Source organism: Herbaspirillum sp. CF444 (assembly GCF_000282135.1).
Lineage (GTDB): Bacteria > Pseudomonadota > Gammaproteobacteria > Burkholderiales > Burkholderiaceae_D > Herbaspirillum.
The window spans coordinates 1-115343 of record NZ_AKJW01000057.1; the positions used below are offsets into that span (position 1 = coordinate 1).

Genomic DNA, 115343 nt, shown 5'->3' on the forward strand with positions numbered 1-115343 from the left:
GGCGGCAAAAGCCGTGAACGCCGACGGCCAAAGCGCCTTCCTTGTTTTCCTCGCGGGATGGATGAAGATGGGTATCGTACTGAGGCATCACGCGCTCCTTCTTGCATAGTTGGGATGCCAAGCCAGAAGGCGCCGCTCCAGCGCGCGGGCAATCGCGTCCGATACGACGCCGATGCCGGCATAGATCACGATGGTCAGTACGATGACGTCGGTGCGCAGGAACTCGCGGGCGTCCATGGCCAGCGAACCGATGCCGGAATTGGTGGCGATCGTCTCGGCGATCACCAGCGCCAGCCACGCCACGGCCAGCGCATAACGCACGCCGGCCAGGATGGACGGCAAGGCCCCCGGCAAAATGATGCGGCGGATCAAGATCCAGTTCGACAGTCCCGTGACGCGTCCGAGCTCGATCAGCTTGGGATCGATCTGGCGTATCCCCAGCACGGTGTTGATATAAATCGGAAACATCACGCCCAGCGACACCAGAAAGACCTTGCCGCCTTCGTCGACGCCGAACCACACGATCACCAGCGGCAATGCCGCGAGGAACGGCACCGCGCGCACCATCTGTACGCTGCGGTCGAGCAAGGCTTCCGCCAGCCGGGAAAAGCCGACCAGCGTGCCCAGGATAAAACCGACGACGCCGCCGATGGCGAAGCCGGCGACGGCGCGCAGCAAGCTCGAACCGAGATCGCTCAGCAAACGTCCTTCCTGTATCAGGCTCCAGGCCGTGGCCAGCACTTTGCTCGGTGCCGGCAATACTTGCGGCGACAGCGTTCCCAGCCGCGCAAAGCCTTCCCATGCCAGCAGCAACACCAGCGGGGCGAGCCAGGAGAGAATCAGAAATCCTCGCTCGCCAAGGGCCCGCGGCGTACGCGCGACGACCGCCGACGGGTTGGCTGCGGTGGCAGCCAGGCGCGCAATGGCAAGACGATTGACGACTTCGGACATCCGGTATTCCTTCACGTTTCATGCGCGGCCAACTGCCGCGACGTAAGGAATCGTAATCAAACATCATGCAAAAACTAAATAATCATTTTGATCTAATATATCTATTAAACATATTTGAAAAAACTCCGGCAAAGAGGCAAGCTCTCCTTCCTCACCACCGACAAAACAAGTTTGGCAATGAAAACAGATGATCTGGAAGCTTTCGCGGCTGTCGTCAGGCACCAGTCGATCAGCCGCGCAGCACAGGAACTGGGGATCGCGCAACCGCTGCTGAGCAGGCGCGTGCAAGGACTGGAAACCACGCTCGGCGTTGCCCTGTTCGATCGCCAGAGCAAACCCCTGCGGCCTACCGCGACCGGTTTGCGACTGGCGCAGCAATGCCGCAGCGTGCTGCGCGAAGTCGACATCCTGTGCGAAATGGCCGCCGCAAATTTACCGCTGAACGGCAATCTGCGCCTGGGCGTCACGCAAAGCATCGGCGAGCTGGTGCTCGATTCTCTGATGGGACAATTGCAGCAGGAATGGCCGGATCTCCGGCCTCAGGTCAGTACCGGCTGGGGTGCGGCGTTGATTGAACGCGTCGAACGCGGCGAACTGGATGCCGCCGTCGTGTTGCAAGGAAGAGGCCGGAGCATGCCCGGCAATGTCGAGGCCAAGCTGCTCCATCGCAGCCGCGTGGCGATCCTCGGCCGCCAAGGTGCGTGGCCGCGCAAGCGCTATGCGCTGGCCGATTGCGCAGAGACAGGCTGGGTGCTCAACCCCGACGGCTGCGGCTTTCGCGCCGGCCTGCAGCGCGCGCTCGCGGGTCAGGGGCTGCCGCTGCACGTGCGGCTCGACACCTTCGGCAAGGACCTGCAATTGCAGAGCGCGGCGAAAGGTGTCGGACTCGGCTTGTTGCCGCGCCCTCTTTACATGAACAGCACTTTTGAGGGACAGCTCGATGAGCTGTCGCTGACGGACTTCAAACCGGAAGCGGAAGCATGGCTGGTGCATGGCCGCAACCTGAACCGCCTGCACGAGCCGATTGAGCGCATCGGACAGTATGTGGAGAGCGCCCTGCGATAGATTGTCGCCTCCTGCGGCTTTCGGTCAGAACGGCAATGGCGCGTCGCAACCGTCAGCGATTCTGGTAACGCAGCTTGAAATCGACGATATCGGGCCGTCCCGGCAAACTCAGGCGGGCCTGTGACGCCGGCGCCTGGCTGACGACCTTGCCGCGACGAATCACGAACCTGCGCGCCGCGCGCAGGCGAATCGCCTCGACCGGATCGGCAGCGTCGAGCAGCACCAGATCGGCGTGACAACCGACCTGCAATCCATATCCTTCCAGACCGAGGATGCGCGCCGGCGTTTCGGTCACGGCCCGGAAGCAGTCGCGCATCGCCTGCTGCCCCGTCATCTGCGCCACGTGCAAACCCATGTGCGCCACTTCGAGCATGTCTCCCGATCCGAGGCTGTACCACGGATCCATGACGCAATCATGGCCGAAGGCGACATCGATGCCGGCGGCCAGCATCTCCGGCACGCGCGTCATGCCGCGACGTTTCGGATAGGTGTCGTGACGCCCCTGCAAGGTGATGTTGATGAGCGGATTGGAGATGGCCGCAACGCCCGCTTCCCGAATCAACGGTAATAATTTGCTGACGTAGTAGTTGTCCATGGAATGCATCGAGGTCAGGTGCGAACCGGCCACCCTGCCCTGCATGCCAAGCCGTTGCGCGTGGTAAGCCAGGGTCTCGATATGGCGCGACAGCGGGTCGTCCGATTCATCGCAGTGCATATCGACATACAAACCTTTTTCCGCCGCGAATTCGCACAGCAACCGGACCGACTCCGCGCCATCGGCCATGGTGCGCTCGAAATGCGGAATGCCGCCGACCACGTCGACGCCCATGCCGATGGCGCGCTTCAGATTGGCGAACGCCGTCGGACTGCGCAGCAAGCCATCTTGCGGGAACGCCACCAATTGCAGATCGAGATAGGGAGCGACCTTTTCGCGGACATGCAGCAAGGCTTCCACCGCCAGCAAACGGTCATCGCAAATATCGACGTGCGAACGGATCGCCAGCAATCCGCGCCCCACGGCCCAATCGCAATACTGCAAGGCGCGCTCGACCAGCGCCTCCTGCGTCAAGACCGGCTTCAGCTCGCCCCACAGGGCGATGCCTTCGAGCAGCGTGCCGGAGGCGTTCACGCGCGGCAGGCCGTAGCTCAGCGTGGCGTCCATGTGGAAGTGGGCGTCGACGAATGGCGGCGTCACGAGATCGCCGCCGGCGTCGATTTCCTGCTCCGCTGTTAGGTCGAGAGCGACGCCGATGGCGGCGATGCGTCCGGACTCGATGCCGATGTTCACGTGTTGGCGGCCGTCAGGCAGCGTTGCATTGCGTATGACCAGATCCATCCGAAATCTCCTGCTGAGGTAAGCGACAGCAACTTATGCATCCCAAGTTGCCTGGATTCCCATGACAAGTTCTGTCACGTTGTTGAGCGCATGCAGCCTAGGGCCTGTTCACATTAAATCTGCGAGATGCGTTGCTGCGCCTAGGCAGTCAACGCCTGCCGCGCGTTCGCACTCGCAGATTTAATGTGAACAGGCCCTAAGCTTAATCCAGCGCCGTTATTTTGGGGAACATTGGCGTTGCCATCCGATCATGCGGCAATAAAAAAGCCCGCATTGCGGGCTTCCTCTTTTTTTGACTGACGGTTATTTCGCCTGACCGACCGGAACGCTTGCTTCGCCCTCTTCCGGCCGGTTGCGATAGCGCTGCGCCATGAAAGCGCACACCATCAGCTGAATCTGGTGAAACAGCATCAGCGGCAGCAACACCATGCCGACGGTCTGGCTGGCGAACAACACCTTGGCCATCGGCACGCCGCTGGCGAGGCTTTTTTTCGAACCGCAGAAGACGATGGTGATTTCGTCTTCCTTGTTGAAGCCCATGCGACGACTGCCGAACGTCGTCAGCGCCATGATGACCGCCAGCAGCAAGGCGCTGATCGCGATCAGACTGATCAGCATCGTCGCCGGCACCTGGCGCCACAAGCCTTGATTGACGGCTTCGCTGAAGGCCACATACACCACCAGCAGCACCGAGCTCTGATCCACCCAGCGCAGCCAGGACTTGTTCTTGTCCATCCAGGCGCCGATCCATGGACGCGCGATCTGTCCCGCCAGGAAAGGCAGCAGCAGCTGATAGACGATCTTCAGGATGGAATCGAGCGAGGAATGCTGGGCGTTGTGCGCCACCACGATCACGCTGACCATCAGCGGCGTCAGGAAGATGCCGAGCAAATTGGAAGCCGAAGCGCTGCAGATCGCGGCCGGCACGTTGCCGCGCGCGACCGAGGTGAAAGCGATCGACGACTGCACCGTGGACGGCAGCACGCACAGGAACAGGATGCCCAGATACAGGTCGGGCGTGATCACCAGCAACAGCGCCGGCTTCAGGATCAGGCCCAGCAGAGGAAACACCGCGAACGTGCACAGCAGCACCGTCACATGCAAACGCCAGTGCACCATGCCGGCCACCACTGCCTGGCGTGACAATTTGGCGCCATGCATGAAGAACAGCAGGCCGATCATGAAGGTCGTCAGCCAGTCGAAACCGACTGCGACCGAACCCGTACAAGGAAAAAAGCTGGCGGTGATCACGACGGCCAGGAGCATGAGCGTCAGGTTGTCGGGCAAAAAGCGAGGGCGGGCCATAGGAATATCTGCGGAGTTGTTCTGGTTGCCGTCCCTGGTGGACTAGCGGACGAAACCCGCTATTTTACGCCACTCGGTGGTGTTGTCTGTCGACGCAAGTCTGGCAAGCAGACAAACGAAGCGGAGGCAGAGGAAATATTGGCGCTGTCGGAACGAGGATTTTTCTACTTGTACTGCGATGGCGCCGTTACCGTCAAATCTGTTTACCAGATCCAGAACATCAGCAACCAGGCATAGTTGACCAGCGCCAGTGCACCGACGACCGGCAACAAGGCCAGTACGCGCTGCGCAAGGGATTTGGAATGTTCGCCGATGACCTTCCAGGCGAGCCAGACGCTCCACAGCGTCATGACGGCCAACAAGGAGGCGCGCACGTCGTTGGCCCAGTCCACCGGCCAATGTTCGGCGCGCAGCAGGCTGATGGTGGTTGCCGACAAACCGATGAACACGCCGCAGCCGGCCAGCGGAATTGCCGACTGCACCAGATGGTTGAAGCGGGAGCGATCCCATTTGCCCAGGATCAGGTTGCTGATCGCGAACAAGGCCGTCAATGCCGTACCGAGCACCAGGGCCGTCGCCATGATGTAGGACACCACCATGGCGCCGTCCAGCCAGGTGAACACGTCGCTTTGTTGCGGATAGTTGGTCAGCAGCCACCACGGCGCGCTGGTGTCGAACGGCCACATGATGTCGCGATCGATCAGCCAGGTAGCGATGAATTGCTTGGCTTCGATGAACCAGGGGCTGGCGCTCCAGTGGAAGGCGCCGATCGCGATGCCGAACAAGCCGTACAGCACCAGCGTGCTTTCCCAGAGATTGTTGTTCTTGCGGCCGACCTTGACGATTTCCACGGTCGGTGCGCGCCATGTCAGGGCGATGGCGTCGCGGTGACCGCTGCAGCGTCCGCACATGTGGCAGTCGGCGGCGCCCTTCATGTTGCGCAGCGGCACCAGCGGCGCGCAATTGATGGCAATGGTCTTCTTGCCGTGCGTGTCGTAGGAGGCGCGCCAGGCGTCTTCGTTGACCTTGTAGTGAAACGGCGCCAGCTTGGCCAGCAGGCCGAACACGCCGTTGACCGGGCACAGATACTTGCACCAGACGCGCTTTTCGCGGCCATACAGATAGCCGACGATCATCGCCCCCAGCGTGGAGCCGCCGAGTACCAGCAGCACTGCCTTGGGATATTGGTAGACGCTGACCATCTGGCCATACACCGTGGTCAGCGCAAAAGCGACGAAGGGCCAGCCGCCCCAGCGCATCCAGTGCGGGATCGTCTTGCCGCGACCGAACTTGCTGGCGAACTCGGTCAATGCGCCTTCCGGACAGAGCACGCCGCACCAGACGCGGCCCATCAGGACCATGCTGACCAGCACGAACGGCCACCAGATGCCCCAGAAACAGAACTGCGAAATCAGGGTCAGGTTGGACCAGATATGCGCCGTTTCGTCCGGCAGCGGGAGAAAAATGGGAACGAGGATGAGGATGGCATACACCAGTACGACAACCCACTGGATGCCGCGGATCAATGCGCCGTTGCGGCGCATCCAGTCACCCGTACGCGCCAGGCGGGTATTGGGAAGCGTACAGGTGCTCATATCGTCTTATGCAGCTTGCTTGTTAACTTGCGGTTTCTTCAATTTTCCAAGCGCGGAGGATACCACAAGCCAATAGATGACATAGATGGCAACGCTCATGAGCGCAGGACGCGCGCGATAGCCCGTCAGCGTCGATACCAGGCTGCCGAAGGTGCTCGAATCGTCCAGCAGCCAGCTGGTGTTCCATACCGGCGCCGTCAGCGTGGAAACGAAGTTCAGCGACGAGAACCAGTCTGAGCTTTCCAGCAGCAAATCGAGCAGTTTTTCCACGCCGGTCAGCAGCAGGCCGGCCGCCAGCAGCAGCAGAATGACTTCCGTGACCTGGAAGAAACGACGCCACGAGAAAATCTTGCCGCCCAGTTGCAACAGATAAAAGGTCAGAAACGCCAGGGCGAAGCCGACTGCGCCCGCAAAAATCAGCGCGCCACGGCTGGCGTCCTGCTCGCCCATGCCGATGCCGTACAGGAAGACGGCAGTCTCGCTGCCCTCGCGTGCGATCGCCAGCGCCACCAGCAGGAATACGCCCCACCAGTTGCCCGCTTCCGTGCTTTCCTTGAGGGACGATTCCATGTCCTTCTTGAGCGTGCGGCCGTGCTTGCGCATCCAGAACACCATCTGCACGATCAGCACCGCGGCGATCAGCACCATGCCGATCTGGAAGTAGGTTTGCGCATCGCCCGCCAGCAATTCGCTGAATCCCAGCAAGGCAGCGCCCAGCGCCACGGCCGTCACGATGCCTGCCGCCACGCCGCCCCACAGATAAGGCAAGCCGCGGCGCGCGGCCGCATCGCCATTGTTCAGCCAGGCATACAGGATGCCGACCACCAGCAAGGCCTCGACGCTTTCGCGCCAGACAATAAACAGGACCTGGCCCATTACTTTCCTTTCAATTACGCTTTATTTGGCGACGATCACGCCTTGCGGCATGTTCAGATGGAAGTCGTCAAAGAACTTGTACTCGCCGGGACGCAGCGGTGCGATCACGACAAAAGACTGTGCGCCCGGCGCCAGGACTTTTTCCTTGCGCAGCTCGACGCTTTCGAATTCGGCGGCGCTCTTGCCGATGTTGTGAATTTCGATCTTGATGCGCTGTCCTGCCGGGACTTCGATGCGCGCAGGATTGAACTTGCCATCCTGCATTTCAAGTTTGAAAGTCAGAATATCCGCAGCGAAAACACGCGCGGCAAACAAACTGCATACCAGACCGATCAAACCGGCCATGAATTGCGTTTTACGCAAAGACATCCTTTGCTCCTACGTTGCGAGGTCCGGCACTTACGCGAAGCAAGTGCCGGAACCGGGTCAGCATGGCATGAGCAGGACTGTGCCCCGCCCATGCCTCTTTCAGATCGGGACTGCGGATCAGTAACCGCCCTTTTTGCCGACGCCGGCGAAAGTGAAGTCATACGACAGTTCAAAGGTTTTGAACCATGGGCCGACACCGGTTTCCTTGTCGACGTGGCGACCGAAGTGTCCCGATGGCGGAGAGATGGTCAGTTTCAGCTTGTACTTGCCCGGACCGTCAAGCTTGACGTTGTCGCCGTAGTGAGGACCGTCGCTGGCCACCATCGGCATCATGTCGCCCTTGATGACCTTGGTCGAACCGGCCTTGGTCAGTTCGAACTTGATGTTCAGGTAAGGCATCCAGTCGCCTTCGGCAAAGCCGTTCGGATTCTTGGCGACGGCGCGGATATCGGCTTCCAGGTGGACGTCGGATTCTTCGGCTTTGCGCATCATGCCGTCCGGTTCCATCTTGATCGGCTGCAGGTACACCGCGCTGACTTCCATGCCGCCCTGAATCTGCGGTTTACCGATAGGATATTCGGCTGCGCTGGCAGCGGACATCGCTGCAAACATGGCGGCGGCGACTGCGATTTTCTTGATACCGATCATATGATTTCTCTCCGACTCGTTAGATGATAATGATTACCATTAAAGTATAGCATTATCTGAGACGAAGCACCTCATGCCATCGCAGGGGAAAGACAAGAAGACAAGAAAACAAGACAGGGGCTTGATCGGATGCATCGCCGCAATCCGCAGGCAATAAAAAACCCGCACCTTGCGGCGCGGGTTAAATCTAATTCAGGGGATGAATTAGAGGGGGGAGTTCGTAAGATATACCTGCCCTTGCCCCACTTCTACGCCTCTTACAAAGTGTTACGGATATTAACAAGTCTTGATCTTTGCCCGCCTCTTGCATGCGGAGACATTCAGGCCACAATGACGCCGCGCATGCCCTCCTCGCCAAAGTGCCTTACGCATCCGACGCGGAAGGTTTACACGGTAGTCAACCAGCCCGGATACAGGATGCTCCCCCGGCGCTTGACCGCGTTGTCGCGACTGCGACAAAGGCAAAAACGCTGCATGATTGCGCACGAGCCTCGCGCTTTCCGGCACCCGTACTGATACGATAGCGTCGGCTCCGCTCGTCCGCATTGCTCACATGAGATTATTTTTATGGCACTCAATCTGCAAGACATCGACCGCCTGTTCCGTCAACACGGCGACACGCAATACACCGGCGAACCGGTCACGCAACTGGAACACGCGCTGCAGACCGCCGCGCTGGCCGAAGACGAAGACGCGCCGCCCAGCCTGATCGTCGCCAGTTTCCTGCACGACCTCGGCCACATGCTGGAAGACAACGGCGACACGCCGACCATGGCCGGCATCGACGACTTGCACCAATACCGTATTCTGCCCTTCTTGCGCAACCTGTTCGATGAAGACGTGCTGGCGCCGATCCGCTTGCACGTCGACGCCAAGCGCTATCTGTGCGCCGTCGACCCGGCGTATTTCTCCGCGCTGTCGGCCGATTCGGTGCGCAGCCTGCAGCTGCAAGGCGGCATCTTCGACGAGCAACAGGCGGCGGATTTCATTGCCCTGCCTTACGCAGCCGATGCAGTGCGACTGCGGTGCTGGGACGACCTCGCCAAAAAGGCCGACTACGTCACGCCGGATTACGCGCACTTTTCCCGCTACGTTGCACAGTGCGTGCGCCCCTGACGCGACGTCGGCAACTTCCGGAGAATCCGCCATGTCCGTCCTGCCGCCCGCACCGCTGTTCACCCAATCCGCCGACGCCGCACAACTGCAAGAATTCAGCAGCTTCATCAGCGAGCTGAGCAAGATCAGCGGCGCCATCATTCGCGGCCACTATCTGAGCGGCGCCGCCGTCGAATCGAAATCCGACCAGTCGCCGGTCACCGCCGCCGACCGCGAAACGGAACAGGCGCTGCGCGCCGCGATCATGACGCGCTATCCGCACCACGGCATCATCGGCGAAGAGTTCGGCCCTCACCGGCAGGATGCCGAATACTGCTGGATCCTCGATCCCATCGACGGCACCAAGGCCTTCGTCACCAACTGCTATATTTTCGGCACGCTGATTTCATTGACCTATCGGGGACGCCCCATCATCGGTGCGCTGCACAGTCCTTTGATGGAGCATCTGCTGGTCGGCACCGCCGCCGGCACCACGCTCAACGGCAAGCCGGTCGGCATGCGCAGTTGCAACGCCATCGGCGACGCCATGCTGCTGGCCACCGATCACTGGGACATCTTCAAATATCACAATGGCCCGGCCTTCGAACTGCTGTCGCGCGAGGCCCGCCTGTATCGCGGCTGGGGCGACTGCCACGGGTATTTTCAGCTGGCCACCGGCGGCGCCGACATCATGCTCGATCCGGTGCTGAAGATCTGGGACATCATGTCTTTCATTCCCATCATCGAAGGCGCCGGCGGACGCATCACCGACTGGCAAGGCAATACGCCGATCGGCGCGACCTCGATCGTAGCGACGGGCGGCGCCATCCATGACGCGGTGCTGCGCGTGCTCAATCCCTGATTTTGCAAAGCGGTACTCATTGCTTCAAAGCGCTCTTTCGAGGGCTTTTTTTATGATCCGGCATGTCCCGTGCACGCATGAAAATATTGCCTGGATGGAAATTTCAACAACGATTTTGATATTGGCTTTCAGTTTTTTTTCATTATTCGGGATCGATTGCCGGTGCTAGCATCCCCTCCAGTCCAATAGCCGCAACCTCGGCGCGCAAGCAATTTGCCGCAGCATGTACGCAGGCAGGCACAAGAACGAAAAACACGAACGAGAGACGCATGAAAAACTGGAAAGTCGGAACGCGCTTCGCCGCAGGCTTTGGCGTGGTGCTGGTATTGATGATGGTCGTGGCTGCAATGGGAATCTGGCGCCTGCAATCGGTGGCCGACGCCACCAATGCGATGATGCAAATGCCATTGGCCAAGGAGCGCCTGATCAGCGACTGGTATTCGAACATCGCCACCTCCATCACGCGCACGACGGCGATTGCACGCAGCACCGACCTCGGTCTGGCGACCTACTTCGAAGCCGCAGTCAACGATTCGGCAAAAAAGGCCGGCGACCTGCAAAGCAAGGTGCAAGGCTTGCTGCGTACGCCCGAAGAGCAAAAACTGTTCGCCGACATCGATGCCGGCCGCAAAGCCTACCAGGCCGCCGGCAGTAACATCCTGGCGCTGCGCGCCGAAGGAAAACTGTTCCAGGCCAAGAACGCCTTCGAGAAAGATTACCTGCCCGCCGCCACGCGCTACCAGGCTTCCATCGACAAATTGCTGCATCTGCAAAGGCAAGGCATCAACGACGTTGCAGTCGGCATCGATGCGACTTATCGCTCCAGCCGGCTGATTTTGCTGACGCTGACCGGCGTTGCCCTGCTGTGCGGATTGGCGGCTGCCATGCTGCTCACGCGCAGCCTGCTGCGGCAACTGGGCGGCGAACCTGTGCATGCCGTGCACGTCGCCGACCGCATCGCCGCCGGCGACCTGACCGAACATATTCCGCTTGGCGCCGATGACGACTTCAGCCTGATGCACGCGATGAAGACCATGCAAGCCAACCTGGCGCGCTCGGTGGATCACATCAAGCAGTCGGCCGAAACCATCGGCACCGCGTCGAAGGAAATCTCGGTCGGCAACCTCAACCTGTCTTCACGCACGGAACGCCAGGCGGGTTCTTTGCAAGAGACCGCATCGGTCATGCAACAGCTTACTTCGGTGGTCAGGAAAAATGCCGAGACCGCCCGGCACGCCAACCAACTGGCGGCGTCGGCATCGCAAGTCGCCATCGCCGGCGGCAATGCGGTCAATCAGATGGTGGGAACGATGGCGACCATCAACGAGTCGTCGCGCAAGATCGTGGACATCATTTCGGTGATCAACGGCATCGCCTTCCAGACCAACATCCTGGCGCTCAATGCAGCGGTGGAAGCGGCACGCGCCGGCGAGCAAGGCCGCGGTTTCGCCGTGGTGGCCACCGAAGTGCGCGCGCTGGCCCAGCGCTCGGCCAGCGCGGCAAAAGAAATCAAGGGATTGATCGACGACTCGGTCGGCAAGATCGTGTCAGGCAGGACACTGGTGGAAGAAGCCGGCACAACCATCGGCCAGGTGGTGGAAAGCATCCAGACCCTGAGCCGGTTCGTCGCCGACATCAGCAACGCCAGCGCCGAGCAAAGCACCGGCATCGAACAGGTCAACCAGGCCATCATGCAGATGGACGACGTCACGCAGCACAATGCCGCGCTGGTGGAAGAAGCAACCGCCGCCGCGCAGTCGCTGCTGGATCAGGCCGGTTCGCTGGTGAAAGTGGTCAATACCTTCAAGCTGTCTTCGTCGCGGGACGTGATCCTGCTTGCCTGAAGCGACAGGTCACGTTTTCGCGATGCGGCAATCAGATCATGTTCTGATCGATCCAGTCGGCGGAAAAATCGAGGATGTAGGCAAGCGCATCATCCTCCTCGGCGAACTCGGTGGTCGGCAATTCGCGTACATAACGGACTTCGCCGCTGCCGTCATAGCCGGCCTTGATCGTGAAACAGGCGGCGTATTGGCCATTCTCCCGGAGCACGACCTGCGGAAAGATGGCGTGTCCCTTGTAGGGCAGTTTGTGTTCTGAAGTCATGTGATTCTCCACTGTTGGCGCTGCATGCGCACTACCGCACTACCGCACTACCGCACTACATATAGCACTACACATCATACGGTGCTGAAAAAGAAAAAAGGGCCCATCTTGCGATGGACCCTTTATATCTGGTGCGGCTGGCAGGAATCGAACCCACGACCCCTTGGTTCGTAGCCAAGTACTCTATCCAGCTGAGCTACAGCCGCGTAAGAGGCGAGATTATATAGGGATTTTCGATTGCTGCAAGTGTTTTTTCGCGCGTCGTCCATGATGCCGTCAAAACGGCTTGAGCACGACCATGACGGCAATCACGACAACGGCAACAAGCGTCAGCAATCCGGAGTTCTTCAACAGCGCCGAGGTCGCCAGTTCCGGCGCATCCGCCAGGCGCCGCAAATGGGCGGACTGCATGCCGTGCAGCGCGGACAGCATCAGCACGAAAACCAGTTTGACGATCAGCCAGCCTGCCGCATGCCATTGTCCGAAATACACCAGCGCGATGCCAAGTATCCACGCCAGCCCCAGCGCCGGCGAAGTAACGCGCTGGTCCCAGCGGCGCACGGCCTGCAACAGGCGCGCTTCGGAAGATCGCTCAAGCACGGAGCGCTGCGCCACTTGAAGCGCCAGCGCCATGATCAGCATCCCGCCGATCCAGGTCATGACCGATGCGATGTGAAATGCCTTGATCCATGAATACATCATGCGGGTTGTCTCCTTGCGTTTTGTGATCGCCGTCCGTGGTGCCATGGCGATGAGCGCCCTCTTTGGCCGCTACTGCTGACGGCATTTTATGTCACATCGGGACCCACTCGGCTCCGCGCCTCAAAGGTACGAGCGGAATGCATCGCGAACCGTTGCGATAACGAAAACAAAAGAAGAATAAGGGTAGGAAAATCGCCGTGGCGCAAAACCGCCGCGGCGCGCCAGTCAAGACAAGGAAACAGCGGAAAACTGCGCTGAAAAGAAAAAAGGGCCCATCTTGCGATGGACCCTTTATATCTGGTGCGGCTGGCAGGAATCGAACCCACGACCCCTTGGTTCGTAGCCAAGTACTCTATCCAGCTGAGCTACAGCCGCGAAAAATGAAATTATAGCACCACTTTAGCCCAAAAAGGAAGAGCTACGCCCAAAAACTTCCAAAAACCGTCCCTGCAATTAACTTTTCAGCATTTAAACCGCCCTTGAAGCCCTGTCCCGACATATCTATCTTATGATTTCGGCTTGATTCATCGCCACCGTGGAACTTGCCGATATGAGCGACAGTACCGTACCCGGGCGTCAGAGCGATTCCGCCGGGGAACGCATCAAAGAAGCCGAGCGCGAACGTATCGCCAGGGATTTGCACGACGAACTGGGCAGCCGCCTCACCGCCATCAAGATGGCCGTGGCGCAGCTCGGGCAAGGCGCGGCGTCGCGTGACGCTTCCGCACGTGAGCGGCTGCAATTTGCCGATCAACTCGTCGACGACGCCATCGGCGCCATGCACGACATCATCGACGACCTGCGCCCCGCCGTGCTGGACCTGGGCCTGACCGCCGCGCTGGAATGGCTTGCCAGAACCAGCTCAAAGCAGACCGGTATTCCCTACCGCATGCTCACCTATGAGGATCTGCCCGACGCGCTGCTCGATTCGTTTCAACTGATCAGCCTGTATCGCATCGCCCGCGAAGCCCTGCACAATGCCGGCCGGCACGCACAGGCGCACAAGGTAGACATCAGCCTGATGCATACACCCGGCCAGGTCGTCATGGAAATCACCGACGACGGCATCGGTCTCGCAAGTGTCACGGATGCGGCCACCCAGGCCGGGTCGTCCGGCATCCGCGGCATGCAGCATCGCGCTGCCGCCATTGGCGCATCGCTGGCGCTGCTGCCGGCAGAACAAAGCGGCCTGAAACTACGCATAACGCTTCCTGTCCTATCGCCCGCTAACCTTATAAAATAGCGCTTACATTGAGTCCGACGAGAGACGCTTCTTAAGCCCATGACGAAAAAAAACAGTGCTGCCATTAAAGTTGCCATCGCAGACGATCACGCGATCGTACGAGAAGGGCTGAAACAAATCTGCAGCAGCACCAAGGATATCGTCGTGGTCGGCAGCGCCGAAAACGGTTTGGAAACCATCAAGCTTTGCCGCCTCGGCAATTGCGACGTGCTGCTGCTCGACATCGTGTTGCCGGACCGGACCGGCATCGACGTGCTCAAACAGATCAAGAAGGAAATGCCGAAGCTGCCCGTGCTGATGCTCTCGATCCACCGCGAAGACCAGTACGCGATTCGCGCGCTCAAAGCGGGCGCCGCCGGCTTTCTGAGCAAGCAGGCGGCGCCCGCTGAGTTGATCAACGCCATCCGCCAGGCCGCCGCCGGCCGCAAATACATCAGTCCGTCGCTGGCGCAAGAACTTGCCAACCAGATCGGCTTCGACCACGAAACGCCGTTGCACGAAACCTTGTCGGACCGCGAATACCAGACCATGGTCATGATCGCTTCAGGCAAGACCGTCAGCGATATTGCTTCGGAATTATTGCTGTCCGTCAAAACCATCAGCATGTACCGCTCGCGCGTGCTGGCAAAGATGAAGCTGCGCCACAATGCAGAGTTGACGCACTATGCATTGAAAAACAACTTAGTTGAATAAAAGCGGATAAAGCGCCGCCCCGAGTGCACCGCCTGACGGTAAAATGCGTTACAGGAAGACGTCTTGCTCCGGTTTCAAATCCTGCGCTGTCCTGCTTCACCTCCCATTCCTTGCGGGTGTAAAGAATGACAAGAAACCGGAGACGGCAACAGAGTGCCGGCAGACCCATTCTCAATCCGTTTGAATAAAAAGCCGTACATCAGGCATGTCCAAAAAGCCAGCTCAAAGTCCAGTCGATATCGCGCGCGAAGCGTTCCAGCAGCTTGCTACGCGGCGCGTTGCTCCCACTCCTGAAGCCTACCGCGAAGCCTACGAAGAAATCGCCGGCACCAATAGCGGCATCAAGCCCGAAACCGTACTCGCCGCCTTTGCCGTCCATCTGACGCAGCAACCCGGCGACATCGGCAAACTGGGCCTGCGACTGTCCGCTTCGATGGAGAGCAACGACTGGAAAGAGTACAGCGAAGAGCTGGACAATTTTGTCGAACAGTACTTTCCGTCGCGCAATCTGGTGCCGCACGGCGAACTGGTGCCGATCGACATGGAGCGCCAGTTTATCCGCGACAGCAAGAAGGAAAAAATGCTGCGTGAGGCCTTGGCGCGTGTACTGATCTTCAATCTGGCGTCCTTGCTGCAGGATGCGCCTGATCTGGTGCTCGAATCCAAAACCATCGGCAACGATCTGAAAACGGCCTTCTCCGAACAGGCCATGAACGACGTCATCGGCCGCCTCAAGCAGATGAGCTTCCAGATCGAACTCAAGACCGAAGACATCGCCCAACAGCAGGAACTGTTGATGCGCCTGTTCCAGCTGCTGCTGGAAAACATCCACGGCCTGCTGGAAAAGGGCTCGTGGCTGAGCAGCCAGATCACCGCCGTCCAGGAACTGATCACCGGCCCGATCAGCAAGACCTCGCTGGCCGACGCCACCAAGACGCTCAAGGAAGTCATCTACAAGCAAGGCTTGCTGAAGAACACGCTGTCCGAAGAAAAAGTCACGGCCAAGAACCTGATGCTGACCTTCGTTGACCGCCTGAGCGCGATGGTGTCGACGACCGACAACTATCACAAGACGATTACCGGTTTTTCGCAGCAGATCAGCCAGGCATCCGACATCAGCGACCTGAACTCGGTGCTGACCGGCATCATGAACGCCACCAAGGAAGCCCAGGACGAAGCCTTGCGCTCGCGCGACGAGATGATCAATGCGCGCCAGGAAATGCAAAAGGCCGAAGCGCGCATCCAGGCGCTGGAGTCGCAACTGGTGCATATGGGCGAGTTGGTGCGCGAAGACCAGTTGACCGGCAGCCTCAATCGCCGCGGCATGGATGAGTCCCTGGAACGCGAAGTACTGAACGCCGAGCGCCGCAATACGCCGCTGTGCATCGCCCTGCTCGACCTCGACGATTTCAAGCGCATCAACGACACGCACGGCCACGCCACCGGCGACGAAGTGCTGGTCCATCTGGTCAATGTGGTGAAAGAAACGCTGCGCAAGCTGGACGTCATTGCGCGTTTCGGCGGCGAAGAATTCCTGGTGCTGCTGCCGGAGACGGAACCGGCCGAAGCCATGCAAATCATCACCCGCGTGCAGCGCGAACTGACCAAGCGCATCTTCATGCACAACACGCAACGCTTGCTGATCACCTTCAGCGCCGGCGTCGCCTATCGCGCGGCCGGTGAAAACCAGGCAGATCTGATCAAGCGCGCCGACGTGGCGCTCTACAAGGCGAAGAACGCCGGCAAGAACCGCGTGATTCTGGCCGACTGATTACACCGACCGGGGATGGCGCCAGGCGCGCCAGCCGATGATCGCCAGCAGCACGAACAAACCGTACAACACCGCCGTCAGCGTCAGATGTTTGTAGAGATACAGGCCGACATACAGCACGTCGACGGCGATCCAGACCAGCCAGTTTTCGATCTTCTTGCGCGACAGCAAAAACTGTCCGACCAGACTGCCTGCGGTCAGGAAGCCGTCCATATGCGGCACGTCCGTATCGGTGAAACGATGCAGGAAGACCGACAAGACGGCAAACCCCGCCAGCCATGCCGCCGCGGACCACAGCAATCCGCGCTTGTCCAGGCGCGACGCTTGCAACGGCTGATGCGCGGTGCCGCCGCGCAACCATTGATACCAGCCCCACACCGACACCGCGACGAACACGCATTGCAAGCCGGCGTCGCCGTACAGGCGCGAGTCGACGAAAACCACACCGTACAGCGCCGACGACAAAATCGAGAACAGCCAGGCCCAATGATTCTGGCGAATGTTGAGCGCGACGGTAATGATCGCCAGCAAAAAGGAGATGAGTTCCAGCGGCGTCGTAACCAAGCCGGCGAAGCCGAGCAACGGCAGACTGTCGCTGAAAGACATGAGCGATGTCCTTCCTAGCGGGAGGACGAGGAAGAAGACACGGGGGAGGAGGCTGAAGAAACCGGCTTCACGATGCCGATCGATCCGGCAGCCGCGGAAGAAGGACGCGCCGGGGGAACCGAAGATGCCGGCGGCGTCCTGGCGCCGGCAGGATTGCCATCCAATACCTGGATGAACACTTCATTCTGCTTGATCATGCCCAGCTCATAACGCGCCCGCTCTTCCACCGAACCGGTGCCCTGCTTCAGGTCTTCCACTTCGGATTCGAGCTTGGCGTTGCGCGCCTTGAGTTCGTCATTCTTCTTTTGCGCCTGCTGGACTTGTTTGTCCAGGTCCCATACCCGCAACCATCCGCCCTTGCCCAGCCAAAGCGGATATTGGATCAGCACCAGCAGTGCTGTGAGGCAGAGGATGATCAGGCGCATCGAAAGAATGCCGGGTGATTGTCCGGCAGACGAATGCCGCCGGACATCTTGCTTACTTCAGATTGTAGAAAGCCGAACGACCAGGGTAGCTGGCGATGTCGCCGAGGTCTTCCTCGATGCGCAGCAGCTGGTTGTACTTGGCCATGCGGTCCGAACGCGACATCGAACCGGTCTTGATCTGCAGCGCGTTGGTGCCGACGGCGATGTCGGCGATGGTCGAGTCTTCGGTTTCGCCGGAGCGGTGCGAGATCACGGCGGTGTAACCGGCGCGCTTGGCCATTTCGATGGCGGCGAAGGTTTCGGTCAGCGTACCGATCTGGTTGATCTTGATCAGGATCGAGTTGGCGATGTTCTTGTCGATGCCTTCTTTCAGGATTTTCGTGTTGGTGACGAACAGATCGTCGCCGACAAGTTGCACCTTCTTGCCCAGGGTTTCGGTCAGCAGCTTCCAGCCGGCCCAGTCGTTCTCGGCCATGCCGTCTTCGATGCTGATGATCGGGTACTTGTCGCACCACGATGCCAGCAGGCCGGTCTTTTGAGCCGGCGTCAGCACCATGTTCTCGCCTGCCAGATGGTAGTTGCCGTCCTTGTAGTATTCGCTGGCGGCGCAATCCAGGCCCAGGGCGATCTGCGTGCCCGGCTCGTAGCCGGCTTCTTCGATCGCTTGCAGGATCAACTGGATGGCTGCTTCGTGGCTGGCCACGTTGGGCGCAAAGCCGCCCTCGTCGCCGACCGAAGTCGCCAGGCCCTTGGCGTGCAGGATCTTCTTCAGGGTGTGGAACACTTCGGCGCCGTAGCGAATCGCTTCGCGGAAGCTCGGTGCGCCGACCGGGATGATCATGAATTCCTGCAGATCGAGATTGTTGTCTGCGTGCGCGCCGCCGTTGATGACGTTCATCATCGGCACCGGCATCTGCATCGAACCGCTGCCGCCGAAATAGCGGTACAGCGGCAGGCCGGCTTCTTCAGCCGCTGCCTTGGCGACCGCCATCGACACGGCCAGCGTGGCGTTGGCGCCCAGGCGCGCTTTGTTTTCGGTGCCGTCGAGATCGATCAGGGTGCGGTCCAGGAAAGCCTGTTCGTTGGCGTCCAGGCCCATGATCGCTTCGGAGATCTCGGTGTTGATATTTTCACAGGCTTGCAGCACGCCCTTGCCGAAGTAACGGCTCTTGTCGCCGTCGCGCAGTTCGATCGCTTCGCGCGAACCGGTCGAGGCGCCGGACGGCACAGCAGCGCGGCCCAACACGCCGGATTCCAGCAGGACGTCGCATTCGACAGTAGGATTGCCGCGCGAGTCGATTATTTCACGGCCGATAATATCAACGATTGCACTCATTCAAACATCTCCATCAAGCAAGGTTTTAGCAAATTTTTATAGAGAGAAGTCCGGGTTTTGCGCCTCGCCGGTTACCCCGAGGAGACACGCAGCCCGTTCGGCTTCAGGAAAAATCGTTTTCCAGGAAGACCGACTTCTTCACGATGCGATCCAGTTCGATCATCGTGCCCAGCAGCTCCTTGATACGAGCCAGTGGAACAGCGTTGGGGCCATCGGATTTGGCCTCGGCCGGGTTCGGATGTGTTTCCATAAACACGCCGGCAATACCTGCCGCAATCGCCGCGCGGGCGAGTACGGGTACGAATTCGCGCTGGCCGCCGGACGACGTGCCCTGCCCGCCCGGCAATTGCACCGAATGGGTCGCATCGAACACCACCGGCGCGCCGGTTTCGCGCATGATTGCAAGACTGCGCATGTCCGAAACCAGATTGTTATAACCGAACGACACGCCGCGTTCGCACGCCATGAAGTTGTCTTCCGGCAGGCCGGCTTCCTTGGCCGCCGCGCGCGCCTTGGCGATCACGTTGACCATGTCGTGCGGCGCCAGGAACTGGCCCTTCTTGATGTTGACCGGACGCCCCGACTGCGCGCAGGCGCGGATGAAGTCGGTCTGGCGGCACAGGAAGGCCGGCGTCTGCAGCACGTCGACGACTTCCGAAACCGGCTTGATTTCGTCGATCTCATGGATGTCGGTCAACACCGGCACGCCGATCTGCTTCTTGACCTTGGCCAGGATCTCCAGCCCCTTTTCCATGCCGAGGCCGCGGAACGAAGTGCCGGACGAGCGGTTGGCCTTGTCGAAGGACGACTTGTAGATGAACGGGATGCCCAGTTCGGTCGTGATCTCTTTCAAGGTGCCGGCAGTATCCAGCGCCATCTGTTCCGATTCGATCACGCAGGTGCCGGCGATCAGGAAAAACGGCTGATCGAGGCCGATGTCAAAACCGCACAGTTTCATGCTTTTCCTTTGGTGACATTCGTGACATTCGTGACATTCGCTGCCGTCGCGTCATGATGCGCAAGCGCAGCCTTGATGTACGAAATGAACAGCGGATGGCCATCACGCGGAGTGGACTTGAACTCCGGGTGATACTGCACGCCCAGATACCACGGGTGCGCATTGTCGCCGCCGGTACGCGGCAGCTCCATGATTTCGCACAGGTCTTCGCTCGGCGTGCGCGCCGACACGATCAGACCGGCGTCTTCCACGCGCGGCAGGTAGAAGTTGTTCGCTTCGTAACGGTGACGATGACGCTCCGTTACCTTGTTGCCGTAAATCTCCGCCGCCAGCGTGCCCGGCTTGACATCGCAGGTTTGCGCGCCCAGACGCATGGTGCCGCCCAGATCCGAATTGGCGTCGCGCTTTTCGACCTTGCCGTCATGGTTTTGCCACTCGTCGATCAGGGCCACAACCGGTTGTTCCGTTTCCGGATCGAACTCGGTGGAGTTGGCCTTGGTCAGACCGGCCTTGTTGCGCGCATATTCCAGCAATGCCACTTGCATGCCCAGGCAGATGCCGAGGTAAGGCACCTTGTTTTCGCGTGCAAACTTCGCTGCGGCGATCTTGCCTTCCACGCCGCGCTTGCCGAAGCCGCCCGGCACCAGGATCGCGTCGTACTTGGCCAGGCCGGCGGTGCCGGTGGTTTCGATTTCTTCCGAATCCAGGTACTCGATATTGACGCGGCTGCCGGTATGGATGCCGGCGTGGCGCAATGCTTCGGTCAGCGATTTGTACGACTCGGTCAGATCGACATACTTGCCGACCATGCCGATGGTGACTTCGTGCGAAGGATTCTCTTGCGCGTGGATCAGCTTGTCCCACACCGTCAGGTCCGCCGGCTGGGGCGACAGGCCCAGTTTTTCGCAGATGATGTTATCCAATCCCTGGTCGTGCAACATCTGCGGAATCTTATAGATGCTATCGGCATCCCACACCGAAATCACGGCGTCGGCGACCACGTTGGAGAACAGCGAAATCTTGTCGCGCTCGTCGTCGGGAATGCGGCGATCCGCGCGGCACAGCAAGGCGTCCGGCGAAATACCGATTTCGCGCAGCTTTTGCACGCTGTGCTGGGTCGGCTTGGTCTTGAGCTCGCCGGCCGAGGCCAGGTAAGGCACCAGCGTCAGATGCACGAAGGCGGCGGCGTTGCGGCCGGCACGCAGGCTCAGCTGACGCGCTGCTTCGAGGAACGGCAGCGATTCGATGTCGCCGACGGTGCCGCCGATTTCGACCAATGCCACGTCGAAACCTTCGGCGCCGCGGTGGATGAAGTCCTGGATTTCGTTGGTGATGTGCGGGATGACCTGCACGGTCTTGCCCAGATATTCGCCGCGGCGTTCCTTGCGGATCACGGACTCATAAATCTGGCCGGTGGTGAAATTGTTCACCTTCTTCATCTTGGCGGTGATGAAACGCTCGTAGTGGCCGAGATCCAGGTCGGTTTCGGCGCCGTCGTCGGTGACGAAGACTTCGCCGTGCTGGAATGGGCTCATCGTTCCCGGATCGACGTTGATGTAGGGATCGAGCTTCAGAAGGGTGACTCGGAGGCCGCGCGATTCGAGGATCGCAGCGAGAGACGCGGCGGCAATCCCTTTACCCAGGGAAGACACGACGCCGCCAGTGACAAATACAAACTTGGTCATTACAAAGAAGTGCCGAACGGCACGTGCGGGAAATTCAAATTATACCCCAAACCGCCCGCTTTTGATCCCCCTGTTTTCAGGATGCGCCAGATTTCCCGCCGGAAAACCCGTGATTCTCTTTCCCGGAAAGCAAGGCCTGAATCATTTCATGCGTGGCGCCGGCGGCCGCTTCGGGGGACTCCATGGGGAACAGATGCCCGCCCGGAATCTGCCTGAAATGCGGCCCCACCAACTTTTTGGTGGCCGCCAGTCCGGCCAGGCGGCACTCCACCGAGTCGGCGCCGCCGACGAAGCCGACCGGCACCGGATATTGACGCCGCGTCAACGCGCCGAGGTGATGCGGAATTGTCCGATAGACAGCAGTTTCGGTCTCGCGCGTGAAGCGCAGCTTGACGCCGCCGGACGGCTCCGGCTCCACGCCGGCAGCGACATAGTCGCGCAAGACCCGCTCCGGCCAGGCCGCGAACATGGCCTTGGCGGCGTAATGCTGATAGGCCGCCTCCATGTCCGGCCAGGCGTTGCGGCGCTTGACGGACGCCATCGCCGGCGAGCGCTTGCTTTCGATCTTGAGCAGTTTGACCAGACGCAGCGCCGAGGCGCGCCATCCCGCCACGATCGGCGAATCCAGCAGCACCACGCAACGCACCAGATCGGGCCGCTTGCGCCCCGCCAGCAGGCTCAGGATGCCCCCCATGGAGTGGCCGACCAGGATCACCGGTTCGCTATAGCGCTGCGCCAGTTCTTCGCCGAGTTCCTTGCCCAGCTTGCGCCAGCCATCGTCGACCGGGTATTTGGGATTGTGCGCATGCATGGGCAAGGCGCGCACGTCGTAGTGCTCGCGCAACTGGTCGAAAAACATGCCGTAGGTTCCCGCCGGGTAGCTGTTGGCGTGGGCAAAATGCAAAATCGGGTTGTTCATGTGTGGGGCTTAGTAGATACCAGCATTTATTCTAGAGTATCTTCCTGCCTCGCAACCAAAATAGCACGCTCCGGAATGCTCAACGCCCATACCAGTAACGCGCGTGCTCGCGCCGGTATTCCGCCACGCTGACGCCTTTGTCGAAAGAGACGGTAATCGCTCCGGACTCGTCGTTGCGCACGCGGCGAATGTCCATGCGGGCATAGCGCTCGAAAACTTCCGGCTTGGGATGATTGAAGCGGTTGCGATAACCGACCTGGAACAGCGCCACCTCCGGATTGACCGCGCGCAGGAAGGCTTCCGTCGACGAAGTGCCGCTGCCATGATGCGGCGCCAGCAAGACGGTGGCGCGCAGACTGGCCGCTGCGGCGCTGTTGACGAGCTCGTCCTCCTGTATCGCCTCGATGTCGCCGGGCAGCAGGATGGCGTTCTTGCCGAGGGCGACCTTCAGCACGCAACTGCGGGCATTCGGCTTCCATTTGTCGCTGTCGTAGATGGATTGCACCGGGTACAGCATGCTGAACTCGGCGCCGTCCCAGCGCCAGTGCTGTCCCGCCAGGCAGCGCCGGTGATCCGGCGCGGCTTGCACGATGGGACTGGCAGGCGGCAAGGAGGAATACACGCGGTCGACGGCAATGTCCTTCAGCACAGACAGCGCGCCGCCGGAATGATCGTTGTCGCTATGGGAAACCACCACCACGTCCAGATGGTTGATGCCGCGCGATTTGAGATACGGAACGATGACCCGGTTGCCGCCGTCGGATTCCGGCGAGTAAACCGGGCCGGTGTCGTAAAGCAACCGGTGCTCCGCCGTTTCCACCAGCAGCGCCATGCCCTGCCCGACGTCGAAGGCGGTGACCTGCATCTTGCCCTCTTCCGGCCAGGTCGGCGCGTTCAACAGCAGAGGCAGCCAGCCGAACAATCCCAGCCAGCGCGCCGGCCAGCCGCGCGGCGCCAGCAGCAGCATGGTCCCGCCCAGCGCCAGCAAAAACATCCACAGCGCCGGCAGCGGCGTTTGCCAGACTGCAAACGGCTGGCTGCTCAGCCAGCCCAGCACGCCCACCAGCCACTCCACCATGGCATGCGCCGACAGCAAGACCCAGGCAGACAAGGGCGGCGGCAAGATGCTGCCGAGCAGCGCCAGGGGCGCCACCAACAGCGTAATCAGGGGAATCGCCATCGCATTGGCCAGCGGGCTCACCAGCGAGTACTGGCCGAACAGCAGCAAGGTCAGCGGCAGCAAGCCCAGCGTCACCACATATTGCGTGTAAGCGCCGGCGCGTATCGCCCGCCACAGCATGACCGGGCGCGACGGTTTGCGATGCCGTTCGATGGCGGTCATCACCACCGGCTCGGCAGCGGCATCGCTGCCGACGCGTCCCGACGAGGCATAAAGGATGATCGCCACCGCGCCGAACGACAGCCAGAAGCCGGGCCACAGCAAGGCCCAGGGATCGGCCAGCAAGACCACCCCGAGCGCCAGGCACATGACATAAGAGATATGCGTCAGCCGCCCCATCCAGAACGCCATGCCCACCACCGCCAGCATGTACAGCGTGCGCTGCGCGGGAATGCCGAAACCGGCCAGCAAGACGTAAATCAATGCGGCAGCCAGACCGGCCAACACGGCGACTTTGGGCGCGGGCAGGATCAGCGGCAGCTGCGCCCTGGTGAAAAACGAGCGCCGCCACAAGAAACTGGCGAACGCGGCAAACAAACCGGCGATCATCGTGATGTGCAAGCCCGAAATCGCCACCAGATGGCCGACGCCGGTGCGATTGAAAATCTCCCAGTCGGACTGCTCGATGGCGCGCTGGTCGCCGATGACCAAGGCCACGATGACGTTGGCGTATTTCTGTTGGGGCAAGGCCGCCAGAATGCGGTCGCGCAGCCAACCGCGACAATACTGGACGATATTGCCCGGCGTCTGGACGAAGGCTTGCAAGCGATGATTTTTGTAGGCCAGCTGCGCATCGGGACGCACCGTGCCGGTCGCGCGCAAGCCCTGCTCCAGCAGCCAGACTTCATAATCGAAACCGTTGAGATTGGCGCTGCCGTGCGGACGTTTCAGGCGTATGGTGAACTGCCAGCGCTCGCCCGGCTGCACGTTGGGAACGGCGGCGGAAGAAGCGGCATTCGTCTTCTCAAACGGCCCTGCTGCGTACCATGACAACGCCAGGCGCGAAGGCACCGGAGGCGTCCCGTTGACCTGCGGCGCGATGGTTTCGACCTGGAAGTTGAAACGCACGCCGCGCTCGAAACGATACGGCAGGCTGTCGACCGTGCCGACCACCGTGACGTCCTGCCCCTCCCAGGCCGCCGGCAACTCCTGATCGAGGTAGTACTGGGCGTACAGGCCGCCCCAGGCAAAGCCGACGCAAATCCCCGCGATATTGAACACTGCAATCCGCAGCACGGCGCCCAGGCCGCTCCTGCCCAGCCGCCAGCCCATCAGCAGCAACACCGCCGCCACTGCCAACAGGGCCATATGCCATTCGAAAGCAAGCAGTTGCGCCTGCATCTGCAACAACGCTATTCCTGCGGCAAAACCGAGAATGGCGCTGCGCATCGCTTAAAAAACCTCGGAGACCGCAGCCAGACGCGGCATCGCCGCACGCGCATTGGCGGCTGTCGCCAGTGCGATTTCGTCGACGCTCATCCCGCGCAACCCGGCCAGCACCTCGCCGATGCGCGGAATCTGATCCGGCGTATTGCGCGCCGGATGCAGCCAGGCCGGAGAAATATCGGGGGCATCGGTCTCCAGCACGACGGCGTCCAATGGAACCTCGGCGGCAAGCCGGCGAATCTGCAACGAGCGCGGAAACGTCATGGCGCCGCCGAAGCCCAGCTTGAAACCCAGTTCGATGAACGTCAGCGCCTGCTGATGACTGCCGTTGAAGGCATGCGCGATGCCGCCGGGCACCGCGATGCGGCGCAGGTATTTGAGGATGATGTCTTGCGAGCGCCGCACATGCAGCAGCACCGGCAGGGAATACTCGCGCGCCAGCTTGAGCTGCTCGCTGTAGAAGTGCTCCTGCTTGTCGCGCAGCGCGCCTTCCTTCAATTCCGGAACGAAGAAGTCGAGACCGATCTCGCCGATGGCGACGAAGCGCTTGTCTTCGAGCGCTGCTTCAATCGCCTGGCGCAAGGCGTCCAGATCGCTCTCCTGCGCCTTGGGTACATACAGAGGATGTATCCCCAGCGCGTACACGCAATTACTGCGTTGCGCCGCCAACCGGGCAACCGCTGCAAAATTGAACGTCGCCACCGCCGGCACCACGATCATGCCGACGCCCTGCCCGGCCGCCTCGTCGGCGACGGCAAGTTCTTCGCCGGCAAATTCACCGGCATCGAGATGGCAGTGCGTATCGATCCACATAAGCGATAGGACGGGAATAACGGAAATGATGGTCGTGTTGGGTAACGCTCAACGACGACGGGCCGGAAAAACCGACCCGCCCTCTCTTATATCATGCTCAGCCCGGTATTCGGCCTCTGCTCAGGTCGCCTGCAGCGAACGCCCCAGCTTGCGCAGAAAATCTTCGCAGCGCTCCAGCTGAGCAATCGCGACGAATTCGTTCGGTTTGTGCGCCTGGATGATGTCCCCGGGACCGCACACGATGGTCGGGATGCCGATGCGCTGGAACAAGCCGGCTTCGGTCGCGTAGGCCACCTTGCGCTTCTCGTTGTCCTGCGTCAGGGCGCGCACCAGCGACGTGATGGCTTCCTGTTCCGCGGTTTCCAGCGCCGGGCTGCCGGCGATCACGCCGATGTCGATCTTCGCTTCCGGATATTCCGCCTGCATCTTCGGCAGCAAATGATCGCGCACGTAATGCGTGATCTGCTCCTGGATCTTGTCCGGCGACATGCCCGGCAGATTGCGGAACTCGTAGGTGAATTCGCACAGGTTCGGGATCGTGTTGATCGCAATGCCGCCGCGGATCTGGTTGGTCGTCATGGTCGAAAACGGCACGTCGTACAGCGCGTCGTAGGGACCGTTGGCCTTGTAGGCATCGGCGAAATCGCGGATGGCGCAGATCAGCCGCGCGGCATATTCGATGGCGTTGCAGCCCTGCGGCGTCAGCGACGAGTGCGCCGACTTGCCGTGCACGCTGCACGAGAAAACATTGATGCCCTTGTGCGCCACCACCACTTGCATATTGGTCGGCTCGCCGACGACGCAGCCTTCCGGACGGATGCCGCGCTCCTGCAATTCGGCCAGCATCGACGGCGCGCCGGCGCAACCGATCTCTTCGTCATAGGAAAACGCCAGATGCAGCGGCTTGGCGCGCGGCATCGCCAGGAATTCAGGCACCAGCGCCAGCGACGCGGCGATGTAGCCCTTCATGTCGCAACTGCCGCGTCCGTACAGCAGGCCGTCGCGTTCGGTCAGCTTGAACGGATCGCTGTCCCAGTTCTGGCCGTCGACCGGCACCACGTCGGTGTGTCCCGACAGCACGATGCCACCCTGCGTATTGCCGGCTTCCGATCCTTGCGTGGCCGGCAGCGTGGCGAACAGATTGGCCTTGGTGCGCTCCTTGTTATGCGCAAACCAAGGCGTGATACCTTGCGCCTGCAGGCTGTCGCGCACGGTGGTGATCAGTTCCAGATTGGAGTTGCGGCTGGTGGTGTCGAAGGCGACCAGCTTTTCGAGCCATTGACGTGTGTTCATGATGATCTCAGTACTTCAGTAAAAAAGTTAAACGGACTGGCGGCGCCAAGTCATTCCGGCTTGGCGTCAGGCTTGGCTTCGGACCTCGTCTTTGCCTCGTCCGTCGCCTCGGTTATTTGCTTAGTTTGCGCGCTTTGATCGATTTGCGCTGCCGGCATCGGCTGCCCGGCCGAAGCAGCGCCATCCAGCGTCATGAGCCAGGTCGCAACCTGGCGCCCCAACGACTCCGCCACGATTTCCAGAATCGAGCATGTACCGCGCATGCCGCCAAAGACGCCGCCGCGCGAATGCTCGCGCTTGACCACGGTTTGCACGACTTCGCCGTCTTGCACCAGGTCGGCCCGCACCGTGACAGCCTTGGGGCCGGTCCAACCGCCACCGCCGATACCTTGCACGCTCAACACCGTCAGCTTGAGGACCTTGCCCTTTTCCATCTTGGCGGGATCGGTAACCTGCAAGGTGCCCGGATACTTGTCGGCGACTTTCTGAAAAACATGATTCCCCAGAATCCTGTCGACCGCACATTCTGCCTTGACGCTAGGCTCGATCGGCACCTGTTCATCGAAAACGGCGGGCACCTGCACCCGCAACGTCTCTTTTGCCTGCGCAAGCGAACTCAGCAACAGCGTACTCGCGATCAGCATTCCTCCGATATTTTTCTTGTTCATTGCCATCCCCTATTCCCAAAGTTGCAAGCCATTCTCGGACAATCGCAACACGCGGCCGCAGCGGCGCGCCAGCTCGATGTCATGGGTCACGATGACAAAGGCCGTACCCAAGGTTTGCGACAATTCCAACATCAGTTCAAACGTCTTGTCGGCGGTCGAGCGGTCCAGGTTGCCGGTCGGTTCGTCGGCCAGCACGCAGGCCGGTTTGGTGACCAGCGCGCGCGCCAGCGCGACACGCTGGCGTTCGCCGCCGGACAGTTCGCCCGGCACGTGGCGCACGCGGTTTTCGAGGCCGACGCGGGCGAGGATTTCGCGCGCCTGTTCTTGCGCCTGATCGCGCTTGATGCGGCGGATCATCAGCGGCATGGCGACGTTGTCCAACGCGGAAAATTCCGGCAGCAAGTGGTGGAACTGGTAGACGAAACCCAGCGCCGCATTGCGCAGGTCGCCGCGAGCAGCTTCTCCCAGATTGGCGAAGTCCTTGCCCTGAAGGCTGACGGTGCCGCCGGTCGGCGTGTCGAGGCCGCCCAGCAAATGCAGCAGCGTCGATTTGCCGGAGCCGGACGCGCCGACGATGGCGACCTGCTCGCCGGCCTTGACGTCGATGTCGATGCCGTTGAGCACCTTGACCGAATACTTGCCTTGCGTAAAAGTCTTGCCCAGTCCGCGACAAGACAGCACGGTCTGATTGTTTGTGATGGGATTATTCATAGCGCAAGGCCTCCGCCGGTTTGACGCGCGCTGCCGCCCAGCTTGGGTACAACGTCGCCAGGAAGGCCAGCACTACCGCTACGCCACCTATGGTCCATACATCCGACCAGATCAGGTCGGACGGCAATTCGGAAATCACGTAAATGCTCTTGGGCAAGAACTGCACGTGCAGCAGGCGTTCGATCAAGGGCACGATCACGTCGATGTTCAGCGCCACCAGCACGCCGAAGCCGACGCCGAGACCGGTGCCGATCAGCCCGACCAGCGCCCCCTGGATCACGAAGATCTTCATGATCGATCCCGGCGAGGCGCCGAGCGTGCGCAGGATGGCGATGTCGGCCTGCTTGTCGGTCACAGTCATCACCAGCGTGGACACCAGGTTGAACGCCGCCACCGCAATGATCAGGGTCAGGATGATGAACATCATGCGCTTCTCGGTCTTCACCGCGGCGAACCAGTTGCTGTTTTGCTGCGACCAGTCGCGCAGGTACAGGTTGCCGTTGAGCGTCTTCGACAACTCGTAAGTCACCTGCGGCGCCTGCAGCATGTCCTTGATGCGCAAGCGCACGCCGGAAGGCGCATCGAGACGGAACAGCCGCTCCGCATCCTCGATCTGGATGAAGGCCAGCGACGAGTCGAATTCGTAATGCCCCGCTTCAAAGATGCCGACCACGGTGAACTGCTTCAGGCGCGGCAGCACGCCGGCCGGCGTCACCTGCCCTTGCGGCGCGATCAGCGTGACCTTGTCGCCGAGGCCGACGCGCAGGCTGCGCGCCAGTTCGCCGCCCAGCACGATGTTGAACTCGCCCGGCTTGAGATCGGAAAATTTGCCCTGCTTGACCTGGCCGGCGACATCCGACACCTTGGGCTCTTCCGACGGCAGCACGCCGCGAATCACCACGCCGCGCACATTGTCGTCGCGCGTCATCATGGCTTGCGCCGCCACATACGGTGCGGCGCCGATGACTTCCTTGTTCTGGAAGGTCTGTTTGGCGACCGACTGCCAGTCCTGCATGGCGCCGGACGCGTCGAATACTTCGATATGCGAGAGCACCGACAGCATGCGGTCGCGCACCTCTTTCTGGAAGCCGTTCATCACCGACAGCACGACGATCAGCGCGGCCACGCCGAGCGCGATGCCGGCCATGGAAATCAGGGAAATGAAGGAGATGAAACTATTGCGGCCGCTGCGCTTGCCGGCTCGCGTGTAACGAATGCCGACCAGCCATTCGAAGGGTAAATTTTTAATCAGACTCAAACCTGGGCTCACTTTTCACGAAGGAGGATTGCCGGAACGGCGGCAACAACGATGCAAAACCGGGGAAGTTCGCAAGAAACCGGAGGAAAGACGGCAAATCCACACGGTAAAAACGATGCCGAACGACAATGCGCCAGTTTGCCACACTCTCCGGCATCTTTCACTGTTGTCGTTCACTCCCGGATCGCCAGCTCAGATCGCAAAAGCGCGACTTAGTTTTGCAGTACGCGTTTATTCACCTTTCGCTTGTGCTTCCTCATAGAGGCTTTTGAAACGAACGCAGGGTTTTCGCCTACAATCGCGGCATGAATCATCTCGACATCCTGATCCCTTTCGGCCTGCCGCAGGCCGAGTTGGCGCGCGACCTGACGCGCCAATGCAAAGCCCCCGCGCTGGCCATGTTGTTGGCGCGCAGCAAGAACACCCATCCCCCGCAAAACCTCGATCCGTTTTCACGCGCCTTGCCGCATGAACACTGGATCAGCCGTCAGTTCGGCCTGACGGCGGCAGATGGCAAGGACGAGCGCAGCAACAGCCCGCCGGCTTCGGCCGCGATCTTGCAGGCGCACGGCCGCCAAACGATGGAAGGCCACTGGTTCGTACTGCAACCGGCGCACATCCACGTCGCCCGCGACCACCTGGTGCTGACCGACATCGGCCAACTGGAGCTGGACGAAGCCCACTCGCGCCGCCTGTTCCAGTCAGCCTTGCCGCTGTTCGAAGAAATCGGCCGCACGCTGATCTACATCGACGCCGCCACCTGGATGATGCGCGCCGACGACTGGGCCGGCCTGCGCACGTCTTCCCCGCAAGCCGCCAGCGGCCGCAACATCGACATCTGGATGCCGGAAGGCCCCGGTGAACTGGCCTGGCGCAAGCTGCAAAACGAAGTGCAGATGCAATGGTTTTCCGAGTCCCTGAACGAAGAGCGAGAAATGCGCGGCAGGAAACCCGTCAACTCGCTGTGGATCTGGGGCGGCGGCAATGCCGCGAACACCTCCGCGATGTCGGCGACAACAACTTATCAGGCAGCCTTCAACCTGAGCGGCTGGCCGCAGGCCTTGGCGCCGGCCGCCTCACGACAATCCGCCAGCGCCCCCGAAACCATCCTTGCCGCAACCGGCGAGCGCGGCCTGCTGATGCTGGACGACCTGCTGGAAGCCGGCCTGGCCAATGAATGGGGCGTCTGGCTGCAACGCGTGGAAGCGCTCGATGCCGCCTGGTTCGCGCCGCTGCTGCAGGCGCTGCGCGAGAAACGCCTGGACAGCCTGTCGCTGATCCTGACCGGCCAGGACAAGCTGCTGCACCTGACGGCCACGGCCTCGTCGCTGCGCAGATTCTGGGTCAAGCCCTCGCTGGGCAAACTGGCTGCGCAAGCTTAATCAAGGTCAAGCACATGATCCGCATCACCACCCGCTCCTACGACCCGCGCCACGTCGACGACCTGATCCACAGCGGCATCCATCCCGTGCTGGCGCGCGTCTACGCCGCCCGCGGCCTGCTCAACGCCAAAGACCTGTCGAGCGAACTGGGCGCACTGATTGCGCCGTCCGGCTTGCTGCATATCGATGCCGCCGCCGTCTACCTGGCCGACGCCATCGCCGCCAACAAGAAGATGGTGATCGTCGCCGACTACGACTGCGACGGCGCCACGGCCTGCGCGGTCGGCCTGCGCGGCTTGCGCAGCCTGGGCGCGCAGGTCGATTACATCGTGCCGAACCGTTTTGAATACGGCTACGGCCTGACGCCGGAAATCGTCGAACTGACCATCCGCGAAAAATCGCCCGACATCATCGTCACGGTCGACAACGGCATCGCCAGCATCGACGGCGTTGCCGCCGCCAAGGCGCGCGGCGTCGACGTGGTCGTCACCGATCACCATTTGCCCGGAGACAGCCTGCCGGATGCGCGCGTGATCGTGAATCCCAATCAACCTTCGTGCGGCTTCCCCAGCAAGAACCTGGCCGGCGTCGGCGTGATGTTTTACGTGCTGCTGGCCTTGCGCGCCGAAATGCGCAAGCGTGGCATCTTCGACGCCCAGACCCAGCCCAAGCTCGATGCGCTGCTCGACCTGGTCGCCCTGGGTACGGTCGCCGACGTCGTCAAGCTCGACGCCAACAACCGCATCCTGGTCGCACAAGGATTGAAGCGCATGCGCGCCGGCCGCATGCATCCGGGCATTGCCGCGCTGTTCCGCGCCGCCGGCCGGGAAGCTCGCCGCGCCACGCCGTTCGACCTCGGCTTCGCCGTCGGCCCGCGCCTGAATGCCGCCGGCCGTCTGGCCGACATGGCGCTCGGCATCGAATGCCTGACCACCGACGACGAAGGCCGCGCCTGGGCCATCGCCCAGCAGCTCGACGCCATCAACCGCGAACGCCGCGACATCGAAGCCGGCATGCAGGACACCGCCTTGCTGCTGCTGGACGACTTCAACCCGCAGGACCGCCGCACCATCAGCGTGTTCGACGCCTCCTGGCACCAGGGCGTGATCGGCATCGTGGCCTCGCGCCTGAAAGACAAGTTCTACCGCCCGACCATCACCTTCGCGCCCGGCGACGAAGGCCTGATCAAGGGCTCCGGCCGTTCGATCGCCGGCTTCCACCTGCGCGATGCGCTGGATCTGGTGTCCAAACACGCGCCGTCGGTGATCACCAAATTCGGCGGCCACGCGATGGCAGCCGGCTTGACGATCCGCGCCGAAGCCTTCGACGCATTTGCCCATGCGTTTGAAGAGGTCGGCAAGGATTGGTTGACCCAGAACCAGCTCGAACGCGTGGTGGAAACCGACGGCGCGCTGGAAGAGGCCTACTATTCCGTCAACTTCATCAGCCTGATGGATGAACAGGTCTGGGGCCAGGGCTTTGCGCCGCCGGTGTTCTGCGATCGCTTTCGCGTGGTGAGCCAGCGCATCCTGAAGGAAAAACACCTTAAACTGCTGCTGGAAAAAGACGGGCAAAAATACGACGCGATCTGGTTCGGCCACGCCGATGCGCTGCCGGATTACGCGACAGTTGCTTTTAGATTGGATGCCAACGAATATAACGGTACAACCAAGGTACAGTTGATGGTGGAACACGCGGAGCCGGCTTAGCCCTCGCCGTCAGCAAACTGACAGGAAGAAGGCGTGAAATGGGCAGGCCGGCGGCGATAACAAAGTGCCCCGACGCAGGGGCGTAAACAGGCAGCGCAAGCATAGGCAAAAACCGGCAGCGACTTTATGTCCAAGACACCTCTTCCGCTCCATCGCATCCAAAAACCGCCGATGACGCCGCAGCGCCTGCGTCGCCTGATGCTGATCGGTTCGCTGGTGCTGCTGGCGGTTTGCTGGACCGTGCTGGCGATGCTCAAGCCGGCCACCCAGGGCAAGATCGTCATGACCGCCGGTGCGCCGGGCGGCATCTATTACAACTACGCCGAACGCTACGCGCAGATCCTCAAACGCGACGGCATCACGCTCGACATCCGGCCGTCGTCCGGTTCGGTGGAAAACTTCCAGCGCCTGCGCGACGACAACAACGAATTCCAGGTCGGTTTCATCCAATCGGGTACCGGCAACAGCGAACAGGCCCCCGGCATCCAGACCATCGCCGCCATTTCCTACGAGCCGATCTGGGTGTTCTATCAAGGAACAACGACCTACGACCGTTTGTCGCAACTGCGCGGCAAACGCATCTCATTGGGAGTGCCCGGCAGTGGCCTGCGCATCGTCGCCAACGACTTGCTGACGGAAAACGGCATCACCACCAACAACTCCACGCTGGAGGAAATGAACGGCAGCACCGCCTACGAACAACTGCTCAACAACAAGATCGACGCCGCTTTCTTCATCGGCCGCACCGACAGCGAACTGATTCGCACCCTGCTCAATAGCGGCATCAAGCTGATGAGCTTCTCGCAAGCCGACGCGCTGGTGCAGAAATTTCCATCGCTGTCGAAGATCACTTATCCGCGCGGCGCCACCAGCCTTGTCAACGACAAACCTTCGCAAGACGTCACGCTGCTGGCCGCCACCGCCATGCTGGTGTCCAAGGAAAGCCTGCACCCGGCGCTGGCCTACCTGCTGCTGGACGCCGCCAACGAAATCCACAACGCGCCCGACTTTTTCACGCCGCGCAATTATTTCCCCAACCAGAACATCGAGGATTTCACCATCTCCGACGAGACGCGCCGCTACTTCAAATCCGGCCGCCCTTTCCTGCAACGCTACCTGCCGTTCTGGCTGGCCAACTTCATCGAGCGGCGCTTCACGATCCTGCTGCCGTTCATCGCGGTGCTGTTCGGTCTGATCCAGGCCGTGCCGCGCATCTATGAAGCCAGCATGAAAAAACGGCTGGTGGTCTGGTACAAGGAAATCCACTTGCTCGAAGAAGAGATCTGGAACACCATCTCGCCGTCGGCGGAAAAACTGGCCGAATGGCACCGGGAAATCGAAGAGATCGACGCCAACGCCAACCAGATCGATATCCCGCAACGCTATTACGGCGACGTCTACGCGCTCAAGCAAGCCATACGCGTCGTGCGCGACCGCATCAGCGAAGCCGCTCATCAACACGAGATAACAACAACATCCCCGTCACCGCAATGAACCTTAAACGCTTCGCCAACAGTCTCGTCACCCGCCTGGTGCTGTTCGGCACCCTCGTCGTCCTCGCCAGCGGCATCGCCCGCTATTACGTGCTGACCGATTTTCTGCACGACGACCTGACCGGAGTCGCCGCCGAACAGCAAAGCACGATTGCCAGCTATCTGGCGCAAGACATCAATCACCGCATACTGGAGCGCCGCCGCTACCTTGAGCAACTCGCCGCCTCGCTGCCGCCGGAACTGATGGGGCAGCCGGAAAGACTGCGCGAGTGGCTGCGCGACCGACAGGAATTGCAACCGCTGTTTTCGCAAGGACTGTTCGTTGCCAACGACAACGGCGTCATCATCATCGACTATCCCTCCACCATCGGACGCACGGGCTTGTCGATCAGCGGTTATCCTGATTTCCATCTGGCCAAAGGCGGCCGGTTCATCATCGGCGAACCGCTGCTCAGCCCGGCGTCGCAGCAAGCCATCATCCCGATGATGGCGCCGCTCAGGGATCATGGCGGCAGACTCATCGGCATATTGGGCGGCACCACCAGCCTGACGGCGGCCGGCTTCCTCGATCATCTGCAACAGGCCCGCCTTGGCGAATCCGGCAGCTTCATTCTGGTGTCCCCCGCCAAACGCGTCATCATCGCCGCCAACGATCCGACCATCGTGCTCAAACCATTGCCGCAGGTCGGCGTCGATCCGCTGCTGGACAAGGCCGTTGCCGGCTATCGCGGCACCGGCATCGGCAGCAACGGCAGCGTCGAAGAAATCAAGGCCATCGCACCCGTACCGAGCACCGGCTGGTTTGTCGTGGTGCGCCTGCCGGTCTCCGCCGCATTGCCGACCGTCGAGCATGTACAGGCCTTCATCTTGCGCGGCGGCGCGGTGCAGGCGCTGGTGATTTTCCTGCTGATCATCCTGGTCGTGGTCTGGTTCTTCCGGCCGCTGCGGCACGCTGCCGACCAGGCGGAACGGATGACGCGCGGCGACCTCCCGCTGACGCCGCTGCAGGTGGCGCGCGCGGATGAAGTCGGCCACCTGACGATGGCCTTCAACCGCCTGCTGTCGCGGCTGAAGGTGCACCAGGCCGAGCTCCAGCATCAAGCCCATCACGACACCCTCACCGGCCTGCCCAATCGCGTCATGCTGGCCGATCGCATGAAGCAAGCCATCGCTCATGCCAACCGCGAGCGCACCGGCGTGGCGCTGCTGTTCCTCGATCTTGACGGATTCAAACCGATCAACGACACGCTGGGACACAAGGCCGGCGACCAGGTGCTGCAGGAAATCACCCAGCGGCTCTTGCGGGTGGCGCGCCATAGCGACACGCTGGCGCGGGTCGGCGGCGACGAATTCGTGCTGCTGGCGACCGACCTGGACACGCCGCTTGCCCATGGCGCGCGCGCATTGGCGGAAAAATGCATCCACGTCGTCGCCGAACCGCTGAAACTGCCGCAAGGCGAGTACACATTGGGCGTCTCCATCGGCATCGCCGTCTGCGAAAGCGATTGCGATCCCGACCTGCTGCTGCAAGCGGCCGACAAGGCGATGTACGACGCCAAGAACAAGGGCCGCGGCTGCTATGTGATCGCCGTCCGCGATGAAACCCGCGCCTGATTCTTCCTGGACAGGTCCCGTGAATGAAGCCCTCATCCTCGACATGAAGATGAAGCCGGCACGCGTCGCCGACCGGCGCGCCCCCTCTCCCCGCTAACTCCGCGGCAACAAGCGCTGCGCCAGCTTCACCCAATAGCTGGCGCCGATCGGCAGCAAATCGTCGTTGAAATCATAGCTGGTGTTATGCAGCATGCAGGGCCCCGCGCCGTGACCATGGTCGCGATGACCGCCCTCGCCGTTGCCGATCAGCGCATAGCATCCCGGTCTGGCCTGCAGCATGAAGGAAAAATCTTCAGAACTCATCGGCGCTTCGACGTCGACGTCGACGTTTTCCTCGCCGACCAGTGCGCGCATGACGTCGACGCACACGGCGGTCTCTTGCGGATGGTTGATCGTCGGCGGGTACTTGCGGTCGAAGACGATCTCCGCTTCGCAACCGAAACCGCGCGCCAGATGTTCCGCCAGTTCGCGCATGCGCGATTCGATCAGGTCGAGCACGTCGATGGAGAAGGTTCTGACGGTGCCGCCGAGCCAGGCGAAATCCGGAATGACGTTGCTGGCCTCGCCTGCGTGCATTTGCGTAATCGACAGCACGGCGGCGTCGCCGGGACGCTTGTTGCGCGTCAGGATGGTTTGCAGCGCCTGCGACAAGGCCGCCAGCGCGGCGACGGGATCGACGGCGTTATGCGGCAAGGCGGCGTGCGAACCTTTGCCGTGCAAGGTGATTCTGAACTCGTTGCTCGACGCCATGATGGCGCCGGAATTGACGGCAAACGCGCCGAGCGGCATGCCGGGCCAGTTGTGCAATGCGTAGACGGATTCCATTTCGAACTTCTCGAAGAGGCCGTCTTCGATCATCTTCGCCGCGCCGCAGCCGCCCTCCTCGGCCGGCTGGAATATCAGGTACACGGTGCCATCGAAGCGGCGCGTGGCGTTCAAGTGGGCGGCGGCGGCCAGCAGCATGGCGGTGTGCCCGTCATGACCGCAAGCATGCATCTTGCCGGCATGCCGGGAAGCATGGGCAAAGGTGTTCATCTCCTGAATCGGCAAGGCGTCCATGTCGGCGCGCAGTCCGATTGCACGACTCCCCGTGCCCGCGCGAATCACGCCCACCACGCCGGTGCCGCCCAGGCCGCGATGAACCGGAATGCCCCAGCCTTGCAAGGTGCTCGCCACCAGATCGGAGGTGCGATGCTCCTCGTAGCGTAATTCGGGATGGGCGTGCAGGTCGCGGCGAATGCGCGAAAACTCGGCTTGCGAGGCTTCCAGCTCTTTGATCAGATCCATGTTTGCTGCCGTAGAAGTTGACACACCCGACCTGCATGCTTGCTCCGGATCAGGCTTCGCCTGGATCGCTGCACGCCGGTATTTCCGGTCATCATACGCCTCTAAACAGCCGCGTAGTTGCGGCATACGCACACCGGGAAAGCGTGAAAAGCCATGTTCGACCGGGGCGATTTTCCCGCTGCTTCGCCTCGCCTGAAAATGATGCAGAGCAATCGTCCGCCCCTTCTGAAATGCACTGACATGGCGCGCCGCAACCGCGAAAAACTGCTTAAAACGGTGCGTGCATCATTTTTTTCGCGGACTTTAAAAAAATTTCCGGGGAATGCGCAGGCCATCATGGCGCTCCCGCGCCTGTCGCCACGCCGGGCATGAAGTGTGCTGAGGCAGTCATGATCCGTTACGCTGCCTGCGTCCGTGCTTTTTGCTTTGTTCGTTTTTGTTCTGTCCGTGCACGTCGGCATGAGTGCGTCCTCTTACCTGCATTGACCACGTTTAATTGGGAGAAAAAATGAAATTCGCGAAACGCCTGGCGCTCTGTTCCGTTACCACGCTGATGATCGCAAGCTTTGCCGCATCGAACGCCAACGCCGATGCGCTGGCCGACATCACAAAGGCCGGCACCATCCGCATCGCCGTCCCCCAGGATTTTCAGCCCTACGGCTCGGTCAACTCCGAAATGCAGTTGCAGGGCCTGGACATCGATGTCTCCCGACTCATCGCCAAGAACATGGGCGTCAAGGTGGAACTGGTGCCGGTCGCCAGCGCCAATCGCATTCCGTATCTGCAGACGCATAAAGTCGATCTGGTGATTTCGACGCTGGGACGCAATGCCGAGCGCGACAAGGTGCTGGATTTCTCCCAGCCTTATGCGCCATTCAACAATAGCGTCTTCGGCGCCGCCGACATCAAGGTCAGCGGTCCGGCCGACCTGGCGTCGCAGGTCGTGGGCGTGGCGCGCGGCACCTTCGAAGACGTGCAATTGACCGCCTCAGTACCGCCAAGCACCGTCATCAAGCGCTACGAAGACAACAACACGCTCATCTCCGCCTACGTGTCCGGCCAGGTCAAATTGATCGGTACCGGCGATTTCGTTGCGATTACCCTGGGTGAAAAGGATCCGGCGCACAAACCCGTCTTCAAGTACATCATCCAGGAATCGCGCTGCGTGGTCGGACTGAACAAGGGTGAACCGGCTTTGCAAGCCAAGGTCAACGACATCCTGACCAAGGTGAAGAAATCCGGCGAGCTCAACGCGCTCGTCAAGAAATGGCTCAACGTGCCCTTGCCGGACAAGCTGGCCAACGCTTACGAATAAGGCAAAACCGGCCTTTTTTCAAAGAACGCATTCCGCATCGGCCGCTAGCCGGCATGAACACCGGCCAGCTCCCGGTGCGCCGATGGCGAATGCGCTTCAAATTTCTTCCACACGCGCCGCAACTGGCGGCCGGAATGAAAGCCCGATTTTTCCGCCACCCGTTCAATGTCCAGAGGCGACTGCGCCAGCAGATCGCGCGCCAGTGCGATGCGGATGCGATGGATGTAGTCGATCAGGCTGTCGCCGGTGTGTTCGCGAAACAGCCGCGTGAGATGGCGCTCGCTGGTGCAGGCGATGTCGGCCAGCTGCGCCACGCTCCAGTCTTGCGCCGGGTCCTTGATGACCGCGTTCTGTACCCGATGCACGGCCGGATGCAAATGATTGCGCGCCGCCAGCCAGGGTGACAATTGCGGATCGCCGCCGGTGCGGCGCAGGTAGACCACCAGCGAACGCGCCACCGATGCGCTGCAAGCGTGACCGGCGATCTGCGCGACGATGTGCAGCGCCAGGTCGATGCCGGTAGTCACGCCGGCGCTGGTGAAAATCAGGCCGTCTTCGACGAAGATGCGGTTTTCCAGCACATCCGCTTGCGGCGCAAAGCCGCGCAACTCATTGATATGGCTATGATGCGTGGTGCATTTGCGCTTGCCGAGCAAACCGGCATAAGCCGCCAGCAAGGCGCCGGTGCAGATGCAGACCAGCCGGTGATGGGGCCGGTAGTGCTGCTGCAGCCAGCGTACCGCCGCCTGATCGGCGGGATTGCCGAAGTCGTCGTCCTTGTCGATGCAACCGCTCAGGACCAGCATGGCGTCGTCGGGCAAACTGTCCGGCAAGGCTTCGATGCCCGCCAGCGTCAGACCGACCGAGGTCGCCACTTCACGATGGGCGCTGATGAAGTGCAGGTCGAAGTATGGCGGGCAGCCGGATTTGTCGGCAAAGCGGTTGGCGTAGCGCAATACTTCCGCCGGACCGATCAGGTCAAGCGTGAGCGCCGATTCTCGCAACAAAAAATAGACGGGGATGCCGGCCTCCCGTGTCGTGACCTGGTCCATGATTCCCTCTGCCGATGAGACGTGAGGGAATCATGGTATCCCATGTACACCGCGCCATCCATGCCCGCAGAAGACATTGACCGGACAAAATCGGCCATCCGTGATAATTGCGGCAACGCTCCGGCCCACGCTGATCGAAAATCGATGAGACACCGTCAGCGCACCGGCAAAAATTGCAGGAACGAACCGCCCAGCAGGTTTTGCACATAGCTGATGCCGGCGCGGCGATATTTTTCGGTGACGAACTCCGCCAGCAGATCCAGGCGGCCGACGATCTTGCCGAATTCGCGCTCGAAGCTGAGGTTGCGTTCGGTCGCATTGATCTCGTCGGACAGCAGCAAAGGCTGGCCGGCGCTGTTGCGGCGATTGGTGAGCATCCACACGGCGATTTCGATATTGCGCGCGGCATTGTAGAGGTACTGGGCGTCGAGGCCGTCGATCAGGAAGAACTCGATCTTGCCGCCGTGCGCCGTGACGATCATGTCGGCCGTGGCGTAGATGAATGCGGCGACGCGATCGGCCTTGAAATCGGGCGACAAGGCCAGCGACATGGCGGCGATGTCGTGCTTGCCTTGCAGGTCGGCCCAGGTCTCGCGCTTTTCGACGGCCTCGCGCACGCGCTTGACGACTTCTTCGCGGCTGGCGCCGGATTTCTTCCACTCGGCCGGATTGCGCCGGTAGAGCTTGTCCATCAGCAGATAAAGGCTCTCAAGATTGTCGCGCATGGCCAGGGTCGCCATGCGGTTGGTGTCGGACTGCCCCATTTCACGCGAGCTGGCGGGGGCGCCTTTGACTTCGCCGTGGTTGGTGGGCGCCGACGTACAGGCGGATAGCGCGGCCATCAGTGCGGTCATCAGGGCAACGATGGGCAATACGGACGAACAAACGGCGGCGGTTGATCTCATTTTTTGCATTCCGCTATGACTGTCGAAGGCTGAAAGGAGTTCGACCGCCATTGTCTCCGTGGCGATCCACTCTCCAGAAATCGACATCCATCGACATTCCGGCCGGAGTGCATTCGCCCGCAAGTGCCAATACTTCAAATGCGGACCTTCACTCCCGCCGGAGCATGTCCGCCAGCATATAACGACAGGCTGAGAAAGCGCTGATTTTTTTGCAGGAAGCTTGCCGTCCGGCCATGCGCGGGAAAGAATGGGCGTAAAAAAGAGAGGCCGCAGCCTCTCTTTCAAGGGAAATTGCCTCCGTTTGTTCTGGCGTATCAGGCCCGTGCCGGCAATTGCAAGCCGGTCAGATAGCCCACCGTGGCGCCGAAGCGGTCCTTGTAGTTGGCCCGCACCAGCGGATCGAGCGCATCCTTGACCTTGTCGTGCAGCGGTTTTTCCCAATCGCCGGCATGCTGGAAGTTGCTCATGACGTAGGTCCAGCCGTTGATTTCGTCGACCGCATGCAGGCCGGTCGATTCGGCCCCGGCCGGGCAGGACAGGACGCGCGAAAGCTGTCTGGTGTCGACGTTGTAGGCCCACAGGAAGTTGTTGACGTGCATGCCGCTGTCTTCGCCGATGAAGAGCGTGCGCAGCTTTTCGGAGAACTTGATGTTGTCGGGATTGGCGATCTTGTCGGCATGCGCCAGATTGCCCAGCGCGTCAGGCTGTTTCAGGTCTTCGCCGATCAGGGCCGGCGGCGGCGCCATGTCGACCGGCACCCAGGCGCTGTCGATGGCGCTGCCGGACAAGTCGTTCTGGCCGCCCTTCATGTTCAGCGCATACACCGCGCCGGCCTTCGGACCTTGCACCTTGATGCCGCCGGAACCGTCGAGCATCGAGGTCTGTACGTAGGACATGGCCGAGTAGGCGATCTTGTCTTTGGCGTTGACGGTGGTGCCTTCCATCTTGGTGAAACCGAGGCTGCCGCCCTTGAGCGCGGCGTAGCGGTGGGTCTCGAGGAAAGCGGCTGCCTGCTCCATGCCGGGCTTGAGCTTGATCCAGTTGGTTTTGCCGTTGAAAGGAATCTTGGCATAGGAGGCGTCCTGCGGATCACTGGTCTTGACGTCCATGATGTCGGCAACCTTGAGCTTGTCGGCCAGCGCCTTGATCTCGGCGCTGCTGGCGTGGCCCAGCCTGACCCAGTTGAGCATGCCGGCGCCGGGACCGACGCCGGAGGTCTGGGTCCATTTTGCGACGTAGAGCGTGCCGGCCGACAGATCGGCTTCACGGTCGGCGATGAACATGAACAGGCCGCCGTTGGTGGCGTCGTCGCCCATGAGCACGGTGCGGCGGTCCGGCATGACCTGCACCAGTTCGTGCGAGATGCGGCCGAGGCAGAAATGCTTCACGACGCTGCCGCTGCCGTCGGCGTGGACGGTGATTTCCGGCAGATGGCCGTAGTGGTACGGATTGGCCCTGGCGGCGTCGCCGAACAGGTTCTTGCTGAAAGCCTGGAACTGCACGTTGCCGGCGATGGCGGCAGCGTCCGGCTCGTACTCTTCGCTCGACAGATGGGTATTCCATGGCGACAGGCTGGCGCCGCAAGTGATCCACAGGCCGTTGACCGAAGAGGTGTCGACGTTGTGGTATTTGACGAGCGACAATTTGCCGGTCTGCGGATCCTGATCCAGCGTCAGCACGGCGATAGGCGACGGCAACTGGCCGTACATGGCGGCTTGCTTCTGGTCGCGCGTAGTGTATTCGAACTGGACCACGGCGAACACGGCGTTGCCCTTGACGCCGGCGACTTGCGCGCCCTTCATCGTCAGCAGGGAGGAGCCGTCGGGGCAATCGGAGAAAAAGTGACGCTCCTTGCCCGGCACCGAGCGGTCGATGATGGGCTGGTTGTTGATGTCGTAGTAGCCTCCGGCCAGCATCTTGCCGCCCTTGCCGTCCGGCACCATGTCGCCGGTCATGAAAAACGGCTGATAAGCCAGTTGATAGCTTTGCTTTGCGCCGTCGCCGAATACCACGTCCAGGCTCGATTGCACGGTCGTGGCGGCCATTGCCGCCGGATTCGCCAGCGACGGCGCCGGCATGCTGCCGAAGGTCGCCGAGGCAAAACCGCTGCGAGAGGACGCCGTGGCGCAGCCGGCCAGCAGGCCTGAGGCGGTCAGGGTCAATGGCAAGGTCAGTGGCAACAGCGGCGCGCTGGCGAAGGCTTTGAGCAAATCGCGGCGTTTTGGCTGGATTTCGGAAGCGGTTTTGGCGAGTTTCATGGCGATTTTTCCTTTTGGATAACAAGCTGACAATTACCTGACGACAATCGCGTGATGCTAATCGACCAACATGACCGCTTTGTGACACGGGAAATAGCCCTTCCAGTCTTGTATAATGCGAGGTTTGATTGCAAAAGACATAATCATGGAAGCAGAACGCCTCAATTCCCTCCAATCCCTGCTGGACGACCTCGCGGTGCGTGCAGCTGAATTACGGAGGTATCTTTGACTTCGATGTGAAGTCGGAGAAACTCGACCAGGTCAACGGCGAATTGGAAGATCCGGAAGTCTGGAACGATCCCAAGCGCGCGCAAGATCTCGGCAAGGAAAAAAAATCGCTGGAAAACATCGTCCATACGCTGATCAAGATCGACGGCGACCTCACCGACACGCGCGACCTGTTCGCCATGGCGCGCGAGGAGAAGGACGAAGACACGCTGATCGCCATCGAAGCCGACGCAGAAACCCTCAAGGGTCTGGTCGAGGGCATGGAATTCCGCCGCATGTTCAGCAATCCGATGGATCCGAACAATTGCTTCATCGACATCCAGGCCGGCGCCGGCGGCACCGAAGCGCAGGACTGGGCGTCCATGCTGCTGCGCCAGTACCTGCGCTACTGCGAACGCAAGGGCTTCAAGGCCGAAATCCTGGAACAGTCGGACGGTGAAGTTGCCGGCATCAAGACCGCGACGATCAAGGTCGAAGGCGAATACGCCTACGGCTTCCTGCGCACCGAAACCGGCGTGCACCGCCTCGTGCGCAAATCGCCGTTCGACTCCGCCAATGGCCGTCACACCTCGTTTTCGAGCTTGTTCGTGTATCCGGAGGTGGATGAATCCTTCGAGATCGACATCAATCCGGCCGATGTGCGCGTGGACACCTACCGCGCGTCCGGCGCCGGCGGCCAGCACATCAATAAAACCGACTCCGCGGTGCGTCTGACGCACGGCCCCAGCGGCATCGTCGTGCAATGCCAGAACGACCGCAGCCAGCACCGCAACCGCGCCGAAGCGTGGGACATGCTGCGCGCCAAACTGTTCGAACTGGAACTGCGCAAACGCATGAGCGAGCAGCAAAAACTGGAAGACTCCAAGACCGACGTCGGCTGGGGCCACCAGATCCGCTCTTACGTACTGGATCAGTCGCGCATCAAGGACTTGCGCACCAACTTTGAAATGGGCAACACCAAGGCCGTGCTGGATGGCGACCTGGACGGTTTCATTGCCGCTTCGCTGAAACAGGGCGTGTGATCCCTGCCACGTCCGGCGCCCATGCATCATGGCGCCGGATAGGATCAGCACCGCCAGCTTTTTAGCGCTTTTAGCTCCCACGCTTACTAACGAATTCTCGACATCATGACCACACAAAACGACAACGCCGCTCAGCCCGCGCAACAACAGCCGCCCGTAGATGAGAACACCATCATCGCCGAGCGCCGCGCCAAGCTGGGTGCGATCCGCGAACAAGGCGTCGCCTTCCCCAACGATTTCCGCCCTGAACACAAGGCTGCCGAACTGCACGCGCAGTACGGCGAGTTGGACAACGAGGCGCTGGAAGCCAATCCGGTCAAGGTCTCGATCGCCGGCCGCATGATGCTGAAGCGTGTGATGGGCAAGGCTTCGTTCGCGACCCTGCAAGATTCGTCCGGCCCGCGCGCCGACGGCCGCATGCAGCTCTACGTCACCAACGACGTCACCGGCGAAGCCGCGCACGCCGCCTTCAAGCATTACGACCTGGGCGACATCCTCGGCGCGGAAGGCTCGCTGTTCAAGACCAAGACCGGCGAATTGTCGGTCAAGGTAACCGGCCTGCGCCTGATCACCAAGTCGCTGCGTCCGCTGCCGGACAAGTTCCACGGCCTGTCGGACCAGGAAACCAAGTACCGCCAGCGTTACGTCGACCTGATCATGAGCGAAGAAACGCGCCGTACCTTCAAGGCGCGCACCGCCGCGATGTCGTCGATCCGCCGCTTCATGGAAAAGAACGACTTCATGGAAGTCGAAACGCCGATGCTGCACACCATCCCCGGCGGCGCCGCGGCCAAGCCTTTCATCACGCATCACAATGCGCTGGACATGCAGATGTTCCTGCGCATCGCGCCCGAGCTGTACCTGAAGCGCCTGGTGGTCGGCGGCTTCAACCGCGTGTTCGAAGTCAATCGCAACTTCCGCAACGAAGGCGTCTCGCCGCGTCACAATCCGGAATTCACGATGATGGAATTCTATGCGGCCTACGTCGACTACCAATGGCTGATGACTTTTACCGAACAAGTGATTCGCCAGGCGGCGATCGATGCGCACGGCACCGCCACGCTGACCTACCAGGGCCGCGAACTGGATCTGGCCAAGCCATTCCAGCGCCTGACCATCACCGGCGCCATCAAGAAGTACGCGCCGGAATACACCGACGAACAATTGAACGACATCGACTTCCTGCGCACCGCGCTGAAGAAGTTCGGGGTCAAGACCGACCAGGCGCCACTGGCCAAGGCCGGCATCGGCGCGCTGCAACTGGCGCTGTTCGAAGAAACCGCCGAGTCGCAATTGTGGGAACCGACCTACATCGTCGATTATCCGGTTGAAGTGTCGCCGCTGGCGCGCGCATCCGATACGGTGGCCGGCATCACCGAGCGTTTCGAACTGTTCATCACCGGTCGCGAAATCGCCAACGGTTTCTCCGAGCTGAACGATGCCGAAGACCAGGCCGCGCGCTTCCAGGCGCAGGTCGCCGCGAAAGATGCGGGCGATGAAGAAGCCATGTATTACGACGCCGATTACATCCGCGCGCTCGAATACGGCATGCCGCCGGCCGGCGGCTGCGGCATCGGCATCGACCGCCTGATGATGCTGATCACCGACTCGCCGAACATCCGCGACGTGATCCTGTTCCCTCACCTGCGTCGCGAAGACTGAACATGAAAAGGGAACGTCCGGAAAACAACTGTTCTCCGGACGTTCCGACAAGAAACCGGCAGCCCAGATCAGCAGCCCGTAGGCGCACCTCGCGTGCTCCTACGGGCTGTTTCCATTTGTCCTACAAACGTCTTACAAGTTTTTACAACTGACACACTATCCGCCTTTCTTCCCTGCGACTTGTCCTCCATAATTCGCCTCACATCAACACCAAATACGGAGAGGCCCATCATGGAAGTCGTCAAATCCCCAAGTCGCATTCATCCCCTGGTTGCTACTGCAGCAGTAGCAGTCACTTTGGTCAGCCTGGTCGGCGTCGCAGCCATCACCGGCTTGCTGCCGACATCGAACAGCACCGTGGCGCCGCAACAAGCCATGTCCGACACCACCGCAGCGCCTCAGTCGCAACAGGCAATGCAGCAAGCACAAAATAACGTGCAGCCGGCGCCGCAACCTGCTTCGAAGCCAAACTACGCCGCGCATCCCCAACAAAACAGCAATGGCTACGGGACTCCGGCACCAGTCGCGCGTTGCACCAGTTGCGGTGAAGTCCAGGCCGTACGCGCAGTCCAGCATACTCCTCCGGCCAGCGGCGTCGGCATTGTCGCCGGTGCAGTATTAGGCGGCGTTCTGGGCAACCAGATCGGTAACGGCAACGGGCGCACGCTGGCGACGGTCGCCGGCGCAGGCGCAGGCGGCTATGCCGGCAACGAGGTAGAAAAACGTACCCGCACCACAACAACCTACGTCGTTGACGTGCGCATGGAAAACGGCAGCGTGCGTTCCTTCCCGCAATCCAATGAAGGCTGGCGCGTCGGCGATCAGGTCCGTGTCGTGAACGGTCACCTGACCAGCCGCGGTTAAACCTTAGCGACAAGCGTCAACGCAAAAAAATAGAAGCCGTGTCTGCCTTGTAGCGACACGGCTTTTTTTCTGCCCATGGCAAGACGAAATACCGCATCCCCGGCCCCTAAATCCGCTCAAAAAATTTTCAATCCCCCCTCTCTCCCAAACATTTCCTTCATCTCGAAATACTTCCAAACATCTGATTTGTTTTGATACGCCAGATGCAATCAACAGTCTGGCGCTTGAACATTTCCCATGTGCCTCCTAAGATCCATTGGCGATGTCCATCGATAAATGGGTCTTTGAAATGCGCCACCTTGCCTCGATATTCAATTGCCGCTCCTCATCATTTTTCAACGCCGTCGCCTGGCTGTTGTTGGCAGGCGCATTGCCTCAATTTGCCGCCGCAAGCGAAACACTCAAGAAAATCCAGGAAAACCGGACGGTGGTGCTTGCCTTCATGGGAGTCGTCGACAACCTCTCCCCTTTCGTCCTGATCGAACCGGATGGCGAGGTCAGCGGCTACTCCATCGACATCTGCCTGAAGATCGTTCAAGGCATCAAACGGGAAATGAAACTCCCCAATATCAAGATCCAGTTCATCCCCGTCAATACGAGCACGCGATTCAGCGCCCTGCTCGACAATCGTGCCGATCTGGAATGCAGCGTCAGCACCAACAACGCCGACCGGCGTAAAAATTTCTCCTTCACCATTCCGCATTTCTTTACGAGCGTACGCATGCTGGTGCACGTGAATTCAGGCATCAAGGATTGGAGCGACCTGCGCAACAAACGCATCGTCACCACCAAGGGAACGGCGATGAGCGACGTGATCAACAAGCGCAGCAACATCGCCGGACTCGGCCTCGCCATCACCGAACTCGAAAGCGATCAGGAATGCGTCAGGATGCTGGAGCAAGGCCTGGCCGATGCCTTCGTCATGGACGAGATCCTGCTGTATGGAGCGCGCGCCAGCGCCGGGAATCCGGACAAGCTGGTCATCGCAGGCACATCGCTGTCGGTCGAACCTTACGCCATCATGCTGCGCAAGGGCGATCCCGAGTTCAAGAAAATGGTCGACAAACAAATGGCCAAACTCGTCGCCAGCGGAGAAATCCTCAGGCTTTACAACCGCTGGTTCATGCAACCCATCGGGCCCGAGCGCAGGATGCTGAACATGCCGATGAGCTACATCTTGCGCGATTCGCTGCGCTATCCCACGGACAAGATCACGAATTGAAGACAATCGGCAATGCAACGCGCCGCTGAGTCAAAAAAACAAGAAAGATAAGCAATCGAACTGCGGAATGCGTCGATAAAAATCCAAAACATCCCTTCTTCTGTGCTTCAGATCCAGCGCGTACAGACCCGGACAGACCTTGGTTCAGCACTGCTTATGTAGAGCTACGCGTGCAATTTGAGCAGGTCATTTTTTATGGTCTGCTCAATCTCTCTCTGCTTTACTGCCCCGCCCCTTCGGATCTGAGCATTGCCTGGCGAACGCTGCTGCGAAATCGTAAGGCCCTTCCGGATCCCCATGCGCATAGATCTGCTTGCATCTGCTTGAAACTGCGTTTTTGCTTGTGCCGGAACCTTGTCGATCGTGGCAGACATAAATTCAGCGTCAGATCATGCGTGCTCGACGCCGACGAAGTCTGGCAGCTTTGGGGAAAAGCGAAGACGTCATTGCCAAACTTTACAACAGCCTTGTATCAAGGCGATGCTGATTAAGCAATTTTGTAATGACGGCCTGTTTCTCCTCCCTGTTTATTTTTTTTTCGATATTGCTATATTCAGCCGTTAATTCATTGAATTTTTCCTGGTATTTTTGGTCCGTTAATTCCTTGCGCAATTCAAATAACTCATCCGTGTCGGCGCAAATGCGCCCCTGCTCCCGTGCGATCCTGGCCGAGACCTTATCGATAATGTTTTTATGCCCCAATTGAATGAGCAGAGCATGCATCGGGGGCCAGGTCGCCAAGAATGTGATCCACTCATCTTGATGCCGATGACTCGTCAAAACGTCTGCGGCGGCCTTCACATCATCCTCCGTAATTCGGCTGTCGCGAGGGTACAGCATGGCTTTCAGATTCACTCCAAGAAACTTGAGGATGGGAGCATTGAACTGCAGAAAGTAACCGTAATGCACTTCGGTCTCATCGATTGTCTGCTGCTCGTCCTCCAGCGCTTGTGTTTTGTCTTGGGCGATTTTCTTCAGGCTTTCATACAGATACATGCCTTTGCCCAGCGCAAGCAGATTGGAAGAATTGTGGTTGTACTTACCGTTTTCGGCATCGGCCTGAGTCTGATAGCTGATGCTCAGCAAGTCCATATCGAGAAGCGCTGTTGCGATTCCGTCGCCGCAGGTCTCGGCGGTGAACACCGCGATATTGAAACATTCTTCGCGCAGCGCCTGGTTCTCGGGGCGCTGAAGTTTAGCCAGCAAAGCAGCGACACGGCTCGTCATCACAGGCTGCCAATTTTTATAATCGGCGGTTTCTCGAATGTTCTGCAGGTATTGAGAGAACAAGTGAGCATTGGGCTCTTTTTGGATAGTTCTCCATGCGCTCTCATCTGCCGCCGGCATCCATGACTTGACCTCGTTCGTCAGCGTGCGGAGGGAAAATGTACGTCCGCCTCCCAGCGATCCCCGGAAACGGATTGCCGGGCCGCGATAGCCTGTGATGCCCATCGCTTCGTTCAATTCAACGTATCTCTCGTGAATGACATAGCTTGCCTCAAGCATGACGGAGCATTGCTTGGGCAAATCCAGAATGCGTTGTGGCTGTCCACCGATGGTGACGCCCATCAAATTCACGTCTCGCAGCTCCTTGTGCATGCTCAGATCCGGCAGTTCGGCAAGCTCCCCGCATCCGGCCAGTTGCAGGCGTTTCAACTGCAGGCAGGATGACAAATCAGGCAATTCGGTCAAACTGGTGCAATTCATCAGGTTCAGCTCCGTCAAATGCGAAGGCAATGGAGGCAAGCTGGCGATATCCCGATTCGAGATTGCTAACGAGGTTTGTGATTTATCCTTCCAGGCCGTAGTAATTTTCAATGCGATTTCTTCGTAAGCCCGGCGGTGTTCTGTTGGTGCATTACTTTTCCAGGTATTGATTGCAGCGAGCGCCTCGCCATGCGAAAACCGAATGCGCGTCTGGGATGGCAGACGCGCTGCATTCCCCCGTTGGCGATCGGTATTTGTCTGCTCAAGAGGCGCAGGCATCGTACTGCGGACCCTGGCGGCACCGGTTGAATTGGCGAGAACGGGGTCATGACTAAAGGCTGACGCGGGAATCCGGGTGTTGAGGTTGAAAGGCAACTGCGGTGCGCCTTTCCGTTGATCTCCGCTTGTTCTCGCTATAGCGGGGTCATGACTGAAAGCTGGCGCGGGAATCAGAGGGCGAGGGTTGAAAGGCAACTGCGGTACACCCTCCCGTTGGTCTCCGCTTGCCGTGGGCACGGGCATCACATACGACACAGGACGAGACCTGGGAGCCCTGAAGAATGGGCGCGGTGTCGCTCTCTCCAAGAGTTGAGGTTCGTCTGGATTCAAGATCATTCCCAGCGGCAATCTGGCGCTGATCGGGCAATCCCACATCACATAATTGAGCTGCGCACATCCCAATAAGTCCAATCGTCCGGTCAGGCTGGGACATGCGACACACTTCAACCGCTTCAGTTCTCGACACTGACTCAATTCCGGCAGGGTTCTCAGGCGCGGACATCTGTCGATAATCAGATATTCCAGACCTTTACACATTGATAAATCTGGAAAACTGCTCAGATTGGGGCAATTGGTCACCTTCAGAAACGTCACAATTGGTGGAATTGGCGGCAGGCTGGACAGGGATGACACGTTTTTTATTTCCAGCGTCACCTGTCCCGATTGATTGCATGCAGCTTCATATCTGGCGGCAACTTGCCAGGTTTTGTCCCTACATTGGGGAAACGCTCTATTTTTCCAATTCTCAAGTTTCGCGAGATATTCCACTTTTGAATCAATGCGCCGCTGCGGAGACGAATGAGAGGGAATATTTGGTTGCGCCTGTTGTGGACGCTGCCGCGTTGCATTGGACGTAGCTGTGCCGAGGGGTTGTGATGGTGACGCGTACAAGAATGGTGTTCCGGTAGCGTTGGGCGGCGGATAACTGATTGGCATGATGACCCGCATTTATCGGAAAATAGGTAATGGGGACAACAATTGACTCTGCGAAGGATGGGGAGCAAGTATGGAAAGATTCGAGATACTTTCATCATCATCATCGTCATATGGGACTGCGATGTGACCTGCATTCATCGCCTCCTCGATATATGCCTTCAAAGCACGATTCTCGACGGCATGGACCTGATCGATTTGAATTCCCCATTGTCGCGCATCCAAGGTGCTGATAGTTGTTCCCGGTTCTAGCGGGTCGCCATCTCCGTCGTTGCATTCCTGCAAAATAACAACTGGATCTCGTATGATTTCATCGGTCCCTGGAACTTTGAGAACATCAGGAATTTCTCCGTTACGCAGCATGAACCGGTAGTGCCGGTAATTGTGCGTCAGATCATCAAGAGCACGGTTGGGTACGCACAAATAATTTGGTTGAAGATTCCTCGTTACCGGACATTCGATCAATCCGTCGTCACTCGGTAGGTTTTCTTTCGCAGAGCCGCTGATACTATGGCCGGACCCAAGAATCTGCGGATCCTCAATTCCCTGTAGAGTGATCGGGCATTGCAGGCTGTTAAATGAATCTGTGTCGATCGCTATCGATGGCCTGGTCCACCTGACTTCTTCCAGAAATCCTACAAAATCCTCAATAAAGTGTTTTGCAACATCATCATCAGGGGACAGAGTGGCGTAATACTCATCTATCGTCCTATTTCGAGCAAGGATGGCTGCACTTAACACTTCCTCATTCTGTTCATTATTCGATACTACGAGAGGAGGGTTTCTTCTCTCCATCCAAATCTGAAAATCTTCAATCTTGCGGTTGTATTTTCCATTAATCGGGCCAAAATATTTCCTGTAAGCGTTAAGCAAGCCTCTGTTATCAGCAGCCTCCTTGCCAAGCGTTATTCCTTTTTCTTTTCTGTTTTGTTCTTGCCCCCGAACAGACTTCGTGGGAAATGCCTCTGAAGTAGCGATGGCCAAAGGCTCGGATGCCAAAGACTCCGATGAACGCGATATGGAGGATGCCGTATCGGATTGAGGTACGTCGGATTGTCGCCATGCGCGACTATCTATGAACTGTGTAAGATCATTGAACGTATCCCTGCTGAAATGTGCTCCGCTCTTCTCATAGTAAGATAGATGCGAAACTGCTCCTCTGCCGGGAATTTGCAGCGGCTGCGGATAGCGTAAAAATACGTCGCGTATTGGATTATCGTTCTCGATTTGGGAGCGAGACGCGACTGACTGCAAATATCCAAGCCGATCCTGGAACTTGTTTATTTCCTGGCGATCCTGCGGCGGATAATGACCCCAGCGCCACACACTCAGACGGCCTTGTTCCAAATGTTGCAGCAAATTGATATTGCGACTATTTGCCCAGTTGACGAAATGTTCAAATCCCGTCCCGGTACGCCCGGAGAAATTCCGAAATTCAGTCACTAACTCAAGATTGTCCTGTACATGCGGCATGTTGTGCATTAGCCGTTGTTGCACAGCGTTATTTTCGTATCGAACCGGCTGTCCAACTGACGACCCTGCATGGACTGGCCCGTGTTGGGGAATCGGGTTTGTGGCGCGCTGGGGCTGCCGGTTGTCGTAGGGGTGTTCCCCTGCGTAGTATTCGCCTTGAGGCGGTATGGGAAAACCAGGCATTGCAAAATTCCTTTGAACGGCTATTTAAGTAATGGGTTATCAGCCGATCGGATACAGGAATGAAATCACTTGAAATCAGAATTGGTCCACAAATCGCTTTCCAATGAGGGAGGCTCGTCGGCATGTATCCATATGTACCGGAAATTGCAAACGGGTTCCCGTTGATGACTTCCAGGGCGTCATGATTCCTCGCAATTCACAAGCTGATGGAGACCAGCTTAGCGCGAGCACAATGTGAGCACAGTGCCGATGCAGAATGAGGTAATCAAACCGGTGAATGCCGTCCACCGATGATGAGCAAGTGCTTGAATGACTGGAGGAAGTGGCCTGCCCTAAGGGAATCGAACCCCTAACCTATGGCTTAGAAGGCCATTGCTCTATCCGGTTGAGCTAAGGGCAGATCAAGGAGATCCGGGTAGAAACTACGCTGCCTGAAATCGCCTTCGGAAATGAAAACGGGCTGTCTTTCGACAGCCCGTTTTATGTGTGGTCGGAGTACAAGGATTCGAACCTTGGACCCCCTGGTCCCAAACCAGGTGCGCTACCGGGCTGCGCTACACTCCGAGAAGCGAGATAATATCCCGATAGGGGTATTCGGTCAACACCTTCTTCACATTTTTCTTCAAAATTTCTTCTTTTCCCCTATGACAGGGTCCTCTTCCTGTTCTCCGTCAGACATCGCCGATATCTTTCAATCCGCAGCAACATCAATCCCCATCTGCGTTGGAATGCTGAAACATCCCTTGCAGTTTGGTTACACCTTGTTTCGTTTCCTTGACCGATGATGAAACATGCATCCGGTCTGATGGTCGCCATTCGATTTTTTTATCAAATTGTTTGCGTCGCATGCATTTTCTTTTGCTGCCGCCCACTGACCGCCTGCCGTCATCACACAATCGGGAGAACCGTCGTGAACAAGAAAACCCTCGCATGGATCGCTTCAGCACTTTTTTCGCTGGCGTCCGGCATGTCGCAAGTCTCTGCGCAGGACATGAATCGCCCTCCGGCCGCAGCCGTCTTCACGCAGGACGAACTGGATCAGATGCTGGCGCCGATCGCGCTGTATCCCGACTCGCTGCTTGCGCAAGTATTGATGGCCTCAACCTATCCCCTGGAAGTGGTGCAGGCGGCGCGCTTCGTCGACAGTCGTCCCGGCCTGCAAGGCGATGCCCTTGCGCGTGCGATCGCACCCATGCCGTGGGACCCGAGCGTGAAATCGCTGGCGCAGTTTCCTTCCGTGCTGGCAATGATGAACGACAAGCTCGACTGGACGCAGCGCCTCGGCGACGCTTTTCTCTCGCAACAGGCGAATGTCATGGACACCGTGCAGAACCTGCGCGTGAAAGCGCAGATCGCCGGCAACCTGCAATCGACCAGCCAGCAGCGCATCCTCCAGCAAGACCAGGTGATCGTGATCGAACCGGTCGATCCGCAAGTGATCTACGTTCCCTATTACAACCCGATTATCGTCTACGGCGGCTGGTGGTGGCCGCAACGTCCGCCGGTCTACTGGGCCCCGCCGCCGCGCTACCGGCCGCCCAGCTATAACGTTTCGGTCAATATCGGGATAGCGTTCGGCGCAGGCACGGGCATCGTGCGCTCCGTGTATAGCGACGCGCGCCCCGACTGGCGCCAGCACCACGTGCTGGTGAATAACGTGCGCATCAACAATGTCAACGTCACCAATAACGTGACGCGCAATGTCACCGTCAATAACCATCCGGTGGTGTGGCAGCACAACCCGCGCAACGGCCAGAATAATCGACGTCCGGACGTCGGCAATGTTTCCCGTCCGGCTCTTGCCGCGCCTGCTCCGGCAGTAGCGAATGCGCCTAATATGCAAACCCCGGCGCTGCGCCCCGAACAGCGGCCAGTCCCACCGCCGGCATTCAACCCTGCCGAACGCGGCAATCCTGGCAACCAGGCTCGGGACGATCGCCGCGAGCAGGCAAATCGTCCGCAGCAGACGGCTGCTTTTTCCGCGCCCAACAATCCGCCCGCTGCGCCCCAGCCCTCGGCGGCTCCCCGTCAGCCGCAACCGGCGCCGCAACTCCGTCCGGCACAGCCTGCGCCAACGACGCCGGCCCCCCGGCCGGAGCGTCCAAACGTCGAACATCGCCTTCCGCCGCCCGTACAGGCAGCACGCCAAGAGCGTCCGGAGCAGCACGTCCAGCGTCCGGCGCCAGAGGTACACGCCCCGGCGCCACGGCCTCCGGAAAAACATGAGTCGGCGCCACGCCCGGAGCCAAGACCTCCGCAACGCGAAGAACGTCCAAATCGCCACGACGACAAGTAGCACATCGGCAATACCTTGCTGCAACATGGCCGAACAGACTGAGGAACTTGGCTGAATCTTGGCTGAATATGACGCCGAATGCGCTATAATCGCGGCTTCCGAGACGTGACCAGACGCTGCCCAAAGGGTTGGATCTTCCAGCCCTTTTTCGTTTCCGTCACATCCATACAGGCGGCCTCGCTATCGATGGCAGCGCAGTCCGCTCATGGCTCTCATCGCTAACGCCTTACGACCCACCGACTTACGATGCAAGACATTACTCCCGATTCCGCGAACGAAGACACCGGCTCGCGCAGCAAGGTCCCGCTTGAGCTGATCGCCCGCGAGGTGGGCCGCCGCCGCACCTTCGGCATTATTTCCCACCCTGATGCGGGCAAAACGACGCTGACCGAAAAGCTGCTGCTGTTCTCGGGCGCGATTCAGCTGGCCGGCACCGTCAAGGCGCGCAAGAGCGGTCGCCATGCAACCTCGGACTGGATGGAAATCGAAAAACAGCGCGGCATCTCGGTGGCCAGCTCGGTGATGCAGTTCGAATACCGCGACCACGTCGTCAACCTGCTCGATACGCCGGGCCACCAGGATTTCTCGGAAGACACCTATCGCGTGCTGACGGCGGTCGACTCGGCGCTGATGGTGATCGACGCCGCCAAGGGCGTGGAAGAACAAACCATCAAGCTGCTCAACGTCTGCCGCATGCGCAACACGCCGATCATCACCTTCATGAACAAGATGGACCGCGAAACGCGCGACCCGCTTGAACTGCTGGATGAACTGGAATCGGTGCTGAAGATTCAATGCGCGCCGGTGACCTGGCCGATCGGCATGGGCAAGAACTTCCGCGGCGTGTATCACCTGCTGCGCGACGAAATCATGCTGTTCAAGGCCGGCGAAGAGCGCGCCGACGGCAACGTCGAGATCATCAAGGGCATCGACAATCCCAAGCTGGTGGAGATGTTCCCGCTGGAGATCGAACAGCTCAAGATGGAAGTCGAGCTGGTGCATGGCGCGTCGCATCCGTTCAGCCTGGAAGATTTCCTGGCTGGCATCCAGACGCCGGTGTTCTTCGGTTCGGCGATCAACAACTTCGGCGTGCGCGAAATCCTCAATGCCTTGCTCGACTGGGCGCCGGGACCGGGAGCACGCGACGCCACCGTGCGCAGCGTGGAGCCGAACGAAGCGCCGTTCTCCGGCTTCGTGTTCAAGATCCAGGCCAACATGGACCCTGCCCACCGCGACCGTATCGCCTTCCTGCGTGTATGCTCCGGCCGCTTCGAACGCGGCATGAAACTCAAGCATCTGCGCCTGAATCGCGAGATCAAGGTGTCGTCGGTCGTGACCTTCATGGCGTCGAGCCGCGAACAGGTCGAAGAAGCCTATGCCGGCGACATCATCGGCTTGCCGAACCACGGCAACATGCAGATCGGCGACAGCTTTTCCGAAGGCGAACTGCTGCAATTCACCGGCATTCCCTACTTCGCGCCAGACTTCTTCCGCGTCGCACGCATCCGCAATCCGCTCAAGATCAAGCAGTTGCACAAGGGCTTGCAGCAGCTTGGCGAAGAAGGCGCGGTGCAGGTCTTCAAGCCGACCAACAACAGCGACCTCATCCTCGGCGCGGTCGGCGTACTGCAGTTTGAAGTCGTGGCAAGCCGCTTGCTCAACGAATACGGCGTCGACGCCGTGTTCGAAGGCACCAGCATCAGCAGCGCGCGCTGGGTGACCTGCGAGGACAAGAAGATGCTGGCCGATTTCGAGAAATCCTCGGCCGGCTTCAACCTGGCGCATGATGCAGCCGGCAACCTGGCGTACCTGGCGACTTCGGGTGTCAACCTGCGCCTGACGCAAGAACGCTGGCCGGAAGTCACCTTCCACGCGACGCGCGAGCACGCCGCCAAACTGGATTGAGTTGCTATTCACTGGCTGATGTCGCAATAAAAAATCCCCGCATGTGCGAGGATTTTTTTGCCAAGGAAGCGATCGCCGGGGAATCCGACGATCAGACGATCAGGCATTGACGCGGATCGAGAAGTCGACGCCGATGCCGCTCCACCACTCCTGCTCCTTCTGCATCCAGTACGATACCGTCGGATGATTGCGCACCCAGTCGCTCTTAATTTCCAGATCGATGCGGTTTTTCATCTTCAGACGGATATCCTCCCAATCCAGCGTGATGTGCGCATGCATGAACATCACCGCCAGACGCAAAGCCAGCACCGCCTTGGCGAAATCGGCATCCGCCAATACTTCGCCTATCTTGCGCAGATTGCCTTTCTGGCCGAGGATCAGCGTGCTCATCACCCGCTGCTCGCGGGTAGTAAAACCCGGCAGATCGGCATTGGCGATCAGGTAGGACGAATGCTTGTGGTAACTGCTTTGCGACACCACCAGACCGGCTTCGTGCAACAAGGCGCTCCAATTCAGGTACTTGGCGTACACCTCGTTGCCCGGCTTGAGCATCTCGAAGAAGCCGAGCGCGGTCTCTGCGACCTGGCGCGCGCGCAACTCATCGATATGGAAACGACGGCTGAAGTCGTCCACCGACTGCTCGCGGCGATCGCGCTGCGTGGCCCGCAACTGCAAGTCCCACATCACGCCCATGCGCAGACCGGCTTCCACCGGCGTGATCACGGAGATGTTCAGCTCCTGCATCAGGCCGATCAGCACCGCCAGGCCGCCCATGATGACCAGTGCGCGGTCCGGCTTCATGCCGGTGAGTTCGATATTGCCGGCATGGCCGAAGGCGATCAGGCGCTGCTTCAGTTCTTCCACGCTGGCCGGCGTGACGCGACCGTCGCCCATGCCGTTGCGCGCAATCGTGTCGGCAATCGCGCGCATGGTGCCGGACGAACCGTAGACCTTGCTGCGATGCTGGGCGCCGAAAGGCACGACGGCGTCCTCCACATGCGAACGCGCCGACAGGATGGCGCGCTCAAAAGCTTCTTCATCGATATGGCCGTCAGGGAAAAACGCCTGACTCTGGTTGACCGTGCCGATGCCGAAGGATTCGACGCGCCTGATGTCGCTGCCGCGGCCGAGGATGACCTCGGTGGAGCCGCCGCCGATGTCGATCACCAGACGATCTTCATCCGGCAATGCCAGTGCGCCGGCCACGCCCATGTAAATCAGGCGCCCCTCTTCCTCGCCGGAAATGATTTCCACCGGATAGCCGATGGCGCGCTCGGCGTCGGGCAGGAATTCGTGCGCGTTCTTGGCAACACGCAAGGTATTGGTTGCCACCACGCGCACGGCATCCAACTGGTAATCACGCAAAATGGTGCGGAAACGCGCCAGGGATTCGACCGCGCCGGCGATGGCCTGCGGCGTCAGTTTTCCGTTCTTGTCCAAGCCGGCTGCCAGGCGGATGGGGTCGCGCGCGCTCTTGATCACGCGTATCGAGTCGCCCTCATGCTTGCCTATGTGCATACGGAAGCTGTTGGAACCAAGATCTACTGCTGCAAACATTCATTCCCTTTCAAGCGGGGTATTTCCGGAAATTATTTAGCAAATTCAAGAAAATGCCGACGAACTGACACAATAGTTGCCTAGCATGACAGTTTCATGACATGCACGCGAATCCGGCAACACATTGCAGGAGAACGTCCTGCCATCTTGAAAAGCCGGCGAACATATTGCCTTGCACGCATCAGGCAACACAAACATGCTCGCAGTCAACGATGAAATAAGGTCTAATAGCGCCAGCCCATATTTTAACGATTTAAACATGCCCGGTATTCTTTATCTCGTGCCCAATACCCTGGGCCCGGCCGACACGGCGAACGGCGACGCGCTTGCGTCCATCCTGCCTGCGGAAGTACAGGCGCTGGCCGCGCGTCTCGAGTATTTCGTCGCCGAAAACGCCAAAACCACGCGCGCCTTCCTGAAACTGATCAACGCCAATTATCCGTTAAGCAAACCTTTGCAGGACATCAAGATCGCCGAACTCAACGTCAACACCGAAGCGGCCGCGTTGCCGGCCTTGCTCGCGCCGTTGCTGGCGGGACAAGATGCGGGATTGATTTCGGAAGCCGGTGTTCCGGCGGTGGCTGATCCCGGCGCCAATCTGGTTCGCCTGGCCCATCAGCAAGGCATACAGGTGCGCCCCTTGGTGGGGCCGTCGTCCTTGCTGCTGGCAGTCATGAGCAGCGGCCTGAACGGCCAGAGCTTCGCCTTCAACGGCTATCTGCCGACCGACGCCGCGCAGAGAACAAAACGCATCAAACAACTGGAAGAACGTTCGCGCCAGGAAAAACAAACCCAGTTGCTGATCGAGACGCCTTATCGCAACAGCGCCATGCTGGAAGCGCTGGCGACCGCGTGCAACGGCACGACGCTCATCAGCGTGGCGACCGATCTGACGCTGGCGACGGAAGCCATCAAGACGCAGACGGCGAACAAATGGAAAAACGATATCGCTGCCGGCAAGACGCCGGACTTTCACAAGAAGCCGACCGTATTTTTGCTGCTGGCCGATTAAGCTGCCACGCCGACGTCATTCCTTGCGGCCCATGCCGGCAGTGATCCAGTCGGCAATACGCGTGACCACATCCTGCTCGATGCCGTTGTAACCGTGGTAGGCCCTGGCTTCGCAAGGATCGCCCTGGCTCACGCCGCCGCGCACGCTGATCAATTCCTTTTGCGACACCGCGCTAAGCGCATTCATCAATCTCGGCATGTCGCTGAACGCGCAAAGCTTGCAGCCGTCTTGTTCATGATGCACGACCAGAACCGGAATCCGCAGGGCCGACAAGGCCATGTCGGGCACGGCGCGTCCGGCATTGTTTTCACGCAAGATGCTGGAAGTCAGCACCAGCCCGTCGGGCCCGCCGTTGGCCTGGTCCAGTTGCGTGGAGATAAAAGCGGCCGACTGGGTGCCGCGACTGGTGCCGATCAGCCAGACAGGAATTTCTGATTGCCGGCGCAGCCACGCCATCACGGCCTTGATGTCTTCGACATGCTGCGGCGTCTGGCGAAAACCGCTCAGAAACGGATACGACTGCCGATCCGAGGGTGCATCCACAACCGCAACGGCAAAACTGCGCTCGACAAACAACTGACGCGAGCGCACAAGAAAATTGCCGCGACCGCCGCCGAATTCGCCCTCGGGGGAAATACGCAAACTCCCCTCTCCGCCGGCAAACAGGATCACGGTCGCAACAGGATGCTGCGGCACCAGGTACACGAAGCGCTGCGTCACGCCGGGACGTGTCGGCACATCGACGACCTGCTGGGTAAATTGCAATGCCGGGTTGGTCTGAGACCATGCCGGCGCAATGGCGAACAAGGTGAGCAAGGTGAGCGACAGACTCGGAAAAGTCATCCGCCAGAGATGAGTCGCAACAGAAGCAAGGTCTTTCAACTTTCTGATCGCACGCATTGTCGCCTCCAGTATTCCATTCCCGCCATTGATAAAAAAAGGCGACGAAGCCGCCGCCTTTTCGCCGCAAGACACGAAAAAATCAGCGCAGTTGAATGCTGCCGCCCGACAGCATCGACTTGGCGACGCCGCTGCCTACCGCCACGCCGAATTTCTTCAGCACGCGCTCAGGCAGGCCTTCGGTCTGGGTGTAGTCGACCAGATCTTCCGCCTTGATGACGTCGCGCGCCACGCTGTCGACGGTGCCGTAGCCGTCGGCCAGACCCATTTCAACTGCTTTCGAGCCGATCCAGAACAGGCCGGAGAAAGTTTCCGGCGTTTCTTTCAGGCGCTGGCCGCGCCCCTTGCGCACGGCGTCGATGAATTGCTGGTGAATGTCGCTCAGCATTTGCTGGGCGTATTCCTTTTGCTTGGCGTTCTGCGGGCTGAACGGATCCATGAAGCCCTTGTTCTCGCCGGCAGTCAGCAGGCGTCGCTCGACGCCGACCTTGTCCATCAGACCGGTGAAGCCGAAACCGTCCATCAGCACGCCGATGGAGCCGACGATGCTGGCCTTGTTGACGTAAATCTTGTCGGCTGCCGCGGCGATGTAATACCCGCCGGAGGCGCACATTTCTTCCACCACGACGTACAAAGGCTTCTTCGGATATTCCTTGCGCAGGCGCACGATTTCGTCGTTGATCATGCCGGCTTGCACGGGGCTGCCGCCGGGGCTGTTGATCTTGAGGATGACGCCCATCGAATCGTCGGCGGCGAATGCCTTGTCCAGCGCCGGGATCACGGCGGCGGCAGAACCGCGGCCTTCGGCTTCGATGGTGCCGTTGATTTCGACCAGCGCGGTGTGCGTGCCGACCGGCTCCGCATCCGACTTGGTGTAGTTGAACGCCGTCCAGATGACGAAGACGAAAACGGCCAGGCCGGCGATCTTGAAGAAAATGCTCCAGCGCCGGCGCGCGCGCTGTTCCTTGACGGCGAACAGCGCCAGCTTTTCGAGCACGTCGCGTTCCCAGCCGCCCTTCTTGTCGTCGGCGGCTGCCGATGTCCCGGCAGTGGGCGGCACGGAAGCCGCCGCCGGTGGTGGAGATTGTGGCGGTTGCGCTTGAGGATTTTCGAATTCGTTATTGCTCATATCGTCACTCTGATAGGCAGCCCGAAGAAAGCCAACACGCCGGCTTCGGCTGCCTGGGTTCCCGCATGGCTCATGCCAGCGCGGGCCTTACATAATCGTCCGGCGTCCAGAAAATGCCGCCGTCCCTCTCGAACACCATGATCTTACGCAAACGCGCCCCGCGGCAAGGGCCGCCCTCGCACTTGCCCGTGTCAGGCGCATACACCGCGCCATGGGTGGCGCACATCAGATAGAGGCCGCTCGACTCAAAAAATTCGCCTTCGGACCAGTCGAGTTCGATCGGCACGTGGGCGCAGCGGTTCAGATAGCCGTACACGGCGCCGCCATAGCGCACCACGAAGCCGGTGGCGTCGTCGCCGTGCACCGACACCGCAAAGCGCTTCCCCTTGCCGCCTTCTTCGATGTCGGCCGAATCACATACCGGAATCGCCACTTCGTCCATTGCAGGTTCCCCAGGCGTTGCTATGCGTTTTCATTGAGCCACTGGTGCAGGACCTTGATGGAACCGGCGCTATAGAGCGGGTTCAAGGCCTGCAACTGCTCGACAGGGTGCGCGCCGAATTCTACCGCAACCCCGGCCGCGCCTGCATTAATGGCCATCTGCAAATCATGCGTGGTGTCGCCGATCATCAGCGTGCGGCCCATCTCCTGCCCCAGCTCGCGCGTGAGTTCCTGCAGCATGGCCGGATGCGGCTTGGAAAAAGTTTCGTCGGCGCAACGCGTCGCATCGAAAGCCGACAGCAGCCTGGTGCTATTGAGCGCGCGATTGAGACCGACCCGGCTCTTGCCGGTGGCGACCGCCAGGAAATAGCCTTGCTGTCCGAGGTCGTCCAGCATCTCCTTGACGCCGTCGAACAGGGTCAGGTCCTTGTCCTGCCCGAGGTAATGATGCCGGTAACGCTCCACGATGCGCGGGTAATACTTGGGATCGACATCCGGAATCGCCGCCTGCATGGCGTCCTGCAAGCCTAGGCCGATCACGTAGGAAGCGGCGCTCTTGTCGGGAATCGGCAACCCCAGGTCGCGGGCCGCCGCCTGGATGCACCTGACGATGGTCGACGTGCTGTCCATCAGCGTGCCGTCCCAGTCGAACACGATTAAATCAAATTGCTTTCTTGCCATGTTTCACTTTTCAACATAATCAAAATGGGTATGCCGGCGGCCGGCCACAATCGCAATCAGGCAGTCTCCGCCTCGGCACCGGCCGCATCCAGGCTTTTCAGGAAGCGCTGGCACTCCGGCGGCAGGCCTGCCTTGAGCGTCACCGTCTTGCCGCTGTCCGGATGCGTAAAACTGATCTGGTGCGCATGCAGGAACATGCGCTTGAAGGCGACGCGTTCGCCGTCCGCCTTCTGCAACGCTTTATTCAGCGTGAAATCGCCGTATTTGTCGTCGCCGACGATGGCGAAACCGCTGGCCGACAAATGCACGCGTATCTGATGGGTGCGGCCGGTTTTCAGTTCCGCTTCGAGCAGGGCGAATTCACCGTAACGGCGAATCAGCGAAAACACGGTATGCGAGGCCTGGCCGTCTTCCTGCACGCGCACGCGGCGCTCGCCGTCGGCGGTGCTGTATTTGTGCAGCGGCAGCTTGATGTGCTGGCGGGCGTTCTTCCAGTCGCCGTGCACCAGCGTCAGGTAGCGCTTGTCGGTCAGGCCGTCGCGGATCTGCTCGTGCAGGTTGGTCAGCGCCGAACGTTTCTTCGCCAACAACAAAATCCCCGAAGTGTCGCGATCGAGACGATGCACCAGTTCCAGGAATTTGGCTTCCGGACGCGACGCCCGCAGTTGCTCGATGACGCCATAACTGACGCCCGAGCCGCCATGCACGGCGACGCCGGCCGGCTTGTCGATCACCAGCAGATGATTGTCTTCCAGCAATATCTTGAATTCGGCGCCGGGAGCCACGGCGGCAGATGCCTTTTCGGCAATGCGGATTGGCGGCACGCGCAGGACGTCCCCGTCTTGCAGACGATAAGTCTGGTCGATACGGCCCTTGTTGACACGCACTTCGCCGGAACGCAGGACACGGTAAATATGGCTTTTGGGCACGCCCTTGCAGACGCGCAAGAGGAAATTGTCGATGCGTTGACCGGCTTCCTCTTCCGAAATCGTGAGCAGCTGGACTTGCGGCGAAGCAGGTGCAGATTGGGCAGACGCTGGTGATTCAGGCTTTTCAGGCGTCTTCCCAGAAAATCTCGCTAAGTCCTTCATTTTGAATATATAATCGCTCGACGCTGGTCAGAAAACCGGTGTCAGTGTAAGAATAAAAAAGACCATTCTACACAGAGGCGTCTTCATCAGCCTCGCTAATTTGCAAATTTGATGGGGGGAACCACGAAAAATCGCAGCATGCGGCGACAGGGTCCTGTCGGCAAGCCTCGTACACCCTACGAAGACATTGTGGACGCGACATTTCTCCGCGCGGATTGGACGGTTCCTTGAAAACGTGTACGCATCATCCCTGCGCGAGTCCAGTTTGCACCGCAGTTGCAATCGGATAACGCACTTGGGTGTTGAACAGATGTGCTTGGATTATCAGGATAAAGTCTGGCAAGACCTTCAGTTGAAAACGAAGTGCTTGCCGGTTGATGCTTTGAACCCGATTCGCCGATTTGCCAACTTTTAGAAAAATGCTTCGTTTGGCTCTTGATGACAGCTTACCGTCCACAGCGACCGTGACCGCCTTACGCGGAACGGCAAGCGTGGATACGGAGTTGCTCGGCTTCCGGTTCACCGCATCCGCGCCCCGTTGTGCATGAGTGCCGCCGCCAAGGCGCATTCCACACACTAAGGCAATTCCCTCCCCCAATCACTTCGTTCTCGCGTACATCCTTGTACTTTATGGCGTACTTTTAAAAAGCGCCATTACGGCCTCAGTGCCACGGAGTGAAACATGAAACGTATGTTGTTCAATGCTACGCAGCAGGAAGAATTGCGCGTAGCCATCGTTGACGGTCAAAAACTGATCGACATCGATATTGAAGCCACCGGACGCGAACAGCGTAAATCCAACATTTACAAAGGCGTCATTACCCGCATTGAACCTTCTCTGGAAGCCTGCTTCGTCAATTACGGCGAAGAACGCCATGGCTTCCTGCCGTTCAAGGAAGTGGCCCGCACTTATTTCAAGGAAGGCATCGATGTCCGCAACGCTTCCATCAAGGAAGCCTTGCGCGAAGGTCAGGAAATCATCGTGCAGGTCGAGAAGGAAGAACGCGGCAACAAGGGCGCAGCCCTGACCTCGTTCATCTCCCTGGCAGGCCGTTACCTGGTCCTGATGCCGAACAATCCGCGCGGCGGCGGCGTTTCCCGTCGCGTCGAAGGCGAAGATCGCCAGGAACTGCGCGAAACCATGGACAAGCTGGACCTGCCCAACGGCATGTCCGTCATCGCCCGCACCGCCGGCATCGGCCGCAACGTCGATGAACTGCAGTGGGATTTGAACTACCTGATGCAACTCTGGCGCGCCATCGAAGGTGCCGGCCAGTCCGGTTCCGGCGCTTTCCTGATTTATCAGGAGTCCTCGCTGGTGATCCGCGCGATCCGCGACTATTTCCAGCCTGACATCGGCGAAATCCTGATCGACACCGACGACATCCACGACCAGGCCCAGCAGTTCATGGCCCACGTGATGCCGGACATGGTCCACCGCGTCAAGCGCTACCGCGACGACGTGCCGCTGTTCTCCCGCTTCCAGATCGAACACCAGATCGAAACCGCGTACTCGCGCACCGTGCCGCTGCCATCGGGCGGCGCCATCGTGATCGACCACACCGAAGCCCTGGTTTCCGTCGACGTCAACTCGGCCCGCGCCACCCGCGGCAGCGACATCGAAACCACCGCGTTCTACACCAACCTTGAAGCCGCCGACGAAGTGGCCCGCCAATTGCGCCTGCGCGATCTGGGCGGCCTGATCGTCATCGACTTCATCGACATGGAAAACGCCAAGAACCAGCGTGAAGTCGAATCCCGCCTGAAAGACGCCCTGCACCACGACCGTGCCCGCGTCCAGATGGGCAAGATCTCGCGCTTCGGCCTGATGGAACTGTCGCGCCAGCGCCTGCGTCCGTCGCTGTCCGAAGGCAGCCACGTGACCTGCCCGCGCTGCAACGGCACCGGCCACATCCGCGACACCGAATCGTCCGCATTGCAAGTCCTGCGCATCATCCAGGAGGAAGCAATGAAGGAAAACTCCGCCGCCATCCACGTGCAGGCGCCGGTCGATGTCGCCGCTTTCCTGCTCAACGAAAAGCGCGGCGAAATCCTGAAGATCGAAACACGCCACCGCGTGACGGTCATCATGATCCCGAACAAGCACCTCGAAACCCCGCACTACAAGCTCGAACGCATCAAGCACGACGATCCGCGCCTGGACGACGCCCAAGCCAGCTACGCCATGGCCGAACAAGCCGAAACCGACATCGGTTACAGCAAGCGCCAGAAGGAAGACCTCAAACCGCGCCAGGAAGCCGTCGTCAAGGGCATCACCCCTGACCAGCCTGCGCCCATCGTCGAGCGCAAGGTCGCCGCACCGGTGGAACCTGTACCGACGCTGGCGCCGGAATCCGGCTTCTTCAGCAAGATCTGGAGCTTTTTCCGTGCCAAGCCTGCGGAACCTGCGCCAGTCGCCGCCCCGGCCGAAACCAAGACGCCGCAAAAACGCGAACACGCCGACCGCAACACCCGCAACCGTAACGGTCGCAACCGCAACGGCCGCAACCGCAACGAGCGCGAAGAGCGCGACGGCACTGCGTCGGAAAAAAATGCCCGCGAAGAGTCCGGCAAACAGGACGCCGAGGGCAAACCGGCACGTCCGCCGCGTCCGCCGCGCGAACCCAAGGAAGCGCGTGAACCTCGTGAATCGCGCGAAGGCGCAGAAGGCCGTGGCGACCGCGAAAATCGTGAACCGCGCGAGCCTCGCCAACCACGCGAAGCCCGTGAAAACCGCGAACCGCGCGAAGGAAGCGAAGCACGCGAACCGCGTCAGCCACGCCAACCGCGTCCGCCACGCGAAGAACGCAAGGATCTGCCGAAAGCCGACGAAGCATTGCCATTGGAAGCCGCACTGGCAACCGGTGTCGCCGCCGTAGCAGTTGAAGGCGCCGAATCCGCACAAGTCGTCGGCAACCAAGTCGAAGGCGCAACCGAAGATGGCGGCGAACCGCGTCGTCGCCGTCGTCGCGGCGGCCGCAACCGCAACCGTCGCGATCGCGAACAAGGCGATAACGTCGGCGGCGAAAACGCTGAAGGCGAACTGGCGGATGGCGAAGAGTCGGCACCGGTTGCAGCACAAGCGGCAACCTCGTCCGGCAATGCAGCCGAGGCAGAAGAACGTCCCTGGTACGAGAAAGCACCAGCAGTGGTGAATACGGTTGCTGAAATAGCTGCTCCCGCCGCTGTTCCTGTCGCTGTTCCTGTGATTACTCCTGCCGCCGAGCCTGTTGCCGCTGCACCCGCAGTCGAAGCTGCACCGACACCTGCTCCTGCCCGGGAACCGGTCGCGATCGCTGCTGAAGCGCCTGTTGCGTCTATTGCTCCTGTCGCCGCGACACCTGTTGTGGAAACTGCACCAGTCGCAGCTGCTCCGGCCCCTGTCGTTGCAGAAGCACCGGCAGCACCGCAACAAATCAGCCTGTTGCCTGAAGCAGTTGCCCCGGCAGCCGTCGAACCGGCACCGATTGAAGCCGCTCCTGCGCCAGTTGTTACTGCACCCGCCCCTGCGCCGGTTCAGGCAGCTAGCCAGACGACTGCGCCAGCCGCCAACGGCAAGCAGCAATGGAATGAGCTGCACGACATGCTGTCGTCGGCCGGTCTGACCCTGGCCAGCACCGATCCGGAAAAACTGCGCGCCGCCCAGGCTGCCGCAGCCCAGATCGTGCCGCCGGTGCATGTACCGCGCGAACGCAAGCCATTGCCGCCGCAATCGACCGATCCGCTGGTTCAGGTCGAAACCCGTCGCTGATGCCTTCGTCGGCATGCACTGATGCCGACGCTGCACTGCAATGAAAAAAGGGAGTGAAAACTCCCTTTTTTCTCGCCTGTCGTTTCGGTAATGCAGCAAGCCGATCAAGGCGCTACGAAAAATCGCCGCCGATCGAACTTATTGCCAATCAGGAACAAAAAACGGCAGAACCATATGCTGTACCTTGCCCTCCGTATTGGTTCTGTACACTGTGCAATCCCTTGCCTCGTGCTATCGTAGCGAGTATGAACAAGCGCATCATCCCCATCTTCGACGAACGCCCGATCGGCGGCTTCGCAGCCGTTCCCGCGCTGCTGGAAGCGCCGACCGGCTTTCTGACCGATGCGCTGATGCGTCCGCTGCACGACCTGCGTATTTCGGTTACCGACCGCTGCAACTTCCGCTGCGTCTACTGCATGCCCAAGGAAGTGTTCGACAAGGATTACACTTTCCTGCCGCATTCGTCGCTGCTGTCTTTTGAAGAAATCACCCGCCTCGCCACATTGTTCGTCGGCCACGGCGTCGAAAAGATCCGCCTGACCGGCGGCGAACCGCTGCTGCGCAAGCATCTGGAACGCCTGATCGGCATGCTGCACGACATCAAAACGCCCGACGGTCGCGAGCTCGACCTGACCCTGACCACCAACGGCACCCTGTTGGCGCAAAAGGCCCAGTCACTGAAAGACGCCGGCCTGAAACGCGTCACGGTCTCGCTGGACTCGCTGGACGACGCCAACTTCAAGCGCATGAACGACGTCGACGTTCCGGTCTCGCAGATCCTGCGCGGCCTGGAGGTCGCCCACAAAGTCGGCCTGGGTCCGATCAAGATCAACATGGTGGTCAAAAAAGGCGTCAACGACCACGAAATCCTGCCGATGGCGCGGCATTTCAAGAACACGCCGTTCGTCCTGCGCTTCATCGAATACATGGACGTCGGCAGCTCCAACGGCTGGCGCATGGATGAAGTCGTGCCATCGAGCGAAGTCATCGCGCGCATCCACGCCGAAATGCCGCTTGAGCCAATCGACGCCAACTATGCCGGCGAAACGGCGCAGCGCTGGCGCTACCAAGACGGCAGCGGCGCAGGTGGCAATGAAATCGGCGTCATTTCAAGCGTCACCCAGGCCTTCTGCCACGATTGCAGCCGCGCGCGCCTGTCCACCGAAGGAAAGATCTACACCTGCCTGTTCGCCGGCGAAGGCCACGACCTGCGCGGCCTGCTGCGCGGCGAACGCAGCGACGCCGAGATATCCTCCGCCATCGCCGCCCTGTGGCGCCGGCGCGGCGATCGCTATTCCGAACTGCGCAGCGAAAACAAAAGCACCTCCACGACGTCGATGCCGCAAGTACGCAAGGTGGAAATGTCGTATATCGGCGGGTGATCGCCGTGCCCATCTCCATCACCCCTCAGCAGATTACGGGACTGATACTGGCCGGCGGACGCGGCAGCCGCATGGGACACCTCGACAAGGGCTTGCAGGCATTCCGCGGCAAAGCGCTGGCGGCACATGCGCTGGAACGTCTTTCCCCGCAGGTTCATCGCCTCGCCATCAATGCCAATCGCCATGAGAACGACTATGCGGTGCTGGGAGCCGGTTTTGACGCCCCGGTGTGGCCCGACCTGCTATCGGACTTTCCCGGCCCGCTGGCGGGACTGCACAGCGGCCTGACGCATTGCCCTGGCGACTACCTGGCGGCTGTACCCTGCGATTCGCCATTGCTGCCTGCGGATCTGGTTGCCAGACTCGCCGCAGGACTTGAACAGGACAACGCCGACGCAGCGCTCGCCGTGACCGGCCGCGACGACCAACGGCAACGCCATCCGGTCTTTTGTCTGCTCAAGAAAACGCTGCTGCCGGCGTTGACGCAATTTTTGCAAGACGACGGCCGCAAGATGGAACGCTGGTTCGCCGGCATCCGTACCGCAGAAGTCCATTTCGACGACGAAGCCGCCTTCAGCAACGTCAACACCTTGCAGGAGCTGCAGGCATTGGAATCGGGTTGGAATCGCACGGCAGAATCGAAAAAACGGAAGCAGAATAAATGACTCAACTCTCCCTGTCTGACATCGTCAGCTGCGTTTCGGGTTACGACCCCGACGCCATGACCGTGCCGCAAGCGCAGAAGATCATCCACGACTTCGTGCAGCCGATCGCCTCGGTCGAGCAAGTCGCCATCCGCAGCGCCCTCGACCGCACGCTGGCGACCGACATCGTCTCGACCATCGATGTGCCGGCCAACGACAATTCCGCCATGGACGGTTACGCCCTGCGCGGCGACGATCTCGCCGACGGCAAGACGCTGAACTTGCGCATCGTCGCCAGCATCCACGCCGGCCAACGCTTCGACGGCGCCGTCGCCGGCGGCGAATGCGTGCGCATCATGACCGGCGCCGCCATGCCCGCCGATTGCGATACGGTGATCCCGCAAGAATTCACTGAGAACGCCGGCGACACGTCCGTGACCATTCCTGCCGGGCGCGTGCGCCGTGGCGACAACCGGCGCCTGCGCGGGGAAGATTTGCGCGACGGCCAGGTCGCGCTGCGCGCCGGCAAGATCCTGCGTCCGGCCGATATCGGTTTGCTGGCCTCCCTGGGCGTGGCCGAAGTCGGCGTCAAGCGGCATCTGCGCGTGGCCTTCTTTTCCACCGGCGACGAACTGCGTTCCGTCGGCGAACTGCTGGAACCAGGCTGCGTCTACGACTCCAACCGCTACACGCTCTACGGCATGCTGACGCGCCTGGGCTGCGACATCATCGACATGGGCGTGGTGAAGGACGATCCGGCGGCAATGGAAGCGGCATTCCGCAGCGCCTGCGAACATGCCGACGCCGTCATCACCTCCGGCGGCGTGTCGGTCGGCGCCGCCGACTACACCAAGCAAACCATGACCAGGCTGGGCGACATGCTGTTCTGGAAGATCGGCATGCGTCCGGGCCGTCCCATGGCCTTCGGCCGCATTGCCTCGCAAGGCCGCGGCGCCTACCTGTTCGGCTTGCCCGGCAATCCGGTGGCGGTCATGGTCAGCTTCTATTTCTTCGTGCGCGATGCCTTGCTGCGCATGTCCGGCGCCAACGCCAGTCCGCTCCCGCGCCTGAAGGTGAAATCCTTGTCGGCCATTCGCAAGAAACCGGGACGCACCGAATACCAGCGCGGCATTCTGGCGGCCGACGAAGACGGCGAATGGAAAGTGCGATTGACCGGCGCCCAGGGCTCCGGCATCTTGCGCTCCATGTCGGACGCCAACTGCATCATCGTGCTGGACGACGCGCAAGGCGACGTCGCCGCCGGCGACGCGGTGCAGGTCGTGCTGTTCGACGGATTGACCTAGAGGGACACGGCGATGTCGCTGCCCCTGCGCTTCCGGCAACTGCACGACCATGCGCGTGCCGAGCCGGTCGTCTCGTGGGAGTTGCGCCGCGACAGATTGCAGCGCCTGCGCCATCTGCTGATCCGCCACAAGCACGACATCGCAACCGCCATCAGCCATGACTTCGGCAACCGCTCGCAGCACGAAACCCAATTCCTGGAAGTCTTCACCAGCCTGCAAGCCGTCGATCACGCACTGGCGCATGGCCACATCTGGATGCAACCGCAATCGCGACGCACGTCCATCTGGTACAAACCCGCGCGCAACACCTTGCTGCCGCAACCTCTCGGCGTCGTCGGCATCATCACGCCCTGGAACTATCCGCTGTTGCTGACCATCGGTCCGCTCAGCGGTGCGCTTGCAGCCGGCAATCTGACCATGATCAAGCTGTCGGAACACACGCCGACATTCGGCGCGCTGTTCGATCAGTTGATCCGGCAATCTTTTTCGGAAAATGAAATCACCGTCGTCAATGGCGACATCGCACTGGCGCGGGAATTCTGCGCCCTGCCCTTCGACCATCTGGTCTTTACCGGTTCGACCGCGGTCGGCCGCGAAGTCATGCGCGCCGCCGGCGCCAACCTGACGCCGGTGACGCTGGAGCTGGGCGGCAAGTCTCCCGCCATCATCGGGCCGTCGGCCGACTTTCGCCATGCCGTCACGCGCATCATCAACGGCAAGCTGCTGAACGCGGGCCAAACCTGCATTGCCCCCGACTACGTGCTGCTGCCCAAAGGGCGCGAGCAAGACTTCATCGATTGCGCTCGCGACGTGGTGGCCCGGTTTTATCCTTCCCTCAATGACGAGCGCCTGCCGACCGACGACTACACCAGCATCGTCAATCAGCGCCACTACGAACGTCTGGCATCGCTGTGCAGCGATGCGCAGCAACGTGGCGCGGTACTGACCCCGCTGAGCCGGCGCGCGCCGCATGCATCGACGCGCCTGCTGCCGCCGCTTGTCGTGACGCAGGCCTCAGCCGAGGCTCGCATCATGCAGGAAGAAATTTTCGGCCCGCTGCTGCCGCTGGTCGCTTATGAAAAGATCGGCGACGCCATTGCGACGATCAATGCCGGGCCGCGTCCGCTGGCGCTGTATGTGTTCGACAAGAACCCGCGCATCGTCGAACGGGTGCTGCAACAGACCGTCTCCGGCGGCGTCGCCGTCAACGACACCCTGCTGCATATCGCACAGGAAGACCTGCCCTTCGGCGGCGTCGGCGCGTCCGGCATCGGTGCGTATCATGGGGAAGAAGGCTTCCGGCGTTTTTCGCACATGAAGCCGGTGTTCAGGCAGAGCCGCATCAATGCGATGCGGCTGTTCAGTCCGCCTTACGGCAAGGCGTTCGCCCTGTTGATGAAACTGCTGGTTCGCTGAGTCCCCGTCAGTCTCATACGCTTCATACGACACTGGGTCCCGGCGTTCGCCGGGACGACAAAGATTGCAGTTACAACAATTCGCTCTGGCCGTCGCCGTCGATTTCCGGCTCCGCCGTTCCCAGCAACTTTTGCGCCGTATCGCTCGGCAATGCTTCCACCGACTTCAACTTGCGCGTCATCTGGCGCGTGCGCGTCTCGGCTTGCTCGATGTTCTTGGCGGCACGTTCCAAAGTGCTCTTCGTCGCGGCAAGGACATCGCCGAATTTGCCGAACTCGGTCTTCACCGCGCCCAGCACCTGCCACACTTCCGACGAGCGCTTCTCCAGCGCCAGCGTGCGGAAACCCATCTGCAAACTGTTCAACAGTGCCGATAAAGTCGACGGCCCGGCAATGCTGACGCGATGCGTGCGCTGCAAGTCGTCCGACAAACCCGGACGGCGCATGACTTCGGCATACAGACCTTCGGTCGGCAGGAACAGGATCGCGAAATCGGTCGTGAGCGGCGGCGACAGGTATTTTTCGGCGATGGTCTTGGCTTCGCCGCGCACCGCGCGTTCCAGCTCGCGGCCAGCCAGCGCCACGCCTTCGGCATCGGCGCGGTCGGCGGCTTCCGCCAGGCGTTCGTACTGTTCTTTCGGAAACTTGGCGTCGATCGGCATCCAGACCGGCGTGCCGCCGTCGTCGTTGCCGGGCAGCTTGATCGCAAACTCGACGCGCTCGCCGGTGTTGGGTACGGTCTCGACGTTCTTGGCGTACTGGTCGGGCGTGAGCATCTGTTCCAGCAGCATTTCCAGCTGGACCTCTCCCCAGGTGCCGCGCGTCTTGACGTTGGTCAGCACGCGTTTCAGATCGCCCACGCCGATGGCCAGTTGCTGCATCTCGCCCAGGCCCTGATGCACCTTGTCGAGGCGATCGGACACCAGCTTGAAGGATTCGCCCAGACGCTGCTCCAGCGTGGCGTGCAATTTCTCGTCGACGGTCTTGCGCATCTCTTCAAGGCGGTTGCCGTTGTCGAGCTGCAGATCCTTGATCTTGGCTTCCAGTGTCGCGCGCACCTCCGCCATGCGCTGCGCGTTGGACTCGGTCAGCGTGGACAGCGTCTGATTGAGCGTGTCGCCGAAACGCTTGAGCGACGCCGCCTGTTCTTCGCGGCTGGCTTGCGCCTGCAGGTTCATGGTCTGGCGCATGCCGTCGAGTTGCTGGGCGTTGGTCTCGTTGAGCTTGACCAGTTGCTGCGCGAAGCTGTCGATCTGGTTGTTCTGCAAGGTCGCCACGCTGGTCATCTGCGCCGCCAGCGTCTGTTGCAACTGGCCGAAATTGCTGCCGAGTTCCTGACGGGTGTTTTGCGCATTGCCCTGCATCTGCTCGCGCAATTCGCGCTCGCTGCGCTCGGCCAGGTCTTGCTGGTGGCGTTGCAGTTCGCTCTTCACCTGTTGCAGGGGCGTGGCGATGTCGACGCCGCCGCGGCCGCGCATCAGGATCATCGCTTGCAGCACGATGCCGACGGCAACAAGAGCAACGACGGCGATAAGAATCAGTTCAGTCTGTGTCATGTATTGTTTCTGATAAAACGTATTCAGGCTTGTTGCGCATCCAGGGCATACTAACAATTGTCGGATGAAACCAACTGATTTTATTCTGGATAAAGCAACATGCGAACGATGTCTGGCCGATATTCAATCGCTCGTCGCAAGTTCCCTGAAATTGGGCAATTGAGCGCAGAATACGGACGCCGCCGATTATAGACCTCATCAAGGCACTTCGGCATTCGCTCTTGATGACGCAAGAAAACTGGAATGAAAAAACCGCTTCGGGAACGATCCCGAAGCGGTCGGATACGACTTGCCTTGAAAGGATGTCGGCAGCGACGCATTCAGCTGCTCATCGCCCGATACATGGGAGCAACTTACGCCACCATTCCCTCTTCGGGCATTTCGGATTCGCGCTGATACTCCCAGGGCCAGCGCAGATAAGTCCCCTTGTCCATCGGCATGCTGTAGTCCGGCACGTACATCTCCGGCCCTTCGCAGCGATAGACGCTCAAGGTCTTGACGCGATTGCCGAGGCTTTCGCAATAAGCCTTGGTGCGTTCGAACGTCCAGCCGCTGCCGCAGACGTCGTCCACCAGCAAGATGCTGTGCCCGTGCGGAGCACGCGCCGCGCCGTCGATGAAGTGCGGCTGCGGGTTGATGCGGTTGCATAGCAGGTAGTCGAGCGGCAACCCGGTCTTGCGCGCCAGCAGCGCCGCGATCGGACTGCCGGCGCGCAATACCGCCACCAGCAAGGTGCACTCGGCACGAATCGAGGCATGCGTGCGCTCGACCATGGCGTCGATGTCGTCCCAACGGACGTGGGCAGTCCGTGAAAACTGCATCCAGTCCGGCGGTTGTTCTGATGAGATGTTCAGCATGATGAATCAACCTGCCTTAGCATAGAAATCGTCATCGCCGTCCTCTTCACCATCTTCAGGTCGCATGAAGGCGTTTCGTGGGTCAAGAAGCGGTGGTGTTGGAGTTCGCGACATGGCAGAGCTAAGGCGAACGCCTTGATCTTCATCCTCATCCTCCTGGTCATCGACGATTGGATGATCCAGGAAGCGCGCTCGCGCACTTGGACTGAGATTAACAGGACTGGGGGACAACACGGGCGATGGCGAGCGGCGGTTCGTGTATTGAGTTTCCGGATCCTGATATTCCGCTTCGCTTTCCGGCTCTACATTGGGCGCGCCGCCCCTCAACCGGCCATCAAGCGCGGCCAGACTGGTGTCGATCTTGAAGTTGGCTTTAAAACTCTTATTTTCATGGTAGAGCCGGGCTTGCTGCATCCTCGGCGTGTCGGCATCTTCGTGATTGCTGACCCAGCTCACCATTTTGGTGTGATAGGAGCGTGACATTTTCGAACCCAAGTTCGCAAATCCGACATAGGCGGCAGCAACTCTGCGCATCTTGGGCTTTTTGTCGTCGGGATCGCTGAAATACTCATCCATCTTGCGCGCAGAATAGCGTGTCTTGGGTGGCGCAACACCCCCAATACTCTTAATCTCTTCGTACCCGGCCCTCTCGAACATCTCGGCGCGCGTCGCTTCCTGTTCATCATTCACTTTGTAAAACTTCTCCGTCAGTGCCTGATTTCCTTTCAGGGAGGCGCTATTGAGGCGACGCATGTCGCGCGCGCGTCCCGCATGGCGCAAGAAATTATCGCGCTCTTCGCTCTCGTGCGACGACATCTTTGCCGCTACCGTATACACGCCCTGCTTGGCCAATTGCACGCCGCTGGACAATCCGATTGCGCCATACTGGGCGCCGCGCTTGATTGCCCGCTCGACCCCGGTGACGCCGTTTTCGTATTGGCGACTGCCCATTTCGGCCACCTTGCGCGCAACGAAAGGCAGCTTTTGGTCCGACGTGCGCACCCGATGGCCGTCGGCGTTGATCATATAGGTTGGATCTTCCTTTTCAGGCGCGATACCAGAAAGGCCTCCCAGTTCCTCGTAATTTTTACTCGCCAAAAGCGCCTGAAACTCTTCATCGGCCTGAGCAATTGTCTCTGCCATTTTCTCCGGAGCGGCCCGATTGATTTTCTCTTTCCATTCAAGACGGGCCTTCTTGAGTTCAGCACGGTCATTGATCCCGTCCAATTTTTGCTGGCGACGCTCGGCCACATCGGCGCGCGCGGTCTCATTGCCGCGCGCCTTGAACCTGTCAATTTGTGCCCCGACCCCGAACTTCGCACTGAATCGCTGCAATCCGCTCGATGTCGCCGACAAAGCCTTGCGCGTGCTCAGGCTCGCTTGTCGCAACGACTTCAGACCGGCGCCGATATCTTGCGCATTGAGGTCATTTTTCTTTGCGAACCAGTTTGATATCTTGTTGCTTGCGGTCGCCTGGAACGTACTGCGCTGCGCAGTCTTGAGCTGCGTGTTGTCCTCCACATGGCGAAAGTAGCCACCCCTGCCAACATCAGAAATGCCGTTACCCATTCTGATACTCCTTTATATAAATAGATAGATCCGGAGCGAACGCCAGGGCCTGGAGATCAGGCGGCTGCACTCAGGAAATAATCCTGGCGCCATTCGCGTGCCTGACCGGCAACACCTGCGCACAGATTCATCAGTTGTTCGGCCACGATCTCCTTGAGGTGATAGTGGTACGCCAGTGCGACCCGCTTGCCCGGCGACAGCATGAATGCCGGTGGATTGCTGCCATACATCGCCATGTTTACTTCCAGCAGTGCTTCGTAGGCTTCCAGCCGGCGCTCTGCCGGCGGAATGCCGAAATCGCAGTACACCACCAGATGGTCCGGCTCTTCTTCTTCGTCGTAGGCCAGGTAGAAATCCACGCCGTCGACTTCGATGGCATTGCCTTCCAGCAGCCGCTCCGGCTCCGGCAGACGGGCCAGTTGACAGAACTTGCTGGCTAACTCGACAAACAGTGCTTTTGACATGGCGTATCCCTTGATGAATGAAACTGATCGAATGTCCATATGTGGAAAGGGGAACCTCGCCGGTTCCCCTTTTTTGTTTCCCTTGCCGATACGTCGGCGCCGTCAGCCGGCAGCCGTCAGACGCGTTGACGCTCTCCGCTCCTGCTGCCGCGCTCGCCATTCTCCTCGTCATCCCCCTCGTCGTCCGAGAGATGATCAGCGAGTTGCGCTGCCTGTTGACCGAGTTGGCCCCATTGCTGCGCAAGGCGCTCACGGGAGGCATTGTTGCCGGTAGATGCCGCATCGATCGCCCGACGTTGCCTGATGGCCGAAGGAAATGCAAACATGGCCTGGCTGATCGCCTTGAGCGCCTTGCCTGCCAGGCTCGGCTGGAAGCCCACGCGCGACGACATGGCGCCGCTGTCGGCATCGCTCTTCATCTTGGAACGTTGCGTGATCTTGTCGTTGACGCCGGCGCCGGCGGACAACGCCCCGCCCACGGCGATCAGCATGAACGCCACGGTGAGCACATCGCGCCAGTGATTGGGGATCGGCGGCTCTTTACCCTCCTCCCTCTTGTATGCCGTCACCAGTCGGAACAAGGCATTGAGGATCAGCGGCATATTGGTGCCGGCAAAAATCATGGCGAACTGCGAACCGAAGCGCTGTGCGATCTGCGCGATGAAGTCGGCCGGCAAGCGCATGCGCGCCCACGCCGTCTGCGCCGACAAACTCCATGGACTGTCGCCGCTGACGGCCCTGAGCAAGGACGCGCGGTTCTCCGGCGACAGGGCCATCCAGTTGTCCGCCTTCAGATGCCTCACATCCTGCCGCAGCGCGTCCAGCCGTTCGCTCAGATGCTGATGCAGCTCGGTCTTGCTTCCGGCGGGCACCGCGTTACGCTTGGCCAGCAAGCGCGTCAGATCCGCCTGTTCTGCCGGGTCCAGTACCGGGTCATCACTGGCTTGCTTGTTCTCCAGTTGCTCCAGGCGTCGGAACTCATGCGGTTCCAGATTGACGAGGTCGCCAAGGCCTTGTTCGCAATAGGCGATTTCAATATCCAGATACTCCTGGAACTGTCCCTTGGCCGTCGAAATCGGTCCCTTCCACTGCTTGCTCAAGTCGGAGATGTCCAGGTCTGCTTCTTCCAGTTCTCCGATCGGCTTGTTGCGCGACTCGGGACGCACCAGCCGGGTCGACATGATGGTTGCGCCCAGCGTCTTTTGTTCCTTGTTGGCGACATCCGCCGGCGCAGCCCAGAATTGCTGCCCCCCCATCGCCACCAGCGTGCCGCCGATCTGAATGAGGTTGCCAAGATGCGTGTTGGCGGTTTCCAGCCCCGCTACCGCCGAAGTCATGTTGACCACCGAACGGAAGACCCGCACCAGCGACTGGTTGAACTGACCGACGTAGTTCAGGTTGATCACGTCGTGCCGCACCTGGAATTCATGCGCCAGATCGCCCGAGCGCGCCAGCAGGCCCACGATCTCTTCACTGTCTGCCTCTATCAGGGCCAGCCGCGCCTGGGCCGCCGGGCTGCCCTGCGGAAGGGTTTGCAAGGCTTCCCGATGCTCATCGAGTTTGGCCCTCGCCGCATCCATCCGCGCCGTCACCTCCGTCATCTCTGTCGAGATCTCATCATAACCGCGCGCCTTCATCTCCTTCGAGCGCGCCGACTGGCCTTCACCGCGCATCAATTCCTGGCGCGCCACCATGATGATCTGCATGGCGGAATTGACGAACGGCGTCGCCAGCGATACGCCCAGCTGAGTGCCCAGATTGATCCAGGCATAGTGCACCGGATCCTTTTTCAAGGCTTCGGCCGAGACAGTGGCCGTATAGATCGCAGGAATCAGCGAGGCAAACGTCATCAATTGGCCGCTCAACGCGTACAGGCTGCCGGATCCTATCCAACCGCCCTTGAACAGGCCGCCTTTTATTTCCTCCAGCTTGGCGCCGTCGACGCCATGTATCTCCAGGTAAAGACGCTCTGCCTCGGCCCAGTTGCGCTGGTTTTCGGGTCGCGCCAGTTGGGTCAATTGTTCCCTGACGAACGGCAACACGACCTCTGGTGGCATTTCTCGGTTCTTCTCGTTCGTCAGATACTTGTCCAGGATGCCTTGCAGTTTCGCATCCTGCACATTCTGAGGTTCCTCTGCTGTCTCGAGCTCGTGTTGCCAATCATGCTGCTCGGTCTCGTTCATTTCGATAAGCTCTGCCGGCCTCTCGAACTCTCCCGGCATGCGTGGCTGATGCTGCAACGCGCGAGACGGCGGCGTGGTCGTCGAAATCTTGACATGAGAGTCGGAGACAGGTCGGGGATTTTGGGCGTCGGAAAGATTGTCGACGGCGTGTGCTCCCGATGAGGAGCTGATTTGTTGTGAAGCATGAGCCATGATAGTTCTCTTTTTTGATTGGGTTATGGGGTTTCGGCGGCAGCCAGCAGGCGGTGCGTCTTGGCGCGCGTCTTTTTCAGGCCTTCCATGAAGTAGGTCTGGCGCCACAATTTGGCTTGGGCGGAAAATTGCGCAAATGCGCTGAGCAAGCTCTTGGCCTCGATTTTTTCGAGTTCGACCCGCCCCATCAGCAAGGCGTGGCCGGTTTCGAAATTGAGGGAAAAGGTCGGTGTGCCGACGCCGAACATCAGCAGATTGCATTCCAGCAGGCGTTGCAGGATTTCAGCACGGTCGGCGTTCGTGGGAACCGCGCCGAAATCGCAGAAATAGGCCGCCGTCCCTTCTTCCAGCTCGACGCCTTCCATCAACGTGAAGGACACGCCATCCACGTCGACCTGAGCGTGATTGCCAACGCGGGTCAGCTCTGCAACGTTGGCGATGCCGGCAATTTCTTCCACCAGGGCGCGGAAATTCTTTTGTTTCATCTTGTCATCTTCCATTCTTGTCATCAGTACAGCGAAGCGGCGACAGGCAGTCGTCAGGCGTCGCGGGAATATTCAACGCATGCGAGGATGATGGTCGTATCGACCACGTGGGAAGCAATCCGAAGGCAAGAAATGTCGCGGCTAGACAATCGGGAAATACTCGCTCGCCATCATGAGTAGACGGCCAGCGAAAAACGGTTCCATCAACAGAAACAGAATGTGCCCAGCCCGGCACACAAACCAGAGTTTTGTGGTACGATACAAAGTATTGGTTACAAAAACGCGCCAGAACGGCGCGAAATTGAATTCAGGTGTGATTTTTGCCGTTGCCACATTCACTTGGGAGAATGGTCGTGCGCTTTGCATCCTGCAAACTTGCAAAAATAATGTCAACGCCATTTGCGGAGTGTCGTTTCTGCACACTCCGCTCTTTCATCGACAAGAAACCGCAGCATATGACAACAGTGCGCCGCAAAGGGGCGCCTATCGAAGCTGCGTGGCAATCGAAGAAATCAATGAAGAGAATAGTTGTAGACAATCACGCATTGCAAACGAATGCTGTACATTAATTAAAGCACTGCAAATTTTTTATTTTTAATGCAATGTTGTAAAGGTGAGGTCAACAAAGCCGCCTATCGCTTGTTATTGAGCATGTCGTGCAGTTCGAGGCGATTGTAGGCAATGCGCAAGGCGTCGCGTGCGCTGACGGCCTTTTTGATAACCAACTGTAACAAGACCTCGTTAAGATTGCGCGACATGTTATCTTCCTTGCGCTTCATGAACTCGGTGATCATGTGCAGCTTGTTGGGATCGATGATGTACGGCGCGATTTGCTGGTTGTTGTTGAACACCATTTCGCTGGCCATGACGTGGCTGTTGCCATCCTCGGACGGCAACAGGCTCTGGAAGATGACGCCGACCAGAGAGTCAGCAAGTGTGGCAGCCCGCTGAGCGCGTTGATCCTGCGGGAAGAAACCGAGTAACTTGGTGATGGCGCGCACCGCGCTGCTGGTATGCAGGGTCGCCAGCACGAGATGACCGGACTCACCTGCATGCAGGACCGTATCGGCAGTGTCGAAGTCGCGGATTTCGCCAACCATTAATACATCCGGCTTCTGCCGCAATGCTTCACGCAGGCCGCTGGAAAAACTGACCGTATCTGTAGGAACCTCTTTTTGGGAAATGATCGATTGCTTACGACGCAATTCGTATTCAATCGGTTCTTCAATGGTGACGATATGACCATGACGAGTCGTGTTGATATAGTCGAGCATCGAAGCAATGGTGGTCGTCTTCCCTGCGCCGGTCGGACCGGTGACCAGGATGATGCCCTTGGTTGCCTCCAGCATCGTTTTCACGTAGGTCGGCAAGCCGGTCTGCTCGAGCGCGATGGGCTGCAGCGGGAAACGGCGGATCGACACGGCCACCCGGCTGCCGCGGTCCATGCGGTAGATATTGCAGCGCAGGCGCCACTCTTCCAGGATGTACGGGCAATCGATCGCCTTGTCGATGATCTTGTCCTCCCAGTCTTGATCGATGGCGCTGAGCAAGGGACTCAATGCCTCAATGGTGACCGGTGCATCGCCGACGGGTTGCCAGCCGCGCGGCGTCTTGATCATGATCAATTCGTCCTGCTCGATGTGAATGTCCGAGAAAGTTTGTTTGGCATTGACGAGGGCAAGCACTTCTTGCTGGAGATTACGTGTCATGGGAAAGTTGTTTGGCATTCAACCACCTAAATTTTTGAAAAGCATGTCGGGACGGTGCAGGTATTTTTCTTGTGTATATAACCAGCTCCGTTTCATTTCTCAAACTGACGAATAGCCTGATATTCAGCGACAAGAAGTTCAAATGAAGCCCGATACCGGCCGGCCATTTTCTTCTTTCATCGTCTTTCAGCGATCTCGTTTACCGACCTTCCCACCAGTATACATCGATTGAGTCTATGCAATATTCAAGAATACTCAACAGTGATATCCTAGCCCGAAGGCAACAAAAATTACCGGTCCGCACGACGTAACGCCGTTTGATTTTTTTTAACCATGAAAATCGCATGTTACATCCGCAATACAACTGTTTTCGAACAAGTGCGAGCCACCCTCATCCGTTCCGGCTTCGAACCTGCTCATTACGATTCTGAAACTGCGCTTCTGCGCAGCTTGCAGCGCAACACCTTCGATTTGATCGTGATCGACATCGCCGTCATGCCGCGTGACGACGACAGCATTTTTTCGTGGCTCAATTTCCGTACCGGCAATCGCACCCCGACGCTGGTGCTGTCGCCGCTGCGCAATGCGGAACTGGCCGCGCTGGCGCTGGACAGCGGCGCCGACGATTTTGTCGTCAGGCCGTACGAACCGATCGAACTGGTGGCCCGCATCAACGCCTTGCTGCGCCGCTGCGCTCCTGTCAACATTCGCCGTACTATAGAGTATGCCGGATTTTCACTGAATCGGGAAAATGCAAAATTCACTTATCTCGACCGCCCCATTTCGCTGACCTCCCGCGAATTCAGCATGGCCTGGCTATTTTTCTCGTCGCCGGGCATTTATATCTCGCGCGAGACCATCGGCGCCGTCATCTGGAGCGCCGACAGCGAGGTTGCCGGCAGAACCATCGAACAGCACGTCTACAAATTGCGCAAGAAACTGGTCGTCGACGGCGAACCGGTCGTCATGATCCGCACCGCCTACAGCCAGGGTTACCGCCTCGAAATGTGCGCCGGCGCCTGAATCCAGGCGCCGGGGCCGTCGCCAAGCCAGCGTATCAACGCTGACTCAGGACTTCTTCGGGAATGTTCTTGTAAACTTTCTTGGCATATTTGACACGCAGCGCCGGATTTTTTGCGTTATAGGCGCCCACGGCTTCCCAGGTCACGCCCAGGTTGCGCATGTTCTGCGACAGGATCCACGCGCCTACCTGCAGGTTGACGCAGGGATCCTTCAATTGCTTTTCTTCCACGCCGTATTTCTTCAGCGTCGGCAGCCAACTGCTGTTGATCTGCATCAGGCCGATGTCGTACGAGCCGTTCTTGTTGCGGTTCATGGCGCCGGGGTTGAGGTTCGACTCGGTCTTGGCAATCGCATACAACAAATGTACGTTGATTCCATACCAGGCCGCGACTTCCTCCCAGCAGGCCACCGCCGGCGCGCTGGCCAGGATGGCAAGGACGGCGATGGCGAGTTGCAGGAGCAACCGCGTTCTCCGTCGGAAAATATTAAGGTGTATAGGTTCCATTGACATATCTCATGGTTTTGTCCGATCCGCAAATGAGCGTCCGGTAGCTGCTGTCCACAGCCAACGTTCCTTGCGGATAGGCGATGTAATAGGTTTGGGCGACACTGTCCCAGATAGGATAATGACAAGTGTCGCCCGGACTCATGACGTACCAGGTGGTGACCGTGGGCGCCTGCATCCAATCGGAGGCCTGCATCCCTTCTGCGGTGACGTTGTGTGACGCCTGGACGTCGAAACCGGAAACGGTCTTTACCGCCGATACATTTTTTTGCGCCGCGACCGATGCATTGGTCGTGATGTCGCCGTCGGCATGTATTGTTCCTTGCGAAACGATCGCCTGCGATGCCGTCATGTTGGCCGCAGTGATCGTCCCCGGCGCGTTGAAGTCGCCGTTTTGGTCCACCGCCAGCGCCACCCACGCACTGCCGTTGTAAGTAAATGCACGGCTCAGGCTGGTCACCATGCGCACGTCGCCCAGCACGCTGCCGGCGGTTGACGGCGGCAGATCGGCATAAGCGCCGACCGGTTCCTTCCATTGCGACGGATACGACCATTGGCCGCTGCTGCCGCAGGTCAACAGGTTGCGCGTGCTCGAATCCAGCGCCAGGCCGGCCTCGGCCACACCGGCCTGGTTCAGGCAGGAACTGCCGGCCGTCACCAGCGCGGCGCTGGCCATGCGGATCGGCGTATTCATGCGGTTCAATTCCGGATGACCCGGCACGTTGTTGCGGTACAGGAAATCAGTGGACAACTGGCCCGCACCGTCGGAAAACAGGTTCGACACCAGATGACCGCCGTCGCCGCTGCCGCCGGTCAAGGCCGTGGCGCCGGCGCACGCCACCGAGCGATACGCGCTGGTGTTGATGCTCCAGTTGGCGCCGCGCGCGGTGGCGGTATCGGTTGATGCGATATAGCCGCTGCCGGGACCGGCATTCATGGCAATCGCGGCGATCTCGCGATCAGGGATGGCGTTCCCGCCGGTGGTCGTCACCAGTGCATCGAACTGCCCGGGGAAATTCACCGGATCCGGTTGCCGCACCAATACGCACGGCGTCTGGTTGTAGACATTGCTTGTCGCCATGCCGTTGGGCAAGAACTGGCCGGCCTTGAGTTGCGCCAACGTCACCGCCGCCACCACCGTCGAACTTGGGGTTGCTGCTTGCAATGCGGCCTGATTGGCGCCGATGTACTTGGCTGCCGCCGCGACGATCTGCGACTGGTAGTAAGCCGCCTGCTGGCCTTTGAGGTCATCGATTGAATTGTCCATGACGGTCGACAACCCCAACAGGACGATCGAGCCGACCGCCAGGGCGCCGAGCAGTTCGAGAATGGCAAATCCGCGCTGCTGCCGGCGTTGAGGCGAGCATTGTGCTGCGTGTGGCAGCGGACGTGGCAGTGAGCGTTTCATTGTGTCATCGCAATCCATACTGGTGCGCCGTCGGGGATGGATTTCCCGTTCAGTGCGGTGACGGGGATCAGCGTATCCCCAAAAACCGGCGATTGCAGCGTCGCCGATCCGGTTCGATAGGCGCCGACCAGCATCGAGTTGTGCGACAGCGTGGCCAGTTCGACCAGGATGTTGTCGGTCGGCAGCGCGTCGGCATACACGTAAATGATGCCGTTGGCGTCGCGATAATTATTCCAGGCCGGCGTGCTGCTGCTCTGGTACAGCGTGCTCCAGGACGGCAGCATGCCGGTGCTCTTCAATGCCGCAAAACTGACGCTGGCATTGAGTTGGTTGGTGGCGCTGAAATAGCGCACGACGGCATCGCGATACAAGGCCATATCGGCAGCCACCGCATTGGCGACGTGACTTTGCGTGACATTCATCGTCTGCTGGTTGCGAGTGCCGTATATTCCGGCCGCCGCCATCAACACGACAAGTACGGCGATATTCCACATAGCGAGCTCCTGCCATTGCCACTGCGAATAGAGAGGCGTCCATGGTTGCAATCGTGATTCGGCGCCGAGTGGTGACAACATGCACGCCATTGCCGAATCGGCATTCTTGTATTTTTCTATGGCATCCGACACGTCCCGCGCCTTCTGTGCGCGGGATGGCCGGTAGTACATCCTGTGGCGCTACCGCTTACGACGCCGTAAAGGTGACGGTATTGCCGGCCGCGGTAGCCACCGTACACAAAGCAGCGGCGTTGTCCGCCGTCAGCGGAAACGTTGTAAACGACGAACCGCCTTGCGCCACCTGGGTCCAGCCGTTCGCGCCACTCAACATGCTGACGCAAACATCCTTGGGTACTGCTGCATAAGTAACGGTGAAACCGGTCGCAGTTCCGGTCACGGTCACCGCACCGCCCCAGCTGTTGCTGACGGTGTTTGCAGTGGTGTCGCGCGCCAGTGTTCCCGGGATGGCGTTGGCCGCCAGCAGGTTGGGCAACAGGCTGGCAGTCGGATAACTCTGGCCGATATACAGCTTGCGCACGGCGGTCCGGATGGCCACCACCTCTTCGGTGGCCTGATTCGATTTGGCGCTGCCGAACGCGCCGGTGAGCAACGATACCGCGCCCAGGACTACCAGCGCAGCAATGCCCAGATAGGCAATTCCTTCCAGCAGCGAGGCGCCGCGCTGGCGCGCCAGCTTGCTGTCGGAACGCAGTGTTGTTGTTTTCATCTTGAGGTTATGTTCACGATCCATGGTTGATTTCCCTGTAAATTGACATTTGGTGCAGACATACATAAAGAGAGTTAATGCACGCTACGAGTCAGCGCGGCGATTTCCTGCTGGATGCCGAAAAAGCCCGTCACCAGCCAGCCGATCACCAACGCCATGACGACAATGGCAAAACCGTTCAACACCTTCATCCGGAGCGAGATGGTTTCCACCCCTTGCTCCATCCACTCATCCGCCAACAGCTTCAAGGCATCGGCGAATCCCTTGTATTCCGCATACACGCACAAGTCATCGATGACTTCTCGTGATGGGAACTCATATCCCGCATTGCGCAGCGCCTCGCCACAATTGAGACCCGAGCGCACCCCCAGCAAGGCGCCGTCGAGGCGCTCGCGCAACCATGGCTGCGCCATCCCGGACAGCCGCACCAGCGATTTCTCCACTGTCACGCCGGCCGATTGCAAGGCCGAAAACGCCATCAGGAAACTGCTGCCCGCCAACAGACGATAAATCGAATACGGCGGAATGCGGTCGAAGTACACCCGCAAGCTGCCGCGCCAGCGCGAAAACGACATGAACAAGGCCAGCAGCAACAGCGACACCGCGATCACCGCATGCAACATCCAGTTCTGCACCCACAGCGACATCAGGTACAGTGATTTGGCCGCACCATGCCAGGTCGACGGATCGACCATGCGCGTGAATTGCGGAATCACCTGCGTGCCGAACAGATAGATGTACACGCACACCAGCAACAGGATCGTGATCGGATAGGCAATCCCGCCGACAATCACGCCCTTGATCTTCTTGCCGGCCTGCACCACGCTCACCACCGACAGCAGCGTCGACTCAAGCCGGCCGGACTGCTCGCCCGCCATCAGGATCATCTGTTCCGACTTCGGCACCCAGCGCTCCAGGCCATCCGACAACAGGCGCCCGTTCTGCACCGTGCGACGGCAATCGTCGAGAATGATCGCCAGCGGCTCGTGCGGCTTCTTGCCCTGCAGGGAAGCGCGGTCGCGCAACTCCTCCAGGATCTTCAGCAGCGGCAATCCGTTGGACAACATCTTGGCGATCTTGCGATACAGGCGCAGCCGATGGGTGTCGGAGAACTGCAGGCGCGCCCAGATTCGATTGAGGTCAGGTAGCACCGCCGCCCTCCACCACGTGCAGCAACGGCATTTGTTGCGCCGCCGTCGGGATCGTGAAATGTCCCACCACCTTCTCGGCCATGCGCGGATCGATCAGGCCGGCCGCGACCTTTTCGATGGCATGCTCCTGCATGGTCTTGCCGCCCAGTTCCTGTAGCCAGTAGTTGACCGCCAGGGTCTTTTCGCCTTGCCGGACATAACGGTAAAAGCGGTCGTCCGGGATGATCACCTCGGCCACCACGGTACGCCCCACGGTGCCCTGCTGGTTACAGGTCGGGCAGCCCGGTCCCATGATGCAGACCTCCTGCAGCAGCGGCGACACCGCCTGCCTGATGCGCATCAGCGTCGCATGCGGCACGGCATCCTGGTGTTCGGCCAGGGGCAGCTTGCACTCCGGGCACAACAGCTTGACCAGGCGCTGGCTGATCAGGCCGGTGACCACCGTATGATCCGCCGCCAGGCTCATCGGCAAGCCCAGGTCCATCAGCCGGTCCATGATGGCCACCGCGCTGTTAGCGTGCACCGTGGTCCACACCTGGTGACCGGTCATCGACGCGCGTAGCGCGTTTTGCGCCGATGCCTTGTCGCGCACCTCGCCGATCATGATCGTGTCCGGGTCCAGCCGCATGGCGTTGGAAATCGCTGCCGCAAACATGCGCGAACGCTCTTCTTCGGTGCCGGCGTTGGTCACCGAGGTCTGCACCGCGCCTTCGATCGGGTACTCCACCGGATCCTCGATGGTGAGCACATGCAGCTTGCCGGCGGCTTCCACGATCTCGCCCGACAACACGCGTTGCAGCGTGGTCGACTTGCCGGAACCGGTGGGGCCGCTGATGATGTTCATGCCCACCGGCTGTTCCTTGAGCTGCTGCATGGCCTCGGCATGCGCATCCGAAAATCCCAGCGGGCGCAAATCGATGTTGTCGCCGGCGTCGTTGTACAGCAGCCGCAACACCATCACGTTGCCCTCATTGGTCGGCACCGTCGCGATACGCACGCCGTACAGCTCCGGCGGCAGCTTGTCGCGATCCGCAATGCTGGCGTCCTGGCGTTCAGTGGGCTTGTACGAACTGTCGGACACCGACGTCATGGCGCCATACAAGGTCGCCAGCAAGCGCGCTCCATATTCGCGCGTCTGGCCGCCGACCGGCACCAGGTCGTTGTGGATGCGGAAGAAAATTTCGGTGCAATTCTTCTTGACCCGGATATGCACATCGGACGCCCGCGCGCGACAGGCCTTCGTCAGCAGGTCCTTGGCCGTGACCTGCATCATCGAATGTTCCTGATGACGGTCGGCCAGCATGAAGAAACCATTCTGGTTGATGCGACGAATCACCTCGATACTGGTATAGACCACATGGAACGCGCGTCCCATGCGCTCCAGCCGGCCCTGATAGGACAACACATGCGGATTGAGATTTTGTCCGGACGCCACCAGCAGCCGGCCGTCGGCCAGCAGGCACAACAGTTTCTTTTCTTCTTCCCCCGCTTGGTATGCGCCGGAATTGCTCAGGATATCGGCGCTGTTGACGTCCTGGATGTCGTCAAACGACATGTTGACGGCGTGGCCTTGCGCCTGTTCGGCATGCCTGGCGATGCGCAATTTCATCTTTGCGCTCCCTTCAGTTGCGGCACCGGCAGCGACAATCCCGCACCGGGGAAGTTGGGATTGAAGCCGCCATTGAGTTGCGCATAGGTCGCCAGGCGGATGCGCTGGTTGCTCTTGGATTGCGCAATCACCTCGCGCGGATTGATCTGGATGATCTTCAGGCCGGTCGACAAGGTATCGCCCTGCTGCACGTCGACCACGCTGCCGTCGCTGAGCTGCAATGTGGCGTACATGCGTCCGCCGATGCCCTCGATGGCCTTGATGACCGGGTCGCCCACCACCGCCGTCTGGGTGATGGCGTTGGTCATGCTTTGCTTGGCGGCGATCTCGTTCTGCTTGCCGACGATGCTGGCCTGCACTTCGAGCTGCTTCTCGCGCGCCTTCAGCACCAGGGTTTCCGCTTCGATGCGGGTCAGGCTGTCCGAGGTGCTTTCGGCGCCGGCCGTGGTGGCAAACAACAGCGCCAGCAGGGCCACAGGAATTACCAGCTTGTTTGTTGTCAAGTTACTTTGCATAGATCGTACCCTCCATGAACCATTCGGACCCGCGGTAAGTCACTTTGTCTACCCGCACACCGGGGCGGTTGAGAATCGTTGCAATTTCCAGCGGCTCGACGCCGCGGGCATTCAACGCGAATGAAAAAGACTTCCAGCTCGGCTGCCAGCCTGCGTTCGCCGCATTTGCCGCCGGCGCCTTGCGCAGGTCCTGCGGCGTGATCTTGATGCTCATCCCCATCAGCTGCAGGCGCGACACCATCGGATCGAGCAAACGCTCCTGTTCCAGCAGGTTGTCGTTCTGTCCCTTCAGCGTCGCCAACACCTTGGTATACGAAGCCTTGTCGCCGCTGGCTTCAATCGCGGCGCCCGGCACCTGCTCGCGCAACAGCGCCACGGTCGAATTGCTGCGCGACCAGGCATACGATTGCTGCTCCGGCGTGCAGGTATACGACTCGAGCTGCCAGCCGCCCGCCGTGATATGCGTGAACTGACGCTGGCACGCGCGCACCACCTCCAGCGGCGACGGCCTTGCCGACCATGGCCGCGCCGCCGACGACGCTTCGCGCAGCATGGCCGCGCGCGCCAGGGCGATGGCGCGCTCGCGCTCCTCCGCTTCCTTTTTTTCCTGGTAGTAGCGCCAGCCCAGCACCGAGCCGACCGTGACCACCGCCATCGCCGCCACCGCCAGCGCCGGCTTCACCCAGGACGGCGTGCCGTCGATCTGCCGCAGTCCCCACCAGCTATGCACCCGGATAGCCCCATCCCGCTTGCGCGGAATGAAACTCTCGATGTCGCGTGCATTGAAGTTGTGGAACCCCATGTCGGCCAGCTCGGCCTCGCCGATGATGACGTTCCAGCCTCCCAGCGCATAGTCGCTATGCAAGCGTTCCAGCACCTCTTCCTTGCTGCCGGCGAAATCGCCGTTGGGCAGGAAGTTGGCGTCGCGCACCGCAAAGTACGCCCACTTGCCGTCGGGCAGCGCAAACGCGCCGAGCCAGTTGTGCACCGGTTGCTGCTCGCCGTCGTAGAATGCGCCTTCCAGCGCCAGCGTCTTGGAAACAATCGCCGCCAGCGAGAACATCCCGCGCCGGATCCCTTCCGCGCTCTGGCCAAAGCCTGCCTGCGCCGTCGAATGATCCATACGAATGATCATCAGATCGGATTCGATCTTGCGCCCCAGATCCGCCGCTTCCTTGACCAGCTCGCGCGGGCGCGACAGCGACTGCCAGAACAGGCCGCAAACGAACTTGTGCTTCTCTATCTGCGTGACGTAAATGGCCATGGCTTCCCCCCTGTATCAGGATGCCGCCATCGCAACCGGCGTGATCAGCACCACGATCACTTCCTTGTTGCTGGCCGCATTCAGGCCGCCGCCCAGCAACATGTTCTTGGGCGTGCCGACACCGCGGTAATCGATGTTGTCGTCCTTTTGCTCAAAACCGCTGATGATCAGGGTCTCGTTCGACTTCATCGACACGCGCTGCAGGAAGTTGCGGGTATCGAGTTCGGGCGACTCGATGCGGGTACCGTTGCTTTCGATCTGGCGAATGCTGCGCAAGGTCGAGATATCGGTCGAGAACTGCAGCATCACGGTGCCGTTGGTCAGCACGTGCGGCAGGATGCTCATGTTGAAGCCCGCTGTCACCACGCCCGGAATCAGCGTGGTGGTGGTGCCGACCTGCGCCACGATCGAGGTCTGCGACGATTGCAGGTAGGAAGTCTGGCGCGCCACTTGCACCGGCACCGGCTGGTTGTTCAGCGTGACCACCGACGCAGTGGTCTGGCGACGCACCTTGCCCTGTTCCGACAAGGCATTGATCAGCGCCGTGGTGCCGGAGAACTTGGAGCTGCCCAGGATACCGGCGGTGAATCCGACGGCGCCGGTCGACGGCGTAAAGCTGTTGGAAATGCCGAACTTGCGGTTGAGGCTTTGATACACCGCCGTCCAGTTGATGCCGTATTCATCCGACTCGCTGATGGTGACCGACAGCACCGTCACGTTGATGGCGATCTGGCGCGACAAGGCCTTGTTTTCACCCTCTATGTAAAGGGCGATGCGGTCCAGCGAGTCGGGCGTATCCACCACCGTGATGGCGCCGGTGGCGGGTGACGCCAGTACCTTGCCGTAGGGCGACAACATGACCTTGATGGCGCTCTCGATGCTGGTATAGACCGACAGCTTGGACGCCACGCCGGTATTCTGCGAATTGTTGGCCGACACCGCGCTGCCGCTGGTGCTGCCGCCGCCTCCACTACCGCCGCCGCTGCCGCTGCCGCCGCTGGACACGCCGCCCGTCGAGGTGGCGCCGCTGGTGACGGTGGCCGTAAATGTCGAGTCGCCCGGGATGGCGTTGATCTGGAAGTTGCGCGACTCGGTATGGAAGAACTGGATGCTGCCGTCGACGTATTTCCAGGACACGCCAAAGCGTGCCGCCGAGGTATCCAGCAAGCCCTTGAGCGGACCATTACTGTATGAAATACGCACGCCGTTGGGTACATCGGTAAACGCCGGCGATTGCGCGCCGCCACCGGCGCTGCGTAATGCTGGCACGGCGGCCGGCATGGCTGCCGGCGGCGCCGTGTCGCCGGGCAATCCGGCCGGCAACGGCAACATCGGGCCGCCGCCTGCGCCGCCAGACAATCCCACGCGAGTACGGAAAGCACCGCTGGCCACGCTCAGGGCATCCGGAGTCACCTTGCTGGGGATGCCCGAACGCAGGGTGATGCGTTCGGCCAGTTCGGTCAGCGAGTTGATGGTGCGGTCAAAGGTGGTCGGTTCATAAAAGATCGGCGGCAACGCCGGCTGTCCCAGCTTGACCACGTTCTTGCCGAGCCAGATGCCGCTTTCATGCGTCACCAGCGGCGTCGACGGCAGTACCGCGCCGGGCGCCGTGCGCCCGACTTCCTTGACCATATCCTGGACCTTGTCGCCGCTCTGGCTGATGTCGGTATCGAGCTTGTTGGCCAGTCCGCTGCAACCGCCTACCACCAGGACCACGGGAATCAACGGCAACAGCGCGGTGATTTTGAAAGACATTATTCGCTCCCCTTCGACATGATGCGCAACACCTTGTTGCCTTGATAGAACACGGCTTTCATTGGAATCTCTGCAGACTCCATGCTCTTTGCCACGGTGTTGACGGCCTCTTCAAAACTGCCGCGCACGGTAGTCCTGGCGTCCACCGAGTAGTCCACCGGCAGTTCCCACAGCAGCTGCCATCCGGCCTGGGCCGCCCAACGCGCCATGGCGGCGTTGAGGGTCTTGTCGGAGACGATGATTTCCCACATCTGTTCGGTCGGCGTGAGATCGACTGCGACAGGCGCGGCAGCGGGCGCCGGCGTCTCCTTGGCGGTGCTGCCGGCAGACGATGATTTCGATTTGCTGCGACTCTTCTTCTCGGTATCGAGCTTGGCCAGCAGGATGGTGTCGCTGTCGTCGCGGACCCGTTCGGCGGCTGCCGGCAAGTCGTCGCAGTCGTCCAGGCCGGTATCGACCGCCAGCAGGTCGAAGTTCACGCTGCTCCCGAATCCGGCGCTGCCGCCATAGCGCATGGTGGTCGGCGCATCGGCCTTCGCAGCGTAGGCCGGTGCGGCCTGCATGCCGCTGCAAAGTAAAAAAATCGAAGTCGCCAGCAAGCCGACGCTCTTGTCCCGGCGCCTGCCGGATTTGCATGTCGAAACCATAACCTACCCTTCTCTGCCGCATAGTAAAAAATCAAAAGCGCCTCCCGTCCGGAACAGCAGCGCCCCCGTCGCCATGACATATGCGACGCCGACGCCGCGCCTGCATCCGATCCTTCCGGAAGTGCGCTGACGAAAATAAATGCAAAGCCTTGAACGATCTTGCTGAACGCACATCCTCGACATCGATTGGAATCAATGCATGCGTTCCAGTTGTCACATCTGCATGGTTGCCGTTTTCTCAAACTTGCCTATCGGGCAATGTCACTTTTCCTGATGTGACGGCGGTCAAAAAATTCTCGCGTTTCCTCGTTGGAATGCGATTGAATTTTTTCTGATGTTAGCGAAGTCCCAGATAAAAATTCTCAAAAAATATGACCACAAATCTTTACAATCGCTGATTTGAGTGAACAGTAAACAAAGGCAATACCGAAAACTGTCGTGCCTGCTTGCGTCGCTGCCGAACTTCCTTGAGAGACGCTGCCTGCTTATCGTGATGAAACCCACATCCTGTCGCCAACACGCCGTCCGTTACGCAAGTGATGCGTCGCAAAGGCCTGCCGGCTGGTGCTTGTGAGTGGACCTCCGCAACGCCTGAGTTCCACTCCCCCTGCAGCCATTGCACTACTTTCCTGCTGGCGTAAATCCAGTCCTGCTCACAACATGCCGATGCCGCTCGGCCTGGTGCATTTGGTCTTGACACGGACCGGCACGTGCACGCCGCCGCCCATCGGCATCGACATGGCTGCGCTGTCCTCCAGCGCGGCGGCCAGCGCCGGCGGCTTGCCTGCCGTAGTCGGGGTCGCCGCGACATCGACCTTGGTTGTCGGCGTTGTCGGTGTTGTCGGCGTACCCGGCGGGAGCGCGCCCGGGGCGCCGCCTGATGTTGCCGGAGCGGGTGCCGCCGGCACAACAGGAAGCACAGGACCAACAGGCGCTCCCGGGGTGGCCGACATCGGCGGCGGCGCTTCGCTTGCCTGGGCACGCTTGGCGGCGGCCGCAGCAGCACGCTGTTCACGCGCCGTGGTTTGCGCGCGGTCGGTCGTCTTTGACATGGCGTTGGCGGCGACACCGTCGGTGCCGGTAATGCGCGGCGTGATCAGGAACAGGCGTTCGCGGGTGCTGGTCGATTGCGATTCGCTGCGGAACAGGCCTCCCACCAAGGGGATATCGCCCAGCACCGGCACCTTCTGCTTGTTCTTGGTCAACGACTCGGCGCGATAGCCACCGATCATCAGGGTCTGCTGCATGTCGATGATCGCCTGGGTGCTGATGGTCGAACGGGTAACGCTGGCGGCGATGGTGCCGGTGTTGGTGTTCGAACCGGACGATGAATTGCTGCCATCCGAACTGTCGAGCGAGCCATCCTCGATGTCCACCTCCAGCCGTACGCGCGTCTGGCCGTTTTCGTGGATGATGCGCGGAATCACACGCAGCATGGTGCCGGCGGTGATGTCGGACATGTCAGCCACGCGTTCGCCGATCAGCGAGACATACGCGCTGCGACTGAGGTCGAGCACGGCCGCCACGTTGTCCAGGGTCAGCACCGTTGGCGTGGCCAGCACATGCGCTTCGCCGTTGGATTCCATGGCCTTGAGGCGGGCATAGAAACGCGCGGCGTTGCTGATCAGCAGGGTCGCTCCCGGCAGCGGCAAGGTGGTGCCGCTGGACGTGGTCATGGTGCTGTTGATGGTGCTGTTCACCGCTCCGGCACGCACGCCCCACTCCACGCCCATGTCGGAAAGTTTGCTGCGATCGATGTCGACGATCAGCGCCTCGATTTCAATTTGTTGCGGCTGGATGTCCAACTGCTCGATCAGCGACGCATACATCGGTTTCTTGTTGATGTTGTCATAGATCATGATGGCGTTGAGCGTCGGATCCGCCTCGATACGCGGACGGCCGTCGTCGTCACCACCACTGCCGGAGCGCCGACTGTCGCCGCCGCCGTCGCCGCCACCGCCGCCGCCCTGAGTCAATGCATTCTTGCCGTTGGCGCCAGGCGCGGCAAACAGCGGCAGGAAGCGCTCGTCGGCGTTCTGGCGATCACTGGAGCGTTCGTTCCTCGGCAGACGCGAACGCTTTCTGCTGTCGGCGTCATAATTCGCTCCCGGCGCCGTCACCTTTTCCGACGAATGCGGCCCGAACAACAGATTGCTGAGGATGGTCTTGATGCCGGGGATGGTCTCGCTCTTGCCGCGCGAGTTGATCACGCGATCCATGGCGGTCGCGTATTTCAGGCGGAACAGCATGATCTGCTTGCCCTTGCGCAGCTCCTTCTTCTCCTCCGGCAGCAGGATCCCGCGCGCCAGTTCGACATAGCTGCGCGGGCCGCTGACGATGACCACGCCTTCGTCGGGCAACTCGCCCCAACCGAAGCGATCATCGAACAGGCCCAGGCCGATCAGCGCCGATTTGGCGTCCTGCACGGCATCCTCGCCGATGTCCATGCGCGCCGAGGTATTGTCATTGGCCGGCACCACATAGAGCGTTTCGTTATAGACGAACCAGCGGAACTTGTAGGTGCCGGCCAGACGGTTGAGAAATTCGATACCGTTGTCGGCCTTGAGCCGGCCCTTGACGATGCGGTCGCTCTCGGCGCTCATTTGCAATCGCACGCCGTAGGTGCGGCTGAATTCTTCGGCCACGCTGCGCAAGGTCATGCCGTTGGCGTTGATGGAAAAGCCGGTGTCCTTCCATGCCGCCGGCACCGCTGCATGCAAGGTGGTGCCCCACAGCAGCAGCACCACCAGCAGGCATCCCATGCACCACGACTTGAGAAGCTCAGGGAGTTTCATCTTATTCCTCGGAAAAGAGTTGGCGCACGCGCGCTTCATTACGATTGCGGTTGTCATCCCGGGCCGGACCGCTGTAGGCCATGGCGGCGCGCCACATGGCCGTCTGGTTCAGCAGCTCTTCAAGCGCCTCGGACACGTCGCTCCAGGATTCGACATGCGGCAGCCAGCGCGACAGCGTGAGATGATTTCCCTCGCCGGAGACACCCAGCCCGGCGTCAAAACTGAGCGCACTCTGAAAGCCGGTGCGCAAGGCGTCGCTCATCGTCTGGTCGGTGCAGGAATTGGCCAGATAGACGCCCAGTTCGGCGCCATGCGGATGCACGTTCAGGAATACCGATTCGCCGTCGATCTCAACTACTTCGTCGAGCGGCAGCTCTTGCAGCCACTGCTCCAGGGAGTTGTTCGCCATGGCCTTACTTGGATTCGTTCAGGACGGTCTTGAGGGGTTTTTGCAGCAGGTTGAATTGCGCCGTCATGGCGGTGCGAGTGACCGATTGCTTTTGCAGCAGATCGACAAACTGTGCCGGGTCCGGCATCTCGCCATCGGCCTGGCGACGGTTGAAGTCATTGAGCTGGTTGCCGATGTCGTCGAACTTCTGGTTCAGGTGGCGCAAGTTCTGCAATACCGGATTCTGATTGCTCATGGTGGTTCTCCTTGCTGTACGGTGAAAGACCGGGGGGATGTTGCTGTCATCGATAAGTGACGCGACAACGCCGACAGTTCGGCGACGGAAGGCTCAACATTTATGACAGTCCTGATTCTTCCCCGGGCTGTCCCGCCGGTGCAGCCCGGGCCACGATGACCTGGCCGGCGTCGCCCAATGCGGCGCGCAGTGCGTCGACGGCAAGATTGAATTCCGCGCGCCATTCGCCGCTGGCGGCTTCCAGCCGGCAAGTGCCGGGCGCGAGCCTGGGATCAGGCTTTAACTCCCAGGCGCTCTGCGGCACCAGCGCCAGGTCGTCGGGATGCACGGACAGGGCCGGCGTCGTCAACTTGGCGGGCGCTTCCTGCACTACCCGTCGGAACGCCGCCTCGATCCTTTCGCGCGGCGTCAGCTCCAGCACCAGCCGGTCGAAGGTTTCCTGCGCCAGCGCCACCACCAGCGCATCGACCTGCTCGATCAAGAGGTGTTGCGCCTGCTGCAAGGCCTGCAACAGGCCGGTGGCGCGCCGCGCCACTTCTTCCTGCTCCTGTCGCACGGCGTCCTGCGCCTGCCGTTGCGCCGCGGCCTGTACCGCCTGGGCTTGCGCGCTCGCCTCCTGCATCGTCAGGGCTGCAGCAAGGGTGGCCTCGGTCGCCACCCGCAATGACGCAACACGCAGCACGCCATGAGCCGGCCGCAATTTGTCCGGTACCGCAATCGTCTCGATGCAAAAATCGTTCATCTTCATCCTCAATGGCTGCTGTGGTCCTGCTTCTGTGGTCCTGCTTACCCTGCCCCCGCTCGCACCCGTTCGAGGCAAATCTTCCAGCAACGCTGGACGCGCAGATTGGCGGCGTCCGACTCGACCGCGCCGGCGGCCAGAGCCTGCCGCACCGACTGCCCCAGCGCCTGCGCCTGATGCGTCGGCAACAGCAGCGCCAGACGCGACCACATGCCGGGAAAGCGTCGCTCCAGGCGCAACGCCAGTTCTGCCAGTCCTTGTTCTTCCGCGCCCGCATCCGGCCCCAGCACCACGCCGGCCGGCGCCAGCGGCTGCGCCATGGCCACGCTCATGCACCAGCGTTGCTGCGCGCGCGGCAGCTGCGCCAGGATGGCCTGGCTGACCTTGCCATGCGTGCGGGCGGCAAACAGGCCGCCGAACAAGGCGGCGCAACGACGTAATTCCTGCGGTCGCTGCAACGCGGCGATATGCCAGGCGGCGTCGAACCGGGATGGAAAATCGGCCGCCACGCCCGCCTTGGCGCACCACGAACGATAGCCGTCGCGCTGTGCCAGCATGCCGTCCGCCAGCGCCAACGCGTGAGCGTCAAGATAGTTCCAGGGTGCAAACCACCAGTCGAGGAAAGTCGGCGCCAACGGCGCCGCAGACGATGAGGTCGCCATGCTCGTTACGATTTCGCTTCACGCAGCGGCGCCGCCGAGGCATCCGGCGCGGCCGCTGCCTGGCCGGCGGCGGCACTGCGTTTGGCGGCCCGACGCATGGCCAGTTGCAGCACCATGCGCGCCACCCGTGGATTCCGCAGGGCCTGGCGGAATCCCACGTAGCCTGCGCCCGACAACGCCAGCAATGTCATCACGATCAGGGTAAACATCAGGCCGCTGGCCGATGTGGCCGCGACCGTGAACGGTCCCACCGTGGTCCATTCGATGCCCGGTGGCGGTGCCTCTCCCGGCATCATCACCACCGACACCTTGTTGCGGCCGTCGTCGCCCGACAGGCCGGGAATCGCCGACGCCACCAACCGGCGCACACGCGGCGTGACGGTGTCTTCGTCGAGCGGCGGATGGTATTTGATGAACACCGCCGCCGACGACGGCTGGATCGGCTCGCCCGGTGCGATGCGCTCCGGCAGCACCACGTGCACGCGCGCGGCCACCACGTTGTCGAACTGTTGCAGGGTCGATTCCAGTTCTTCCGACAAGCCGTGGATATAGCGGATACGCTCTTCCATCGGTGTCGAGATCATGCCCTGCTTCTTGAACACCTCGCCCAGGTTGGACAGGTTGCGACGCGGCAGGCCGGCGATGTTGAGCGCCTCGGTGGCGCGCGACAGGTCCGGCTCGCGCACCGACAGCACGACGCCTTCCTTGGTTTTCTGTTTGTCGACCTCGATGCCCTTGCGGTTGAGCACCAGCACGATTTCATTGGCGTCGACGTCGGTCAGGCCGGCCTGCAACACAACCATCTTGGTGCAGGCCGCCAGCAATAGCGACGCCACGAGGAATGCTCCCCAATTGAACAGTTTTTTCATTTTTTCACGGACGCGGATACCGACCCAGGGGCCGGACTGGATGACGATAAGGGCATGGAATCCGCCGCAATGACCGCGACGGATTCCCCGGAAACTTACTGCAGCTTGGTCAGCGAATCGACGGACGACGCCGCTTTCGATACCGTCTTGGAAATGGTCTGCACGCGCAACTGATAGTCGTTGAGCGCCATCATGGCCTTCATCAGTTGCAGCGAGTCGCCGGTGCGGGTGGCCTGCTCCAGCAGTTTGGAGACGTACTGCTGGTCTTGCTTGACCTGTGACGCCAGGTTGGTGGCGCGACCGGCGATGGCGCTGCCGAGCGAATGGCTGTCCGGTTTGATGGCCGGGATTTTTTGCTGCATCTGGCGTTCCAGCGCAGCGCGAAACTGAGTAGTGTCGCCACCGTCGACTGCGTGTATTTCAAGTGAGAATTGCGTCTTTTGTTCGGCGCCGCGCGAAGAGATTCCAGAGACCGCTGCTACCTGTGATGTTGCATCCATGTTTTCCGGCTCCACGAAATACGTTAAGAGGCTGTTGCAAAATGCCGCTGAAAGTGCAGCAAGTCACGGACCGGTTGCACCAGTCGCGTTTCCTGCATGTCCTGTTAGGTGGTTGCCGCAAGGCGCCGGGTTCCACCTGATAGGCAAGGATCACAACGGTTCGTAGCGATTGCCGCAATATTCACCGCCGCAACCGAGTTCGGACGACGGATCGCAAAAACCGGCCTTGCCGCAACGACGCTGGCATTGCGCGCGCGACGTCGGACGCAACGGCGGCAACGACGTGCGCGCCGGCCGCAACGGCAGCGGCGGATAAATCACCAGGGACGACTTCAGCGCCAGGTGATGGGCGCGATCCCCGCTGCCGATGATGGTTTCATCGGCACGCTCGTCGGCGCCGTCGAGCAGCAGGTCGAGGCCGCCAAATGCGCCGCCGGCACCGTCCATGCCGCCATGGCTGCTGGCGTGCACCGTAGCGCCGCTACTGCTTCCGCCGGCGCTGCTGCCGATACTGCCGGCGCCGCCGTCAGCCGGTGCCCCGCCCGGCATGCCCAGGACCTCGACGCCGATCACCGCGTCCATCGGCGCCACGCCTTCCACTTCGGGCTCGGCGCCGGCGGCGGGGTCGCTTGCCTGTTGCGCCTGCACGCGCGCAACGTGGACGCGTCGCTCGGCCTCTTGCGTGGCCTGGCGCGCACGCCCACGGGCGGCGTTGTCGAGCGTGCCGTCCTGGTCGCTGCGGGCTTGCAATTCGGGGGACTTCACTGGCCTTGTCTCCTTTTTTACGCGCGCGGCTGCTCGCTTTGCGGCGGCTCGCCGAAGCTCTCCAACTCCACTTCCTTGTCGAGCTGCTGCGTGCTCACCAGTTCCTGCACCACCGCGTACACCTGCGCCACCGCTTCGTAACTGGAGCGCGGCACCACCGTATCGGGACGGCAGGTGGCATACAAGGTGCGCGCCAGCCAGACATGGCGGATCACCGGAATGCCGCATTCACGGGCGCGCCGGATCATCGCCTGGGCCACGTCGTCCTTGCCCTTGGCCAGCACCAGCGGCACCATCTGTTCGGCGGCGTCGTAGAACATCGCCACCGCGAAGTGGGTCGGATTGACCACCACGGCATTGGCGTCCTCGGTCTTGGCAACCGGACTCTCGTTGGCCCATTGCCGCGCCAGCCGCTTGCGCTGCCCCTTGATCATGGGGTCGCCTTCGGACTCCTTGTGTTCGCGCTTGATTTCTTCCTGGTCCATCATCAGTTCTTTTTTGTGGAAGTACTTCTGCACCGCGAAGTCGATCACGCCAAGGCACAGGCACACCACCACGATCACGTGGAATATGCCTTTCAGCAATTCAATGAAACCCTGGTAGATGTCTTTGGGTTCACCGCTCGAGAGCGAAACGATGCTCGGCAAATGACTGCGCACCAGCATGAATACGATGCCGCCGATCAGTATCGCCTTGCCCACCGTGATCAACAGTTCGATCAGCTTCTTCTTGGAAAAAAGCTGTTTGATGCCATTGGCCGGATTGAGCTTGTCGAGCTTCGGCTCCAACGCCTCGGTCGCCACCAGCACGCCGAACTGGCCCCAGTGGGCCGCCACCGATACCAGCACGCACACCAGGAAGCAGGTAAAGAACACGATCAGCAGAAAGATGCCGACCGAGGTCAGCATCTGCATCATGGCGGGCGCGAAATCGCGGTTGACGTCGAGGATGCTGGTTTCGATCAGGTTGACGATGACCCCGCGCCACAACGATTCCGTGGTCAAGGCGATTTCCGCCATGGCCACCAGCGTGGCCAGCTTGGCCAGGTCGCGGCTGACGGCGATCTGGCCCTTGTCCCTGGCGTCGTCGATCTTTTTGTCGGTGGGTTCTTCGTTCTTGTCGTCGCTCACTTGTGCACCTCGATCAGGCTGGCCGCCAAGTCGAGCAGGTGCGCAAAGTCGCCCGCCACATAATGTGAAAACGTCGCCCAGTAGGCCAGCAGGATCAACAGCCCGGTCAGGCTCTTGATCGGCGCCGACGCAAACGACACCTGCAGGTTGGAGGCAAACACGCCGATGATGGCGAAGCCGAACTCGATGAGGATCAGCGGAATGATCACCGGTGCGCCGTACACCACGATATACCAGAGCAACTCGCCAAAGCGCTTGAGCAGGATGTCGAAATGGCCGGGCTCGAATGGCGGCATCAATTCAAACGCCGGCCACACGCCGTAGCTTTCGATGAGGATGCGCGCCAGCGCCGAGAACAAGCCCGCCTGCACCATCACCACCACCACCGCCTGGATCAGCATGGCGCCGATGGCGCTGGCGTCGCGGTCGACGCTGGCGTTGTTGGCCTGGATCTGGATCGGCGAGCGCTGGGTGTCGAAGATCGAGCCGATCGACTGCACCACCCACAGCGGAATCGACATGAGCACCCCGAACATCAGGCCGATCATCGCTTCCTTGAAGGCCAGCATGCCGGAAAACAAAAAGTCCGGCGAATTCGTCTGCACGAAATAATAGGTTGGCAAGGCGGCCGGCAAGGCAATCGCCATGGCGGCCGAGTTCTTGGCCATGCCGGTCAGCACGTTCAGGCCGAAGCCCGGCAGGATCGCCAGGCAAACCAGTACACGCGGCGTCACGATGGCCATGGTGACCAGCAACGCCTGCATGTCCATCAGCAATGAAGCATGCATCAACGTGCTCCCCGGCGACCGTCAGCGACCGGCATCCGGCACCATGGCCAGCGCCAGGTCGGTCAGGTGTATCAGTTCAACACCGATCCAGCGACCCATGCCGGCCAGCGTGACCGCCACCGCCACCAGTTTGACCACGTACGGCAAGGTCTGGTCCTGGATCTGCGTGACCGCCTGGATCAGCGACACCACCAGGCCGCACATGGTGGCGATCAGCAAGGGAGGCGCCGCCAACATCACTGCCATCCATAGTCCCTGCTGGAAGAAATTGAGGGTATCCGCCATGATTTACCTTTTCCGTGAAGTGAATGCGCTGCCTGTTAACAAACCCTAGGCATACGACAGCGCCAGCGCGTTGAGCAGCTTGGCCCAGCCGGAGACCAGCGTGAACAGCAGCAATTTGAGCGGAATCGTGATGGTCTGCGGGCTGACCTGTTGCATGCCCAGGGCCATCAGCAGATTGGAAATCAGCAAGTCGATCACCACGAACGGAATGTAGATCAGGAAGCCGATCTCATAGCCGGTCTGCAACTCCGACACCACAAAGGCCGGGATCAGGATCAGGGCGTCGCTCTGCTGGGCGTCCCTGGCGGCCTCCTTGGGCCACAGCTTCTTGGCCGACGCCAGGAACAGCTCGCGCTGCTCGGGCTTGCTGACCTTGAGCATGAACTTGCGCAGCGGCTCGAACGATTCCTGCGCCTTGACCAGCAACGGCGTGGTGCGCGAACTGGCGGTGTTGGTCTCGAAGGTGAGCGCGTGCTTGCCGATCTCCTGTACCGTCGGCGCCATGATGAACACGCTCAGCGCCAGCGAAATGCCATAGATCGCCAGCGTCGGCGGCACCTGCTGGACGCCGACCGCGTTGCGCAACACCAGCAGCACCAGGGAAATCTTGAGGAATGACGTCGTCGTGACCACCATCAACGGCACCAGCGCCAGCATCGCCAGCAGCACCGAAAACGAGACGATGTCATATTGGTTGCTCAGCATGGACCGCCCCATTGGGTGATGCGCACGCCCAGCGCACCGTCGACGTCTACCGCTTCGCCGCGCCCGACCGTGCGACCGCCGCAGACGATGGCAATGCTGTCGGGCTTGCCGTCATGCAGCCCCAGGATGCTGTGCGGTCCAAGCGCACGGATCTCGGCCAGCGACAGACTGACGCGTCCCAGCTCGAAAGACAATTGCAACGGCACATCGTCGAGCGCGTCGTCCTCCATGGCCGCTGCTTGCGCGGGCATGCCGTCATGCTCGTGCTGCTGGTGCTGCTGATGCTGCGTGGACGCAGCGTTTTCATCCTGATCGGGCGAAGCGAATTGTGGGTGCTGCATGGCCAGTTCCGTTTCCAATCTGTTCTCCAAAGCGATGAGTTGCACACTGCCGGGACGGTGAAAGCGCGCCTGCCAGAACCTGCCTGCCAGACTGAGTGCGCCGCTGCCGTCAACGGCGAAATAGAGGGTGTCCGGCAACACGATGTCGCCGACGTCCAGTTGTCTTGCCCGCGCCGCCGGCAAGCGATGGCGGCCCAGCACGACCGGCTCGCAGAGCGCCAGCGCGGCGTATTGCGTGGTTGCGGTGCGTAATGGCGTCCACTGTCCGACCTGCAGCAATTGCCCCCAGACAGCGGCGTCGGCACGCGCCTCGAACGCCAGCGCATGTTGCTGTTGCCGCAGGCTCAATTGCAGCTTGCTGGCGGTCGGCATGCCGGGCGTGCCGGGCAGCAGGCGATTGAACATCGCCAGCGGCGTGCCGGCCAGGCGGCCCAGCACGGCCGCCGCCAGCCACTCGGGATAGGTGGCGCCGGCATCATCCGGCGCAGCGTTCAGGTCGATCCCGGTCAATGCCTGCAACAGCCGCGCGCCCTGAGAAATCTCGATGACGCCGCCGGCGCCGGCCAGCACCAGCGGCGCCGACCACGCGCTGCTGGTGCCAGCCAGCTGCAAGGTCAAACTTGCACCCGGCATCGGCAGCGACTGCACGAGGCCGTTGCCGACCCGCCGGGTCAGTGCGGCATGCGCCCTGCCAACGCGCGGCGCGCCACGCAACAATACGCTGCGACGGAGCGGCTCCTGCATGGCAAAGCCGGCGACATCGGTCACCGTCGCAGACGGATCGGAAAAAGTGGTATCGGACATAGGTGCTCTGGTAGTGGATGATCACGTCACATGCCAATGGGACTCCCTATCGCCACCCTTGTCGCGGAACTGCCCTGGACGGGGTGGGAAGGCGCTTTGTTGAAGCAATGACAGCAGTTACAGCACGGCGAGCCTGACGTATTTGTCCATACGTCGTGCCAGCCCCTCTTCCAGTTCCATTCGCTTCTTGCGCAGCAGGTCGCGCAAGCGATCGCCGGAGGGAGACAACAGGAACGACGCGCTCGATTCGCGCACGTCGACCATGACGCCCATGCGTTCCCCATTGGGCAACAGGATCTCGAAAATGCCGCTCTGGCCGTCGCTGGGCAACAAACCCAGCAAGGCCTCGGCATCGCAATCGCCGCTGTCGTCGGCAGCACCGGCCTGTTCACAGGCTTCGTGGCCGCCGCCGGAATGACCGTCGCCACCGGAGGCGTCAAACAAGCCCGGCGGCAACCAGACGCTGCTCGCCGACAAAGTGCCGGCGCCGGCCGTTTCATTGCGCTGGTTGCTCTTGCGGGTATCGCGCTCGTCGTTGTTCTGAGTACGCGCTTGCTGGCGTAGCGGGGTTGGCGCCGGCGTCGGCGGCGTCGGGGTGCGCACCGCGACGCCGGCCATCGGCGCCGCCGGGCGCGGCTTGGGACGTGGCGCCGGCGGCTCGGACGGTGCTTCCGTCCAGATCGACGTCAAGGAATCGAGCGCCATCTCAGTTCTCCGCCGTGGCCGCCAGCGCCTGCGCCAGCATCTCGTCGCGCAGGATGGTCAGTTTCTCTTGCTGGCGGCTGACCTCCAGCACTTGCAAGCGGGCCTGGAAGAAACGCACGCCGGCCTCACGGCAAACGCGCAGCTTGTTCTGGCATTCGAGGTAGTACTGTGCCGTCTCTTTTTTCATGCGTTCGTACACCGACTTGGCCTTGCGGAATTGTCCGCTGGTGATGGTCATGGCCAGGAACTGCGCCCGCGACTGCTGCCATTGCTGCGCCGTGTCGTTCTTGGCCTGGCGCCAGCGCAGCTTGCTGTCGTGCAGCACCTGCCGTTGCCGTCGCCAGGCTTCGCGCGCCTCGTTGCGCTCGCGCTCGAGGCGCCCCAGGCGTTGCTTGCGCACATGCAGCAACTGGTCGAGCCGCTTGTCCTTGACCTTGGGTTCGGCCACATCGGCCACTTCGCGGCGGCCGCGCGGAGCGCCGAATCCTGCCGTTGCCCCGGGCGCGTTCATCCTTGCATTTCCATGATCTTGGCCAGCGTCTTGTCATACGCCGCACTGGAGCTGGTGTCCTGGCGCAGGAAACTCAACTGGTCCGGACGCAACTGCATGGCGCGGTCGGCCACCGGGTCGGTGCCGGACTTGTATTCGCCGAGCCGGATCAGCAATTCCATTTCCTGATAGCGCGCCATCAACTCGCGGAAATGGGAAGCCGCCTTGCGATGCTCGCGCGAAGTCACGTTGCTCATGACGCGGCTGATGCTGGCCAGCACGTCGATGGCCGGATAGTGGCCCTGCTCGGCCAGCTTGCGCGTCAACAGGATATGACCGTCGAGCAGCGATTTGGCTTCGTCGCCGATGGGGTCGGAGGCCGATTCGCCGTCCACCAGCACGGTATACATGGCGGTGATCGAGCCTTGCGGCGTGCCGCCGGCGCGTTCGATCAGGCGCGGCAGCATGGTGTAGACGGATGGCGTAAAACCGCCGCGCGCCGGCGGTTCCCCCGCGGCCAATCCGATCTCGCGCTGGGCGCGCGCAAAGCGGGTCAGGGAGTCGACCAGCAGCAAGACCTTCTTGCCGCGGTCGCGAAACGCTTCGGCAATCGCCGTGGCGGTAAACGCCGCGCGCGAACGCTCCATGGAAGTCCGATCCGACGTGGCGCACACCACGATGGTCTTGCGGATCAGCTCGGCGTCCAGTTCATGTTCGAGGAACTCATTGAGTTCGCGACCGCGTTCGCCGATCAGGCCGAACACGATGGCTTCGGCCTCGCAACCGCGTGCGATGGCGGCCATCAGGGTGGTCTTGCCGCAGCCCGGGCCGGCGAACACGCCGATGCGCTGGCCGATGCCCATGGTCAGCAAGCCGTCGATGGCGCGTACGCCGGTGGCCAATGGCGTGGCGATGCGCGGCCGGTCGGTGGCCTTGGGTGCGTCGCGCATGACCGGCACGGTGGCGCGCCAGGTGGCGACGTTGTCCACCGCGGCCGGAGCGCGAAACATCCAGCGGCCAAAACCGTCCAGCACGCAACCGAACAAGTGGTCGCCGACGTCAATCGAATGGGCGCGCCGCAAGGGCTCGATCACGGTGCGCGTGGACACGCCTTCCAACGGACTGAGCGCCGACAGGATGGCGGCGCGATCGGTAAAGCCGACCACTTCGGCCAGCATGGGTTTGGCGGCGACATCGGGATTGATCAGATGGCACAGCTCGCCGATCTGTACCGGCGGCATATGGGCTTCAATCAGCGTGCCCAGCACTTGCGAGACTTTTCCATGACTGGAAAAGCCCGGTTTGGCCGGGATCGCCTGGCGCCACGCCTGCAGACGCTCCTGCGCGCCGTCCAGACGCTGCGCCAGGGCCGCGGAAAACGCCTCTGCGGCTACCATTTGATATCGATGGAACGCTTGCCGGTAAAGCTCAGCTGGTTGCCGTCGATGGCCGCCAGCTTGGTGCCGCGATATTCGTCGCCGACATACATGCGCCGGCCGTCGTCGGTGACGATGCTGGCGTTGTTGCCTGAAATGACTTGCTGGATGCGGAACGGCAGCATAGCCTCGGCGCTGCCGATCTTGACGTTGACCGGAAAGTGGATGTCATAACGCTTCATGAAGGCCTTGAGCATGCGCTGGAAGCGTTCGGCGTCCTCTTCGTCCAGCGCGGCCTGCATGGTCCAGGACTGCTCATCCAGTTCCAGGTTGAAACGCTTGATCAGGTCGACCTCGGTCAGCCGCCGGCGAAACGCCTCCTGCAACTGCGCCGGCGACAACTGCACCGGCGCAGCCGTGGCCAATGCGGCCGGATGCGATGTTGCCGGGCCGGCACTGCCCTTCCCCTTGCGTGCCGCCGCCATGTCGTCGGGATTGCCCATGCTGCTGAGCGAGCCCATCTTGATGGCCCCGCTGCCCGGCAATTTAAGCGGCTCCATGGTGGCCGGATTGATTTCCACCTCGCCCGCCGAGAATGATTCGGCATTGTTGAGCGGCGCGTAGCTGCGCGTCATCGAATACGCGGCAGCCGCCGACAGCACGGCGACCACTGCCACCGGCACCAGGATCAGGCGATGCTTGCGTGAACGCCGGCCCGGGAATACGCGGGCGTTCTCCTGCTGTTCGATGGGCGGCATCTCGGTGCCATCCTCGCTGTCCTCTTCCTTGTCTTTCTTGTCTTCGTCCTCTTGCCCGTCGCTGTCGGCCGCATCCGCCGGCAGCGGTTCCGGTGCGCCATCGTCCAGCGGTTCCGGCGGCGGGTCGCGCCAGGGGCTGTCCTGCGCCACGACGGTCAACCAGATATGATCGACCCGGGCGAAGCCGCCGAGGGGCAGTTGCAATTCCTCGCAGGTGCGATTGGTGTCGGCGTCGCGCACGACGCCGTCCAGCGCGCGCAGCGACCAGCCCGACGCCGCCAGCGCGACGCTGGCGTGGCGCTCCTGCATGCCGGGATCGACCAGCACCACATCGGCGTCCTCGCCGGCGCCGACGGTCAGGGCCTCGCCATGCAAGGGCAAGGTGGCGCCGCGGTGATAGCCGTTAAGTACTCGTAGTTCGACCATGTTGCTACTCCATTGCTGATTCATTATGTACAGTGCTGCCGTCAGGGCCTGCCATCGGTACGGGGCGGTGTTGCCGCATCTGGTTTTCCGTATCGAAACTGTTCATGAGTCGGCTCATCGCGGCCGCCGGTTCCATCTCCGCAAGAACGGCGCAAACGCTGTCGACAATAGAAAATGCCTGCGCGCGTCGACGACGCGCGCAGGCAAGCAACGCTGTCACTCATCCACTCAGGCCGGAAGCTGGCCGCCGCTGTCGATGATGTGCCAATAGTTCATGACCTTGGTCACGTAGTTCGGATCGCCGGTGCCGGCCGGCAAGTTGCTGAGGTTGTGCGGATCGACGCCGTTTTCACCGGAGTTGTAGGCGCGCAGTGCAATCTCCCAGCTGTCGACGCCGTATTTTTCCTTCATCAGGGATTTCATGTCGGCCAGGTAGTAAGCGCCCGCCAGGATATTGGTGGCCGGGTCGTTCTTGTTGCGTCCTTGCAGTTCCGGGTGCTTCGCCTGCAACGCCGCGAACGTGTTGTCGTTCATCTGCACCAGGCCGGTGTCGCCGCCGCCGTTGGCATTGGTGCTGGAGGCGCCCGTTTGCCAGCGCGACTCGTCGTGGATGAGCCCCGCCAACAGAGACGCCGGCACGCCGGTTCGGCGCGAGGCCTCCTCGATCATGCTCTTGTAGGGTTCCGCCTGAGGCGGCAGGCCTGGGCCCAGATCGCTGTTCGTTCCCGGCACGGTGGTCGGCGGAGGATCATTGCCACCGATGGTGTCGACGTGGTACAGGCTCTTCGGCGTATTGACCGGATAGGTATCCGGATTACCGTCGCCGCTGCCGCCGGGCGTGATGCCCAGCGCATCCAGTGTCGGTTTGATGATGGCATATTCGCGTTGATGCGCCGGATCGTGCGCCCAGAGATCCGCATAGTCTTGCCAGGTAACCGGCAACCTCGCCGCACTGCTCATTTTCACCTCCTACAGGGTTGTCAAACTGTTCTGCATCCGGCGTTGAGATCCGGCTAGTCAAGCGCTGTCTTCAGCAGCGCCAGCAACAGGCTGCCGGTGCCGTTGCGGCTGGTGGACGGATCCAACGGGTTCCAGTCGGGATTGTCGCTGTTCATGAGCGCGCCGATCACCATCGCCTCGGCCAGTTCGCGTCGCTCCTTTGCCGCCTGTTCGCGCTGGCGCGCCTCGGTACGCAACGACACGGCGCTGTCGGCCGGCTCCGGCTTGCTGCGCAACAGCGCCGGCGTGCGTTTTTCCTTCTCCGCCAGGGCCTGGTTGACTTCGTTCATGACCTCGCTGATGAACAGGCAGCACTTGTCCCGCAACTGTTCCAGTTCGCGCGCCCTGAATTTGTCCTTGCGGGCATGTTCGATGATGCGCAACGCCTCGTCATGCGTCATCGCAACGGCATGATCGCGGTTCGGCGTCTCTTTTGCTGGAAAGCTCATGACTATGCTCCGTTAAAGTCAAGCAGGTGATTCAATCCGGCCCTGCGCCATGTTGCGCAAGCAGGCCCGGCCGGGGTTGGCGGATCAGCGAGACGACTCATCGTCGCCTGTATCGCTGGTGCCTGCGCTCGATGGCGTTGCCTCGGTGTAGTCAGGCTCCACCGGCTGCGTCGGGCCGTGCGGCTGGTTGCGGCGCGGATGATTGCCGACCGCCTGCCCGCCCAGAAGATGCAAGGCATTGGTCTGTCCGGCATAGGCCATCTGTTCTTCCGCCTCGCGCGCTGCGCGCTGTTCTTCTTCGCTCATGCCTTCATACGGATTGAACGGTTCGGCTTGCATGCGCGCTGCGTCCGGATCGTCAGCTTGCCATGGCGTCATTCCCGGCGGCGGCTCCGGTACATGCGTCTGCAAGTCGCGGAAATTGCGTAACGCCGATGCGCGGGCGCGATGGTGAGCGCTCGACGCTGCGCTGGATGACGCCAGCCCTTGCCCGGAAGACAACGAGGCTGCATCGTCGGGCGTCGGCTCGCCGTTGCGCCATGCCTGCACCTGGCGCACGCCATCGTCCACCACGCTGCGCATGTTGAACACGGCAGCGCGATAGTCATCCTCGATGCCGCTGAGCCTGGCCCTGGCCATATCCAGAATCGAGTGCACGAAAGCGCCGGTGTCAAGCGCCTTCCCCGACCCCGAACCATCCCACGAGCGATGTTGCAAGTAGGTGCCCATGATGCCGCTCAGCGAATCGGCATTGTATGCGGCAATCCGGTTGATGAGGCCGTGGAATGCGCCGGAGATTCCCGATCTGCCATGCGGCCGGTTGTCCTGATGTGTTCTGTCGCCGGCATCGTGATCGACGCCGTAAATATTGTGCGCGCCATGGTTATGCGCGCCATTCGTGGAATGTGGTCCTGCCATGTTATTGCTCCAATCGGATTCTTGAGGATCCGCTCAAACGGTCCGTGGCCTGCTCTCGCGATGTCCTGACAATGGCGCGGAGATCGCGCGCAGTCGCGTTGTTGCAGGCGGATATATCTATATGTCGGCCAACCTTGCCTGGTTCCCATGCGGCATCGACATGGCGGCAATTGCCGTTGGCGCAAGTCCGGGACATCCGAGCCGTCCTCACATCTCGATCATGCCGACCGGCTTGACCTTGGCGTGCTGGGTCAGTTCGGAGAATGCAAACACCGGCACCGGGAAGAACTCTTCCTCGATCAGCTTGCGCACCGAGCGCCGGATGTCGGCCGCCGTGACCAGCACCGGCGGCGTGATGGGAGTGCTGACGTTGGTCGACAATTCGTTGAGGCGATCCAGGATCATCTGTTCCAGCTCGGAGTCGATGTCCAGGTAGCTGCCCTGGCTGGTCTGGCGCATGGCGTTGCGCAACTGGTCCTCCAGCTCCGGCGACAACAGGATCACTTCGATCAGGCCGTCGCGCGAGGCCTCGAAGCACAGCTGGCGCTTGAACGCCAGCCGCACGTAGTCGGCGATCACATCGGGGTCGCGTTCCTTGGGCGCCCAGTCCAGCGTGGTTTCCAGCAGCAGGCGCGCATTGCGCAACGACACGCCTTCGCGCGTGAGCCGTTGCACCACTTCGGTCAGGCGCGGCAAGGTCACCGACTTGATGACTTCCTTGCCCAGCTCCGGATAGCGCCGCTCGGCCCAGCGCGTAAAACGGATGACTTCATTGACGCCGACGAACATTTGGCAATTGCGCAACATCTCGACCTCGATGTCGGCGGCGAACACGTGCTCCCAGCGCTGGAACGGAATCCCCGCTTCGGCCAGCCGCTCCTCTTCTTCCAGGCGCAGCCAGACGCGGCGCCGGCGCGAACCGGCGATATTGTTCTCCACGCCCTGGAAACCCAGTTCGGTGACGCGTTCGAGCGTTTCGCGGGTGGCGCCCCAGCCGATCATCACTTCACTGTCGACCAGCGGCACTTCGGCCATCATGAAATGCACGCGTCCCAGCGGAATCGCGCTATGGAATTCGAATTCAATCGGCTTGAGGTCGGGAATGCCGCGCCGCTCCAGCATGCCGTTGCGCATGACGCGCACCGCGGAGCGAATGATTTCGGCCTCCGGGGTATTGCGCATGCCTTCCGGCATGCGCAGGATGAACGGCGTGGTGGCCGAAAAATTGGTCAGGTCGACAATGCCGGCGTTCTTGCGTTCCAGCTCGTCGGACTCGCGCTGCAGTTCGGCGTCGGCCAGCGGCTTGAGCATGCCGATCACGCCGGCCGTGCACAAGCCCAGCGCCAGCGCGACGAACACCAGCGACGGCATGCCGGGAATCAACGCAAACAGCAGCATGATGGCCGACGCGGTCAGCAGCGCCTTGGGCTCGGCAAACAGTTCGCCGACGATATCGCGGCCGATGTTGGTTTCACCGGCTTCTTCATGGTCGTCGTTGCTGACGCGGGTAGTGATGATACCGGCGCCCAGCGAAATCAGCAGCGCCGGAATCTGCGCGATCAGGGCATCGCCGATGGACAGGATCGAATACACCCGCATGGCTTCGCCGGCGTCGAGATTGCGCTGGATGATGCCGATGGAAATGCCGCCGATCAGGTTGATGGCGACGATGCACAAGCCGGCGATGGCGTCGCCCTTGACGAACTTCATGGCGCCGTCCATGGCGCCGTGCAGCTGGCTTTCCTGGCCCAGCTTGGCGCGTTTGGACTTGGCTTCTTCGGCGGTGAGGATGCCGGCGCGCAAATCGCTGTCGATCGACATCTGCTTGCCCGGCATGGCGTCCAGAGAGAAACGCGCCGACACTTCCGAGACGCGTTCCGAACCCTTGGTGATGACGATGAACTGCACCACCGTCAGGATCAGGAAGATCACCAGCCCGACCACCAGGTTGCCGCCCACCACGAAGTTGCCGAAAGTTTCGACGATATGGCCGGCGTCGCCCTCCAGCAGGATCAGGCGCGTGGTCGACACCGAAATCGCCAGCCGGAACAAGGTCGTCAGCAGCAGCACCGCCGGGAACGTCGAAAACGCGGTCGGCCCCGGCATGTACATGGCGACGATCACGATCAGGCCGGAGGCGCACAGGCTCAGCGCGATCAGCATGTCGAGCAGCCACACCGGCATCGGCAGCACCAGCATGAAGACAATGCCGATGACCAGCGCCGCCGCCAGCAGCTCGGCGCGCTTGGCCAGCCTGGCGGAAAACTTGTTCAACAGCAGTACGATGCCCATCGCCTTCATTGCGGCTCCTTATGCGGTTGGCAGGCCGGCGCTTGCGGCGTCCTGGTGGATGTCCAGGCGCCGCAGCACCAGCTTGATCCAGGCGTCGTTCTGGGCGTTGCGCAGCGCCAGCAGCTGCTCGCGGTCGACCGGCTCCAGCACTTCGGCTGCGGCATAGGCCGCCATCAATTGCAGGCGCGTCTCGTGCGGCCAGACCTTGAGGCAGCCGAGCGCCAGCAGATAGGCTTGCTCGTGCTGGTAAGCATTGAGATGGCCCCACACCAGGCCGATGGCCAGTTGCAGCTCTTCCGGCATGGACTCACGCGGCTTCTTCTTCCTCATGGAACGGCTCCTCGGCTTGGTTGGGGTTGTTTTCTTCCAGATTGGCTTCGACGTCGCTGCGTCGCATCTGTTGCCAGCGCAGTCGCCATTGCACCGCCAGTTCGACCACGCGAATGGCGTCCATGCAGGGCATGCGGTCGGCCTGCTCCAGCGTCAGCGAGTGCTCGATGAGCTTCTTTTGCAGCGCCCGCATGCGCGGAATCGGATCGCCGCTCCAGGCCGCGTTGCCGCTGGTGAGGCGCTCGCCCAGCAACTGCTTGAGCGACGCCAGGGTCGGGTCGCTCTGTACTTCCAGCGGCGGCAGCGATGCTTCTTCCTCGCCGGGCAACAGGTCGGGCCGGGCTTTGAGGATGGGATTGGCATTGCCGACGCTGTGGATCTCGGCCAGTTCGCCGACGTCGAGCGGGTGGACGCGGTCAAGCGCGCCGTTGTGCACGGCGGTCAACTCAGCAACTCCTCGGCCGCATTCAGCTCATCGGCGGTCAACGACGATATATCGTCGCCGTGTTCCACCATGCGCCGCAACACGTACAGGCTGCCGTCATTGAACATGGCCGGTAGCCAGGCGCCGAAACGCACTATGTCTTCGGCGCGCTTGCGCAACACCGCTTCGTTTTCCAGCATGGCCTCCGGTCCTACGCCGAGCGCAACCAGCATGCCCTCGTCGAGCGGATAGGCAAACAGCTGCATGCCGTTGTCGAGCGTGGCCATGGCCACCGCCTGCTGCATGCGCGCCTCGTTGGCCAGACGCGCCAGTAATTCTTCCATTGCGGCCCCCTTTTTCCCGTTGTTGCGTTGCTGAAATGCGTTCTACCTGCGCTGCCGTTGTTGCAGTTCCAGTTTGCCCGACGCAGCGATGGCGTTGCGCCAGGCCTGCTCGCGCACTTCTTCGCGACTGGGCAGTGCGGGTATTTCTGCTTGCATGAAATTGATCTGGCGCGTCAGCTCTTCCAGCAATTCCCGACGCACCTGCAACTTGTCCTGCGTCCACAGCGTCAGCGGCAGTTTCGCCATGGCCTCGCGCATGAGCAGGAATACCCGGCTGCGCTGCTCGATGGCGATATTCTTGGTTTCGACAATCTGGCCGATCAGTTGGCTGGCCTTGCCCTTGCCCCAGCCGGCCTCAGCCGCCGTCAGCAGGATCACGGCGAGTTCGGGCGCCGTCACGCGCACATGCACCTGGGCCTTGTCGGAGAGCTCCCGGCGCAAGGTGTCGGCCACCGCCACGCTGGATTTGACCAGCATGAAGGCGGAGGCGTCCGACATCGTCAACCAATAGCGTCCCATGCTGCGCAAGGGATTTTTGCGTAGATCCGATTTCATGGCTGGCCCTCGGTAGTTCCAATGATGATTGCGACGCGCCTGGTCAGCGCATGAACTTCACATGCACATGCTCATCCTGGCCAGCCTGCGCCGGCAGGCGAAAGCGGCCGTCGAGCAGATCGCGCCGCAAGGCGTCGCCGACCGAAAAACCGAACTTCATCGGCGCCACAGCCTGGGCGGCGCGCTCCGCCAGACGGCGGGTCATACTTTTGAGCGGATTCTTGATCTGATCCGTTGTCATATTTTTCATCCTTACAAACCTGACATCATTCTTGAACGGAGGCTGACAAGCACATCCATGCACTTGTCCGGCCCGAAATTTTTTATGAGCGCCTTGAGCATCGTCAACGCCGTCAGCGGTCCATCGAAATTACCGGTCGACTTGGCTCCGATCAGGAAACGCAGGTCGCGCGTCGAGGTCGTCCGCTGGCCATTCTCGTCGGCCGTCAGTGCTTCCAACGAGTTGACCATGGCGTCCGATTCCTGCAGCGCCCGGCGTACCTCGTAGGGGTGGTTTTCAATGAGGTCGCTCAGCATTTCCTTGAGCGCATTCTTCATCGAGAGCTTCTTGAGGGCGCTGACCGGTTGTTCGTCGACTTTGTCCAAGGCTTCGTAGATCACGTTGTAGCGCTGCAGCGGCTCGAAGAACTCGGCCAGCATCGCCTCGATCTCTTCCTGGTTGTCCTTGCTGGTGTCGTCACGCAACATGTCGAGCGTGTCGAGGATCGGCGCCAGATAGGACTCTTCCTCGTCCTCGCCGTTGCGTTCGTCGACCTTGCTGCGATACTTGCGCGTGGGCGTATTGGTGCGCGCCTGCGCCTGCTGCCGCGCCGGATTGGCGAAGCGCTGACGCAATGACCTGCTCTTGTAGATCAGGCCTTCCTTGACGCCACCCTGGGTATCGACGGCGTCGGTCGGTCGGAAATCGGTGGCGACGTTGGCCGCCAGGTTGCCATCCAGTCCATGCGTGTGCCCAGACTTGACGGGCGCACGCAGGATGACCGGATTTTCCAGCGGAGCGTTGTTGACGGAGGTGATTTGCGGACTCATAGCCACTCAGTGTCGGCGCGGTGGCGCATGGTTCCATGCCGATTCGATGATGCACGATGTGCAACCCGCGCGGGCGTCGATCCTTGCTTGTGGTGTTCAGCGCGCCGTCGGTTCCATGCTTTGGCGTGCGGATCGATCGCCAATTCTCATTTTTTTTCAATGTCTCACGAATTCTCACGGAACGTTTGCATTGCCGGTGTCCACTGCTATCTTGTGATCATACCAGCCGAGGTGATGTTGCGACAGCCGGTTACCGTGCTGCACCGCCGCCTCGCTTTTTACCCACAGTAGTTGTTGTCCCCAGGAGATTACAATGAAACATTCCACATCCGACCACGCGACGCCATTGGCAGCTGAGGCAGGCATTGATACCACCGCCGATGCCGATATTGCAGCGTCATCGTCGGATCCGGCAGCCGCAGCCGCAGCAGCAACAGCAGCAACAGCAGCAACAGCAGCAACAGCAGCAACAGCAGCAGGCCAGCCTATCGATATCGTGCAACTCTATTCGGAACACCGCACCCATCTGCTGCGCTTCGTGCAGCGCTATGTCGGCAATCATGAAGACGCCGAAGACGTGGTCCAGAACACCTTCATCGAAGCAGTGCGTTGCGCACATCGCTTCTCCGGCCTGTCGAAACCTTCCACCTGGCTGTTCGGCATCGCCCTCAACCTGGCGCGCAATCAGGTACGCCGCAACATCGCCGACCGTTATGAAATGGTGGAAGAAACCTTCATGGAACAAATCGTCGACCACCATGCCGATCCGGCCATGTTGTTTGAATTGCGCCAGATCGCGCAGAAAGTGGAAAACCTGTTGAGCGAACTGCCGCCCAAGATCCGCAGCACCTTTGAAGCCGTGCTCGATGGCGACGCCACCTATGAAGAAGCCGCCGAGCACCTGCACATCCCCATCGGCACCGTCCGCTCGCGCGTCTCGCGGGTACGCGCTGCGGTACGCAACGAGTACGGCAACTCCCGCGCACGCGGACAGAATTGAGATGCAAGCGTCCCGCCCGGCCATGCACTGCATGCAACGTCGTCGGGCCGCGCCCGGCTATGCGTGCAACGAATTCAATACGACGGACTCAGCCGGCGTCGCCGGCGCGTACCGCTTCCAGGTATTGACCGGC

The 115343-nt window shown here is 60.7% G+C and carries 108 protein-coding genes, 4 tRNA genes and 1 pseudogene (1 of these 113 running past the window's edge); 28 read left to right on the forward strand and 85 right to left on the reverse strand.

What is annotated here, in order from left to right:
- Positions 1-87 precede the first annotated feature (87 nt).
- Positions 88-951 (reverse strand): ABC transporter permease subunit, encoded by an 864-nt coding sequence (locus PMI16_RS09965; RefSeq protein WP_007879091.1) that lies wholly within the window; start codon positions 949-951, stop codon positions 88-90.
- Between the two features lie 177 nt (positions 952-1128).
- On the opposite strand from PMI16_RS09965, the gene PMI16_RS09970 reads away from it, so the two are divergent.
- Complete coding sequence (locus PMI16_RS09970) at positions 1129-2016, forward strand: LysR family transcriptional regulator (RefSeq protein WP_007879093.1); 888 nt, start codon at positions 1129-1131, stop codon at positions 2014-2016.
- A 52-nt stretch (positions 2017-2068) separates the two neighbouring features.
- On the opposite strand, the gene PMI16_RS09975 is transcribed toward PMI16_RS09970, so the two are convergent.
- The 7 genes and pseudogenes from PMI16_RS09975 to PMI16_RS26760 form a co-directional block, all read right to left on the reverse strand.
- On the reverse strand, positions 2069-3352 hold the full coding sequence (locus tag PMI16_RS09975; RefSeq protein WP_007879094.1) for an amidohydrolase family protein: 1284 nt from the start codon (positions 3350-3352) through the stop codon (positions 2069-2071).
- Between the two features lie 303 nt (positions 3353-3655).
- Positions 3656-4657 carry a bile acid:sodium symporter family protein gene (locus tag PMI16_RS09980; protein ID WP_007879095.1) on the reverse strand — a complete coding sequence of 334 codons (1002 nt, stop codon included), beginning with the start codon at positions 4655-4657 and terminating at the stop codon, positions 3656-3658.
- Positions 4658-4860: 203 nt separating this feature from the next.
- Positions 4861-6201 carry a 4Fe-4S binding protein gene (locus tag PMI16_RS09985; protein ID WP_034379894.1) on the reverse strand — a complete coding sequence of 447 codons (1341 nt, stop codon included), beginning with the start codon at positions 6199-6201 and terminating at the stop codon, positions 4861-4863.
- Positions 6202-6258: 57 nt separating this feature from the next.
- Positions 6259-7128, reverse strand: a complete 870-nt coding sequence (locus tag PMI16_RS09990) for an FTR1 family iron permease (RefSeq protein WP_007879097.1) — start codon at positions 7126-7128, stop codon at positions 6259-6261.
- A gap of 21 nt (positions 7129-7149) precedes the next feature.
- Positions 7150-7473 (reverse strand): cupredoxin domain-containing protein, encoded by a 324-nt coding sequence (locus PMI16_RS09995; RefSeq protein WP_051994626.1) that lies wholly within the window; start codon positions 7471-7473, stop codon positions 7150-7152.
- Between the two features lie 141 nt (positions 7474-7614).
- Positions 7615-8145, reverse strand: coding sequence for an iron transporter (locus PMI16_RS10000; RefSeq protein WP_007879099.1), 531 nt, complete (start codon positions 8143-8145; stop codon positions 7615-7617).
- Between the two features lie 320 nt (positions 8146-8465).
- Positions 8466-8582: pseudogene (locus PMI16_RS26760) on the reverse strand (2-aminoethylphosphonate--pyruvate transaminase); the annotation flags it as partial.
- A 130-nt stretch (positions 8583-8712) separates the two neighbouring features.
- On the opposite strand from PMI16_RS26760, the gene PMI16_RS10005 reads away from it, so the two are divergent.
- From PMI16_RS10005 to PMI16_RS26670, 3 genes are all read left to right on the forward strand, one after another.
- Positions 8713-9261 (forward strand): phosphonate degradation HD-domain oxygenase, encoded by a 549-nt coding sequence (locus PMI16_RS10005; protein WP_007879100.1) that lies wholly within the window; start codon positions 8713-8715, stop codon positions 9259-9261.
- A gap of 31 nt (positions 9262-9292) precedes the next feature.
- A complete protein-coding gene (locus PMI16_RS10010) occupies positions 9293-10102 on the forward strand; it encodes an inositol monophosphatase family protein (RefSeq protein ID WP_007879101.1) in 810 nt (269 codons plus the stop codon).
- Between the two features lie 269 nt (positions 10103-10371).
- On the forward strand, positions 10372-11946 hold the full coding sequence (locus PMI16_RS26670) for a methyl-accepting chemotaxis protein (RefSeq protein WP_007879102.1): 1575 nt from the start codon (positions 10372-10374) through the stop codon (positions 11944-11946).
- Between the two features lie 31 nt (positions 11947-11977).
- On the opposite strand, the gene PMI16_RS10020 is transcribed toward PMI16_RS26670, so the two are convergent.
- From PMI16_RS10020 to PMI16_RS10035, 4 genes are all read right to left on the reverse strand, one after another.
- A complete protein-coding gene (locus tag PMI16_RS10020; RefSeq protein ID WP_007879103.1) occupies positions 11978-12208 on the reverse strand; it encodes a hypothetical protein in 231 nt (76 codons plus the stop codon).
- 129 nt (positions 12209-12337) lie between these two features.
- Positions 12338-12414, reverse strand: a tRNA-Arg gene (locus tag PMI16_RS10025).
- 70 nt (positions 12415-12484) lie between these two features.
- Positions 12485-12910: a CopD family protein gene (locus tag PMI16_RS10030; RefSeq protein ID WP_007879104.1), complete on the reverse strand. Its 426-nt coding sequence runs from the start codon at positions 12908-12910 to the stop codon at positions 12485-12487.
- Positions 12911-13208: 298 nt separating this feature from the next.
- A tRNA-Arg gene (locus PMI16_RS10035) sits at positions 13209-13285 on the reverse strand.
- A gap of 175 nt (positions 13286-13460) precedes the next feature.
- Here PMI16_RS10035 and PMI16_RS10040 point away from each other — a divergent pair.
- From PMI16_RS10040 to PMI16_RS10050, 3 genes are all read left to right on the forward strand, one after another.
- Positions 13461-14153, forward strand: a complete 693-nt coding sequence (locus tag PMI16_RS10040; RefSeq protein ID WP_007879105.1) for a sensor histidine kinase — start codon at positions 13461-13463, stop codon at positions 14151-14153.
- A 39-nt stretch (positions 14154-14192) separates the two neighbouring features.
- The gene (locus PMI16_RS10045) at positions 14193-14846 is read left to right on the forward strand and encodes a response regulator (RefSeq protein WP_007879107.1); all 654 of its coding nucleotides are present in this window, start codon (positions 14193-14195) and stop codon (positions 14844-14846) included.
- 205 nt (positions 14847-15051) lie between these two features.
- A complete protein-coding gene (locus PMI16_RS10050; protein WP_007879109.1) occupies positions 15052-16617 on the forward strand; it encodes a GGDEF domain-containing protein in 1566 nt (521 codons plus the stop codon).
- On the opposite strand, the gene pnuC is transcribed toward PMI16_RS10050, so the two are convergent.
- The 12 genes from pnuC to PMI16_RS10110 all read right to left on the reverse strand — a co-directional run bounded on the left by pnuC (position 16618) and on the right by PMI16_RS10110 (position 29855).
- Positions 16618-17223 (reverse strand): nicotinamide riboside transporter PnuC, encoded by a 606-nt coding sequence (pnuC, locus tag PMI16_RS10055; RefSeq protein ID WP_007879111.1) that lies wholly within the window; start codon positions 17221-17223, stop codon positions 16618-16620.
- A 14-nt stretch (positions 17224-17237) separates the two neighbouring features.
- On the reverse strand, positions 17238-17648 hold the full coding sequence (gene ftsB / locus PMI16_RS10060) for a cell division protein FtsB (protein ID WP_007879113.1): 411 nt from the start codon (positions 17646-17648) through the stop codon (positions 17238-17240).
- Positions 17649-17700: 52 nt separating this feature from the next.
- Positions 17701-18984, reverse strand: a complete 1284-nt coding sequence (gene eno / locus PMI16_RS10065; RefSeq protein WP_007879116.1) for a phosphopyruvate hydratase — start codon at positions 18982-18984, stop codon at positions 17701-17703.
- 103 nt (positions 18985-19087) lie between these two features.
- Positions 19088-19942 carry a 3-deoxy-8-phosphooctulonate synthase gene (gene kdsA, locus PMI16_RS10070; RefSeq protein WP_007879117.1) on the reverse strand — a complete coding sequence of 285 codons (855 nt, stop codon included), beginning with the start codon at positions 19940-19942 and terminating at the stop codon, positions 19088-19090.
- On the reverse strand, positions 19939-21627 hold the full coding sequence (locus tag PMI16_RS10075) for a CTP synthase (RefSeq protein WP_007879118.1): 1689 nt from the start codon (positions 21625-21627) through the stop codon (positions 19939-19941). Before PMI16_RS10075 ends, kdsA begins: the two co-directional genes overlap by 4 nt.
- Before the next feature lie 76 nt (positions 21628-21703).
- Entirely contained in the window at positions 21704-22546 is an 843-nt protein-coding gene (locus tag PMI16_RS10080; RefSeq protein WP_007879119.1) for an alpha/beta fold hydrolase, read from the reverse strand.
- A gap of 79 nt (positions 22547-22625) precedes the next feature.
- Positions 22626-25115, reverse strand: a complete 2490-nt coding sequence (locus PMI16_RS10085) for a DNA internalization-related competence protein ComEC/Rec2 (protein WP_007879120.1) — start codon at positions 25113-25115, stop codon at positions 22626-22628.
- A 3-nt stretch (positions 25116-25118) separates the two neighbouring features.
- Positions 25119-25925, reverse strand: a complete 807-nt coding sequence (locus PMI16_RS10090) for a TatD family hydrolase (RefSeq protein WP_007879121.1) — start codon at positions 25923-25925, stop codon at positions 25119-25121.
- A gap of 120 nt (positions 25926-26045) precedes the next feature.
- Positions 26046-27218 carry an acetylornithine deacetylase gene (argE, locus tag PMI16_RS10095; RefSeq protein ID WP_007879122.1) on the reverse strand — a complete coding sequence of 391 codons (1173 nt, stop codon included), beginning with the start codon at positions 27216-27218 and terminating at the stop codon, positions 26046-26048.
- 50 nt (positions 27219-27268) lie between these two features.
- Positions 27269-27886 carry a hypothetical protein gene (locus tag PMI16_RS24995; RefSeq protein ID WP_007879126.1) on the reverse strand — a complete coding sequence of 206 codons (618 nt, stop codon included), beginning with the start codon at positions 27884-27886 and terminating at the stop codon, positions 27269-27271.
- 9 nt (positions 27887-27895) lie between these two features.
- Positions 27896-28597: a lipoprotein-releasing ABC transporter ATP-binding protein LolD gene (lolD, locus tag PMI16_RS10105; RefSeq protein WP_007879131.1), complete on the reverse strand. Its 702-nt coding sequence runs from the start codon at positions 28595-28597 to the stop codon at positions 27896-27898.
- Entirely contained in the window at positions 28590-29855 is a 1266-nt protein-coding gene (locus PMI16_RS10110; protein WP_007879135.1) for a lipoprotein-releasing ABC transporter permease subunit, read from the reverse strand. Before PMI16_RS10110 ends, lolD begins: the two co-directional genes overlap by 8 nt.
- A 305-nt stretch (positions 29856-30160) precedes the next feature.
- Here PMI16_RS10110 and PMI16_RS10115 point away from each other — a divergent pair, with 305 nt between their 5' ends.
- From PMI16_RS10115 to PMI16_RS10130, 4 genes are all read left to right on the forward strand, one after another.
- A complete protein-coding gene (locus tag PMI16_RS10115; RefSeq protein ID WP_007879141.1) occupies positions 30161-31237 on the forward strand; it encodes a hypothetical protein in 1077 nt (358 codons plus the stop codon).
- Between the two features lie 14 nt (positions 31238-31251).
- A complete protein-coding gene (recJ, locus tag PMI16_RS10120) occupies positions 31252-32946 on the forward strand; it encodes a single-stranded-DNA-specific exonuclease RecJ (RefSeq protein WP_007879142.1) in 1695 nt (564 codons plus the stop codon).
- Between the two features lie 126 nt (positions 32947-33072).
- Complete coding sequence (locus tag PMI16_RS10125) at positions 33073-34440, forward strand: TAXI family TRAP transporter solute-binding subunit (protein WP_007879145.1); 1368 nt, start codon at positions 33073-33075, stop codon at positions 34438-34440.
- On the forward strand, positions 34437-36053 hold the full coding sequence (locus PMI16_RS10130) for a diguanylate cyclase domain-containing protein (RefSeq protein WP_007879147.1): 1617 nt from the start codon (positions 34437-34439) through the stop codon (positions 36051-36053). Before PMI16_RS10125 ends, PMI16_RS10130 begins: the two co-directional genes overlap by 4 nt.
- Before the next feature lie 93 nt (positions 36054-36146).
- Here the strand turns inward: PMI16_RS10130 and PMI16_RS10135 are convergent, their stop codons facing one another.
- Complete coding sequence (locus PMI16_RS10135; RefSeq protein WP_007879148.1) at positions 36147-37340, reverse strand: M20 aminoacylase family protein; 1194 nt, start codon at positions 37338-37340, stop codon at positions 36147-36149.
- A gap of 153 nt (positions 37341-37493) precedes the next feature.
- Between PMI16_RS10135 and PMI16_RS10140 the strand changes: the two genes are divergently transcribed.
- Entirely contained in the window at positions 37494-37712 is a 219-nt protein-coding gene (locus PMI16_RS10140) for a hypothetical protein (RefSeq protein ID WP_034379870.1), read from the forward strand.
- A gap of 136 nt (positions 37713-37848) precedes the next feature.
- Positions 37849-38655 (forward strand): transporter substrate-binding domain-containing protein, encoded by an 807-nt coding sequence (locus tag PMI16_RS10145; protein WP_007879149.1) that lies wholly within the window; start codon positions 37849-37851, stop codon positions 38653-38655.
- 44 nt (positions 38656-38699) lie between these two features.
- Here PMI16_RS10145 and PMI16_RS10150 read toward each other — a convergent pair whose 3' ends face one another.
- The 3 genes from PMI16_RS10150 to PMI16_RS10160 form a co-directional block, all read right to left on the reverse strand.
- Positions 38700-39707: a GlxA family transcriptional regulator gene (locus PMI16_RS10150; RefSeq protein WP_007879150.1), complete on the reverse strand. Its 1008-nt coding sequence runs from the start codon at positions 39705-39707 to the stop codon at positions 38700-38702.
- Between the two features lie 155 nt (positions 39708-39862).
- On the reverse strand, positions 39863-40612 hold the full coding sequence (locus PMI16_RS10155; protein WP_007879153.1) for a hypothetical protein: 750 nt from the start codon (positions 40610-40612) through the stop codon (positions 39863-39865).
- Between the two features lie 314 nt (positions 40613-40926).
- Positions 40927-42870, reverse strand: coding sequence for a PhoX family protein (locus tag PMI16_RS10160; protein ID WP_007879155.1), 1944 nt, complete (start codon positions 42868-42870; stop codon positions 40927-40929).
- A 145-nt stretch (positions 42871-43015) separates the two neighbouring features.
- Between PMI16_RS10160 and prfB the strand changes: the two genes are divergently transcribed.
- The 4 genes from prfB to PMI16_RS10180 all read left to right on the forward strand — a co-directional run bounded on the left by prfB (position 43016) and on the right by PMI16_RS10180 (position 47868).
- Positions 43016-44120, forward strand: a protein-coding gene (prfB, locus tag PMI16_RS10165; RefSeq protein WP_157212593.1) for a peptide chain release factor 2 whose coding sequence is annotated in 2 segments (ribosomal slippage) — positions 43016-43096 and positions 43098-44120 — 1104 coding nt in all. Because the reading frame shifts where the segments join, the coding sequence is not laid out codon by codon here.
- A 105-nt stretch (positions 44121-44225) separates the two neighbouring features.
- Positions 44226-45782, forward strand: coding sequence for a lysine--tRNA ligase (gene lysS, locus PMI16_RS10170; RefSeq protein WP_007879158.1), 1557 nt, complete (start codon positions 44226-44228; stop codon positions 45780-45782).
- A gap of 231 nt (positions 45783-46013) precedes the next feature.
- Entirely contained in the window at positions 46014-46646 is a 633-nt protein-coding gene (locus tag PMI16_RS10175) for a glycine zipper 2TM domain-containing protein (RefSeq protein ID WP_007879159.1), read from the forward strand.
- A gap of 262 nt (positions 46647-46908) precedes the next feature.
- Positions 46909-47868: an amino acid ABC transporter substrate-binding protein gene (locus PMI16_RS10180; protein ID WP_007879160.1), complete on the forward strand. Its 960-nt coding sequence runs from the start codon at positions 46909-46911 to the stop codon at positions 47866-47868.
- A 456-nt stretch (positions 47869-48324) separates the two neighbouring features.
- On the opposite strand, the gene PMI16_RS25265 is transcribed toward PMI16_RS10180, so the two are convergent.
- The 5 genes from PMI16_RS25265 to PMI16_RS25845 all read right to left on the reverse strand — a co-directional run bounded on the left by PMI16_RS25265 (position 48325) and on the right by PMI16_RS25845 (position 53291).
- Positions 48325-50790, reverse strand: a complete 2466-nt coding sequence (locus tag PMI16_RS25265; RefSeq protein WP_157212594.1) for an NEL-type E3 ubiquitin ligase domain-containing protein — start codon at positions 50788-50790, stop codon at positions 48325-48327.
- A gap of 12 nt (positions 50791-50802) precedes the next feature.
- Positions 50803-52443, reverse strand: a complete 1641-nt coding sequence (locus PMI16_RS25840) for a hypothetical protein (protein ID WP_007879162.1) — start codon at positions 52441-52443, stop codon at positions 50803-50805.
- A 323-nt stretch (positions 52444-52766) separates the two neighbouring features.
- Positions 52767-52843: transfer RNA gene (locus PMI16_RS10195), tRNA-Arg, on the reverse strand.
- Positions 52844-52930: 87 nt separating this feature from the next.
- Positions 52931-53007, reverse strand: a tRNA-Pro gene (locus PMI16_RS10200).
- Between the two features lie 143 nt (positions 53008-53150).
- The gene (locus PMI16_RS25845) at positions 53151-53291 is read right to left on the reverse strand and encodes a hypothetical protein (protein ID WP_157212595.1); all 141 of its coding nucleotides are present in this window, start codon (positions 53289-53291) and stop codon (positions 53151-53153) included.
- A gap of 62 nt (positions 53292-53353) precedes the next feature.
- Here PMI16_RS25845 and PMI16_RS10205 point away from each other — a divergent pair, with 62 nt between their 5' ends.
- Positions 53354-54739: a DUF3300 domain-containing protein gene (locus PMI16_RS10205; RefSeq protein ID WP_007879163.1), complete on the forward strand. Its 1386-nt coding sequence runs from the start codon at positions 53354-53356 to the stop codon at positions 54737-54739.
- Positions 54740-54985: 246 nt separating this feature from the next.
- A complete protein-coding gene (locus tag PMI16_RS10210; protein ID WP_007879166.1) occupies positions 54986-56644 on the forward strand; it encodes a peptide chain release factor 3 in 1659 nt (552 codons plus the stop codon).
- A gap of 99 nt (positions 56645-56743) precedes the next feature.
- On the opposite strand, the gene PMI16_RS10215 is transcribed toward PMI16_RS10210, so the two are convergent.
- Positions 56744-58201, reverse strand: coding sequence for a Ppx/GppA phosphatase family protein (locus tag PMI16_RS10215; protein ID WP_007879167.1), 1458 nt, complete (start codon positions 58199-58201; stop codon positions 56744-56746).
- Between the two features lie 259 nt (positions 58202-58460).
- Here PMI16_RS10215 and PMI16_RS10220 point away from each other — a divergent pair, with 259 nt between their 5' ends.
- Complete coding sequence (locus PMI16_RS10220) at positions 58461-59213, forward strand: SAM-dependent methyltransferase (protein ID WP_034379875.1); 753 nt, start codon at positions 58461-58463, stop codon at positions 59211-59213.
- A 15-nt stretch (positions 59214-59228) separates the two neighbouring features.
- Here the strand turns inward: PMI16_RS10220 and PMI16_RS10225 are convergent, their stop codons facing one another.
- The 6 genes from PMI16_RS10225 to PMI16_RS25850 all read right to left on the reverse strand — a co-directional run bounded on the left by PMI16_RS10225 (position 59229) and on the right by PMI16_RS25850 (position 64023).
- Positions 59229-60056 (reverse strand): alpha/beta hydrolase, encoded by an 828-nt coding sequence (locus PMI16_RS10225; RefSeq protein WP_034379876.1) that lies wholly within the window; start codon positions 60054-60056, stop codon positions 59229-59231.
- A 139-nt stretch (positions 60057-60195) separates the two neighbouring features.
- The gene (locus PMI16_RS10230) at positions 60196-61242 is read right to left on the reverse strand and encodes a S49 family peptidase (RefSeq protein ID WP_007879174.1); all 1047 of its coding nucleotides are present in this window, start codon (positions 61240-61242) and stop codon (positions 60196-60198) included.
- A gap of 70 nt (positions 61243-61312) precedes the next feature.
- Positions 61313-61684: a Rieske (2Fe-2S) protein gene (locus tag PMI16_RS10235; RefSeq protein ID WP_007879175.1), complete on the reverse strand. Its 372-nt coding sequence runs from the start codon at positions 61682-61684 to the stop codon at positions 61313-61315.
- A gap of 20 nt (positions 61685-61704) precedes the next feature.
- Positions 61705-62364 carry an HAD-IA family hydrolase gene (locus PMI16_RS10240; RefSeq protein WP_007879176.1) on the reverse strand — a complete coding sequence of 220 codons (660 nt, stop codon included), beginning with the start codon at positions 62362-62364 and terminating at the stop codon, positions 61705-61707.
- Positions 62365-62420: 56 nt separating this feature from the next.
- Complete coding sequence (locus PMI16_RS10245; protein ID WP_007879177.1) at positions 62421-63455, reverse strand: RluA family pseudouridine synthase; 1035 nt, start codon at positions 63453-63455, stop codon at positions 62421-62423.
- A 244-nt stretch (positions 63456-63699) separates the two neighbouring features.
- Positions 63700-64023 carry a hypothetical protein gene (locus tag PMI16_RS25850; protein WP_157212596.1) on the reverse strand — a complete coding sequence of 108 codons (324 nt, stop codon included), beginning with the start codon at positions 64021-64023 and terminating at the stop codon, positions 63700-63702.
- A gap of 114 nt (positions 64024-64137) precedes the next feature.
- Here PMI16_RS25850 and PMI16_RS10250 point away from each other — a divergent pair, with 114 nt between their 5' ends.
- The 5 genes from PMI16_RS10250 (at position 64138) to PMI16_RS10270 (ending at position 71952) form a co-directional block, all read left to right on the forward strand.
- A complete protein-coding gene (locus PMI16_RS10250; protein ID WP_007879178.1) occupies positions 64138-67206 on the forward strand; it encodes an Rne/Rng family ribonuclease in 3069 nt (1022 codons plus the stop codon).
- 245 nt (positions 67207-67451) lie between these two features.
- Positions 67452-68588 (forward strand): GTP 3',8-cyclase MoaA, encoded by a 1137-nt coding sequence (gene moaA, locus PMI16_RS10255; protein ID WP_007879179.1) that lies wholly within the window; start codon positions 67452-67454, stop codon positions 68586-68588.
- Positions 68585-69253: a molybdenum cofactor guanylyltransferase MobA gene (mobA, locus tag PMI16_RS10260; protein ID WP_007879181.1), complete on the forward strand. Its 669-nt coding sequence runs from the start codon at positions 68585-68587 to the stop codon at positions 69251-69253. The genes moaA and mobA overlap by 4 nt, the downstream gene beginning before the upstream one ends.
- Positions 69250-70536, forward strand: coding sequence for a molybdopterin molybdotransferase MoeA (gene moeA / locus PMI16_RS10265; protein ID WP_007879183.1), 1287 nt, complete (start codon positions 69250-69252; stop codon positions 70534-70536). Before mobA ends, moeA begins: the two co-directional genes overlap by 4 nt.
- Before the next feature lie 12 nt (positions 70537-70548).
- Positions 70549-71952, forward strand: coding sequence for a coniferyl aldehyde dehydrogenase (locus PMI16_RS10270; RefSeq protein WP_007879185.1), 1404 nt, complete (start codon positions 70549-70551; stop codon positions 71950-71952).
- A 70-nt stretch (positions 71953-72022) separates the two neighbouring features.
- On the opposite strand, the gene rmuC is transcribed toward PMI16_RS10270, so the two are convergent.
- The 6 genes from rmuC to PMI16_RS10300 all read right to left on the reverse strand — a co-directional run bounded on the left by rmuC (position 72023) and on the right by PMI16_RS10300 (position 79257).
- Positions 72023-73507, reverse strand: coding sequence for a DNA recombination protein RmuC (gene rmuC, locus PMI16_RS10275; RefSeq protein WP_007879186.1), 1485 nt, complete (start codon positions 73505-73507; stop codon positions 72023-72025).
- Between the two features lie 353 nt (positions 73508-73860).
- Positions 73861-74364: a phosphoribosyltransferase family protein gene (locus tag PMI16_RS10280; protein WP_007879187.1), complete on the reverse strand. Its 504-nt coding sequence runs from the start codon at positions 74362-74364 to the stop codon at positions 73861-73863.
- Between the two features lie 6 nt (positions 74365-74370).
- Complete coding sequence (locus PMI16_RS10285) at positions 74371-75933, reverse strand: hypothetical protein (protein WP_007879188.1); 1563 nt, start codon at positions 75931-75933, stop codon at positions 74371-74373.
- A 56-nt stretch (positions 75934-75989) separates the two neighbouring features.
- Positions 75990-76397 (reverse strand): CesT family type III secretion system chaperone, encoded by a 408-nt coding sequence (locus tag PMI16_RS10290; protein WP_007879192.1) that lies wholly within the window; start codon positions 76395-76397, stop codon positions 75990-75992.
- A 116-nt stretch (positions 76398-76513) separates the two neighbouring features.
- Positions 76514-78454 (reverse strand): hypothetical protein, encoded by a 1941-nt coding sequence (locus PMI16_RS10295; RefSeq protein WP_157212597.1) that lies wholly within the window; start codon positions 78452-78454, stop codon positions 76514-76516.
- A gap of 341 nt (positions 78455-78795) precedes the next feature.
- Positions 78796-79257: a CesT family type III secretion system chaperone gene (locus PMI16_RS10300; RefSeq protein WP_007879196.1), complete on the reverse strand. Its 462-nt coding sequence runs from the start codon at positions 79255-79257 to the stop codon at positions 78796-78798.
- A 268-nt stretch (positions 79258-79525) separates the two neighbouring features.
- Between PMI16_RS10300 and PMI16_RS25855 the strand changes: the two genes are divergently transcribed.
- Positions 79526-79855 (forward strand): hypothetical protein, encoded by a 330-nt coding sequence (locus tag PMI16_RS25855; protein ID WP_157212598.1) that lies wholly within the window; start codon positions 79526-79528, stop codon positions 79853-79855.
- Positions 79856-79889: 34 nt separating this feature from the next.
- On the opposite strand, the gene PMI16_RS10310 is transcribed toward PMI16_RS25855, so the two are convergent.
- The gene (locus tag PMI16_RS10310; RefSeq protein WP_007879198.1) at positions 79890-80984 is read right to left on the reverse strand and encodes a type IV pilus twitching motility protein PilT; all 1095 of its coding nucleotides are present in this window, start codon (positions 80982-80984) and stop codon (positions 79890-79892) included.
- A gap of 315 nt (positions 80985-81299) precedes the next feature.
- Between PMI16_RS10310 and PMI16_RS10315 the strand changes: the two genes are divergently transcribed.
- Entirely contained in the window at positions 81300-81989 is a 690-nt protein-coding gene (locus tag PMI16_RS10315; protein ID WP_007879199.1) for a response regulator transcription factor, read from the forward strand.
- 34 nt (positions 81990-82023) lie between these two features.
- Here the strand turns inward: PMI16_RS10315 and PMI16_RS10320 are convergent, their stop codons facing one another.
- From PMI16_RS10320 to PMI16_RS10505, 37 genes are all read right to left on the reverse strand, one after another.
- Positions 82024-82452 (reverse strand): lytic transglycosylase domain-containing protein, encoded by a 429-nt coding sequence (locus PMI16_RS10320; protein ID WP_007879202.1) that lies wholly within the window; start codon positions 82450-82452, stop codon positions 82024-82026.
- Between the two features lie 22 nt (positions 82453-82474).
- Positions 82475-83902, reverse strand: a complete 1428-nt coding sequence (pilV, locus tag PMI16_RS10325; protein ID WP_007879204.1) for a shufflon system plasmid conjugative transfer pilus tip adhesin PilV — start codon at positions 83900-83902, stop codon at positions 82475-82477.
- On the reverse strand, positions 83899-84396 hold the full coding sequence (gene pilM, locus PMI16_RS10330; RefSeq protein ID WP_007879205.1) for a type IV pilus biogenesis protein PilM: 498 nt from the start codon (positions 84394-84396) through the stop codon (positions 83899-83901). Before pilM ends, pilV begins: the two co-directional genes overlap by 4 nt.
- A 187-nt stretch (positions 84397-84583) precedes the next feature.
- Positions 84584-85147 carry a type 4 pilus major pilin gene (locus PMI16_RS10335; RefSeq protein WP_007879206.1) on the reverse strand — a complete coding sequence of 188 codons (564 nt, stop codon included), beginning with the start codon at positions 85145-85147 and terminating at the stop codon, positions 84584-84586.
- Between the two features lie 50 nt (positions 85148-85197).
- Positions 85198-86274, reverse strand: a complete 1077-nt coding sequence (locus tag PMI16_RS10340; protein ID WP_007879207.1) for a type II secretion system F family protein — start codon at positions 86272-86274, stop codon at positions 85198-85200.
- Complete coding sequence (locus tag PMI16_RS10345; RefSeq protein ID WP_007879210.1) at positions 86264-87883, reverse strand: GspE/PulE family protein; 1620 nt, start codon at positions 87881-87883, stop codon at positions 86264-86266. Before PMI16_RS10345 ends, PMI16_RS10340 begins: the two co-directional genes overlap by 11 nt.
- Positions 87880-88386 (reverse strand): type IV pilus biogenesis protein PilP, encoded by a 507-nt coding sequence (gene pilP, locus PMI16_RS10350; RefSeq protein ID WP_237719841.1) that lies wholly within the window; start codon positions 88384-88386, stop codon positions 87880-87882. The genes PMI16_RS10345 and pilP overlap by 4 nt, the downstream gene beginning before the upstream one ends.
- A 1-nt stretch (position 88387) precedes the next feature.
- On the reverse strand, positions 88388-89662 hold the full coding sequence (gene pilO2, locus PMI16_RS10355) for a type 4b pilus protein PilO2 (RefSeq protein ID WP_007879212.1): 1275 nt from the start codon (positions 89660-89662) through the stop codon (positions 88388-88390).
- Between the two features lie 15 nt (positions 89663-89677).
- A complete protein-coding gene (pilN, locus tag PMI16_RS10360; protein ID WP_007879213.1) occupies positions 89678-91417 on the reverse strand; it encodes a PilN family type IVB pilus formation outer membrane protein in 1740 nt (579 codons plus the stop codon).
- Positions 91417-92064, reverse strand: a complete 648-nt coding sequence (locus PMI16_RS10365; protein WP_007879214.1) for a toxin co-regulated pilus biosynthesis Q family protein — start codon at positions 92062-92064, stop codon at positions 91417-91419. Before PMI16_RS10365 ends, pilN begins: the two co-directional genes overlap by 1 nt.
- Positions 92065-92717: 653 nt before the next feature.
- Positions 92718-94859, reverse strand: coding sequence for a type III secretion system outer membrane ring subunit SctC (sctC, locus tag PMI16_RS10375; RefSeq protein WP_007879215.1), 2142 nt, complete (start codon positions 94857-94859; stop codon positions 92718-92720).
- Between the two features lies 1 nt (position 94860).
- The gene (locus tag PMI16_RS10380; protein ID WP_007879220.1) at positions 94861-95268 is read right to left on the reverse strand and encodes a hypothetical protein; all 408 of its coding nucleotides are present in this window, start codon (positions 95266-95268) and stop codon (positions 94861-94863) included.
- A 4-nt stretch (positions 95269-95272) separates the two neighbouring features.
- Positions 95273-95503: a hypothetical protein gene (locus tag PMI16_RS10385; RefSeq protein ID WP_007879221.1), complete on the reverse strand. Its 231-nt coding sequence runs from the start codon at positions 95501-95503 to the stop codon at positions 95273-95275.
- Positions 95504-95603: 100 nt separating this feature from the next.
- The gene (locus tag PMI16_RS10390; protein ID WP_007879222.1) at positions 95604-96245 is read right to left on the reverse strand and encodes a FliH/SctL family protein; all 642 of its coding nucleotides are present in this window, start codon (positions 96243-96245) and stop codon (positions 95604-95606) included.
- 44 nt (positions 96246-96289) lie between these two features.
- Positions 96290-96907: a hypothetical protein gene (locus PMI16_RS10395; protein WP_007879223.1), complete on the reverse strand. Its 618-nt coding sequence runs from the start codon at positions 96905-96907 to the stop codon at positions 96290-96292.
- Positions 96908-96912: 5 nt separating this feature from the next.
- Positions 96913-97776: a type III secretion system inner membrane ring lipoprotein SctJ gene (gene sctJ / locus PMI16_RS10400; RefSeq protein WP_034379885.1), complete on the reverse strand. Its 864-nt coding sequence runs from the start codon at positions 97774-97776 to the stop codon at positions 96913-96915.
- 95 nt (positions 97777-97871) lie between these two features.
- The gene (locus tag PMI16_RS10405; RefSeq protein WP_007879225.1) at positions 97872-98276 is read right to left on the reverse strand and encodes an EscI/YscI/HrpB family type III secretion system inner rod protein; all 405 of its coding nucleotides are present in this window, start codon (positions 98274-98276) and stop codon (positions 97872-97874) included.
- Positions 98277-98426: 150 nt separating this feature from the next.
- Entirely contained in the window at positions 98427-99041 is a 615-nt protein-coding gene (locus PMI16_RS10410; RefSeq protein WP_007879227.1) for a hypothetical protein, read from the reverse strand.
- Positions 99042-99058: 17 nt separating this feature from the next.
- On the reverse strand, positions 99059-100171 hold the full coding sequence (gene sctU, locus PMI16_RS10415) for a type III secretion system export apparatus subunit SctU (protein WP_007879229.1): 1113 nt from the start codon (positions 100169-100171) through the stop codon (positions 99059-99061).
- On the reverse strand, positions 100168-100959 hold the full coding sequence (locus PMI16_RS10420) for an EscT/YscT/HrcT family type III secretion system export apparatus protein (RefSeq protein WP_007879230.1): 792 nt from the start codon (positions 100957-100959) through the stop codon (positions 100168-100170). Before PMI16_RS10420 ends, sctU begins: the two co-directional genes overlap by 4 nt.
- A 21-nt stretch (positions 100960-100980) precedes the next feature.
- Positions 100981-101244 (reverse strand): type III secretion system export apparatus subunit SctS, encoded by a 264-nt coding sequence (sctS, locus tag PMI16_RS10425; protein WP_007879231.1) that lies wholly within the window; start codon positions 101242-101244, stop codon positions 100981-100983.
- A 45-nt stretch (positions 101245-101289) separates the two neighbouring features.
- On the reverse strand, positions 101290-101949 hold the full coding sequence (sctR, locus tag PMI16_RS10430; RefSeq protein WP_007879234.1) for a type III secretion system export apparatus subunit SctR: 660 nt from the start codon (positions 101947-101949) through the stop codon (positions 101290-101292).
- Entirely contained in the window at positions 101943-103094 is a 1152-nt protein-coding gene (gene sctQ / locus PMI16_RS10435) for a type III secretion system cytoplasmic ring protein SctQ (RefSeq protein WP_007879235.1), read from the reverse strand. Before sctQ ends, sctR begins: the two co-directional genes overlap by 7 nt.
- A gap of 117 nt (positions 103095-103211) precedes the next feature.
- Complete coding sequence (locus PMI16_RS26445) at positions 103212-103799, reverse strand: hypothetical protein (protein ID WP_007879236.1); 588 nt, start codon at positions 103797-103799, stop codon at positions 103212-103214.
- Position 103800: 1 nt separating this feature from the next.
- Complete coding sequence (locus PMI16_RS10445; protein ID WP_007879237.1) at positions 103801-104310, reverse strand: hypothetical protein; 510 nt, start codon at positions 104308-104310, stop codon at positions 103801-103803.
- Positions 104307-105686 (reverse strand): FliI/YscN family ATPase, encoded by a 1380-nt coding sequence (locus tag PMI16_RS10450; RefSeq protein WP_007879238.1) that lies wholly within the window; start codon positions 105684-105686, stop codon positions 104307-104309. Before PMI16_RS10450 ends, PMI16_RS10445 begins: the two co-directional genes overlap by 4 nt.
- Positions 105680-106849: an FHA domain-containing protein gene (locus tag PMI16_RS10455; RefSeq protein ID WP_007879239.1), complete on the reverse strand. Its 1170-nt coding sequence runs from the start codon at positions 106847-106849 to the stop codon at positions 105680-105682. Before PMI16_RS10455 ends, PMI16_RS10450 begins: the two co-directional genes overlap by 7 nt.
- Before the next feature lie 228 nt (positions 106850-107077).
- Positions 107078-107809, reverse strand: coding sequence for a lytic transglycosylase domain-containing protein (locus PMI16_RS10460; protein WP_007879242.1), 732 nt, complete (start codon positions 107807-107809; stop codon positions 107078-107080).
- Between the two features lie 53 nt (positions 107810-107862).
- Entirely contained in the window at positions 107863-108297 is a 435-nt protein-coding gene (locus tag PMI16_RS10465) for a hypothetical protein (RefSeq protein ID WP_007879243.1), read from the reverse strand.
- 84 nt (positions 108298-108381) lie between these two features.
- Positions 108382-109215 (reverse strand): hypothetical protein, encoded by an 834-nt coding sequence (locus PMI16_RS10470; RefSeq protein WP_007879244.1) that lies wholly within the window; start codon positions 109213-109215, stop codon positions 108382-108384.
- A gap of 207 nt (positions 109216-109422) precedes the next feature.
- On the reverse strand, positions 109423-111516 hold the full coding sequence (gene sctV, locus PMI16_RS10475) for a type III secretion system export apparatus subunit SctV (RefSeq protein ID WP_007879245.1): 2094 nt from the start codon (positions 111514-111516) through the stop codon (positions 109423-109425).
- Positions 111517-111525: 9 nt separating this feature from the next.
- Positions 111526-111837 (reverse strand): hypothetical protein, encoded by a 312-nt coding sequence (locus PMI16_RS10480; protein WP_007879246.1) that lies wholly within the window; start codon positions 111835-111837, stop codon positions 111526-111528.
- Positions 111815-112273, reverse strand: coding sequence for a hypothetical protein (locus PMI16_RS10485; protein ID WP_237719843.1), 459 nt, complete (start codon positions 112271-112273; stop codon positions 111815-111817). The genes PMI16_RS10480 and PMI16_RS10485 overlap by 23 nt, the downstream gene beginning before the upstream one ends.
- Before the next feature lie 5 nt (positions 112274-112278).
- Complete coding sequence (locus tag PMI16_RS10490; RefSeq protein WP_007879250.1) at positions 112279-112605, reverse strand: hypothetical protein; 327 nt, start codon at positions 112603-112605, stop codon at positions 112279-112281.
- A gap of 42 nt (positions 112606-112647) precedes the next feature.
- Positions 112648-113160, reverse strand: a complete 513-nt coding sequence (locus tag PMI16_RS10495; protein WP_007879254.1) for a hypothetical protein — start codon at positions 113158-113160, stop codon at positions 112648-112650.
- A 43-nt stretch (positions 113161-113203) separates the two neighbouring features.
- The gene (locus PMI16_RS10500) at positions 113204-113401 is read right to left on the reverse strand and encodes a hypothetical protein (protein WP_007879255.1); all 198 of its coding nucleotides are present in this window, start codon (positions 113399-113401) and stop codon (positions 113204-113206) included.
- A gap of 11 nt (positions 113402-113412) precedes the next feature.
- The gene (locus tag PMI16_RS10505) at positions 113413-114210 is read right to left on the reverse strand and encodes a hypothetical protein (RefSeq protein ID WP_007879257.1); all 798 of its coding nucleotides are present in this window, start codon (positions 114208-114210) and stop codon (positions 113413-113415) included.
- Between the two features lie 313 nt (positions 114211-114523).
- On the opposite strand from PMI16_RS10505, the gene PMI16_RS10510 reads away from it, so the two are divergent.
- Entirely contained in the window at positions 114524-115210 is a 687-nt protein-coding gene (locus PMI16_RS10510; protein WP_007879258.1) for an RNA polymerase sigma factor, read from the forward strand.
- An 88-nt stretch (positions 115211-115298) separates the two neighbouring features.
- Here PMI16_RS10510 and PMI16_RS10515 read toward each other — a convergent pair whose 3' ends face one another.
- Positions 115299-115343 carry the final stretch of a hypothetical protein gene (locus tag PMI16_RS10515; RefSeq protein WP_007879259.1) on the reverse strand. It continues 480 nt past the right edge of the window, so 45 of the gene's 525 nt are visible here — the last part of the coding sequence; the start codon falls outside the window, past its right edge — the gene reads right to left on this strand; the stop codon is at positions 115299-115301.

Coding starts and splice junctions, on each gene's coding strand:
- sctC (WP_007879215.1), bottom strand. CDS start 94,859: ATGAAACTCCCTGAGCTTCTCAAGTCGTGGTGCATGGGATGCCTGCTG.
- lysS (WP_007879158.1), top strand. CDS start 44,226: ATGACCACACAAAACGACAACGCCGCTCAGCCCGCGCAACAACAGCCG.
- PMI16_RS25840 (WP_007879162.1), bottom strand. CDS start 52,443: ATGCCTGGTTTTCCCATACCGCCTCAAGGCGAATACTACGCAGGGGAA.
- sctV (WP_007879245.1), bottom strand. CDS start 111,516: ATGAAGGCGATGGGCATCGTACTGCTGTTGAACAAGTTTTCCGCCAGG.
- PMI16_RS10395 (WP_007879223.1), bottom strand. CDS start 96,907: ATGGCGACCTCATCGTCTGCGGCGCCGTTGGCGCCGACTTTCCTCGAC.
- PMI16_RS10245 (WP_007879177.1), bottom strand. CDS start 63,455: ATGAAGGACTTAGCGAGATTTTCTGGGAAGACGCCTGAAAAGCCTGAA.
- PMI16_RS10230 (WP_007879174.1), bottom strand. CDS start 61,242: ATGAGCAATAACGAATTCGAAAATCCTCAAGCGCAACCGCCACAATCT.
- PMI16_RS09970 (WP_007879093.1), top strand. CDS start 1,129: ATGAAAACAGATGATCTGGAAGCTTTCGCGGCTGTCGTCAGGCACCAG.
- PMI16_RS10125 (WP_007879145.1), top strand. CDS start 33,073: ATGTCCAAGACACCTCTTCCGCTCCATCGCATCCAAAAACCGCCGATG.
- PMI16_RS10300 (WP_007879196.1), bottom strand. CDS start 79,257: ATGAAACAAAAGAATTTCCGCGCCCTGGTGGAAGAAATTGCCGGCATC.
- PMI16_RS10175 (WP_007879159.1), top strand. CDS start 46,014: ATGGAAGTCGTCAAATCCCCAAGTCGCATTCATCCCCTGGTTGCTACT.
- recJ (WP_007879142.1), top strand. CDS start 31,252: ATGATCCGCATCACCACCCGCTCCTACGACCCGCGCCACGTCGACGAC.
- PMI16_RS10020 (WP_007879103.1), bottom strand. CDS start 12,208: ATGACTTCAGAACACAAACTGCCCTACAAGGGACACGCCATCTTTCCG.
- PMI16_RS10140 (WP_034379870.1), top strand. CDS start 37,494: ATGTTCGACCGGGGCGATTTTCCCGCTGCTTCGCCTCGCCTGAAAATG.
- PMI16_RS10000 (WP_007879099.1), bottom strand. CDS start 8,145: ATGATCGGTATCAAGAAAATCGCAGTCGCCGCCGCCATGTTTGCAGCG.
- PMI16_RS10480 (WP_007879246.1), bottom strand. CDS start 111,837: ATGAGGAAGAAGAAGCCGCGTGAGTCCATGCCGGAAGAGCTGCAACTG.
- PMI16_RS10390 (WP_007879222.1), bottom strand. CDS start 96,245: ATGAACGATTTTTGCATCGAGACGATTGCGGTACCGGACAAATTGCGG.
- sctS (WP_007879231.1), bottom strand. CDS start 101,244: ATGGCGGATACCCTCAATTTCTTCCAGCAGGGACTATGGATGGCAGTG.
- PMI16_RS10075 (WP_007879118.1), bottom strand. CDS start 21,627: ATGACCAAGTTTGTATTTGTCACTGGCGGCGTCGTGTCTTCCCTGGGT.
- PMI16_RS10510 (WP_007879258.1), top strand. CDS start 114,524: ATGAAACATTCCACATCCGACCACGCGACGCCATTGGCAGCTGAGGCA.
- PMI16_RS10450 (WP_007879238.1), bottom strand. CDS start 105,686: ATGGTAGCCGCAGAGGCGTTTTCCGCGGCCCTGGCGCAGCGTCTGGAC.
- PMI16_RS09985 (WP_034379894.1), bottom strand. CDS start 6,201: ATGCGCCGCAACGGCGCATTGATCCGCGGCATCCAGTGGGTTGTCGTA.
- PMI16_RS10315 (WP_007879199.1), top strand. CDS start 81,300: ATGAAAATCGCATGTTACATCCGCAATACAACTGTTTTCGAACAAGTG.
- PMI16_RS09980 (WP_007879095.1), bottom strand. CDS start 4,657: ATGGCCCGCCCTCGCTTTTTGCCCGACAACCTGACGCTCATGCTCCTG.
- PMI16_RS10090 (WP_007879121.1), bottom strand. CDS start 25,925: ATGTGGATCGATACGCACTGCCATCTCGATGCCGGTGAATTTGCCGGC.
- pilN (WP_007879213.1), bottom strand. CDS start 91,417: ATGTCTTTCAAAATCACCGCGCTGTTGCCGTTGATTCCCGTGGTCCTG.
- PMI16_RS10180 (WP_007879160.1), top strand. CDS start 46,909: ATGTCCATCGATAAATGGGTCTTTGAAATGCGCCACCTTGCCTCGATA.
- PMI16_RS10080 (WP_007879119.1), bottom strand. CDS start 22,546: ATGAACAACCCGATTTTGCATTTTGCCCACGCCAACAGCTACCCGGCG.
- PMI16_RS25845 (WP_157212595.1), bottom strand. CDS start 53,291: ATGCGACGCAAACAATTTGATAAAAAAATCGAATGGCGACCATCAGAC.
- PMI16_RS10365 (WP_007879214.1), bottom strand. CDS start 92,064: ATGGTTTCGACATGCAAATCCGGCAGGCGCCGGGACAAGAGCGTCGGC.
- PMI16_RS10335 (WP_007879206.1), bottom strand. CDS start 85,147: ATGGATCGTGAACATAACCTCAAGATGAAAACAACAACACTGCGTTCC.
- lolD (WP_007879131.1), bottom strand. CDS start 28,597: ATGAATAATCCCATCACAAACAATCAGACCGTGCTGTCTTGTCGCGGA.
- PMI16_RS10470 (WP_007879244.1), bottom strand. CDS start 109,215: ATGGCAGGACCACATTCCACGAATGGCGCGCATAACCATGGCGCGCAC.
- PMI16_RS24995 (WP_007879126.1), bottom strand. CDS start 27,886: ATGAACAAGAAAAATATCGGAGGAATGCTGATCGCGAGTACGCTGTTG.
- PMI16_RS10380 (WP_007879220.1), bottom strand. CDS start 95,268: ATGGCGAACAACTCCCTGGAGCAGTGGCTGCAAGAGCTGCCGCTCGAC.
- PMI16_RS10145 (WP_007879149.1), top strand. CDS start 37,849: ATGAAATTCGCGAAACGCCTGGCGCTCTGTTCCGTTACCACGCTGATG.
- eno (WP_007879116.1), bottom strand. CDS start 18,984: ATGAGTGCAATCGTTGATATTATCGGCCGTGAAATAATCGACTCGCGC.
- PMI16_RS10280 (WP_007879187.1), bottom strand. CDS start 74,364: ATGCTGAACATCTCATCAGAACAACCGCCGGACTGGATGCAGTTTTCA.
- PMI16_RS10490 (WP_007879250.1), bottom strand. CDS start 112,605: ATGGAAGAATTACTGGCGCGTCTGGCCAACGAGGCGCGCATGCAGCAG.
- kdsA (WP_007879117.1), bottom strand. CDS start 19,942: ATGAAACTGTGCGGTTTTGACATCGGCCTCGATCAGCCGTTTTTCCTG.
- PMI16_RS10495 (WP_007879254.1), bottom strand. CDS start 113,160: ATGAAATCGGATCTACGCAAAAATCCCTTGCGCAGCATGGGACGCTAT.
- pilM (WP_007879205.1), bottom strand. CDS start 84,396: ATGTGGAATATCGCCGTACTTGTCGTGTTGATGGCGGCGGCCGGAATA.
- PMI16_RS10500 (WP_007879255.1), bottom strand. CDS start 113,401: ATGACAACGGATCAGATCAAGAATCCGCTCAAAAGTATGACCCGCCGT.
- PMI16_RS10250 (WP_007879178.1), top strand. CDS start 64,138: ATGAAACGTATGTTGTTCAATGCTACGCAGCAGGAAGAATTGCGCGTA.
- PMI16_RS10465 (WP_007879243.1), bottom strand. CDS start 108,297: ATGAGCTTTCCAGCAAAAGAGACGCCGAACCGCGATCATGCCGTTGCG.
- PMI16_RS10285 (WP_007879188.1), bottom strand. CDS start 75,933: ATGGGTAACGGCATTTCTGATGTTGGCAGGGGTGGCTACTTTCGCCAT.
- PMI16_RS10385 (WP_007879221.1), bottom strand. CDS start 95,503: ATGAGCAATCAGAATCCGGTATTGCAGAACTTGCGCCACCTGAACCAG.
- PMI16_RS25265 (WP_157212594.1), bottom strand. CDS start 50,790: ATGCCAATCAGTTATCCGCCGCCCAACGCTACCGGAACACCATTCTTG.
- PMI16_RS10445 (WP_007879237.1), bottom strand. CDS start 104,310: ATGAACGCGCCCGGGGCAACGGCAGGATTCGGCGCTCCGCGCGGCCGC.
- rmuC (WP_007879186.1), bottom strand. CDS start 73,507: ATGACACAGACTGAACTGATTCTTATCGCCGTCGTTGCTCTTGTTGCC.
- PMI16_RS10220 (WP_034379875.1), top strand. CDS start 58,461: ATGCCCGGTATTCTTTATCTCGTGCCCAATACCCTGGGCCCGGCCGAC.
- PMI16_RS10030 (WP_007879104.1), bottom strand. CDS start 12,910: ATGATGTATTCATGGATCAAGGCATTTCACATCGCATCGGTCATGACC.
- moaA (WP_007879179.1), top strand. CDS start 67,452: ATGAACAAGCGCATCATCCCCATCTTCGACGAACGCCCGATCGGCGGC.
- PMI16_RS10505 (WP_007879257.1), bottom strand. CDS start 114,210: ATGAGTCCGCAAATCACCTCCGTCAACAACGCTCCGCTGGAAAATCCG.
- PMI16_RS10135 (WP_007879148.1), bottom strand. CDS start 37,340: ATGGATCTGATCAAAGAGCTGGAAGCCTCGCAAGCCGAGTTTTCGCGC.
- PMI16_RS10310 (WP_007879198.1), bottom strand. CDS start 80,984: ATGCCAAACAACTTTCCCATGACACGTAATCTCCAGCAAGAAGTGCTT.
- PMI16_RS10215 (WP_007879167.1), bottom strand. CDS start 58,201: ATGTTTGCAGCAGTAGATCTTGGTTCCAACAGCTTCCGTATGCACATA.
- PMI16_RS10085 (WP_007879120.1), bottom strand. CDS start 25,115: ATGCGCAGCGCCATTCTCGGTTTTGCCGCAGGAATAGCGTTGTTGCAG.
- PMI16_RS10045 (WP_007879107.1), top strand. CDS start 14,193: ATGACGAAAAAAAACAGTGCTGCCATTAAAGTTGCCATCGCAGACGAT.
- PMI16_RS10235 (WP_007879175.1), bottom strand. CDS start 61,684: ATGGACGAAGTGGCGATTCCGGTATGTGATTCGGCCGACATCGAAGAA.
- argE (WP_007879122.1), bottom strand. CDS start 27,218: ATGAACACACGTCAATGGCTCGAAAAGCTGGTCGCCTTCGACACCACC.
- PMI16_RS10295 (WP_157212597.1), bottom strand. CDS start 78,454: ATGCCACCAGAGGTCGTGTTGCCGTTCGTCAGGGAACAATTGACCCAA.
- pilO2 (WP_007879212.1), bottom strand. CDS start 89,662: ATGGCCATTTACGTCACGCAGATAGAGAAGCACAAGTTCGTTTGCGGC.
- PMI16_RS10050 (WP_007879109.1), top strand. CDS start 15,052: ATGTCCAAAAAGCCAGCTCAAAGTCCAGTCGATATCGCGCGCGAAGCG.
- PMI16_RS10240 (WP_007879176.1), bottom strand. CDS start 62,364: ATGGCAAGAAAGCAATTTGATTTAATCGTGTTCGACTGGGACGGCACG.
- PMI16_RS10455 (WP_007879239.1), bottom strand. CDS start 106,849: ATGGTCGAACTACGAGTACTTAACGGCTATCACCGCGGCGCCACCTTG.
- PMI16_RS25850 (WP_157212596.1), bottom strand. CDS start 64,023: ATGCGCCTTGGCGGCGGCACTCATGCACAACGGGGCGCGGATGCGGTG.
- sctQ (WP_007879235.1), bottom strand. CDS start 103,094: ATGTCCGATACCACTTTTTCCGATCCGTCTGCGACGGTGACCGATGTC.
- PMI16_RS10115 (WP_007879141.1), top strand. CDS start 30,161: ATGAATCATCTCGACATCCTGATCCCTTTCGGCCTGCCGCAGGCCGAG.
- PMI16_RS10155 (WP_007879153.1), bottom strand. CDS start 40,612: ATGAGATCAACCGCCGCCGTTTGTTCGTCCGTATTGCCCATCGTTGCC.
- sctR (WP_007879234.1), bottom strand. CDS start 101,949: ATGCTGAGCAACCAATATGACATCGTCTCGTTTTCGGTGCTGCTGGCG.
- PMI16_RS10010 (WP_007879101.1), top strand. CDS start 9,293: ATGTCCGTCCTGCCGCCCGCACCGCTGTTCACCCAATCCGCCGACGCC.
- PMI16_RS10460 (WP_007879242.1), bottom strand. CDS start 107,809: ATGAGCAGTGCGGCGAGGTTGCCGGTTACCTGGCAAGACTATGCGGAT.
- PMI16_RS10160 (WP_007879155.1), bottom strand. CDS start 42,870: ATGAAACTCGCCAAAACCGCTTCCGAAATCCAGCCAAAACGCCGCGAT.
- PMI16_RS10150 (WP_007879150.1), bottom strand. CDS start 39,707: ATGGACCAGGTCACGACACGGGAGGCCGGCATCCCCGTCTATTTTTTG.
- PMI16_RS09990 (WP_007879097.1), bottom strand. CDS start 7,128: ATGGGCCAGGTCCTGTTTATTGTCTGGCGCGAAAGCGTCGAGGCCTTG.
- PMI16_RS10005 (WP_007879100.1), top strand. CDS start 8,713: ATGGCACTCAATCTGCAAGACATCGACCGCCTGTTCCGTCAACACGGC.
- PMI16_RS10040 (WP_007879105.1), top strand. CDS start 13,461: ATGAGCGACAGTACCGTACCCGGGCGTCAGAGCGATTCCGCCGGGGAA.
- PMI16_RS26670 (WP_007879102.1), top strand. CDS start 10,372: ATGAAAAACTGGAAAGTCGGAACGCGCTTCGCCGCAGGCTTTGGCGTG.
- PMI16_RS09965 (WP_007879091.1), bottom strand. CDS start 951: ATGTCCGAAGTCGTCAATCGTCTTGCCATTGCGCGCCTGGCTGCCACC.
- PMI16_RS10345 (WP_007879210.1), bottom strand. CDS start 87,883: ATGAAATTGCGCATCGCCAGGCATGCCGAACAGGCGCAAGGCCACGCC.
- PMI16_RS10270 (WP_007879185.1), top strand. CDS start 70,549: ATGTCGCTGCCCCTGCGCTTCCGGCAACTGCACGACCATGCGCGTGCC.
- PMI16_RS26445 (WP_007879236.1), bottom strand. CDS start 103,799: ATGGCGCTCGATTCCTTGACGTCGATCTGGACGGAAGCACCGTCCGAG.
- moeA (WP_007879183.1), top strand. CDS start 69,250: ATGACTCAACTCTCCCTGTCTGACATCGTCAGCTGCGTTTCGGGTTAC.
- pilV (WP_007879204.1), bottom strand. CDS start 83,902: ATGAAACGCTCACTGCCACGTCCGCTGCCACACGCAGCACAATGCTCG.
- PMI16_RS10210 (WP_007879166.1), top strand. CDS start 54,986: ATGCAAGACATTACTCCCGATTCCGCGAACGAAGACACCGGCTCGCGC.
- PMI16_RS10225 (WP_034379876.1), bottom strand. CDS start 60,056: ATGACTTTTCCGAGTCTGTCGCTCACCTTGCTCACCTTGTTCGCCATT.
- PMI16_RS10130 (WP_007879147.1), top strand. CDS start 34,437: ATGAACCTTAAACGCTTCGCCAACAGTCTCGTCACCCGCCTGGTGCTG.
- PMI16_RS09995 (WP_051994626.1), bottom strand. CDS start 7,473: ATGGCCGGTTTGATCGGTCTGGTATGCAGTTTGTTTGCCGCGCGTGTT.
- ftsB (WP_007879113.1), bottom strand. CDS start 17,648: ATGCGCCTGATCATCCTCTGCCTCACAGCACTGCTGGTGCTGATCCAA.
- PMI16_RS10420 (WP_007879230.1), bottom strand. CDS start 100,959: ATGCATGCTTCATTGCTGATGGACATGCAGGCGTTGCTGGTCACCATG.
- pnuC (WP_007879111.1), bottom strand. CDS start 17,223: ATGTCTTTCAGCGACAGTCTGCCGTTGCTCGGCTTCGCCGGCTTGGTT.
- PMI16_RS10405 (WP_007879225.1), bottom strand. CDS start 98,276: ATGGATGCAACATCACAGGTAGCAGCGGTCTCTGGAATCTCTTCGCGC.
- PMI16_RS09975 (WP_007879094.1), bottom strand. CDS start 3,352: ATGGATCTGGTCATACGCAATGCAACGCTGCCTGACGGCCGCCAACAC.
- sctJ (WP_034379885.1), bottom strand. CDS start 97,776: ATGAAAAAACTGTTCAATTGGGGAGCATTCCTCGTGGCGTCGCTATTG.
- PMI16_RS10290 (WP_007879192.1), bottom strand. CDS start 76,397: ATGTCAAAAGCACTGTTTGTCGAGTTAGCCAGCAAGTTCTGTCAACTG.